The sequence below is a fragment of the Streptomyces sp. NPDC051173 genome, assembly GCF_040689515.1.
In the GTDB taxonomy this organism is placed as follows: domain Bacteria; phylum Actinomycetota; class Actinomycetes; order Streptomycetales; family Streptomycetaceae; genus Streptomyces.
The window spans coordinates 1-114610 of record NZ_JBFBBD010000014.1 but is presented as its reverse complement, the minus strand read 5'-3'; the positions used below and the strand labels follow the sequence as shown (position 1 = coordinate 114610).

The 114610-nt window shown below is 71.9% G+C and carries 99 protein-coding genes, 1 tRNA gene and 3 pseudogenes (1 of these 103 cut by a window edge); 61 read left to right on the top strand and 42 right to left on the bottom strand.

Features of this window, described 5'->3' with window-relative positions; genetic code table 11:
- Nucleotides 1-26 carry the 5' portion of a DUF5925 domain-containing protein gene (locus AB0435_RS11410; protein WP_366005054.1) on the bottom strand. It extends 1123 nt beyond the left edge of the window, so 26 of the gene's 1149 nt are visible here — the first part of the coding sequence; it begins with the start codon at nt 24-26; the stop codon falls past the left edge of the window.
- A gap of 183 nt (nt 27-209) precedes the next feature.
- Between AB0435_RS11410 and AB0435_RS11405 the strand changes: the two genes are divergently transcribed.
- Entirely contained in the window at nt 210-1544 is a 1335-nt protein-coding gene (locus tag AB0435_RS11405; protein ID WP_366426752.1) for a xylan 1,4-beta-xylosidase, read from the top strand.
- 39 nt (nt 1545-1583) lie between these two features.
- Here AB0435_RS11405 and AB0435_RS11400 read toward each other — a convergent pair whose 3' ends face one another.
- From AB0435_RS11400 to AB0435_RS11375, 6 genes are all read right to left on the bottom strand, one after another.
- Nucleotides 1584-5408: a lipopolysaccharide biosynthesis protein gene (locus tag AB0435_RS11400; RefSeq protein ID WP_366005011.1), complete on the bottom strand. Its 3825-nt coding sequence runs from the start codon at nt 5406-5408 to the stop codon at nt 1584-1586.
- Nucleotides 5401-6201, bottom strand: coding sequence for a polysaccharide deacetylase family protein (locus AB0435_RS11395; RefSeq protein ID WP_366005012.1), 801 nt, complete (start codon nt 6199-6201; stop codon nt 5401-5403). The genes AB0435_RS11400 and AB0435_RS11395 overlap by 8 nt, the downstream gene beginning before the upstream one ends.
- Nucleotides 6198-7301, bottom strand: coding sequence for a glycosyltransferase family 2 protein (locus tag AB0435_RS11390; protein ID WP_366005013.1), 1104 nt, complete (start codon nt 7299-7301; stop codon nt 6198-6200). Before AB0435_RS11390 ends, AB0435_RS11395 begins: the two co-directional genes overlap by 4 nt.
- Nucleotides 7298-8113: a glycosyltransferase family 2 protein gene (locus AB0435_RS11385; RefSeq protein WP_366005014.1), complete on the bottom strand. Its 816-nt coding sequence runs from the start codon at nt 8111-8113 to the stop codon at nt 7298-7300. The genes AB0435_RS11390 and AB0435_RS11385 overlap by 4 nt, the downstream gene beginning before the upstream one ends.
- Before the next feature lie 412 nt (nt 8114-8525).
- Entirely contained in the window at nt 8526-9620 is a 1095-nt protein-coding gene (locus AB0435_RS11380; protein WP_366005015.1) for a GNAT family N-acetyltransferase, read from the bottom strand.
- Between the two features lies 1 nt (nt 9621).
- On the bottom strand, nt 9622-10113 hold the full coding sequence (locus AB0435_RS11375) for a hypothetical protein (RefSeq protein WP_366005016.1): 492 nt from the start codon (nt 10111-10113) through the stop codon (nt 9622-9624).
- A 335-nt stretch (nt 10114-10448) separates the two neighbouring features.
- Here AB0435_RS11375 and AB0435_RS11370 point away from each other — a divergent pair, with 335 nt between their 5' ends.
- On the top strand, nt 10449-11255 hold the full coding sequence (locus AB0435_RS11370; RefSeq protein ID WP_366005017.1) for an SGNH/GDSL hydrolase family protein: 807 nt from the start codon (nt 10449-10451) through the stop codon (nt 11253-11255).
- Here the strand turns inward: AB0435_RS11370 and AB0435_RS11365 are convergent.
- The gene (locus tag AB0435_RS11365) at nt 11244-12926 is read right to left on the bottom strand and encodes a serine/threonine-protein kinase (protein ID WP_366426751.1); all 1683 of its coding nucleotides are present in this window, start codon (nt 12924-12926) and stop codon (nt 11244-11246) included. The genes AB0435_RS11370 and AB0435_RS11365 overlap by 12 nt on opposite strands.
- Nucleotides 12927-13168: 242 nt before the next feature.
- Between AB0435_RS11365 and AB0435_RS11360 the strand changes: the two genes are divergently transcribed.
- Nucleotides 13169-13432 carry a hypothetical protein gene (locus tag AB0435_RS11360; protein WP_366005019.1) on the top strand — a complete coding sequence of 88 codons (264 nt, stop codon included), beginning with the start codon at nt 13169-13171 and terminating at the stop codon, nt 13430-13432.
- 128 nt (nt 13433-13560) lie between these two features.
- Here the strand turns inward: AB0435_RS11360 and AB0435_RS11355 are convergent.
- Nucleotides 13561-13911: pseudogene (locus tag AB0435_RS11355) on the bottom strand (ABC transporter permease); the annotation flags it as partial.
- Here AB0435_RS11355 and AB0435_RS11350 point away from each other — a divergent pair.
- The gene (locus tag AB0435_RS11350) at nt 13873-14163 is read left to right on the top strand and encodes a TetR/AcrR family transcriptional regulator C-terminal domain-containing protein (RefSeq protein WP_366005020.1); all 291 of its coding nucleotides are present in this window, start codon (nt 13873-13875) and stop codon (nt 14161-14163) included. The pseudogene AB0435_RS11355 and the gene AB0435_RS11350 overlap by 39 nt on opposite strands.
- Here the strand turns inward: AB0435_RS11350 and AB0435_RS11345 are convergent.
- From AB0435_RS11345 to hmgA, 3 genes are all read right to left on the bottom strand, one after another.
- The gene (locus AB0435_RS11345) at nt 14158-15339 is read right to left on the bottom strand and encodes a type ISP restriction/modification enzyme (protein ID WP_366005055.1); all 1182 of its coding nucleotides are present in this window, start codon (nt 15337-15339) and stop codon (nt 14158-14160) included. The genes AB0435_RS11350 and AB0435_RS11345 overlap by 6 nt on opposite strands.
- Nucleotides 15340-15746: 407 nt before the next feature.
- Nucleotides 15747-16496 carry a GntR family transcriptional regulator gene (locus AB0435_RS11340; RefSeq protein WP_366005021.1) on the bottom strand — a complete coding sequence of 250 codons (750 nt, stop codon included), beginning with the start codon at nt 16494-16496 and terminating at the stop codon, nt 15747-15749.
- A 57-nt stretch (nt 16497-16553) separates the two neighbouring features.
- Entirely contained in the window at nt 16554-17903 is a 1350-nt protein-coding gene (gene hmgA, locus AB0435_RS11335) for a homogentisate 1,2-dioxygenase (RefSeq protein WP_366426750.1), read from the bottom strand.
- Between the two features lie 124 nt (nt 17904-18027).
- Here hmgA and AB0435_RS11330 point away from each other — a divergent pair, with 124 nt between their 5' ends.
- Nucleotides 18028-18984 (top strand): hypothetical protein, encoded by a 957-nt coding sequence (locus AB0435_RS11330; protein WP_366426749.1) that lies wholly within the window; start codon nt 18028-18030, stop codon nt 18982-18984.
- Between the two features lie 124 nt (nt 18985-19108).
- Here AB0435_RS11330 and AB0435_RS11325 read toward each other — a convergent pair whose 3' ends face one another.
- Nucleotides 19109-19723 carry a TetR/AcrR family transcriptional regulator gene (locus tag AB0435_RS11325; protein WP_366426748.1) on the bottom strand — a complete coding sequence of 205 codons (615 nt, stop codon included), beginning with the start codon at nt 19721-19723 and terminating at the stop codon, nt 19109-19111.
- A gap of 201 nt (nt 19724-19924) precedes the next feature.
- Here AB0435_RS11325 and AB0435_RS11320 point away from each other — a divergent pair, with 201 nt between their 5' ends.
- Nucleotides 19925-20443 (top strand): DUF2165 domain-containing protein, encoded by a 519-nt coding sequence (locus AB0435_RS11320; protein WP_366005025.1) that lies wholly within the window; start codon nt 19925-19927, stop codon nt 20441-20443.
- Between the two features lie 18 nt (nt 20444-20461).
- Here AB0435_RS11320 and AB0435_RS11315 read toward each other — a convergent pair whose 3' ends face one another.
- The 3 genes from AB0435_RS11315 to AB0435_RS11305 all read right to left on the bottom strand — a co-directional run bounded on the left by AB0435_RS11315 (nt 20462) and on the right by AB0435_RS11305 (nt 23632).
- The gene (locus AB0435_RS11315; RefSeq protein ID WP_366005026.1) at nt 20462-21553 is read right to left on the bottom strand and encodes a Zn-dependent alcohol dehydrogenase; all 1092 of its coding nucleotides are present in this window, start codon (nt 21551-21553) and stop codon (nt 20462-20464) included.
- 94 nt (nt 21554-21647) lie between these two features.
- The gene (locus tag AB0435_RS11310; RefSeq protein WP_366005027.1) at nt 21648-23066 is read right to left on the bottom strand and encodes an aldehyde dehydrogenase family protein; all 1419 of its coding nucleotides are present in this window, start codon (nt 23064-23066) and stop codon (nt 21648-21650) included.
- Nucleotides 23067-23170: 104 nt separating this feature from the next.
- Nucleotides 23171-23632, bottom strand: coding sequence for a MaoC family dehydratase (locus AB0435_RS11305; RefSeq protein ID WP_366005028.1), 462 nt, complete (start codon nt 23630-23632; stop codon nt 23171-23173).
- A gap of 100 nt (nt 23633-23732) precedes the next feature.
- Here AB0435_RS11305 and soxR point away from each other — a divergent pair, with 100 nt between their 5' ends.
- The gene (gene soxR / locus AB0435_RS11300; RefSeq protein WP_366005029.1) at nt 23733-24230 is read left to right on the top strand and encodes a redox-sensitive transcriptional activator SoxR; all 498 of its coding nucleotides are present in this window, start codon (nt 23733-23735) and stop codon (nt 24228-24230) included.
- A gap of 17 nt (nt 24231-24247) precedes the next feature.
- Here the strand turns inward: soxR and AB0435_RS11295 are convergent, their stop codons facing one another.
- The 4 genes from AB0435_RS11295 to AB0435_RS11280 form a co-directional block, all read right to left on the bottom strand.
- Nucleotides 24248-25690 (bottom strand): amidase, encoded by a 1443-nt coding sequence (locus AB0435_RS11295; protein ID WP_366426747.1) that lies wholly within the window; start codon nt 25688-25690, stop codon nt 24248-24250.
- A gap of 91 nt (nt 25691-25781) precedes the next feature.
- A complete protein-coding gene (locus AB0435_RS11290) occupies nt 25782-26393 on the bottom strand; it encodes a hypothetical protein (RefSeq protein WP_366426746.1) in 612 nt (203 codons plus the stop codon).
- 214 nt (nt 26394-26607) lie between these two features.
- Complete coding sequence (locus AB0435_RS11285) at nt 26608-27894, bottom strand: serine-threonine protein kinase (protein WP_366005032.1); 1287 nt, start codon at nt 27892-27894, stop codon at nt 26608-26610.
- 99 nt (nt 27895-27993) lie between these two features.
- Entirely contained in the window at nt 27994-29343 is a 1350-nt protein-coding gene (locus tag AB0435_RS11280; protein ID WP_366426745.1) for an erythromycin esterase family protein, read from the bottom strand.
- A gap of 190 nt (nt 29344-29533) precedes the next feature.
- On the opposite strand from AB0435_RS11280, the gene AB0435_RS11275 reads away from it, so the two are divergent.
- From AB0435_RS11275 to AB0435_RS11260, 4 genes are all read left to right on the top strand, one after another.
- A complete protein-coding gene (locus AB0435_RS11275) occupies nt 29534-30310 on the top strand; it encodes an SDR family NAD(P)-dependent oxidoreductase (RefSeq protein WP_366005034.1) in 777 nt (258 codons plus the stop codon).
- 9 nt (nt 30311-30319) lie between these two features.
- On the top strand, nt 30320-32014 hold the full coding sequence (locus AB0435_RS11270) for an AMP-binding protein (protein WP_366005035.1): 1695 nt from the start codon (nt 30320-30322) through the stop codon (nt 32012-32014).
- Nucleotides 32011-32619 (top strand): TetR/AcrR family transcriptional regulator, encoded by a 609-nt coding sequence (locus tag AB0435_RS11265; RefSeq protein WP_366005036.1) that lies wholly within the window; start codon nt 32011-32013, stop codon nt 32617-32619. The genes AB0435_RS11270 and AB0435_RS11265 overlap by 4 nt, the downstream gene beginning before the upstream one ends.
- A gap of 84 nt (nt 32620-32703) precedes the next feature.
- Nucleotides 32704-33021, top strand: coding sequence for a hypothetical protein (locus AB0435_RS11260; protein WP_366005037.1), 318 nt, complete (start codon nt 32704-32706; stop codon nt 33019-33021).
- A gap of 222 nt (nt 33022-33243) precedes the next feature.
- Here the strand turns inward: AB0435_RS11260 and AB0435_RS11255 are convergent, their stop codons facing one another.
- The 4 genes from AB0435_RS11255 to AB0435_RS11240 form a co-directional block, all read right to left on the bottom strand.
- Complete coding sequence (locus tag AB0435_RS11255) at nt 33244-34458, bottom strand: acyl-CoA dehydrogenase family protein (RefSeq protein WP_366426744.1); 1215 nt, start codon at nt 34456-34458, stop codon at nt 33244-33246.
- 5 nt (nt 34459-34463) lie between these two features.
- A complete protein-coding gene (locus AB0435_RS11250; protein WP_366005039.1) occupies nt 34464-35486 on the bottom strand; it encodes a phosphotransferase family protein in 1023 nt (340 codons plus the stop codon).
- Nucleotides 35487-35630: 144 nt separating this feature from the next.
- Nucleotides 35631-36572: an MBL fold metallo-hydrolase gene (locus AB0435_RS11245; protein WP_366005040.1), complete on the bottom strand. Its 942-nt coding sequence runs from the start codon at nt 36570-36572 to the stop codon at nt 35631-35633.
- An 88-nt stretch (nt 36573-36660) separates the two neighbouring features.
- Nucleotides 36661-37101 carry a MarR family transcriptional regulator gene (locus AB0435_RS11240; RefSeq protein ID WP_366005041.1) on the bottom strand — a complete coding sequence of 147 codons (441 nt, stop codon included), beginning with the start codon at nt 37099-37101 and terminating at the stop codon, nt 36661-36663.
- A gap of 133 nt (nt 37102-37234) precedes the next feature.
- Between AB0435_RS11240 and AB0435_RS11235 the strand changes: the two genes are divergently transcribed.
- Both AB0435_RS11235 and AB0435_RS11230 read left to right on the top strand, forming a co-directional pair.
- On the top strand, nt 37235-38725 hold the full coding sequence (locus tag AB0435_RS11235) for an MFS transporter (RefSeq protein WP_366426743.1): 1491 nt from the start codon (nt 37235-37237) through the stop codon (nt 38723-38725).
- A gap of 34 nt (nt 38726-38759) precedes the next feature.
- The gene (locus AB0435_RS11230; protein WP_366005043.1) at nt 38760-39686 is read left to right on the top strand and encodes an NADP-dependent oxidoreductase; all 927 of its coding nucleotides are present in this window, start codon (nt 38760-38762) and stop codon (nt 39684-39686) included.
- A gap of 156 nt (nt 39687-39842) precedes the next feature.
- Here AB0435_RS11230 and AB0435_RS11225 read toward each other — a convergent pair whose 3' ends face one another.
- Together AB0435_RS11225 and AB0435_RS11220 are read right to left on the bottom strand one after the other, a co-directional pair.
- Nucleotides 39843-40367 (bottom strand): NUDIX domain-containing protein, encoded by a 525-nt coding sequence (locus AB0435_RS11225; protein ID WP_366005044.1) that lies wholly within the window; start codon nt 40365-40367, stop codon nt 39843-39845.
- A gap of 152 nt (nt 40368-40519) precedes the next feature.
- Nucleotides 40520-41404, bottom strand: coding sequence for a DMT family transporter (locus AB0435_RS11220; protein ID WP_366005056.1), 885 nt, complete (start codon nt 41402-41404; stop codon nt 40520-40522).
- Between the two features lie 394 nt (nt 41405-41798).
- Between AB0435_RS11220 and AB0435_RS11215 the strand changes: the two genes are divergently transcribed.
- Both AB0435_RS11215 and AB0435_RS11210 read left to right on the top strand, forming a co-directional pair.
- On the top strand, nt 41799-42752 hold the full coding sequence (locus tag AB0435_RS11215; protein ID WP_366426742.1) for a hypothetical protein: 954 nt from the start codon (nt 41799-41801) through the stop codon (nt 42750-42752).
- Nucleotides 42753-42804: 52 nt separating this feature from the next.
- Nucleotides 42805-44331: an APC family permease gene (locus AB0435_RS11210; protein WP_366005046.1), complete on the top strand. Its 1527-nt coding sequence runs from the start codon at nt 42805-42807 to the stop codon at nt 44329-44331.
- A gap of 120 nt (nt 44332-44451) precedes the next feature.
- On the opposite strand, the gene AB0435_RS11205 is transcribed toward AB0435_RS11210, so the two are convergent.
- A complete protein-coding gene (locus AB0435_RS11205) occupies nt 44452-44844 on the bottom strand; it encodes a (2Fe-2S) ferredoxin domain-containing protein (RefSeq protein WP_366426741.1) in 393 nt (130 codons plus the stop codon).
- 55 nt (nt 44845-44899) lie between these two features.
- On the opposite strand from AB0435_RS11205, the gene ddaH reads away from it, so the two are divergent.
- The 5 genes from ddaH (at nt 44900) to AB0435_RS11180 (ending at nt 48563) form a co-directional block, all read left to right on the top strand.
- Entirely contained in the window at nt 44900-45685 is a 786-nt protein-coding gene (gene ddaH / locus AB0435_RS11200) for a dimethylargininase (protein ID WP_366426740.1), read from the top strand.
- A 446-nt stretch (nt 45686-46131) separates the two neighbouring features.
- Entirely contained in the window at nt 46132-46341 is a 210-nt protein-coding gene (locus tag AB0435_RS11195) for a hypothetical protein (protein ID WP_366005049.1), read from the top strand.
- Nucleotides 46325-46837: a DUF6879 family protein gene (locus AB0435_RS11190; protein ID WP_366005050.1), complete on the top strand. Its 513-nt coding sequence runs from the start codon at nt 46325-46327 to the stop codon at nt 46835-46837. The genes AB0435_RS11195 and AB0435_RS11190 overlap by 17 nt, the downstream gene beginning before the upstream one ends.
- Nucleotides 46834-47667 (top strand): helix-turn-helix transcriptional regulator, encoded by an 834-nt coding sequence (locus tag AB0435_RS11185; RefSeq protein WP_366005051.1) that lies wholly within the window; start codon nt 46834-46836, stop codon nt 47665-47667. Before AB0435_RS11190 ends, AB0435_RS11185 begins: the two co-directional genes overlap by 4 nt.
- Nucleotides 47668-48167: 500 nt before the next feature.
- The gene (locus AB0435_RS11180) at nt 48168-48563 is read left to right on the top strand and encodes a hypothetical protein (protein WP_366426739.1); all 396 of its coding nucleotides are present in this window, start codon (nt 48168-48170) and stop codon (nt 48561-48563) included.
- A gap of 88 nt (nt 48564-48651) precedes the next feature.
- Here the strand turns inward: AB0435_RS11180 and AB0435_RS11175 are convergent.
- Nucleotides 48652-48739 (bottom strand) — tRNA-Leu (locus AB0435_RS11175).
- 243 nt (nt 48740-48982) lie between these two features.
- On the opposite strand from AB0435_RS11175, the gene AB0435_RS11170 reads away from it, so the two are divergent.
- From AB0435_RS11170 to AB0435_RS11160, 3 genes are all read left to right on the top strand, one after another.
- The gene (locus AB0435_RS11170; protein WP_366003070.1) at nt 48983-50317 is read left to right on the top strand and encodes a M20/M25/M40 family metallo-hydrolase; all 1335 of its coding nucleotides are present in this window, start codon (nt 48983-48985) and stop codon (nt 50315-50317) included.
- Between the two features lie 130 nt (nt 50318-50447).
- A complete protein-coding gene (locus tag AB0435_RS11165; protein WP_366426738.1) occupies nt 50448-50681 on the top strand; it encodes a chaplin in 234 nt (77 codons plus the stop codon).
- Between the two features lie 141 nt (nt 50682-50822).
- Entirely contained in the window at nt 50823-51761 is a 939-nt protein-coding gene (locus AB0435_RS11160) for a chaplin (protein WP_366003073.1), read from the top strand.
- A gap of 73 nt (nt 51762-51834) precedes the next feature.
- Here AB0435_RS11160 and AB0435_RS11155 read toward each other — a convergent pair whose 3' ends face one another.
- On the bottom strand, nt 51835-52023 hold the full coding sequence (locus AB0435_RS11155; RefSeq protein ID WP_361533246.1) for a DUF5703 family protein: 189 nt from the start codon (nt 52021-52023) through the stop codon (nt 51835-51837).
- Between the two features lie 47 nt (nt 52024-52070).
- Between AB0435_RS11155 and AB0435_RS11150 the strand changes: the two genes are divergently transcribed.
- Complete coding sequence (locus tag AB0435_RS11150) at nt 52071-52790, top strand: hypothetical protein (protein WP_366426737.1); 720 nt, start codon at nt 52071-52073, stop codon at nt 52788-52790.
- Nucleotides 52791-52850: 60 nt separating this feature from the next.
- On the opposite strand, the gene AB0435_RS11145 is transcribed toward AB0435_RS11150, so the two are convergent.
- Nucleotides 52851-55643 (bottom strand): helix-hairpin-helix domain-containing protein, encoded by a 2793-nt coding sequence (locus AB0435_RS11145; RefSeq protein ID WP_366426736.1) that lies wholly within the window; start codon nt 55641-55643, stop codon nt 52851-52853.
- 287 nt (nt 55644-55930) lie between these two features.
- Complete coding sequence (locus AB0435_RS11140; protein ID WP_366003076.1) at nt 55931-56914, bottom strand: aldo/keto reductase; 984 nt, start codon at nt 56912-56914, stop codon at nt 55931-55933.
- 161 nt (nt 56915-57075) lie between these two features.
- Here AB0435_RS11140 and AB0435_RS11135 point away from each other — a divergent pair, with 161 nt between their 5' ends.
- Nucleotides 57076-58125, top strand: coding sequence for an LLM class F420-dependent oxidoreductase (locus AB0435_RS11135; protein WP_366426754.1), 1050 nt, complete (start codon nt 57076-57078; stop codon nt 58123-58125).
- Between the two features lie 178 nt (nt 58126-58303).
- Here the strand turns inward: AB0435_RS11135 and corA are convergent, their stop codons facing one another.
- A complete protein-coding gene (gene corA, locus AB0435_RS11130; protein ID WP_366003077.1) occupies nt 58304-59287 on the bottom strand; it encodes a magnesium/cobalt transporter CorA in 984 nt (327 codons plus the stop codon).
- Nucleotides 59288-59577: 290 nt separating this feature from the next.
- Here corA and AB0435_RS11125 point away from each other — a divergent pair, with 290 nt between their 5' ends.
- The 4 genes from AB0435_RS11125 to mshC all read left to right on the top strand — a co-directional run bounded on the left by AB0435_RS11125 (nt 59578) and on the right by mshC (nt 63397).
- Entirely contained in the window at nt 59578-60273 is a 696-nt protein-coding gene (locus AB0435_RS11125; RefSeq protein ID WP_366003078.1) for a histidine phosphatase family protein, read from the top strand.
- 140 nt (nt 60274-60413) lie between these two features.
- Entirely contained in the window at nt 60414-61004 is a 591-nt protein-coding gene (locus AB0435_RS11120) for a DUF3090 domain-containing protein (RefSeq protein WP_366003079.1), read from the top strand.
- Nucleotides 60968-61795, top strand: coding sequence for an SCO1664 family protein (locus AB0435_RS11115; protein ID WP_366003082.1), 828 nt, complete (start codon nt 60968-60970; stop codon nt 61793-61795). The genes AB0435_RS11120 and AB0435_RS11115 overlap by 37 nt, the downstream gene beginning before the upstream one ends.
- A 372-nt stretch (nt 61796-62167) precedes the next feature.
- Complete coding sequence (gene mshC, locus AB0435_RS11110) at nt 62168-63397, top strand: cysteine--1-D-myo-inosityl 2-amino-2-deoxy-alpha-D-glucopyranoside ligase (RefSeq protein ID WP_366003083.1); 1230 nt, start codon at nt 62168-62170, stop codon at nt 63395-63397.
- Nucleotides 63398-63454: 57 nt separating this feature from the next.
- On the opposite strand, the gene AB0435_RS11105 is transcribed toward mshC, so the two are convergent.
- The 5 genes and pseudogenes from AB0435_RS11105 to AB0435_RS11085 form a co-directional block, all read right to left on the bottom strand.
- Nucleotides 63455-65182 carry an AAA family ATPase gene (locus tag AB0435_RS11105; protein WP_366003084.1) on the bottom strand — a complete coding sequence of 576 codons (1728 nt, stop codon included), beginning with the start codon at nt 65180-65182 and terminating at the stop codon, nt 63455-63457.
- Between the two features lie 98 nt (nt 65183-65280).
- On the bottom strand, nt 65281-66681 hold the full coding sequence (locus tag AB0435_RS11100) for an FAD-dependent monooxygenase (protein WP_366003085.1): 1401 nt from the start codon (nt 66679-66681) through the stop codon (nt 65281-65283).
- A gap of 6 nt (nt 66682-66687) precedes the next feature.
- The gene (locus AB0435_RS11095; protein ID WP_366426735.1) at nt 66688-67386 is read right to left on the bottom strand and encodes a VC0807 family protein; all 699 of its coding nucleotides are present in this window, start codon (nt 67384-67386) and stop codon (nt 66688-66690) included.
- Between the two features lie 2 nt (nt 67387-67388).
- Entirely contained in the window at nt 67389-68033 is a 645-nt protein-coding gene (locus AB0435_RS11090) for a TetR/AcrR family transcriptional regulator (RefSeq protein WP_366426734.1), read from the bottom strand.
- A 153-nt stretch (nt 68034-68186) separates the two neighbouring features.
- Nucleotides 68187-70475: pseudogene (locus AB0435_RS11085) on the bottom strand (TIM-barrel domain-containing protein); the annotation flags it as partial.
- A gap of 227 nt (nt 70476-70702) precedes the next feature.
- Between AB0435_RS11085 and AB0435_RS11080 the strand changes: the two are divergent.
- From AB0435_RS11080 to AB0435_RS11070, 3 genes are all read left to right on the top strand, one after another.
- Nucleotides 70703-72331, top strand: coding sequence for a M48 family metallopeptidase (locus AB0435_RS11080; RefSeq protein WP_366426733.1), 1629 nt, complete (start codon nt 70703-70705; stop codon nt 72329-72331).
- Nucleotides 72332-72371: 40 nt separating this feature from the next.
- A complete protein-coding gene (locus AB0435_RS11075) occupies nt 72372-73424 on the top strand; it encodes a hypothetical protein (protein WP_366003089.1) in 1053 nt (350 codons plus the stop codon).
- A gap of 108 nt (nt 73425-73532) precedes the next feature.
- Nucleotides 73533-74264: an SDR family NAD(P)-dependent oxidoreductase gene (locus AB0435_RS11070; RefSeq protein ID WP_366426732.1), complete on the top strand. Its 732-nt coding sequence runs from the start codon at nt 73533-73535 to the stop codon at nt 74262-74264.
- A 114-nt stretch (nt 74265-74378) separates the two neighbouring features.
- On the opposite strand, the gene metH is transcribed toward AB0435_RS11070, so the two are convergent.
- Nucleotides 74379-77885: a methionine synthase gene (metH, locus tag AB0435_RS11065; RefSeq protein ID WP_366003091.1), complete on the bottom strand. Its 3507-nt coding sequence runs from the start codon at nt 77883-77885 to the stop codon at nt 74379-74381.
- Nucleotides 77886-78132: 247 nt separating this feature from the next.
- Here metH and AB0435_RS11060 point away from each other — a divergent pair, with 247 nt between their 5' ends.
- The 9 genes and pseudogenes from AB0435_RS11060 (at nt 78133) to AB0435_RS11020 (ending at nt 89263) form a co-directional block, all read left to right on the top strand.
- A complete protein-coding gene (locus AB0435_RS11060; protein ID WP_366003092.1) occupies nt 78133-78897 on the top strand; it encodes an IclR family transcriptional regulator in 765 nt (254 codons plus the stop codon).
- Nucleotides 78898-79198: 301 nt separating this feature from the next.
- Nucleotides 79199-79981, top strand: a complete 783-nt coding sequence (locus tag AB0435_RS11055) for an MIP/aquaporin family protein (RefSeq protein WP_366003093.1) — start codon at nt 79199-79201, stop codon at nt 79979-79981.
- A 41-nt stretch (nt 79982-80022) separates the two neighbouring features.
- Nucleotides 80023-81555, top strand: coding sequence for a glycerol kinase GlpK (gene glpK / locus AB0435_RS11050; protein ID WP_366003094.1), 1533 nt, complete (start codon nt 80023-80025; stop codon nt 81553-81555).
- 2 nt (nt 81556-81557) lie between these two features.
- The gene (locus tag AB0435_RS11045) at nt 81558-83165 is read left to right on the top strand and encodes a glycerol-3-phosphate dehydrogenase/oxidase (protein WP_366003095.1); all 1608 of its coding nucleotides are present in this window, start codon (nt 81558-81560) and stop codon (nt 83163-83165) included.
- A 110-nt stretch (nt 83166-83275) separates the two neighbouring features.
- A pseudogene (locus AB0435_RS11040) lies at nt 83276-83488 on the top strand (hypothetical protein); the annotation flags it as partial.
- Between the two features lie 210 nt (nt 83489-83698).
- Nucleotides 83699-84706 (top strand): PAC2 family protein, encoded by a 1008-nt coding sequence (locus AB0435_RS11035; RefSeq protein ID WP_366426731.1) that lies wholly within the window; start codon nt 83699-83701, stop codon nt 84704-84706.
- A gap of 164 nt (nt 84707-84870) precedes the next feature.
- Nucleotides 84871-85572: an HAD family phosphatase gene (locus AB0435_RS11030; RefSeq protein WP_366003098.1), complete on the top strand. Its 702-nt coding sequence runs from the start codon at nt 84871-84873 to the stop codon at nt 85570-85572.
- A gap of 423 nt (nt 85573-85995) precedes the next feature.
- Nucleotides 85996-87594, top strand: coding sequence for an ABC transporter substrate-binding protein (locus AB0435_RS11025; protein WP_366003100.1), 1599 nt, complete (start codon nt 85996-85998; stop codon nt 87592-87594).
- 73 nt (nt 87595-87667) lie between these two features.
- The gene (locus tag AB0435_RS11020) at nt 87668-89263 is read left to right on the top strand and encodes an ABC transporter substrate-binding protein (protein WP_366426730.1); all 1596 of its coding nucleotides are present in this window, start codon (nt 87668-87670) and stop codon (nt 89261-89263) included.
- A 94-nt stretch (nt 89264-89357) separates the two neighbouring features.
- Here AB0435_RS11020 and AB0435_RS11015 read toward each other — a convergent pair whose 3' ends face one another.
- Nucleotides 89358-90029 carry a response regulator transcription factor gene (locus tag AB0435_RS11015; RefSeq protein WP_301888638.1) on the bottom strand — a complete coding sequence of 224 codons (672 nt, stop codon included), beginning with the start codon at nt 90027-90029 and terminating at the stop codon, nt 89358-89360.
- A gap of 13 nt (nt 90030-90042) precedes the next feature.
- Nucleotides 90043-91023 (bottom strand): PD-(D/E)XK nuclease family protein, encoded by a 981-nt coding sequence (locus AB0435_RS11010; RefSeq protein WP_366426729.1) that lies wholly within the window; start codon nt 91021-91023, stop codon nt 90043-90045.
- 67 nt (nt 91024-91090) lie between these two features.
- Between AB0435_RS11010 and AB0435_RS11005 the strand changes: the two genes are divergently transcribed.
- From AB0435_RS11005 to AB0435_RS10995, 3 genes are all read left to right on the top strand, one after another.
- Nucleotides 91091-92383 carry a site-2 protease family protein gene (locus tag AB0435_RS11005; RefSeq protein ID WP_366003104.1) on the top strand — a complete coding sequence of 431 codons (1293 nt, stop codon included), beginning with the start codon at nt 91091-91093 and terminating at the stop codon, nt 92381-92383.
- A gap of 57 nt (nt 92384-92440) precedes the next feature.
- Complete coding sequence (locus AB0435_RS11000; RefSeq protein ID WP_366003105.1) at nt 92441-93346, top strand: tRNA (adenine-N1)-methyltransferase; 906 nt, start codon at nt 92441-92443, stop codon at nt 93344-93346.
- A 183-nt stretch (nt 93347-93529) separates the two neighbouring features.
- Nucleotides 93530-94123: a hypothetical protein gene (locus tag AB0435_RS10995; protein WP_366003106.1), complete on the top strand. Its 594-nt coding sequence runs from the start codon at nt 93530-93532 to the stop codon at nt 94121-94123.
- 4 nt (nt 94124-94127) lie between these two features.
- Here the strand turns inward: AB0435_RS10995 and AB0435_RS10990 are convergent, their stop codons facing one another.
- The gene (locus tag AB0435_RS10990; RefSeq protein ID WP_366003182.1) at nt 94128-94430 is read right to left on the bottom strand and encodes a ferredoxin; all 303 of its coding nucleotides are present in this window, start codon (nt 94428-94430) and stop codon (nt 94128-94130) included.
- A gap of 321 nt (nt 94431-94751) precedes the next feature.
- Between AB0435_RS10990 and arc the strand changes: the two genes are divergently transcribed.
- From arc to prcA, 5 genes are all read left to right on the top strand, one after another.
- Nucleotides 94752-96518, top strand: a complete 1767-nt coding sequence (arc, locus tag AB0435_RS10985; protein WP_366003107.1) for a proteasome ATPase — start codon at nt 94752-94754, stop codon at nt 96516-96518.
- A 336-nt stretch (nt 96519-96854) separates the two neighbouring features.
- Entirely contained in the window at nt 96855-98366 is a 1512-nt protein-coding gene (dop, locus tag AB0435_RS10980; RefSeq protein ID WP_366003109.1) for a depupylase/deamidase Dop, read from the top strand.
- Nucleotides 98367-98509: 143 nt separating this feature from the next.
- A complete protein-coding gene (locus tag AB0435_RS10975) occupies nt 98510-98728 on the top strand; it encodes a ubiquitin-like protein Pup (protein WP_058045164.1) in 219 nt (72 codons plus the stop codon).
- 233 nt (nt 98729-98961) lie between these two features.
- Entirely contained in the window at nt 98962-99807 is an 846-nt protein-coding gene (prcB, locus tag AB0435_RS10970; protein WP_366003110.1) for a proteasome subunit beta, read from the top strand.
- A gap of 47 nt (nt 99808-99854) precedes the next feature.
- Nucleotides 99855-100619: a proteasome subunit alpha gene (gene prcA, locus AB0435_RS10965; RefSeq protein WP_366003111.1), complete on the top strand. Its 765-nt coding sequence runs from the start codon at nt 99855-99857 to the stop codon at nt 100617-100619.
- 10 nt (nt 100620-100629) lie between these two features.
- Here prcA and AB0435_RS10960 read toward each other — a convergent pair whose 3' ends face one another.
- On the bottom strand, nt 100630-101676 hold the full coding sequence (locus AB0435_RS10960) for a LacI family DNA-binding transcriptional regulator (protein WP_366426753.1): 1047 nt from the start codon (nt 101674-101676) through the stop codon (nt 100630-100632).
- Between the two features lie 498 nt (nt 101677-102174).
- On the opposite strand from AB0435_RS10960, the gene AB0435_RS10955 reads away from it, so the two are divergent.
- From AB0435_RS10955 to AB0435_RS10900, 12 genes are all read left to right on the top strand, one after another.
- The gene (locus AB0435_RS10955; protein ID WP_366426728.1) at nt 102175-103437 is read left to right on the top strand and encodes an MFS transporter; all 1263 of its coding nucleotides are present in this window, start codon (nt 102175-102177) and stop codon (nt 103435-103437) included.
- Between the two features lie 9 nt (nt 103438-103446).
- A complete protein-coding gene (pafA, locus tag AB0435_RS10950; RefSeq protein ID WP_116210878.1) occupies nt 103447-104808 on the top strand; it encodes a Pup--protein ligase in 1362 nt (453 codons plus the stop codon).
- A 136-nt stretch (nt 104809-104944) separates the two neighbouring features.
- Nucleotides 104945-105925 carry an FKBP-type peptidyl-prolyl cis-trans isomerase gene (locus tag AB0435_RS10945; protein ID WP_366426727.1) on the top strand — a complete coding sequence of 327 codons (981 nt, stop codon included), beginning with the start codon at nt 104945-104947 and terminating at the stop codon, nt 105923-105925.
- Nucleotides 105926-106001: 76 nt separating this feature from the next.
- Nucleotides 106002-106382 (top strand): FKBP-type peptidyl-prolyl cis-trans isomerase, encoded by a 381-nt coding sequence (locus AB0435_RS10940; protein ID WP_366003114.1) that lies wholly within the window; start codon nt 106002-106004, stop codon nt 106380-106382.
- A 126-nt stretch (nt 106383-106508) separates the two neighbouring features.
- A complete protein-coding gene (locus tag AB0435_RS10935; protein ID WP_366003115.1) occupies nt 106509-107534 on the top strand; it encodes a WYL domain-containing protein in 1026 nt (341 codons plus the stop codon).
- Between the two features lie 43 nt (nt 107535-107577).
- Nucleotides 107578-108540, top strand: a complete 963-nt coding sequence (locus AB0435_RS10930) for a WYL domain-containing protein (protein ID WP_366003117.1) — start codon at nt 107578-107580, stop codon at nt 108538-108540.
- Between the two features lie 32 nt (nt 108541-108572).
- A complete protein-coding gene (locus AB0435_RS10925) occupies nt 108573-108827 on the top strand; it encodes a hypothetical protein (RefSeq protein WP_366003119.1) in 255 nt (84 codons plus the stop codon).
- Nucleotides 108828-108895: 68 nt separating this feature from the next.
- A complete protein-coding gene (locus AB0435_RS10920; protein WP_366003120.1) occupies nt 108896-109102 on the top strand; it encodes a hypothetical protein in 207 nt (68 codons plus the stop codon).
- Nucleotides 109103-109344: 242 nt separating this feature from the next.
- Nucleotides 109345-109626 (top strand): Sec-independent protein translocase subunit TatA, encoded by a 282-nt coding sequence (tatA, locus tag AB0435_RS10915; protein ID WP_366003122.1) that lies wholly within the window; start codon nt 109345-109347, stop codon nt 109624-109626.
- 62 nt (nt 109627-109688) lie between these two features.
- Entirely contained in the window at nt 109689-110612 is a 924-nt protein-coding gene (gene tatC, locus AB0435_RS10910) for a twin-arginine translocase subunit TatC (protein ID WP_366003123.1), read from the top strand.
- Nucleotides 110613-110709: 97 nt separating this feature from the next.
- Nucleotides 110710-111618 carry a diacylglycerol kinase gene (locus AB0435_RS10905; protein WP_366003125.1) on the top strand — a complete coding sequence of 303 codons (909 nt, stop codon included), beginning with the start codon at nt 110710-110712 and terminating at the stop codon, nt 111616-111618.
- Nucleotides 111619-111663: 45 nt separating this feature from the next.
- Nucleotides 111664-114492 (top strand): DEAD/DEAH box helicase, encoded by a 2829-nt coding sequence (locus tag AB0435_RS10900; RefSeq protein ID WP_366003126.1) that lies wholly within the window; start codon nt 111664-111666, stop codon nt 114490-114492.
- The last annotated feature ends 118 nt before the right edge of the window (nt 114493-114610 follow it).

The following is a 114610-nucleotide window of genomic DNA, read 5'->3' as shown; positions in this document are numbered from 1 at the left end:
GCTTCGGGGCGGACGTCGGCGCACATGCCGCCCATGATCCGGCACCGGAGGCTCTTGCGCACACAGGTTTTTCCCGGTTGTCCCGGCGTTCGCGCGGAAGCCACCGCACATCGATCCGCCCGTGGATACCCTTGCCCGTGATGGCACGTCATGGGGTACGTCGGGCGTTTTTTTCTCGGACAGGGCGGTGGCGGGTCGCCGCACTGCTCGTGAGCGGCGTGCTGGCGCTCGCGCTGCTGGTCGCCGTCCTCAGCGGCGGCTGGGAGGGCGGCGGCGGATCCGGCGGACCGGGCGGGCCCGGCGGCTCGGACGGCGACCGGGGCGGCGGCGCGGCCGCCCTGGGCTTCGGCTTCACCCACACCCAGTACAGCGCCGACCACGGCGACGACGGCGCCCGCGCCTCCGCCGCCAAACTGCTCGCAGGCTCCCCCCTGCCGCAGAACCAGCACATCATGGGCTGGGGCGTCGACAACCCCGAACCCAGGCCTGGCTCCTACAACTTCGGGGACCTCGACCGGCGCGTCGCCCTGATGCGCAAGACCGGCGCGACCCCCGTCCTCACGCTCTGCTGCGCCCCCGACTGGATGAAGGGCGGCACCGCGGGCAGGACCGACTGGTCGCAGAAGTCCCTGGAGAAGGCGCCGCTGCCCGGCCACTACAAGGACTTCGCCCAGCTCGCCGGCGTGATCGCCAAGCGCTATCCGGACATCCACCACTTCGTCGTCTGGAACGAGTTCAAGGGCTTCTTCGACGAGTCCAGGAACCGCTGGGACTACGAGGGCTACACCCAGCTCTACAACCTGGTCTACGCGGAGCTGAAGAGACAGAACGCCCGCAACCTCGTCGGCGGGCCCTACATCAACGTGGACAGCCATCCCCCCGACAACGCCACCAACGCCTCGTCCCTGCGCGGTCCCTGGGGCTCGGTCGACCAGCGTTCCGTGGACGCCGTCTCCTACTGGAATACGCACAAGAAGGGCGCGGACTTCGTCTCGGTCGACGGGGCCAGCTACACCCGCGAGAACGACCGGCTGCTGCCCGACGAGTTCGGCGCCACCCAGAAGTTCGCCGACGTGACCGCCTGGCTGGCCAGAACCACCGGCCTGCCGGTGTGGTGGTCCGAGTGGTACGTCGAGCCGCCCGACGCCAACGACAACCGCAACGGCTGGACGGAGGAGCACCGCACGGCCGTGCAGGCCGTGGCGATGCAGCAGCTGGCCACGGCCGGGGCCGCGACGGCGTTCTACTGGAACCCGGAGTCGACGACGGCGGACTGCCCCGGCTGCCTGTGGCGCAGCACGGAACTACCGGACGGCGGCACGGCGCTGCCCATGCTGGACCTGCTGGCGCGCTTCGCGAAGTCCTTCCCGACGGGGACGCGGTTCCACTCCGTGGACGTCACGGGGGCGGACGCGGGGACGGTGCGGACACTGGCCTCGGACACGACGATCCTGGCCGTGAACACGCAGAACCGCGCGCTGACCGCGACCGTGGACGGGCACACGCTCAACCTGGGCCCGTACGACGTGCAGTGGGTCGGCTGAGGCGCTCCGGCCCGACTACGAGTCCGACTACGAGCCCGGCTACGAGATCGTCGCCAAGCGCGTCACCAGGGACACCAGCAGGACCACGAGCAGCGGCAGCGCGAACCAGTACGAGCTCTGGAGCCAGCGGAGCTGGCGGACTCCGGGGCGGCCCACCACCCGCAGCAGTTCGCGCACGGACAGGAGCAGCAGCAGCGCCACCGCCGCCAGCGCGCCGATCACCGAGACCGGTGTCCAAGTGATGCGCGGGCCGGGCGGGCCCGGGCGGGGCTGCGGGGCCTCACCCGCGGGCGGGTTCTTCAGTTCGTAGAGCACCGCGTCGTCGTTGGACAGCACCCGCCGCAGCTCCGGCCGGCCGTCCAGGGCGTGCCGAACCCGGGCGTCCCAGTCGGGCGCGTAGCCGGAGTCGAGCTGGAGATAGACCGACTGGCCGCTGTTGACCATGATGTACGCCCGGGGCCCGGCCTTCCGCAGAGCGGTCACCAGGTCGTCCACCCGCGCCGGGTCGCGGGGCGCGAGCGTCGGGTCGTAGAGCACCCGCTCCATGTCGCGGCTGCCCCAGGGCATGGCGGGCGTGACGTTCTTGACGGTGTCGTTGCTCATCCACAGCAGGTGCACCGTCGGCTCGTCGTGCGCGTAGACGTAGTCCATGGCGGCGACCTCGCCGGGCCGCACCCGCTCGAAGGACTCGTTGCCCCAGCGGGCCACCAGGAAGCCGAAGACGAGGACGAGCCCGGCCACCAGCGCCGCCACCGGCCCGAGCACGCCGCTGCGCGCCGTCGCGCGCGTGCGCGGGAAGAGCGCGAGCGCGGCCAGGACACAGGCGCCCGGCACCGCGAACAGGAAGACGCGCAGGGCGACTTCACCGCCGTACGACTGCATCCCGAAGGCGAGGAACGGCACCGCGGTGAGCAGCAGCAGCGCCACGTCGGCGACCCCGGACCGGCGGCGGCGCCACCAGCCGAGCGCGGCGAAGGCCAGGACCCCGCCCGCCAGCGCCACCCTGACGTACAGCACCAGCTTGTGCGTGGCGCTGCCGCCCTCGATGCGGCCCGAGACCGACGAGGAGACATTGCCGCCCAGGGAACCCAGGCCGCCGAAGAGCTCGTCGAAGTGGCCCGACCAGTAGGGCTCCGCGAGGAAGCCCACCCACACCGCGAGCATCACCGCGCACAGCAGCGGCAGTCCGCGCAGCGTGCAGCGCCGGGTGACGACCAGCGCGGTCACCACCCCCAGCATCACGAACGGGGTGAGCTGATGGCTCGCGACCGACGCGGCGAACACCGCGAGCACCACCGCGAGCAGGACCCCCAGCTCGCCGCGGCCCGCGGGGGCGACCTCCGCCTCGCCCGGCAGCAGCTTCCCGCGCAGCTGCCGCGGCCAGCGGAACCACACCAGCAGCACGGCCACGAACAGCAGATAGAAGAGGTAGTTGAGCGCCTGCGGCGAGAAGTAGTCCTGGCCCACCCAGCCGCACAGCACGAACAGCCAGGCCGCCGTCCACTTCGCCCGCCAGCCCGCCCGCACGGCCCGCAGCAGCAGGGCCAGCGGTGCCAGGCTCAGCAGCTGCACGGTCAGCGGCCACCAGCGCAGCACCCCGGAGAGGTCGCTCACCCCGCAGGCCCGCGCGACGAACGCGGCGACGGCGAAGAAGCCCGGCCAGCTCCAGCGGGCGTCGAGGTCGGGCGCCGCCACCCCCGTCCGGTCGATGAAGTCGATGAACCCCAGGTGCTGCCACGCCGTCGCGAAGCGCGGCTGCGCCTCCAGCACGGCGGGCGCGGCGTGCAGGGAGACCACGGTCAGCAGCAGCACCGCGGTCAGCAGCCACCGGCGCTGCCGGGCCAGCCCCAGGGCGGCGGCGAACGACACGATCAGCAGGGCGGCGCCCACCAGCGTCGCCACGGGCAGCACGGACACCAGCCCGAGCCCGCCCATGCCGTCCAGGCCGGACTCGCCGAGGGAGGCCAGCGGCGTCCAGTAGAGCGCGAGCGCGCCGAGGAACAGCAGCCAGATCCCCGGCTCGGGCCGCCGCCACCAGGGGGTGGCCGGGCGGGGGAGCGGCCCTTCCGCGGCCGCCGCGGGCGGCCGCCCCGCAGCAGCCTTCGGCACGGGCGGCCGCTCCGTGGCCTGGCCGTCGGCGGCGGGCCGCGCCTCGGGCGGGGCGGCCGTGGCCGGCTCCGCCCCGGCCTCGAAGGTGGCGTCCGGCGGCTTCGGCAGCGGTGGCGGCACCGAGGACAACGCCACCCCGTCCGGCGTGTGCCGGAGGTCGGGACGCCGCTCCAAGTGGTCGAAGTCCAACCGCACTCCCAGAGGCATGGTGTCCGCGTCGAGGGCCGCTCTCAGCGCCCAGCGTGTGCCGTACCGCCCGCCCTCGCGCTGCCCGCCGTCCGAGGCCGTCCGGGCCCCTAAGGCCCGCCCGAGGCCCCGCCGGGCCGGGCGTGCTCCCTGCGGGCCGTCCCGCCGGTCACCGCGCACCGCGAGGTCCGCGAGGTCGCCGTCGGGCGCCACATCGGGCGCGTAGGCCACCGGGGGGACGGCCCGCGGCGTCGCCGCCTTGAGGATCCTGCGCAGCTTGACCGCGGAGATGGAGACGATCACCGCGAGGCTGGAGATCTCCGCGACCCCGGCGCCCGTGAGGCCCATCCGGGGCAGGAGCAGCAGTGTCAGACCGAGCACCAGGACGCACAACAGGCCCTGGAGATAGGCGAGTCCGGCCGTGCGGCTCTGGGCCCGCAGCACCGCGAAGTAGGTCTCCATGACCACCCGCAGCGCCGCCCCCACCGCGAACCAGCGCAGCAGCGGCGTCGCCGCGTCCGCGTACCCCTGGCCGAAGACCCGCAGGATGTACGGCGCGAGGACGAACAGCAGCACACAGACCGGCACCATGATCTTCGCCATCCGGCGCAGCGCCGCCCGGCAGTTCTCCGCCAGCCGCGCCGGGTCGTGCGAGCCCTCGACCGTGAGGGAGGCGCCCATGTTGATGGCGAGCAGGTTCGTGGTGCCGCCGATGGTGGTGGTGATGTAGAAGTACGCGTTGTCGGCGGAGCTGACCTGCGAGGCGATGATCACCGGCACCAGATAGACCACGGCCAGGGAGAACAGCGACCCCGTGTAGTCCCCGGCGAGGAAGCGCCCCATCTCGCGGTACGACGCCGTCCGCGCGGTCGCCTCGGTCGCCGCCACGTGCCGGGGCACCAGCCGCCGGAAGACCAGCCACCCCAGCGGCAGCACCGAGACGCCGATGGAGACGACCCAGGAGACGAACACCCCGGACGTCGGCAGCGCCGCCGACACCCCCACCAGCAGGGCCAGCTTCACGGCCGAGAAGACCGTATTGCCCACCGGCACCCAGAAGGCGCTGCGCAGCCCGGTCAGCACCCCGTCCTGCAGGGTGAGCACCGACCAGGCCGCGACCGCGACGACGAAGCCGAAGCCGTGCAGGGGCCCGTGCAGGAAGCGGTAGGAGGGGCCCCAGAGGTTGAGCGTGAGCAGGAAGACCGTCGCGGCCAGCGCGACGACCACCGAACTCCCCGCGTACGTACGGAAGACGAGCCGCCCCGTCATCCGGCCGGCCGTGGGGATGAAGCGGGCCAGCGCCCCCGTCAGGGTGACCGCGGTGAGCCCCGCGAGGAGCTTCATCGCGGCGATGGCCGCGGAGCCCTGGCCGACCGCATCCTCGGAGTAGTACCGGGCGGCGACCAGCCAGTAACCCACACCCAGGACGGCGCTGATGCCCGTGTTGAGCATCAGCGCGAAGGCGTTGCGGAACAGCGGACTTCCGCCGCCCCGCCCCGGCAGCCGCAGCCTGCGGCCGGCCGGCCCCTCCGTCTCCCGTTCCTCGGTGCGGGTGGACGTGTCAGACACGGGCTTCGCTTGCCTTCCTGACGACTTGTCGGGTTCTGCGATATATGGCGTACCCCTTGGTCAGCGTGCGGTCACGGACGAAGAGCCGACCGAGTGACCGGCCCTCGACGAGCCGCGCGAACTCGCCGGGACCGGTCGAACGCCGCACCGTGATCCGCTCCAGGGCGTACGGCCCCTGTGGGCGGGCGGCCAGGGTGTTGCCCACGGCCAGCGAGACGCTGAAGCCCGCCGCCCGCACCGTGCGCCGCACCCGGCGGTCGGAATAACCGTAGGGATAGGCGAAGGACACCGGTGGGCGCCCCAGCTCACCCGCAAGGATCTCCCGGCACCGATGCACCTCGAACCACAGCCGTTCATCGGCCAGTTGATCGAGCTGGGGGTGGGTGTGGCTGTGCCCGCCGATCTCCACCCCCGACGCGACCAGCTCCCGCACCTGGTCCCAGGTCAGCATCAGGTCGAGCGCGCCGCCCGTCTCGTGCTCCCCGCGCAGCCACCCCGTGGACGCGAAGAGCGTCGCGGTGAAGCCGTGCTCGACGAGCGCCGGGAGGGCGTGCCGGTGCACGCCCTCGTAGCCGTCGTCGAAGGTGATCAGCACCGGCTTCGGCGGCAGCACGGCGCTGGTGCGCCAGACGGCGGCGAGCTGCTCGGCCGTCAGCGAGGTGAAACCGCGCTCGGCCAGCAGCCGCATCTGCCCCGCGAACGACTCGGGAGACACCGAAAGGCCGTACGTCGCGCGCGCGGGGGACTCCGCCACCGCGTGATACATCAGTATCGGCACGGTCTCCGCGCTCATGCGGTGGCCTCCTCCGCGGGAGGGCCCGCTGCCGGGCCGTTCGGACCGTGGCCACCGTGCGGTTCCTCCGCCGTCGTGCCGCCCGCGGGCGCCTCCGCGACCGCGAACCGGACGCCGCCGCGACGGACCCGCAGGCTGCCGAGGGCGTAGCCCCCCACCGTCACCGCGAGCCCGGCCACGATCGCCCCGGCCCGGCCCGCGCCGCCCGGCCTGCCGAGCAGGGCGTCCCGCACCCCGCGCGCGACGCCCGCGGGCAGCACGCGCGTGGTGTAGCGGCGCTCCGAGGCCAGCCCGGACCGCGTCCCCACGCTCCGGGTGACCAGGGCCTTGGACAGCCCCTCCGCATACGCCCGCGTACGGAAATAGCGGAAACGCTCCCGCGCCGCGGGCACCCGGTGGTGGATCACCGAACGGTCGTCGATCAGCAGCACCGCCTCCGGCAGGGCCCGGGTCAGCCGGATGCACAGCTCCGTCTCCTCGCCGCCCAGCGGGAGCCGGTCGCCGTCCCGGCCGATGCCGCTGGCGAACCCGCCGGCCAGGGTGAACGCCGACCTGCGGAAGGAGGCGTTGCCGCCGAGGATGTTGCGCACCCGGACCCGGCCGGGCGCCAGCCCGCGGTAGGAGCAGCCGACGACCCAGTCGAACTCCTCGGGGAACCAGGCCGGCCTGCGCCGGGACTCCCACACCGGCTCCGTACGGCCGCCGACCGCCATCACGCGCGGGTCGGTGTAGGCGAGCGCGAAGTGGCGCAGCCAGTCCCGCTCGGCGACCGCGTCGTCGTCCAGGAACGCGATCACCTCACCGGAGGAGGCGGCGATGCCGGTGTTGCGGCCGGCCGACAGGCCGCGCGGGCCCGTGTTGGCGAGCACCCGCACCCCGGCCGTCGCACCGGCGCCGTCGTCGCCGTAGCGCTTGGCGAGGCGGCGCAGCAGCGCGTCGTTGTGGTCGACGACGACCACAGTCTCCAGTGCGGGCCAGGACTGGTCGCGCACCGAGGCCACCGCGGCGAGGATGTCGTCCCAGCGGTCCTCGGTGTAGACGCAGATGACCACGGAGACGTCCGGCACGTCGGCCGGGGTTGTCGGGGGTGGGCTGCTCAAGAGACTTCCCTGCGGTTGGCGGCCGGCGCGATGGCGAGGCGGTGCGGGCGCCGGCGGCGGGCTCCGTGCTCCGTGAGGATGACTTTCAGTACCCGCAGCCCGTCGCGCACGGCACGGAGATTGCTGGTGCCGTGGATGCGCACGAACTCATGGCTGGGGATCTCCTGGACGCGCAGTCCGGCCTTGACGACTCTGATGTTCATCAGGGTCTCGACCTCGAACCCCGCGCAGTCCAGGGCGATTTCGTCCAGGCAGTGCTTCCAGAAGGCGTTGTAGCCGTAGCACAGGTCGGTGTAGCGGGCGCCGAACTTGTGGTTGACGAGGGAGCACAGGACGCGGTTGCCGAGCTTGCGGATCGGCGTCATGTCGTCGGTGCCGCCGCCGTTGGCGAAGCGGGACCCCTTGGCGAAGTCCGCGCCGCCGACGAGCGCGGAGACGTAGGTGACGATCTCATTGCCGTCCGCCGAGCCGTCCGCGTCGACCATCACGATGATCTCGCCCGTGCAGGCGGCGAAACCCGTGATCAGCGCGTCGCCCTTGCCCTTGCCGCGCTGCTCGACGACCTTGACGTCGGGCCACAGGCCCCGGGCGACCGCGATGGTGTCATCGGTGGAATTGCCGTCCACGAGGACGACTTCGTGGATCCAGGCCGGCAGGGTCTTGAAGACGTACGGGAGGTTCTCCGCCTCGTTCATGGCGGGGATGACCACGCTCACCGGAGGCGCTATCGCCAGGTGCGAGGTCACCGGGCGGTAATGGCCGGCGGGCGGCGCCGGCTCCTGATCTGTCGCAGGGCGAAGGAAAGAACTCATGAGTCGGATTTCCCTCTCGTCCGGTGGACCGCCCCCCGGCGGTCCAATGGCTGATCCGGTTCGAAAAGGGGGTACTCGCCTCGCCCGCCGCTGCGTGAAGCACCGTATGGACAGGGTGAGTTGACAACGAAGACCGGTCGCGTGGCGTGCGACCCTGCGACCGTGACTACCGAACGCGGCACCCCCCACCGCGCCCCGCCCCCGACACCATCGCGGCGCTTGAGCCCTCCCCTTGAGCCGCTGTAACTGATGGGCCGATGCGGGTGGATGTACGACGGTATTGATGCTTGAGACTGTATGGCAAGAGCTGGTGCGGTGACTCCTCCTTTGGGTGTTTTTTGCGCCCGTTTCACACGCCCGGTTGACGGAATGCGCCGTTGGCGGCGCACTCGGGGGGCGTGCACCCGCGCCCTCAACTCCCCGCGCGGAACCGCCCCATGCGCTTGAGCAGCCGGTCGGCACGCTCGAAGAGCTCCGGTCGCGCCAGCACGGTGTTGCGCAGCGCCCGCACCGGCGCGCGCCGGGCCCGGTGTCCCAGGGCGACGGGGTGATGACGTGTCACCCACCCTTCGGAGACGATGAGTTCGCGGGTCTTGAGGGAGTTCTTGTACGCCTTCTCGCCGCGCCCCAGATCCAGATAGGCCATGCCCGCGGCCGCGGCCCCCTCGGCCATCCGCAGGTGCAGCACCAGACCCGGCGAGTATTTGGCGAACGCCGGGTCGTACGCCGGGAACCAGCAGGCGAGCACCGGGCCCGAGTGCAGCCCGAAGTGCGCCGCGACCGGCCGGTCGTCGGCGTAGAGCACCGAGAGCAGCCCTCCGAACGACGTGCTGCGGGTGTGGAAGAGCTGCTCCACGAGGTGGGAGATCCAGGGGCGCGCGAAGCGGTCGCTGCGCCCCGTTCTTCGGTACTGCGCGGACTTCCAGCCGATCAGGGTGTGCAGCACGGCCGGGTCGCGCTCGTCGTGCACGTAGCGCACCTCGCCGACGTCCCGGCCGAGCTTGCGCTCCTTGGCGAGGGTGGTGCGGGTGAACTTCGGGGACTGCTTGCGCAGTGCCGTCAGGTAGGAGTCGAAGCCCTGCTCGACGTCGACCACGGGCGAGCCGTACGACCCGGTGGCGCCGACCTCGAAGGGCTTCTGGCCCTCCACCAGGTGATCGAACTCCCATACCGAGAGCCCGCACGCGAGCAGCAACTCCCGTGCGTCCCACTGGAATCCGGGCCGGTGGACCAGCCCCTGGGCGTCCGAGACGCCCAGGCCGATGGCGCGGCCCACGCCCAGCGGGGAGCGCTGGTAAGGGAAGAAGGCCACCGGCTCGCCCTCCTCCCGCACGACCGCGACCCGCACCCCGTGCCGGCAGTGGCCGACGGCCAGGGCGAACTCCGGTGCCAGGAAGGGGTTCGCCAGCTGGGGCGAGCCGTCCTCGAAGGCCCGCGACTGGAGGGCGGACCAGGCCGCCCGGTCGGCCGCGGTGAGCTCGCCGGGGCGGTACACGCTGATGTTCACGTCAGGAAGCCCGACTTTTCGTCGCGTGGCCCCGGCGGTGCCGCGCGTGTGCCAGCAGGAACAGCAGGAGGCTGACGGCCGCGACGGCGGCGACGCCACCCCGCACTGTCCAGGTGTGCAGCGCGAGCATGACCTGTGCGATCAGCAGGTCGACGGCGACGGCGCCACCGGCCGCCACCACGGACCGGCTGAGTGGGTCGAGGCCGCGCAGGGCGGCCCCGACGGCACACGCCGGCGCCACTATCAGGAAGAACAGGGTGAAGGGCGCGCGCAGCGGCGAGCCGATGTCGGCGAGCGCCAGCGCGGCGCCCACTCCCGCGATGGCCGTCGCGGCACCCGCGACCATGGGGAGGGAGTCCCCGGCCGACCGTATCCCGCCCGCGGTGGTGTACTCCTGGGCCGGGGTGGTCGTCCCGTCGGGCGCGCGGGGCCCGGAGGACTCGTCGGGTTCGGAAAACTCGGAAAGCTCGGACAGATCTGTCAGCTCGCTCACGCCAGTTGGATCGGTGAGACCGGTGGGATCAGTGAAGCTCTGCATTGGCGACTTTGCCCCCCGAAGCGCCGGATGCCAAGTTTCAATGTCGCGCAATCGGCGGAGGCACGTCAAGATGTGAAGGCCGCGCATACAGACTCCGGTTACGCCATAGGGGAGCGAACCGGAGTCTTTCCGTCAGGGCGGCCCTCACCGGAATCTGTCGATCCGTCAGAAAATCTCCACGAGACGATCGTCAAGCATTCACCTACTCAACAGTCTTGGCATGGACACTTCCAGCGCATGCGGGCGACTGCTACCACGGAGTAAGTAGCGCCCCTGGTAAAGGAGGTTCCATGAAACTGTCCAGAGTCGTGGGTTCCGTATCCGCGCTGGCGCTCACCGCCACCCTCGCCCTCCTCGGCGCCGGCCCCGTCCAGGCCGCCGAGAAGGCCGCAACTCCCGGCTATGTGGCCCTTGGCGACTCCTACTCGGCCGGCGTGGGGGCCGGTGACTACGACGCGGGGAGCGGCACCTGCAAGCGCAGCACCAAGGCGTACCCCGAGCTCTGGGCCGCCGCGCACGCCCCCGCGAGCTTCGCCTTCACCGCGTGCTCGGGCGCCCGAACGGGTGATGTTCTCAGCGGGCAGCTCGGCCCGCTCAACGCCTCCACCGGGCTCGTCAGCATCACCATCGGCGGCAACGACGCGGGCTTCGCCGACACCATGACCACCTGCGTGCTCAGTGCCGAGAGCGTCTGTCTGGACCGCATCGCCCAGGCGCGCACCTACATCCAGAACGTCCTGCCCGCCCAGCTGGACGGCGTCTACTCCGCCATCAGCGGCAAGGCGCCCTCCGCCCACGTCGTCGTCATCGGCTACCCGCGCTTCTACAGACTCGGCGGAAGCTGTTTCGGCGGGCTCAGCGAGACCGTGAGATCCGCGGTCAACGACGCGGCCGACGCCATCGACGCCGTCATCGCCAAGCGCGCCGCCGACCACGGCTTCACCTACGCCGACGTCAACACCACCTTCGGCGGCCACGAGATCTGCTCCGACAGCCCCTGGCTCAACAGCGTGGCCTTCCCCGTCGACGAGTCCTACCACCCGACCGCCGCCGGCCAGGCCCAGGGCTACCTGCCCGTCTTCGCCTCAGCCGCCTGAGCCGTACCGAGCCGTCCCGCCGTACGTCCCGCCGTACCCGCCACCGCCCGGGGTCGAGCCGCCCGCCGAAGGCGACCGGCCCGGCGAACCCGAAGGGCCGGGCGACGCCGACGGGCTGCCCGGCGACGGCTTCTTGCACCGCACCGTGAACGACACATGAGAGGAGGTCAGCTGCTGCGGGCTCTTGACCTCGACGGCGATCCAGTCGTCACCCGCGTCCGAAGGGCCGCGGTCCGACTCCACATGGCTGAGGGTCTGTGTGCGGGCGGTGCTGAAGCTGAGCGTCCGCCAGCCGCCGTCCGTGACTCTACCGCTGCCCGTCACCCAGCGGTAGACGACGTCCACCGGGGCACGGCCCACGGCGACGGACGCCCGGAACGACGGCGCGGCCCCCGCCGACGGCGGGCAGGCGCCGGTGTACTGGTCGCGCTGCGCGGTGACCGTGACGCGCACCCCGTAGTCGGCGGAGTTGCCGGGCGAGGCTGCGGAGCTCCCGGAGCCGGCGGCCGGTGGCGCGCCCGCGTCGCGGCTGTCGGCCGAGGAGGCCCCGCCGGCGGACGTCTTGCCGCCGGAGTCGCCGCCGCCGCGGGTGAGCGCCCACACCAGGCCGCCCACCAGCAGCGCGGCCACCAGCGCCGCGGCGACGAGCACCCGGAGGGTCCGCCGGTGCTGCCCGTCGTCGGGCCCGGGCTCCGGCGCCGGTGCGCCGGGCGCGGTGCCGAAGCCCGGGGGACCAGGGAGAGGGGTACGGGGTCCGGTCGCGGAGGGCGGCGGGGCGGCGGGGTGCGCGGGGACCGTCGGCGCGTGGGAGAGGTCCGTGCCGCGCTGCCCGCCCGCGACGACGCGCAGCATCCGCTCCGCCTCCTCCGCCCCGAGCCGCCGCTCCGGCTCCTTGCGCAGCAGTCCTTCGAGTACGGGCGCGAGCGCGCCGGCACCGCGCGGCGGCGGGAGTTCCTCGTCCACCACCGCCCTGATCGTGCTCAGCGGGGTGTCCTGGCGGAACGGCGAGAAGCCCTCCACCGCGGCGTAGAGCGTCACGCCCAGCGACCAGAGGTCCGAGGCGGGGCCGGGCGGCCGCCCGAGCGCCCGCTCGGGGGCCAGGTACTCGGGCGAGCCCACCAGCTCGCCGGTCCGCGTCAGCGCGGAGCTGCCCGCGACCGTCGCGATGCCGAAGTCGGTGAGGACCACCCGGCCGTCGTTCGCCAGCAGGACGTTGCCCGGCTTCACATCGCGGTGCAGCACCCCCACCTGATGCGCGGCCCGGAGCGCGGCGACCGTCTCCGCGCCGATGTGCGCCGCGCGCGCGGGCGTGACGGAGCCCTCCGCTTCCAGTACCTCGGCGAAGGAGAGGCCCCGGATCAGCTCCATGACGATCCATGGGCGGCCGTCCTCGGTCACCACGTCGTAGACGGTGACGACATTGGGGTGGGATATGCGGGCCGCGGCCCGGCCCTCGCGCTCCATCCGGGCGTAGAGCTGCCGCACCTCGTGGCCGAGCAGCCCGGCCGGTGCCCGCACCTCCTTCACTGCCACCTCGCGGTCGAGCACCTCGTCCCGCGCCCGCCAGACCACGCCCATACCACCCTGGCCCAGCCGGTCCAGCAGTCGGTACCGCCCCGCCACCCACCGGTCGCCCTGGCCGCCGTACCCGGCTCCGGAATTCCCGCTCATCGACGGGCCCCCTCCCGCAAGAGAGCAATTCGGGGTGAATGTACCGCAACGGAGCGTGATTGCCTCCCGTTCCGCGCATTCCGGCCCATGCCAACTCGCGCCCAGTGACGGCAGGTTCACGCCAGGTTCGTCAACGCCCTTGACGGAGTGGTGAATACGGCCTGCCGATGCGCGGGTGACGGAATGGGGCGGTAGGGTTACTCTGCCTGGGCCGGGGTGCCTCGTACGGGTGGGGAGTTTCGATGGATCAGATAGCGATGCGCGGCAGGGCACGAGTGCCTGCCATCAACTGCAACAGCGGTGCGACCAGTGCGCGCCTCGACCGCCATCTCGCGGTGCTGGGCGGACCCGCCCTGCCGCAGCGGGAGGTCGAGAACGCGACCCTGCTGATGCGGGAGCTGACCTCGCGTGACCGCGTGGCGGCCAAGCAGAGCAGGACCGCCAAGGTCTCGCTCCTGGCGCCGCTCAGACGACTGCGCCGATCACTCTTCGGCAACCACGGCTGACCCGGACCCCGGCCCGGATCACGTAAGCCGCCCACCACACCGACCCGGCTCAGCGCCGTCGGCCGTACGCCCTCTCCCCAGGGCCGGCCGATCGGCGCTGATGCATGCCCGGGGCCGGCGCGGTGCCCTCAGGCCGCGTCGCGCCCGTACCGCCGGACGGTCAGCGGTACGAAGACCGCCGGCAGCACCGCGGCCCAGCCGAGCGACGCCGCGACGGGGTGGGCCGCCGGCCAGGAGCCGTCGGGGGACGGCCCGCCGTTGCCGAAGAGGTCCCGCGTCGCGGTGACCACCGCGCTGATGGGGTTCCACTCGGCCACCGTCCGCAGCCGGCCCGGCATGCCGTCGGTCGGTACGTAGGCGTTCGAGATCAGTGGGAGCATGAAGGTGGCGGCGCCCAGCTGCCCCGCGGCCTCCTCGGTCCCCACCACCAGCCCGGCGTAGTGCCCCACCCAGGCCGTGACCAGCCGGAAGAGCAGCAGCGAGAAGGCGCCGCGTACGTCTCCAACGAGCTGTCGGCGGCCGAGCGCGCCCGCACCTCGCCCTACCCGCCCGAGCAGGAACAGGCCGCCCGCACGGCCTACCTCACGCGGGCGCTGGCCGACGGCGCGTACCCGCGGCTGGCGAAGGCGCTGGCGAGCGGGCCGGAGCAGACCGACTCCGACGCGGTGTTCGACCGGGTCGTCGACCGCATCCTGGACGGCTTCGACGACGGGAGCCGCGGCGGCTCATAGCAGCGCGAACTGCCCCTCCGGGCCCTCCTCCTGGTGGCCCAGCACCGTCGCGGGCCGCCGGGCGGAGGGCGGCGGCGGGAGCACGCCCGCGCGGCGCAGCTCCGCGGCGTCCGGCCCGCGGCCCGCCACAGGCAGCGGCCGCCGGTCCGCCGTCTCCGCCAGCAGCGCCAGGACCGTGATCAGCTCCAGCAGTTCGGACGTCCACTCCGGCAGCCAGCCGGCGGGCCGCAGGGCCTCCAGCGTCCCGGGCTCACCCGTGGCCGTACGCTCCGCGAACCACGTCTCCAGCACCCGCGCCCCGCCCGCGCGGAACTCCCAGGCCCCCTCCGGCACCGGCGCGATCCGGCCCGCGCCCAGCAGCAGCGTCTCCCGCGCCGGGTCGTAGTCCAGGCGCCCGGGCGGCCCGGACGCGACGGCGGCGCGGACGTAGGGCCTGCGGCCGCCCGGCAGCCGGGGGCGTTCACCCGGCGCGGGAGCGCACCGCGCGCCCCGGGTGTGCACCCACACCACGTGGCGGCCCAGCGCGACCCCCTCCTCCCACAACCGGGGCGACGCGGTCAGCGGGACGGCCGTCCCGGCGCGGGTCGGGCGGGCGACCGCCGCGGTCCAGGCGAGGAAGTCCTCGGCGGAGACGGCCCGTCCGAGCGCGCCCGCCAGGTGGTCGAGGAGGCCGGGCGCGAGATTGGGCTCCAGGCCGGCGGGGCGGCGGTAGAGCGGCCGGATCCTGCCGGGCCTGCCGTCGGGGGAGTGCCCGTCAGGCAGCAGCGCGGAGAAGGCCGGGCCGTCCGTGCCCGGTGCCGCCTCCAGCACGTGGATCTGACGGTCGTCGGCCACCCGCCACAGCTCCGGCCGCGCCGCGTCCACGAGCCGGTGGTCGGGCAGTAACCACTGCTCGTCGTACGGCCCGTGAGCGATCCGCACCGGCTCGGGACACGGCCCCATCCCGTGCGCGAGCCGCCCGGTCGACGTGGCCTGACCGGGGAGCTGGGTCACGGCGCTGTGCGGTGTGCGGGAGCGGGTGGGGCGGAAGAGGGCTTCGCGGGTGGCTGCGTCGGGGGCGGCTGCGAGGGCCGCCCAACGGGCTTTCAGGGAGGCGGTGTCGGGGGCGGTGATCCATGGGCGGCCGAGCCGTAGTGGGGCCACGGACCAGGGCATGAGGTCGGCGAGCAGGGGCATGTCGGCGGCCTGTGGCGTGGTCACGCGGGCATGGTAGCGGGGTGTTTGGGCGGCTTCTGGGGGCGGGTCGGCTGGCGCCTGCGGCGGGCTTTTCCCCTACCCGCCCCTTCCCGGAACTGGGGCGCGTGCCCCAGGCCCCCGGCTGCGGGTCCGTTGCCGCCTGCGGCGGGGGCGCCCTGCGGGCGCGTCCTCAAACGCCGGACGGGCTGAATGTGCGGACCGTAGCCAGCACATCCAGCCCGTTGGGGGCACCTCCCAGCGGTAGCTGGGGGAGTTTGAGGACAGCGCGCGAAGCGCGCTTTGGGGGTCTGGGGGCTTGCCCCCAGTTTCGGGAAGGGGCGGGGCTGGGGAAAAAGCCCGCCGCAGGCGTAAGCAACCCGCCCCCAACCATCCGCCAAGGCCACTGCCTAACGCGCGTCCACCGTCACCGTGAAGGAGAAGCGGTCACCGCGATAGTGGATGCGCGCCACGTCCACCACCCGTCCCGCCTCGTCATAGGTGACCCCCGTGTAGAAGAGGATCGGGCTCAGCAGCGGCACCTGGAGCAGTCGGGCCGTCTCCGGATCCGCGAGCCGGGCCTCGACCGTGTCGGTGATGCGGCTGATGCGTACGCCCACCGCGTCCCGCAGCACCTTGGTCATCGGCCACCGCTCCAGATCGGCGAGGCCGATGCGCGCGGCGAGTTCGGGGCGGACGAGGTTCTCCGCCCAGTTCGTCGGCTCGCCGGTCCGCTCGTCGCAGCGCAGCCGCCGGTAGGCCATCGCCTCGTCGAGTCCGGGGAAGTGCTCGGCCAGCTCCGCCGGGACGCTCGTGGGGCCGTGGCCGAGCACCTCCGTCCGCTCACCGGACTGCTGCGCCACGATGGCGTCCACCGAGCCGAGCAGCCGCACCGGCGAACTCCGCCGCGCGCTCGGCTCGATGAACGTGCCGCGCCGCCGGTGCCGGCTGATCAGCCCCTCCGTCTCCAGCTCCTTCAGCGCCTGCCGCATGGTGAGCACGCTGACGCCGTAGTGCGCGGCGAGCGCGTCCTCGGTGGGCAGCCGCAGCGGGTCACCGGCGCTCCGCCCGAGTATCGAGGCGCGCAGCGACTGCGACACCTGATACCAGAGCGGCAGCTTCCGGTTGAGCGTGACGGAGTCGGGGGCGAAGGTGGTCACGTGGGGCTCCGGCTCTACGGCTGCGAGGAAGGCGCTGACAGTACGGGCGGGTCGCCATCACCGGCGGTAGTGGCGCTCCAGACCCTGCCATACGTCGTCGTAGCCCGCCTGAAGGTGGTCGGCCGTCCTGGCCCGCTCCGTCGCCGTGACCGGCCAGCGCGTCTCGAACATGAAGGCCAGGCCGTTGTCCACCTTCTGCGGCCGCAGCTCCGCCGCGCTCGCCTTGTCGAAGGTCTCCCGGTCCGGGCCGTGCGCCGACATCATGTTGTGCAGCGACCCGCCGCCGGGCAGGAAGCCCTCCGCCTTCGCGTCGTACGCGCCCTCGATCAGGCCCATGTACTCGCTCATCACGTTCCGGTGGAAGTACGGCGGCCGGAAGGTGTCCTCGCCCACCAGCCAGCGCGGCGCGAAGACCACGAAGTCCACCCCCGCCAGCCCCGGGGTGTCCGAGGGCGAGGTGAGCACGGTGAAGATCGACGGATCGGGGTGGTCGTAGCTGATCGACCCGATCACGTTGAAGCGCCGCAGGTCGTAGACGTACGGGACGAGGTTCCCGTGCCAGGCCACGACGTCCAGCGGAGAGTGGTCGTACGTCGCCGACCAGAGGTTCCCGCAGAACTTGTTGATCACCTCGACCGGGCGCTCGGCGTCCTCGTACGCGGCGGTCGGCGCGAGGAAGTCCCGGGCGTTCGCCAGCCCGTTGGCGCCGATCGGCCCGAGCTCGGGCAGCGTGAACGGCTGCCCGTAGTTCTCGCAGACGTATCCGCGTGCCGTCGGGCTCTGCCCGCCATCGGACGCGGCTTCCAGGAGCTCCACCCGGAAGCGCACCCCGCGCGGGATCAGCGCCATGTGACCGGGCTCGGCGCGCAGCAGGCCGAACTCCGTCCGCAGCAGGAGCGCCCCGCGCTCGGGGACGATCAGCAGCTCGCCGTCGGCGTCGCTGAACACCCGGTCGGTCATGGAGGCGTTGGCGGCGTAGAGGTGGACGGCCATGCCGGTGCGCTGGGTGACGTCGCCGTTGCCGCCCAGCGTCCACAGCCCGGCGACGAAGTCGGTGCCCTCGGGGGGCTCGGGCAGCGGGCTCCAGCGCAGCCGGTTGGGGTCGGGCGCGGAGTCGGTGAAGGGGGCGCTGCTGATGTTTCCGTTGCCGGTCCGGGTGAACGGCGGGTGCGCCGCGGAGGGCCGGATGCGATAGAGCCACGAACGCCGGTTGCTGTGCCGGGGCTCGGTGAAGGCGGTGCCGCTCAGCTGCTCCGCGTAGAGCCCGAGCGGGGCCCGCTGGGGCGCGTTCCGCCCGTGCGGCAGCGCCCCGGGGACGGCCTCACTGCTGTGCTCGTTGCCGAAACCGGCCGAGTAGGCCAGTGCTCCGGCGGACTTCCGGGCCTGCTCGTCGCCCGTATCGCTCATCGCGTGCTCCCCGCGCCGATGGATTCCTATGGGAGACCGTAGGATTCCGGGCCGGGCGCGTCAATGGATCAGCGCCAGGGCGTGGCGGCTGCGAGGATCGGAGACCTCACACCAGGGGGGACCGATGCGCGGGGAGCCGGAGTTCACGTGGGGGAACGAGCCGGGAGGGTCAATAGGGGAAGGCTTCGCGCACGCCGTCCGCGGACTGTCGCTGCGCCTGGTCGCCCTGGACAACGAGCCCGGCGGGCCACCGGCCGCCGACGCGGCCGTACGGGCATTCGCCGCCGTGCGCCGGTCGCTGCGGGAGCGCGGGCCCGAGCGGCGGTACGAGCGGGACGTCCTCGCCGCCACGGCCGAACTCGCGGAAGTGGCGGGCTGGGTCCTCTTCGACGCCGAACGGCCCGGTGAGGCGGCCGGGTTCAACCGGGTGGCCCTGTGCCTGGCCAGGCGCTCCGGCGACCGGGCGACCGAACTGCTCACCCTCCAGAACGTGGCCCTCGCGTCCGGCTGGTCCGGCCGCCCCCGGGGCGAGCTGGCGGTGGCGCGGTCGGTGCTCGACCGGGGGCGCCTGTCACCGCGCGTCGAAGCGGTCTTCCGCGTGCGGGAGGCCCGGGGCCTCGCGGGCACGGGCCGCTCCGCCGAGGCCGCCCGCTCCTTCGCCCGCGCCCGCTCGCTCCTGGCCGAGGGCGAGCGGCACGGCGACCCGTTCTGGGCCTGGTGGATGACCGCGGACGAGGTCGACGGGCACCAGGGGTTCGTGCTCCAGGAGGCCGGCGAACGGAAGGCGGCCGTGCACCACCTGCGCCGGGCGGCGCTCCAGGAGGAGGGCGCCGGTGCGGGCTACCGGCACATCTTCGCCGTGCGGCTGCTCGACTGCCTGCTCGGCCTCCACGCGTGGCGCGAGGCGGAGGAGGTGGCGGAGGGGCTCGTCCCGGTGGCGGCCGCCGGGATCGCCTCGGCCCGCACCCGCGGCCTCCTCGACGGCCTCGCCCGCCCCGGGCGGGGCCTGCCCGGCAGTGCCCCGGGCGGTCTCCGCGAGGTGCTGGAGCACCTCGCGGCGTCGGCCGGTCAGTCGGTGTGACCCACCATGCGCAGGACCGGGTCGGCGTAGAGCTCGCCCACCTCGCCCGGGGCGGGCGGGGCCTGCCCGGCAGCGCCCCGGGCGGTCTCCGCGAAGTGCTGGAGCACCTCGCGGCGTCGGCCGGTCAGCCGGTGTGCCCCACCATGCGCAGGACCAGGTCGGCGTAGAGCTCGCCCACCTCGTCCGGCGTGCGCTTGCCCTCCGCGTTGAACCAGCGGGCCACGTCGATGCACAGGGAGAGCACGGCGAGCGTGGTGCCGCGCACGTCGGGCACGTCGAAGTCGCCCGCCGCGACGCCGTCCTCGATGATCGCGCGGACCGCCGCGTCGGTGTCCCGGCGCAGCCCCACGATCTCGGCGTGGTGCTCCTCGCCGAGCGCCCCCAGCTCGTACTGCACCACGCGTGCGGTGGTGTGGTGCTCCGCGTGCCAGCGGACGAAGGCCCGCACGGCACCGGCGAGGCGCTCCGCGGGGGTGCCGTCGCCGTCCTGCTCCCGGCGGAGGATGTCGAGGGCGAGCCGGTGCCCGACGCTGCTGATGCGGTAGAGCAGCTCTTCCTTCGTCCGGTAGTGGATGTAGAGCGCGGCGGGGCTCATGCCCGCGCGGCCGGCGATGTCGCGGGTGGTGGTGGCGTGATAGCCGCGCTCGGCGAAGGCGGCGACGGCGGCGGTCACCAGCTGGCGCGCGGCGTCGGGTGTGACCTCGGCCCACTCCTCGCTCCGCGTGTGCTTCGCTTCCATCCCGAGCCCCCGCTCTCCGGCTGCGCCGCGGACTGCCCGGCGGCGGAAGGAACACCATACCCCTGTGACTGAGCAAGCGCTTAGGTTCCGGGCTTCCCGCACCCCGCGCAGGCGCGGTGGCGTGCGGGAACGCCCGTGTATGCCGCCGCCCGTACGGGCATGCATCCGGCAGGGGCGCGGCGCTCGAGGGTGGGAGACCCGATGGCGAACAAATGGCAAGGTCACGCGGGGCGCTTCGGCACCCTCCCGGTCGCCGCGGTCGCGCTGACCGCGACCGTGGCGCTGTACACGGCGCTCGTCGCCTTCGGCAACATCACCGACTTCGGCACCAACCAGCAGTTCGTCCGGCACGTCCTGGCGATGGACACGACGTTCAAGGACGACGACCTGATGTGGCGGGCCGTCACCGACCACACCGTGCAGGACATCGCCTACGTCTTGATCATCGTCTGGGAGACCGTCGCGGCCCTCGTGCTGATCGCCGGCACCGTGCTCTGGCTGCGGGGGGCGGCGGCGCGCGGAGCGGCCCGGCGGGTCACCACCGTGGGGCTCGTGATGCTCCTGCTGCTCTTCGGGATGGGCTTCATCGCGATCGGCGGCGAGTGGTTCGCCATGTGGCAGTCCGCCAAGTGGAACGGACTCCAGGCCGCCGAGCGCAATTTCGTGGTGGCCGCCCTGGTGCTGGTGCTGATCCACCTGCCGATGCGCGACGAGACGTGAGGTGAGAGGGGCGGCCGTTCACCCTTGCGGGAACACCACCAGGGAGCGGCCGCCCCGCCCCGCCAGCATCGCCTTGAACGCTTCCGGGATGCCGTCCAGCCCGATCCGGCCGGTGACCATCGCGGACAGGTCGAACCGCCCGGCCCGCACATGCTCGGCGATCACCGGCAGGTCCTTCGCCGGGTCGCTGTTGCCGTAGACACAGCCCGACAGCGTGCGGCCGAAGTGGAAGAGCTCCAGCGCCGTGAACGTCACCTGCTGATCCCGCCCGCCGATGCCCACGACCGTGGTGCGCCCGCCCCTGCGCGTGGCCGACCAGGCCGTGCGGATGGCCTCGGCGCGGCCCGCGCACTCGACGGCCACGTCGGCGCCGTGGCCACCGGTGAGCTCGCGGATCCGCTTGGCGGTGCCCTCGCCGGCGACGAGGAACTCCGTGGCGCCGGCGGCGCGGGCCAGTTCCTCCTTCTCCGGCGAGACGTCGACGGCCACGATCGTCCCCGCCCCGGCGATCCGCGCCGCCTGGAGGGCGGCCAGGCCCACCCCGCCGATGCCGTGGACGGTCACGGACTCCCCGGCCCTCACCCGCGCGCTGTGGTGCACCGCGCCGTAGCCGGTGAGCACCGCGCAGCCCAGCAGCGCCGCCTCCGTCAGGGGCACGCCGTCGGGCAGGGGGAGTGCGGCGCTCGCCCGGACGACGGTCTCCTCCGCGAAGACGGCGGTGCCCAGGCCCGGGTAGAGCTCGGTGCCGTCCTCGCTGAGCGTGGCGTACGGCACGGCCGCCGCCGCGCCCGCGTCCGTGCACAGCCAGGGCTCGCCGAGCCCGCAGAAGTGACAGGTCCCGCAGGAGGGCGCCCAGTTGAGCACCACCGCGTCACCGGGGGCCACATGCGTGACACCCTCGCCCACCGCGGTGACCGTGCCGGCGCCCTCGTGCCCGAGGACGGCGGGGACGGGCTGGCGGAGTGTGCCGTTGGAGAGCGACAGGTCGGAGTGGCAGACCCCGGCGGCGGCGAGCCTGATCCGCACCTGCCCCGGCGCGGGGTCCGGGAGGTCGATCCCGGCTATGCGCAGGGGAGTGCCGGTGCTCGTCAGGACGGCGGCGCGGACCATGGCTTCCTCTCGGTGGACGTGGCGCGGTACGGGGGCACTCGCCCCCGTCCGCCCTCTCTCCCGCCGGGTTCTCCCGTCAGAACCGGAGGGGACTTCAGAACTGCAAGGACTTCGTCTGGAGGTATTCCGTCAGACCGTGCGCGCCCAGCTCCCGGCCGACGCCCGACTGCTTGTAACCGCCGAACGGTGCGAGGATGTTGAAGCTGCCGCCGTTGATCTCGACCTGCCCGGCGTCCAGGCGGCGCGCGAAGGCCGCGGCCGCCGTCTCGTCACCGGCCCAGACGGCGGCCGCGAGACCGTAGACCGTGCCGTTGGCGATCCGCAGGGCCTCCTCCTCGTCCTCGTACGCGATGAGCGAGATCACCGGGCCGAAGATCTCCTCCTGCGCGATCGTCATCTCCGGGGTGACGTCGGCGAAGACCGTGGGGCGGACGAAGTAGCCCTTCTCCCGGCCCTCCGGTGCGTCGGAGCCGCCGGCGACCAGCCGGGCGCCCTCCTGGACGCCCTGGTCGATGTAGCCGCGCACACGGGCGTGCTGCTTGGCGTTGACGACCGGGCCGACGCGGACCTCGGGGTCGGTCGGGTCGCCCGGGACGTACGCGGCGACGGCGGCGGCCGCGAGGGAGACGGCCTCCTCGTACTGACCGGTGTGGACGAGCAGCCGGGTCAGGGCGTTGCAGGACTGTCCGGTGTTGCGGCAGACGTCGGCGACGTTGGCGGCGACGGCCTTCTCCAGGTCGGCGCCGGGCAGGACGACGTTCGCCGACTTGCCGCCCAGTTCGAGGGCGAGGCGCTTGACGCCCGCGCCCGCGATCGCGCCGATCCGCTTGCCGACGGCGGTCGAGCCGGTGAAGGAGACCAGGTCGACGCCGGGGTGCTCGGCCAGCGCTTGGCCCGCGACCGGGCCGAGGCCGGTCACGAGGTTGAAGACGCCCGCCGGGATCTCCGCCGCGGCCACGCACTCCGCGAACAGCTGGGCGGTGAGCGGCGTGTCCTCGGCGGGCTTGAGGACGATCGTGCAGCCCGCCGCGAGCGCGGGGGCCACCTTGTTGACGATCTGGTGCAGCGGGTAGTTCCAGGGCGTGATCGCGCCGACGACGCCGACCGGCTCCTGGAGCACCGTGGAGTTGCCGACCCGCTCCTCGAAGGCGTACGTGCCGGCGAGCTCCGCGTACGAGCCGGCCACGGCGACGGGCAGTCCGGCCTGCACCCGCGTGGCGAATCCGATCGGCGAGCCGAGCTCCGCGGTGATCGTCGCGGCGATCTCGCCCTTCCGGGCGGCCAGCTGGTCGCGCAGCGCCGCGATGAACTCGCCCCGCCGGGCGGGCGCGGTGCCGGCCCAGCCGGGCAGCGCGGCGCGGGCCGCGGCCACGGCGGCGTCGACGTCCTCGGCGGAACCGGCGGGCACCCGGCCGATGACCTGCTCGTCTGCGGGGTTGACGACCTCGATGGCACCGGTCCCGACGGCGGGCCGCCAGCTGCCACCGATGTACATACCGTCGTGCGCGATCACGGTTCATCTCCTCACGGTGTCGGTGCTCGATGTTCCGTGCGAATCATCGAGTTCCCCGTGACCTCAACCTAACGCCCGCCGGAACGCGGGCACCAGGGCCCCGTTTACCAGGTGAAGCGGCTCACCGACTCCGCCACGCACACCGGCTTCCCGCCGCCCTCGCGCTCGACGGTGACCGCCGTAGTCAGCTGGACGCCGCCCTCGACCTCGGTCACATCGGTGATCACCGCCCGTGCGCGCAGCCGTGATCCGACGGGCACGGGGGCGGGGAAACGGACCTTGTTCAGCCCGTAGTTGATGCCCATCCGCATGGGGGAGACCCGCATCAGGAGCGGCACCAGGGACGGCAGCAGGGAGAGCGTGAGATAGCCGTGCGCGATCGTCGTGCCGAAGGGGCCCGCCGCCGCGCGCTCCGGGTCCACGTGGATCCACTGGTGGTCCCCGGTCGCCGCGGCGAAGAGGTCGATCCGCTTCTGGTCCACCTCCAGCCAGTCGCTCGGGCCGAGCTCCTCGCCGACCGCCGCCCGCAGCTCGTCGGACGAGGAGAAGATCCGGGGTTCCGCCATGCCGCTGCCTCCCGAGCACCACCACTGTGTCTAAGCGCTTGCTCAGGATGTTGGGTGCTCGTCGCGATGTCAACGCCCCCGCTGACGTAAGGTCGGACCCGTGCCGCAGATTCCTGTCAAGGTCCATGAACTCACCGTCGGGCAGCTGTCCGCGCGCAGCGGCGCGGCCGTCTCCGCGCTGCACTTCTACGAGACCAAGGGTCTGATCAGCAGCCGCCGGACGTCGGGCAACCAGCGTCGCTACGACCGCGACGCCCTGCGCCGCGTCGCCTTCATCCGGGCCGCGCAGCGCGTCGGCATCCCGCTCGCCACGATCCGCGATGCGCTCGCCGAGCTGCCCGACGAGCGCACGCCCAACCGCGAGGACTGGGCGCGGCTGTCCGAGCTGTGGCGCGGTGAGCTCGACCAGCGCATCGAGCAGCTGGGCCGGCTGCGCGACCACCTGGACGACTGCATCGGGTGCGGCTGCCTCTCCCTGGAGAGCTGCGTGCTCTCCAACCCGGACGACGCCGTGGGACGGCTCGGCAGTGGCTCACGCCTGCTCGTGGAGCGTCGCCGGACCAAGGCCGGCCCGTCCCCGTCCCCGTCCGACGACTGACCCCTCACCACATCGACTCACCACATCGACGGGCGCCGCCCCGCCCACGGCTTCGCCGACTCCAGCTGCGCCGACAGCGAGATCAGCGTCGCCTCGTCCCCGTACCGGCCCGCGAGCTGGATCCCGATCGGCAGACCCGCCGCGTTCCAGTGCAGCGGCACGCTCACCGCCGGCTGCCCGGTCGCGTTGAAGAGCGGGGGGAAGGGCAGGAACGGGATCAGCGCCGCGAACTCCGCCGCCGGATCGCCGTCGTTGCGCAGCGCCCCCACCGGCAGCGGCGGCTGCGCGAGCGTCGGGGTGAGGATCACGTCGTAGCCGGTGCCCGGTGCCTGGAGGCCGTCGGCCACCAGCTGGGTGAGCTTGCGCAGCGCGTACATGGCCCGGGCGAACTCCGGCCCGCCGACGGCCTCGCCGCGCTCGCGCAGATGCCGGGTGAGCGGCGTCAGCAGCTCCTCGCGTCCGGCCGGCACGGGCTGGACGGCGGCCAGCACCTCCCACACGCGCGAGAACGCCTCGGCGAGCGTCGGGTCGTCCGGCAGGGACAGCTCCTCGACGTCGTGGCCGAGCCCGCCCAGCAGGGCGGCCGCCTCGTCCGCCGCCGCGAGGCAGTCGGGGTGCACCGCCACGCCCGGCACCGGAGTGCCCGTCAGCCGCACCACCCGCAGCGGCCGCGGGGCGCGCCGCGCGTGATCGGCGAAGGTCTCGCCGGGCGGCAGCGGGGGCGCGCTGTACGGGTCGCCCGGCTCCGTGCCCGCGAGCACGTCGAGGAGCGCCGCCGCGTCGGCGACCGTACGGGCCAGCGGGCCGGAGGTCGAGAGCCCGGTGATGTCGTGCAGCACGGGGCCCGAACTCACCCTGCCACGGCTCGGCTTGATGCCGAAGAGCCCGCACGCGGAGGCCGGGATGCGGACGGAGCCCCCGCCGTCGCTGGCGTGCGCGAGCGGCGCGAGCCCGGCCGCCACCGCGGCGCCCGCCCCGCCGCTGGAGCCGCCCGCGGACCGGGTGAGGTCCCACGGCGTACGGGCGGGCGGCGCGACGTCGTTCTCCGTGTGGGCGGGCAGGCCGAACTCCGGGGTGTTGGTCTTGCCCAGCAGGATCGTGCCCGCCGCGCGCAGCCGCGTCGCCACGTGGTCGTCCACGGCCGGGACGTGGTCCGCCAGCGCCGCCGAGCCCAGGGTGCACCGCACGCCCGCGACGAAGTTGAGGTCCTTCACCGGCACCGGCACCCCGTGCAGCGGGGACAGCGGCCGGCCCTCGCGACGGGCGGCCGCCGCCTCGCCCGCGGCGTCGGCCGCCTGCTTGCGGGCCACCTCGGGAGTGACCGTGATGAACGCCCCCACCGCGGCGTCCAGCCGGTCTATCCGCTCCAGATAGTGCTCGGTCAGCTCGACGGGCGAGAGCCGTCCGGCCCGCACCGCCTCACCCTGCTCCAACGCGGTCAGATCGTGCAGCTGCGCCATAGCCGTCCGCCATTTCGTCGCCCGAAGAGCCGTGTGCGCCGCATCCTCGCACCGCGGACGGCCGGTGGTCACCACCCCCTGCTCCGTGCGGTCACACGACCGCGTACTGCTCCTGGAACGCACGCCGCCGCGCCGTCGTCAGCGCCGCGGTGGTGAGCACGGGTACCGGCACCACGATGCCGCAGTCCGTGCAGACGGGTCCTTCCATGGGGTAGCGCTCCAGGTCGGAGCGCCATTCGAGCTGCTCACGGCGGCAGACGGGGCAGCCGCCGCCGGGGCCGGCCTCCATCGCGGCGATCACCCGGCGCAGGACATCGGAGAGCCGCGGCGCCGGATACACCGTGGGGCTCACACAGGGCACCACGTCACAGCCGCCCCAGGTGTTGCGGTGCCAGTCGTCCACCGCGCAGGGCTGGCGGATCCCGTCGTGCTTCTCGCGCTTGCGGCGGTCGGCGAAGGACGCCTCGTAGGCCAGCCAGACCGCGCGGGCCTCCTCCAGTTCGGTCAGCGCCGCGATCAGCCGGGCCGGATCGGGGGCGCGGTCCTCGGGGTCGAGCCCCGCCAGGGCGCACAGGTGGTGCCAGGTCGCCCGGTGCCCGTAGGGGGCGAAGCGTTCGAGACATTTGCGCAGGGAGGTCCGTCGCAAGGCGATGGTGTTCCGTGGATTGCGCACCTCTCGTGCGAGTGCTCTGAAACCTGCCACTGCATCCCACCTCCGACAGCGCGGACTCGGATCGACATGGAAGGGACGTAACGCGTCGCGATTCGGATCCATCGGACGTGCCACGCCGCCGACTCCGCTCTGCTACCCCGAAGACGCGGACAGATGTGGGGCGGGTGGGAGATTGCGTGAAGGTGGCGGATCCGCGACCTCCGCCCGGTGCGCGATCCGGCCGGTCGTCAGCGGCCGCCGGTGCTCAGCGTGTGATGCCTCCGGCGAGCAGGACCACACGTGCCAGCTCCGCGTGACAGATGTCGCTGTGGGCTCCCGAGGGCGGGCCGCCGTGCGCGACGACCGCCGACGCGTCGACGTTCACACAGCCGTACCCCGGCAGGCCGCCGGACAGCGCCTGCGCGAGGGAGAGCCCGGCGCAGGCGCCGACGGACTGCATACCGTCGTGCCCCAGCGCGCCCCACCGCGAGTCGTCCAGACCCAGCACCGAGTCGTCGTCCCCGGAGAGGCGGGACGCGAGCGGGTAGAGCACCCCGAGCGCCGTGTCGTGGCTGGAATGGCAGCACACCACCGGCCCGTTCACCCGGTCGTACAGCCCGCTCAGCGCGCCGCCCTGGTCCGTCGCGAACGGCAGGCTCGACGCGAACACGTAGTGCGAGAAGGCGCCTTGGAGCAGTGTCAGCGAGGCCACCGGTGAACGGCCGTCCGGGAGCCCGCTCAGCGCGAACGACACCAGGCGCGCCCCGAAGCTGTGCCCCACCAGATGCACGCGCACCCCGGGCCGGGAGCCGGCCAGCAGGCCGAGGAAGGGGCCGAGCCCGTGCCCGCCGACCGTGCCGGCCCGCCGCTTCATCGTGTAGTACGAGATCTGCCGCAGCAGTTCGTAGGCCCCGTGCCACAGCCGCTTCAGTCCGTCGCCGAGCAGCTCGGCCGAGAGGGCGCCCGTGTGCGCCACCGCGTCGGCGAAGCTCCCGCACACCGCCTGCGCGTCGGCGGTGAGCATGGCGGGCAGCGGGCCCGGCCCCAGGTCGGTCGCCCCTGGCGGCAGCGCGGTGGCCAGGCCGCGGACGGTGGTGACGAACTCCGCCAGCCGCGCCGGGTCCTCGGGCCGCTCGGCGAGCAGCCGCGCCAGCCGGTCCACCACCGCTTCCTCGCACGGCAGGACGCGGACGAGCGCCTGCCGGGTGGCCGGATCGAGCCCGTCACCGGGCGGGGCGACGGCCGCCGCCGAGGACGGGAAGTGGGGGATCGGCTCGTCGGGGAAGTCCATCGACGGCCAGATCACCCCCGCGTAGCCGAGGCGCTCGCCGCCCGCGGCCCCGGCGAGCAGACCGGGGAACGGCGCGAAGAACTCGCTGTACAGCCGGGTCGCCCCCGACCGGTCGTTGTTCCAGCCGTGCGCGAACACCACCAGATCCGTGACGCCCTGCCGCGCGACCCCGGCTATGAGGGCGTCGCGCTCGGCCGGATCCACGTCCCCGTCGGTGTCGAACGTCAGCTCCCAGTACGGCTCCACACTCATGTCCGGCATGGCAGACCCCCTTGTGCGGCCAGATGCGCGGGCATCGTCCCGCCGTCAAGGGGGCCTGTCCAGACTCATGGCACGGGTACACACGTCCGTGACACGGGACTACCGGTGCGGCAGGAGGTCCGCCGCCCGGATGCGGTGGAGATGGATGAGAATGTCGTATCCCTTGCCCAGCGCGGTCAAGTAGTCCGGAGTCGGGTAGTCCGTACCGATGTTGCGCGTGGGACGCGCCACCGCCAGCCACTTCCGGGCCGCGGCGGGCGCCGTCCGCATGTCCAGCACGTAGTCGCGGTACGGCACCTTGTCGAGCGTGTGCTCGTTGCTGCCGGGCGCGGCCGGGCCGACGTCGGCGACCCGGGGGGACTCGCCGTCGCGCATGGCGAGGAACGAGCCCTCGTTGAAGGTGAGCCGGACGTTCACATAGCGGTCGCCCAGCCGGTCCCTGAGGAACGCCCCCTGCACCCGCGGGTACTGCGCCGGGTCGTCGGTCACGTACGTGACGTGCGCGTTGTGCGCGGACAGCAGGATCTTCCGGCCGGTGTGCTCCTGCCACCAGGCGGTGTTGGCCGCCATGGTCGCGTCCCGGAAGCGCATGCAGTCGGCGACGCTCTTCGGGTCGTTCAGGTCGAACGTGTACATCTCCGCCACCTGCGAGATCGCCCGCGCGTGCTGCACCGCCCACATGAACTCCTCGCCGCCGCCCGCCGGGCGCTGCCGCGACAGCAGGCCGAGGGCCTCGCGCGCGCTCTCGGCCATGGCGCGCCGCTCGCTCAGCGGGCGCTTGAGGTAGGCGTTCATATAGCTGTCCGTGCTGGTGCCGGGCGCGGGCCGCTGCGCGCGGTAGAGCTCGGTGAAGCGGGACAGCAGGGCCGGGCGGTGGGCCCGGACGTAACCGGTGACCTTGTCGAAGAGCCCGGGCCCCGCGTAGGCGGAGTCGTCGCCCATGAACCGGAGCTTCTTCGCGTGGGTCGTGTTGTACGCGCGCATCCACTCGATCAGGTCCAGGTATTCGCGGTTGTTCCACATGCGGTACGCGTTCTGGAACTCCTCGGCCATGATCTGCCGCGCGTCGCCCCTGCCGTGCACCACGTAGTCGTCGAGCCGCACGCCGGCGCTCCAGTTCGCCTCCAGGGCGAAGGTGGTGAACCCCTTCTCCTCCACGAGGTAGCGGAAGACGCGGTGCTTGTTGGCGAAGAACTCGTGCGAGCCGTGCGTGGCCTCGCCCAGCCCGACCACCGTGGCGTCGCCCACCATGGCGCCCAGCGGCCGCAGGTCCCGCAGGTCGCCCGTGGGGTCCGTGGTGCGCAGCGGACGGGCGGCCCGGGTCAGGGCGGACACCGGGTCCGCCGGGCCGGAGTACGCCCCGGCCGGCTTCGCCGCGACCAGCGGGCCCAGGGCGGCGAACAGCGTGAGCGACAGCGCTGACCGGCGGGTGAGCTGCGCGGAAACCATGGGAACACTCCAGGGGGGCCGGTCGGAACTCTCCCGGACACGATCGTTTCCGGGGGCCTCCCGCCACCATCCGATCCACCCCCGTCCCCGGGGTGGAGCCAGCCCTGCCCCCGGGCACCCGACGCCCCCTTCCGTCCCCACATACCGACTGGTTAGTCTGCCCGTGCAGCCGAGCGAGGGAGACGTCAGCGTGGGTACGGTGCGGGACGCGGGAGTTGTGGTCACCGGAGCGGGCGGCGGCATCGGCGCCGCGCTCGCCCGCAGGTTCGCCGCCGAGGGCGCCCGCGTCGTGGTCAACGACCTCGACGTCGCCAAGGCCGAGGCGGTGGCCGAGGAGATCGGCGCCACCGCCGTCCCCGGCGACGCCTCCACAGTGGTCCCCGCCGCCCGCGAGGCGCTCGGCGGCCGGATCGACATCTACTGCGCCAACGCGGGCGTCGCCCCAGGCGGCGGACCCGAGGCGGAGGAGGACCTGTGGGAGGCCGCCTGGGACGTCAACGTCATGGCGCACGTGCGGGCGGCCCGTGAGCTGCTCCCCGAGTGGCTGGACCGGGGCAGCGGCAGGTTCGTCGCCACCGTGTCCGCCGCCGGGCTGCTCACGATGATCGGCTCGGCCCCGTACAGCGTCTCCAAGCACGCCGCGCTCGCCTTCGCGGAATGGCTCTCGCTCACCTACCGCCACTGCGGGATCGACGTCCACGCCATCTGCCCGCAGGGCGTGCGCACGGACATGCTGCGCGGCACCGGCGCGGCGGGCGAGCTGGTGCTCCTGCCCACCGCGATCGAGCCCGCGCAGGTCGCCGACGCCCTCTTCGAGGGCATGGCCGCGAACCGCTTCCTGATCCTCCCGCACCCGGAGGTCGCCGACTACTACGCGGCCCGCGCCACCGACCCCGACCGCTGGCTGCGCGGCATGAACCACCTCCAGCGCAGGCTCGAAGAGGTGCCCGGCCAGGGCCGGATGTAGGCGCGGACCATGACGTCGACCACCCCCTCCTACCGGGACGCGCCCTGGCTCGCGCGGTTCGCCCCCGCCCAGCGGGTGCCGGGCACGCCGCCGCCGACGGTCCTGCACGCCTTCGACGCCACCGTGCGGCGCGCCCCGGACCGGCACGCGCTCGCCTATTTCGACGGGCGGCTGACCTATCGCGAGGCCGACGAGCTGTCCGGCGCGCTCGCGGGCCGTCTCGTCGCCCGCGGCTTCCGCCGGGGCGACCGGGCCGCGGTCATGCTCCAGAACACCCCGCACTTCGTGCTCGCCGTCCTCGCCGTCTGGAAGGCCGGCGGCACCGTCGTGCCCGTGAACCCCATGTTCAAGGCGGGCGAGGTCCGGCACATCCTCGACGACTCGGGCGCCACCGCGCTGATCTGCCGGGACCGCGCCTGGGCGGACTTCCTGCGGGACGCCGCGGCGGCCTCGGCCGTCCGTATCGCGTTCACCGCCTGTCCCTTCGGCCTCCAGACGCGCGACGACGCGCGGGTGCTGCGCGGCGAGCGCGTGCCGCCGCCCGACGGCGCCGAGGACCTGCTGGCCGCCGCGCGCTCCGGGACCCGCCCGCCCGCCGGCCCCGGGCTCGGCCCCCAGGACCCCGCCCTCATCAGCTACACCTCGGGCACCACCGGGGTCCCCAAGGGCGCCGTCAACACCCATGGCAACATCGCCCACAACGCCGAGCGGGCGCGCATCGGCTCCGGGCTGCCCGACGGCTCCACCTACTTCGCCCTCGCCCCGCTCTTCCACATCACCGGCATGGTCGCCGAGCTCGGCTCCTGCCTGGTCAACGCGGGCACGCTCGCCCTCGCCCACCGCTTCGACGCCGCGGTGGTCCTCGACGCGTTCCTCGAACACCGCCCCGCCTACACCATCGGCCCCGCCACCGCCTTCATGGCCCTCATGGCACAGCCGGGCGTCGGCCGGGACCACTTCGCGTCCTTCCGCCTGATCTCCTCCGGCGGCGCACCCCTGCCACCGGCCCTGGTGGAACGGTTCCGCACCACCTCCGGCCACTACCTCCACAACGGCTACGGCCTCACGGAGACCACCGCCACCACCGCCTCCGTCCCGCCCGGCACCGAGGCCCCCGTCGACCCCGCCACCGGCACCCTCGCCGTCGGCGTGCCCGGCCCGGGGACGCTCGTGCGCATCGTGGACGAGCGCGGCGCGGAGGTGCCCTTCGGCGGGCACGGCGAGATCGTGGTCAGCGGCCCCCAGGTCGTCCCCGGCTACTGGCGGCGCCCCGAGGACACCGCCGCCGCCCTCCCCGGCGGTGAACTGCGCACCGGCGACGTCGGGTTCATGGACCACGACGGCTGGCTGTACGTGGTCGACCGCAAGAAGGACATGATCAACGCCGCCGGCTTCAAGGTCTGGCCCCGCGAGGTGGAGGACGTCCTCCACACCCACCCCGCCGTCCGGGAGGCGGCCGTCGTCGGGGTGCCGGACGACTACCGCGGCGAGACGGTCCGGGCGTACGTCAGCCTCCGCCCCGGCGCCGAGCCCGCGGCGGCGGAACTGGTCGCGCACTGCCGGGAGCGGCTCGCGGCGTACAAGGTCCCGCGCGAGGTGCGCGTCCTGGCCGAGCTGCCCAGGACGACCAGTGGCAAGATCCTCCGCCGGGAGCTGCGCGACGATCCCGCGGCACGACAAGGGAAGACAGGTGGCGGCGCATGACCAGGACGGTGACGGCCGGAACGCCGGGCGGCGGCACGAGGCCCGTACCGCAGCGGCTGCTGGCCGCCGCCACAAGGCTCTTCGCGGACCAGGGCTACGACCGCACGTCCGTCCAGGAGATCGTCGAGGCGGCGGGCGTCACCAAGGGCGCCCTCTACCACTACTTCGGTTCCAAGGACGACCTGCTGCACGAGGTCTACGGCCGGGTCCTGCGGCTCCAGCAGGAGCGGCTGGACGCCTTCGCGTGCGCGGACGCGCCCGTGGAGCGCAGGCTGCGGGACGCCGCCGCGGACGTCGTGGTCACCACCATCGAGAACCTCGACGACACGAAGATCTTCTTCCGCTCGATGCACCACCTGGGCCCGGAGAAGCACAGACAGGTGCGCGCCGAACGGCGCCGCTACCACGAGCGTTTCCGCGCCCTGGTCGAGGAGGGCCAGCGCGCGGGCGTCTTCAGCACGGCCACCCCCGCGGACCTCGTCGTCGACTACCACTTCGGCTCCGTCCACCACCTGGCGAACTGGTACCGCCCGGAAGGCGCCCTGACGGCGGCCCAGGTGGCGGACCACCTGGCAGACCTGCTGCTGCGCGCGCTGCGCCCCTGAAGCGTGTCGTGCGGGGCCGGGCGTCGTTGAGCGGATGAAGGGCCTTTCGGCCCTTTCGTCTGCTGTCGAGAAAAAGGATCAGGGATGCGCCTTTTCCGTCCTGTCGTCGTCGCCCTCGCGGGCCTCGCCCTCGCCATGGCCGTGCCCACGGGCACGGCCGTCGCCTCGAAGGGCTCGTTCACGTGGGTGGGCCCCAAGGGCAAGCCCTTCTTCGTCGAGAATCCGCCGGACGGCAAGTGCCTGACGATGAGTCAGGAAGCTCACGGTGCGTACAACGGGACGGCGGGCCCGGTCACCATCTACACCGGAAAGAAGTGTGACGGCGGCTCCGCGCGCCTCAAGACGGGCCAGCGCGGCCCGGCCGACAAGCCGTTCTCGAGCGTGAAGTTCAGCGCGCACTGAGACCCGGCGCGCCCCCGCCGCAGACCATCCACAGCCCGCGGTGGGGGCGCACTCGGATCAGCCCATTCCAGCCCGTTGGGGGCACCTCTGGGGGCACCCCCGGACGGAGTCTGGGGGAGGTGGCTGGGGGAGCTTGAGGACACCGCCGCGCAGCGGTGGTGCGGATGACACAACCCGCAGCCGACAGCTCAGGCCGACCCCGACCACCAGCCCGGCCACCGCCTAGACATAACGCCGCAACTCCCGCCGCGCCAGAGACCGCTGATGGACCTCGTCCGGCCCGTCCGCCAGGCGCAGCGTCCGTGCCGCCGCCCACAGCTCCGCCAGCGGGAAGTCCTGGCTCACGCCGCCCGCCCCGTGCAGCTGGACAGCCTGGTCGATGATGCCGACCACCGTCCGCGGCGTCGCGATCTTGATGGCCTGGATCTCCGTGTGCGCCCCGCGGTTGCCGACCGTGTCCATCAGCCACGCCGTCTTGAGCACCAGCAGCCGCAACTGCTCCACGGCGACCCGGGAATCCGCGATCCACTCCTGCACCACGCCCTGCTGGGCGAGCGGCTTCCCGAAGGCCGTACGGGAGACGGCCCGCCGGCACATCAGCTCGATCGCGCGCTCGGCCATGCCGATCAGCCGCATGCAGTGGTGGATCCGGCCGGGCCCCAGGCGCGCCTGGGCGATGGCGAAGCCGCCGCCCTCCTCGCCGACGAGGTTCGTCGCGGGCACCCGCACGCCGTCGAGGACGATCTCCGCGTGGCCGCCGTGTGCGTGGTCCTCGAAGCCGTAGACCCGCATCGCCCGGCGGACCTCCAGGCCGGGCGTGTCCCGGGGGACGAGGATCATCGACTGCCGGCGGCGCGGGTCCGCGCCCTCCGGGTCCGTCTTCCCCATGACGATGAAGATCTCGCAACCGGGGTACATCGCGCCGGAGATGTACCACTTGCGGCCGGTGATGACGTAGTCGTCGCCGTCCCGCTCGATCCGCGTCTCGATGTTCGACGCGTCCGAGGAGGCGACCTCCGGCTCGGTCATCGCGAACGCCGACCGGATCTCGCCCGCGAGCAGCGGCTCCAGCCACCGCTTCCGCTGCTCCTCGGTGCCGAACTGGGCGAGCAGCTCCATGTTCCCCGTGTCGGGGGCCGCGCAGTTGAGGGCCGTGGGCGCGAGGTGTGGGCTGCGGCCGGTGATCTCGGCGAGCGGCGCGTACTGGAGGTTGGTCAGCCCGGCCCCGTACCGCGGATCGGGCAGGAACAAGTTCCACAGCCCGCGCCTCCGTGCCTCCGCCTTCAGCTCCTCGACGACCGGGGGAGTGTCCCAGGGGGAGGTGAGCGCGGCCCGCTGTTCCTCGGCGGTCGCCTCGGCCGGATGGATGTGCTCGTCCATGAAGGCCAGCAGCTCGCCGCGCAGCTCTTCCGTACGGGCGTCGAATGCGAAGTCCATGGTGCTCAGCCCTCCTGAAGGGTGGTGAGTCCGCCTGCGATGAAGAGCGGTACGAGCTGCCCGATGCGGTCGAAGCCCGGCCCGACGGTCTGTCCGAGGGTGTAGCGGTAGTGGATGCCTTCGAGGATCACGGCGAGCTTGAAATAGGCGAAGGCGGTGTACCACGGCAGCGCCGAGACGTCGCGGCCCGACCCGGCCGCGTACCGCTCCACCAGCTCCGCGGGCTCCGGGTGGCCCGGCGCCTCGCGGGTGGTGGCGATGGGCGAGCCGGGCACGGGCCGCTGCTCGCAGTACATCACCAGCAGGCCGAGGTCGGTCAGCGGGTCGCCGAGCGTGGACATCTCCCAGTCGAGGACCGCCCGGACGGTGTCGTCGGCGCCGACGAGGACGTTGTCCAGGCGGTAGTCACCGTGCACGACGGTGGGCGCGGGCGAGACGGGCAGCGCCGCCGCCAGGGCCGTGTGGAGCTCGTCGATGCCGGGCAGCTCGCGCTCGCGCGAGGCCGCCAGCTGCTTGCCCCAGCGCCGCAACTGCCGCTCCAGGAAGCCGTCCGGCCGCCCGAAGTCCGCGAGCCCGGCCGCGGCCGGATCCACGGCGTGCAGCTGTACGAGGGTGTCGGCGAGCCCGAGGACGACCCGGCGGGTGCGCTCGGGGCCGAGCGCGGCCAGCTGCTCCGCCGAGCGGTACGGCGTGCCGGCCGCGAACTCCATCACGTAGAACGGCGCTCCCAGGACGCTCTCGTCCTCGCACAGCAGCAGCGCCCGGGGCACCGGCACGGGAGTCGGGTGCAGCGCGCTGATCACCCGGTGCTCGCGCCGCATGTCGTGGGCGGTGGCCAGCACGTGCCCCAGCGGCGGGCGGCGCACCACCCAGCGGCCGGTGCCGTCGGTGACGGAGTAGGTGAGGTTGGAGCGGCCGCCCTCGATCAGCTCGGCGCCGAGCGGCCCGCGCACCAGCCCCGGGAGCTCCCGTTCCAGATATCCGCGCAGCCGGTCCAGGTCGAGTCCTGGGGGATTGCCCTTGCTCATCGAGTGCTCCTCCATGGGGAATTGAGCCCGCGGACGCGGTCGGGCCGGGGCCGCGGCGGGCGCGGCACCGGTCCGGGATCATCATGCCGACCGGTCGGTATGCCGTCCAGACCTCCCGGCGACAATCCGCCACCGCCGTACGCGTCAGGCGTGGCAGGTGAGGGGCTCCCCGCCGTTCATCGTCCGCATGTCACCGAGCACCATGGGCAGGTCGAGCTGGACCCCCAGCGGCAGGCCGTCGAGCTCGGCGTACGCGCGGTGCAGATTGCCCACCAGCCGCTCGCTCTCGTGCAGCTGCGCGAACTCGCCGAGGTCCGCGCGGCGTGCGGCCTCCAGCGGGGTGCGGCCCGCGGCGTGCTCGGTCGCGGCCAGGTCCTGGAGCCAGCGGAAGTAGCGCTCCAGGACGTCGTAGACGCCCGGGTCGGTGACCGGGCCGTGCCCCGGCACGACGGTCTCGGCGTCCAGGCCCCGCAGCACCTCCAGCGCGCGCAGCGACCCGGCGAGGGAGCCCATCGGGATGAAGGGGGTGCCGCCGTTGAAGACCAGGTCGCCGGTGAAGACGATGCCCTCCTCCGGCAGGTGGACGATCGTGTCGCCGATGGTGTGCGCCGGGCCCGGGTGGATCAGCCGCAGCTCGGTGTCGCCGACGTGCAGGGTGAGCGAGTCGTCGTAGGTGACGAAGGCGGGGGTGATCGCGATGTCGCCGTAGTCGATCCAGGGCCACTGGCCGTGCAGTTGGAAGCCCACGGCGAGGGTCTCCGCGCGGCAGCCGGTGTGGCCGATGATCGTGGCCTCGGGGAAGACGCAGTTGCCGTAGGTGTGGTCGCCGTGGTGATGGGTGTTGACGACGGTCGTGGGCGGTGCCGCGCCGTGCGCCGCCGCGGTGTCGCGCAGCAGCCGGGCGCGCCGCTCGGTCGCCGCCGTGTCGATCAGCGCCGTGCGGCCGCCGGAGCTGATGATCCCGGCGTTGTTGAGGCACCAGCCGCCGTCGGGCTGGATGAACGCGCGGACGCCCGGGGCGAGCTCGGTGGTGTACGGCTCCGTCGCTGCGGTGCCGACGGGCGACGCGGTGGTGCTGCTGGACATCTAAGGGCCTCCCCTCGTCGTCCGCGCGGGGTGCGCGGATCGGACTGACCGTCAGAATACGGGCGCGGGGCGATCGGGGCGGAAGCCGTCAGGCCCGCCGCTCCATGCCCGGACGGAGCCGCTCCAGCAGGCCGTAGAGCGTGGTGCGCTCCTCCTCGTCCAGCGCGTCCAGCGCGCTGTGGGTGGCCTGCATCTCGGCGCGCACGCGGCGGATGATCTCGTGGCCCTCGTCGGTGGCCACCACGTTCTTCACCCGCCGGTCGGCCGGGTCCGCCTCGCGGCGGACGAGCCCGCGCGCTTCGAGGCGGTCCACGATGCCGGTGACGTTGGAGGCGTCGCAGACCAGCAGGGTGGCCAGGCCGCGCATCGGGACCGGGCCCTTGAGCTGGGCGAGGAGCTTGGCCTGCACGGAGGTGAGGCCCTGGCGGGCCGCGGCGGCGGCGAAGTCCTGCCACTGGGCGGTGCCGAGCGCCGCCACCAGCTCCAGGAGCTGGGCCTTGGTCGGGGTCCGGGGGGAGGTGGCGGTCATGCCTCGAGTCTACTCAAGAGCTTGAGGTAATGAAACATTAACTTGACTACCTGAAGTATCTGGCCCTAGCCTTTCCTGGTTGCTTGACGATCTCAAGCATCAAAGTCGTGAAGCAATCCGGAGGATTCCCCGCATGAGCTCCCCAGCCGCCGCCGAGAGCGGAAGACGCAACGAGACGGTCATCGTCTTCGCCCTGAGCCTCGCCGCCATGGTCGTCTCGATGATGCAGACGCTGGTCGTACCGATCCTCGGCCTCATCCAGAAGGACCTCGGCACGACCCCGGCCAACGTCAGCTGGGTCACGACCGCCACCCTCCTCTCCGCCGCCGTCTTCACCCCGCTGCTCGGCCGCTTCGGCGACCAGCACGGCAAGAAGAAGACCCTCGTCGGCGTGCTGATCGTGATGGTCGCGGGCTCCGTGCTCGCCGCCGTCACCCACTCCCTGCTGTGGCTGATCGTCGGCCGCGTGCTCCAGGGCGCCGCCACCGCGATCTTCCCGCTCGCGCTGTCCGTGCTGCGCGAGGAGGTGCGCCCCGCCAAGCTGCCCGGCGCCATGGCCATGGTCAGCGGCACCCTCGCCTTCGGCAGCGGCCTCGCGCTCGTCGCCACCGGCCTGCTCACCTCCGGCGACAACCCCGACTACCGCAGCGCCTTCTGGCTGGCCACCGGCCTCGCCGCGCTCGCGCTGATCGCCGTCGTCCTCCTCGTGCCCGCCACGCGGGAGACCACCGGCGGCCGCACCGACGTCCTCGGCGCGCTCAGCCTCGCCGCCACGCTCGTGCTGCTCCTGCTGCCCATCACCCAGGGCCACGAGTGGGGCTGGTCCTCCGCCCGCACGATCGGCTGCTTCATCGGCGCCGTCGTGATGGCCGGCGTGTGGACGCTCGTCGAGCGCAAGGTGAGCGAGCCGCTGGTCGACATGAAGATGTTCGCCCACCGCCCGGTGCTCTTCGCCAACCTCTCCGGACTACTCGTCGGCTTCGGCTCCTTCGCCCTCTTCATCGGCGTCTCCTACCTCGTGCAGATGCCGTCGAAGATCGCGGGCTACGGCTTCGACGCCAGCGTCCTGCGCGCCTCCGTCGAATTCCTGCTGCCCAGCACCATCGTCTCGCTGCTCGCCGCCCCGATCGGCGGCCAGCTCGTCCGCCACAAGGGCCCGCGGGTGGTCCTGCTGCTCGCCTCGCTCTTCGGCACCGCGGGCTTCGCGTGGATCACGCTCGACCACGACCACGCGTTCTCCGTCATCGCCGCGGGCATCCTCGTCGGCGCGGCCATCAGCTTCGGCTACGCCGCCATGCCCGCCGTGATCGTCTCCAGCGTGCCGCACCACCAGACCGGCATAGCCAACGGCATCAACTCCATCTCCCGCTCCACCGGCAGCGCCATCGGCTCCGCGATGATCACCACGGTGCTGGCCTCCAAGAGCATCGAGCACCTGCCGCCGGGCGCCCCCAAGCTGCCCGCCGAGAGCCAGTTCACGCTGACCTTCGTCATCGCGGGCGTGGCGCTCCTGCTGGTCGCGGCCGTCGCCGGGCTCGGCCTGCGCAAGATCCACACCCTGGGTTCCGAGGCGGCGGGCCGGGCGCCCGCGAAGGACGCTGAGACCGCACGCGCCACCGCCTGACCCGCTGTTCGCACCCCCCACGAGGAGCACCACCATGAAGGCCATCAGCTACCGCAGCTACGGCGGACCCGAGGTCCTGGAATACGGCGAGCGGCCCGACCCCAAGGTCGGCCCCGACGCCGTCCTGATCAAGGTCAAGGCCGCAGCCGTCAACCCCGTCGACTGGAAGGCGCAGGCCGGCTACCTCGACGCGGCCCTGGACGCCGTCTTCCCCGTCATCCCCGGGTGGGACGTCTCCGGCGTGGTGGTGCAGCCCGGCGCCGACGTCGCCGAGTTCGCCGTCGGTGACGAGGTCATCGGCTACGTCCGCGAGGACTTCCTCTCGCGCGGCACCTTCGCGGAGTACGTCGCCGCCCCCGTACGGACCCTCGCCCGCAAGCCGGCGAACCTGACCTTCGAGCAGGCCGCCGGGCTCCCGCTCGCGGGCCTGACCGCCTACCAGTCGCTGGTCAAGGCGCTGCGGGTGAGTAAGGGCGAGACCGTGCTGGTCCACGCGGCGGCGGGCGGCGTCGGCTCCATGGCCGTCCAGATCGCGAAGCACCTGGGCGCGCGGGTCATCGGCACCGCGAGCGAGCGCAACCACGACTACCTGCGCGGCCTCGGCGCCGAGCCGGTCGTCTACGGCGAAGGGCTGGCAGACCGCGTACGGGCGCTGGCCCCCTCCGGCGTCGACGCCGTCCTCGACCTGGCGGGCGGCGAGGCGCTCACCGTCTCCCCGGCCCTCCTCGCGGAAGGCGGCCGCATCGCCTCCATCGCCGACCCGTCCGTCCTCGGCCTCGGCGGCCGCTACGTCTTCGTCCGCCCCGACGCGGCCGACCTCACGGCCCTGACGGAACTGGCGGAGAGCGGCGTGCTCACGGTCGAGGTGGCGGAGGTGTTCCCGCTGGAGAAGACGGCGGACGCGCAGCGCTTGAACGCCGAGGGGCACACGCGGGGCAAGATCGTGGTGACGGTTCCGTAATACGGCGGGGTGCGACCCGGCGGGCTTGTTCCTCCGCCGCGTGAGGGGCTTCGCCCCGGACCCCGAAGCACGACGCTTCGCGCGCTGTCCTCGAACGCCGGACGGGCTGATTCAGCCCGTCCGGCGTTCGAGGACGTGCTCGCAGGGGGCTCCCGGTCAACAACCCTCGCGCTCGCGCAGCAGCCGGTACGCCGCGAGCCCGTCCGGCACCCAGTCCCACTCCGGGAGCCGGGCCTCCAATTCCTCGTCGGAGAGGAACGCGTGCCAGGCCACTTCCGACTCCTGCGGCGAGACGGCCGCGTCGCACCGGACCTCGTACACCGCCGACCACCACGACTGCCCGGGCGCGTCGTAGAGGAAGCGGAAGAGCGGGGTCGGCGCGGGGAGCCCGGATACGCCCAGCTCCTCCTCGGCCTCACGGAGGGCCGCCTCGTCGTAGGACTCGCCCGCCCCGACAACGCCGCCCACGAACATGTCGTAGCGCGAGGGAAAGACGAGCTTCTGCGCCGTACGGCGATGCACGAAGACCCGCCCCGCCGCGTCCCGGGCCCGCACGAACACGCAGCGGTGCCGCAGCCCGCGCGCATACGCTTCCCCACGCGGCGCCTGCCCCACGACACGGTCCTGCTCGTCGACGATGTCCAGCACTTCATCCGCCGGCTGCGGCTGTTGATCGCTCATGAGCCCATCCAATCAGCGGCGCGACGCGATCGGGGTCTGGGGCGGAGCCCCAGTTTCGGGAAGGGGCGGGGCTGGGGAACAAAGCCCGCCGCAGGCGGAAAACAACCCGCACCCGGAATCGATCCGCCAAGCAAAGCGCAGCGCCCCGCACGTCAATGCGGCTGAAGGTCCCGCGCCCGATCCACCGCGGCGGAGCCGGCCGGCATCGCCGGATGCCGTCCGATCAGCACGATGCCGACCACGATCGCCGCCAGCCCCGCCGCCTCCCAGGCCAGCGCCCCCGGCGTCGTCCGCAGCCGGTCGCCCAGGAAGCCCACGCCGCAGATGATCCCGGCCAGCGGCTGCGCCGCGGTCAGGGCGGGCAGCGACAGCCGCAGCGGCGCCGTCTCGAAGGCGCTCTGCACCAGGACCAGCGCCGTGACGCCCAGCGCGAAGACCCCGTACGGCTGCCAGCTCACCAGCAGCGTGGTCCAGCCGCCGTGCGCGAACCGCTGGCCGCTGACCCGGGTGAGGGCGTCCTGCACGCCGTAGAGCAGGCCCGCCGCGACCGCGAGCAGCGCCGCCTCCACGCTCATCCGCAGCCGCTTGGAGACCGTCGCGAGCAGCAGGGCCGAGCCCACCATCAGGCCGATGATCAGCCAGTGCCGCAGCGGATCGGTCACCGAGTCGCCGCCGTGCGGGCGGCCCGCGACGATGAAGGCCGTCACCCCGCCCGCCAGCAGCCACAGCCCGCACCAGCCCGTGGCGCCGAGCGGCTGCCGGGTGCGCCAGCGCGACAGGGCCATGGCGAACAGCAGGTTCGTCGCCAGCAGCGGCTCCACCAGGGAGATCTCGCCCCGGCCGAGCGCGATCGCGCCGAGCACCATCCCGACGATCATCAGCGCGATGCCGACCAGCCACTGCGGCATCCGGACGAGGTCGAGCAGCAGCCGGATGGAGAGGAAATCGCTCATCGGGGCCCGCTGCGCCGCGCTCTGCTGGTAGACGAAGCCGACTCCCAGGCAGCAGGCCGCACTCACGGCGAAGGCGAAGACCATCACGTCGCGCACCTCAAGACCGCCGGGTCGTAGGGGACTTGACAGAAAAACGATAGCCGCCCCGGGGGCGGTGTGACGGCCGGGTACCCGTCTTTCGGCCGTGCATTCCCTCCCGCGTTCCCTCCAATGGCGTATAGAACGTATATGCGAAAAATGCCCTTCCGGTCACCTCTCCACCGTACGTCCGGGCGGCGGCGGACGTACCCCGATCCGGGCGAGCCGCCGGAGTGCAACCCGATCTGATGGGTTGTGAGTTGAGGTGCCGTCAGTTCCAAGGTCGCCCTTGACTCGGAGCCGTGACTACCGCTTTGCTGTGCGTGACCGAAGTGGTTGATTTCGATGACGCCTCGCGCGGGCGCCGGGAGGGGCCGCAGCCCGTGGAGGAAGTCCGCCGATGACGCCCCCGCCCTTGGGCCGCCCGCGGAACAAGGACGGACCGGCCTTCGACCCGGCCCTGGACGACACCGCGCTCGCCGCCGCCCGCGACGCCCTCGCCCGCGGCCGCTGGGACGGGGCCCGCCGGCTCCTCGCCGAGACCGGCGACGACTGGGACCGCCGCGGCCACCGCGTCGTCGTCCTCGCCGAGGGCACCGCCAGCACCGCCTGGGCCCGCGAGTGGCAGCTCGCCGAGCCCGACAGCCCCGACGCCGCCGCGCTCCTCGCCTGCGCCACCGTCTTCCGGGCCGTACGCGGCCAGGAGATCCCCGAGGTCGCCCGCGCCGTCTGCCTCACCGCGGCCAGGATGGCCCCCGCCGACCCCACCCCCTGGCTCGGCATCCTCATCCTCGCCCGCCGCACCGGCACCGACGACGAGCGCGTCCGCGCCTTCGACCAGGTGCGCGCCCGCCACCGCGACCACCACCACGCCCACCACCTCATGGCCGCCTGCCTCGCCGAACACCAGTCGGGCGACCGCGACGACCCCCTCCACGAGGTCTACGACTTCGCCTCCTGGGCCGCCGAGCAGGCGCCCGCCGACTCGCCTCTGGCCGTGCTCCCCGTCGTCGCCCACGCCGAGCGCTACCGTGTACTCGCCCGCGCCGGCGTCGAACCCCACGACCCCGCCCGCTCCGGGCACTGGACCACCCGCCGGGCCCGCCAGGTGATGAAGACCGCCTTCGACTGGTGGCTCGAATGGGACGTCGACGACGGCACGGCCCACCCCCGCCGCAAGGTCGACCTCAACTACCTCGCCCACGCCAAGCTCCACGAAGGCCGCCCGGCCGAGGCCGCCGCCCTCCTCACCCGCATCGGCCCGCACGCCACCCACGCCCCCTGGTCGTACCCCGACGGGGACCCGCGCAAGGCGTTCCAGGCCGCCCGCCGGGCCGCGCTCGGCGCGGCCTGACCCCGCACGCGCACGACCGCCCCGCTCACTCCATGGGAAGGACGACCCCGCCATGCCGACGGGCACGACGAGCGAGATCAGCACGTTCAAGGGCCAGGGGAGACGGCTGCGCGCCGACCGCATGGGGCCCGCCGGCCTCCTGCTCTCCGTGGTCGCCGCAAGCGCGCCCCTGATGGTGACGGCGGGCGTCATGCCCACCACCTACGGCACGATGGGGGTCGTCGGCCAGCCCCTGCTCTTCGTCATCCTCGGCGTCGTGCTGACCCTCTTCAGCTTCGGCTACGCCGAGATGAGCCGCCACGTCCACAACGCCGGTGCCTTCTACGCCTATATCGCCCGCGGCCTCGGCGGCACCGCGGGAGCGGCCGCCTCCGTCGTCGCTCTGGTCGCCTACAGCGCCCTCCAGTTCGGCATCTACGGCATCTTCGGCTTCGAGCTCTCCGGCCTCCTCGACGAACACCTCGGCATCCGCGTCGCCTGGTGGGTGCCCGCCCTCGCCGGCGTCCTCGCCGTCGGCGTCCTCGGCTGGCTGAAGATAGACCTCAACGCCAGGGTCCTCGGCGCCCTTCTGCTCGTCGAGTGCGCCATGGTCGTCGTCTTCGACCTCGCCGGCCTCACCGCCCCCGGCAGGGAAGGCGTCTCCTTCCACGCCTTCGACCCCACGACCCTCGGCGTCGGCGGCCTCGGCACCGCCCTCTGCTTCACCATCGCCGCCTTCGTCGGCTTCGAACAGGCCGCCGTCTACGCCGAGGAGACCAGCAGGCCCCAGGTCGTCGTCGCCCGGGTGACCTTCCTCGCCGTCGGCTTCGTCGCCCTCTTCTTCGCCGTCAGCTCCTGGGCCCTGAGCGTCGCCGCCGGCCCCGGCCGCATCGTCGGCCTCGCCCGTGAGCAGGGCCCGAACCTCCTCTTCGCCCTCACCGAGGACCGGCTCGGCGGAGCCGTCACCGACGTCATGCACCTCTTCTACGTGACCGGCATGTTCGCCGCCATGCTCAGCTTCCACAACGTCGTCGCCCGCTACGTCTTCGCCATGGGCCGCGAGGGCCTGCTGCCCGCCGCCATGGGCCGTACGGCCAAGGGCAGCGGCGCGCCCGCCCACGGCTCACTGCTCCAGAGCGCCGTCTCGGTCCTCGCCGTCGTGCTCTTCGCGCTCACCGACCGAGGCCCCCACGGCGACCCGACCGCCCCCGTGCTGCGCCTCTTCACCTGGAGCGGCAACGTCGGCGCCCTCGGTGTCATCGTGCTCATGGCCGCCGCGTCCGCCGCAGTCATCGCCTTCTTCGTACGCCGCGGCGCCGCCCGCGCCCAGGCCCCCCGCCTCGTCGCCTCCGGCGTCGCGGGCCTCGCGCTGATCGTCATCGCCTGGTACGCGGTCAGGGACTTCCACGTCCTCCTCGGCGCGGACCCCGGCTCGCCGCTGCGCTGGATCCTGCCGGGCGTCATCGGTGCCGCGGTCGTCGCCGGGATCGGCTTCGGCGTCGTCCTCAAATACGCACGCCCCGCCGTCCACGCCGGCATCGGCCTCGGCAACGAGGCGTTCCAGCTGGAGAAGGCGGCGACGGCCGAACCGGGTCGCTGAGCGCTCCGCCGGAATTCCGGTGACTCGTCCGCGGGCGCGTGGTGGCCGGTCGCGCCCGCGCGGCGGGGCCGCACCATGCAGCTGTCCGGCGCCCCTTCGGGGCGCTGCCGAACCCGGCCGCTAACCGTCGAGCGCCTTGCCGACCCGCCGCGACGCGGTGAACTCGTAGAGGTCCAGCACCCCCGGCGGTTCGGCGACCCCCGGTCCCCCCGACCGCACCCACGCCGCTATGTCGGCCAGCGCGTCGTCGTCGTTGACCAGGCCCAGCCACACCGGCCGGCCACCCGCCGCCGACGGCTGCACGACCATCACGTTCGCCTGGTCGCAGACATCGAGGCACTCCGACACCCGCACCTGCCCCGCGTCCCCGACGGCGGCCCGCAGCCGGGCCGTCTGCCCCGCATGGTCCACCCCGGGCACCTTCCGCGGGTCGCCGCAGCAGCAGCCACGGCACACGGTGATCCGGCAGGGAGCGGTTTCCGGGGCGGCGCGACGGGCACGTTTCGAGATCATCAGGCAGATGATACGCACGGCCGAACCGCTCAACCCCCGTGGAGAGGAAGCCCGTATGCCCGGCAGAACGGCTCTGGTCCGCCGCCCCGGCCCCCGCCTCGCCGAGGGCCTGGTCACCCACATCGCACGCACCCCCGTCGACACCGCGCTCGCCCTGCGGCAGTGGGACGACTACTGCCGGGCGCTGCGCGACCACGGCTGGCGGGCGGTCGAGGTGCCGCCCGCCGACGACTGCCCGGACGCGGTGTTCATCGAGGACGCCATGGTCGTCTTCCGCACCGCCGCCCTCATCGCCCGCTCCGCGGCCCCCTCCCGCCGCCCCGAGACCGCCGGTGCCGAGGAGGCCGCCGAAGCGCTCGGCCTCACCGTCCACCACGTCCGTGCGCCCGGCACGCTCGACGGGGGAGACGTCCTCAAGATCGGCGACACGGTCTACGTCGGCAGGGGCGGCCGCACGGACGCCGAGGGGATACGCCAACTCCGCGCCGCCTTCGAGCCGCTGGGCGCGCGCGTGGTGCCCGTAGCGGTGGAGAAGGTCCTCCACCTGAAGTCCGCCGTCACCGCGCTGCCCGACGGCACGGTCCTCGGCCACCCGCCCCTCGTGGGCGACCCGTCCCCCTCCTTGCCGTTCCCCCGGTTCCTCCCCGTCCCGGAGGAACCCGGCGCCCACGTGGTCCTCCTCGGCGGCCCCCACGTCCTCCTCTCGGCAGCCGCCCCCCGCACCGCCGCCCTCCTGACGACCCACGGCCTCCACCCGGTCCCGGTGGACATCACCGAATTCGAAAAACTGGAGGGCTGCGTGACGTGCCTGTCGGTACGGGTACGGGCTCTGCCGGGCTGAATGGGGGCCGGGTAGGGGGATCCCAGCTGAGCTGGGGTCCTTCCTGGTGGTGTCCGAGGGGGGACTTGAACTCTCCTCTCGGGCACCAGCCCATAACTGCTCTGACCTGGGGAAACGCCCGTCGACAGGCTTGATTTCGGCGAGCGTTTCTCCTGTTCTTTCCTGCTGTTTCAGGCCCTCTCGGGCCCCTGTTGGTCATGCGTTGGTCACGTGACCAACCCTCCTCCGAGGCGTCCGTCCCTGGTCAGGCTTCCCGGACCGCGCCACGGGGCTACGCCCAGTCTGCACGGGCGCGTACGTGACCACGTACCGGGGGTGGCTGGGGCGGTCGGGACCTGTTTATGCAAGGACGCGCATAGTCGCGTTCCCGCATAGGCGCGTAGCGCCACCCCCTCTACTGTCGGTGGGCAGGCGGCCCAAACGGGGCCAGAGCAAGGGGGTTTGGCATGTCCGAACGTTTGGCACTCACCCGGCTCACGGGCAACGGCAACGGCGAGTGCGGAGAGAAGGACTGCCCGAACGTGTACCGCACGGCCACGGGATCGTTCGTCGTGCAGGGCGACGTGTCCAACGCCTTCACCCCGCCCTCCGGGGAAGGGCTCGTGGAAATCCCGGAGGCGGTTCTCAGGGAGGCATTCCGTGCACTTGGATGGTGACGCGTGGAATGACTGCTTCGATTCCATGGAGCGTGAGGCGTGGCGGCTGGAAACCCTGCCTGTCTACACCATGCCCCAGGAAGCGGAGAAGCTGAAGCGCTTTCTCGCCGGGGAGAAATCTCCGGACGATTACACGTCGGCCTGGATGGACGAGGTTCGGCAATGGGCCTCGGAAGGGAAGAGCGTTGGCAGGGTGCACGTCGTGACCCGCCCGCTCTCGGACTACCTCCGGTTCGAGTTCGAGTATTACTACCGGCACCACGTGAAGGCGGGCGAGGATATCCGCATTCTCGACCTCACCGAGCGGGAGAACCCGGGGCTTCCGGATCAGGATTTCTGGATGTTCGATGAGTCCAAGGTGGCCCTGATGAACTACCGGGCGGACGGGACGCAGATAAACCGGGAACTGTACGAGGGTGATCCTGAGCCGTATCGGCAGTGGAAGCGGATTGCCGTGGCCGAGTCGGTTCCATTCCTGGAGTACGTGAGCGGGTGACGTTCGACCCTGAACAGTTGGGGCAGCCGAAGCAAGAATTGGCCGCCCTGCTGAAAGAACTACGCAAGCGAGCCGGCCTCACTGGGGACCGGCTCGCTCGGCGTTGCAACATGTCCCAATCGAAGATCAGTCGGATCGAGAACGGGAAAGCCCAGCCGAGCCTGCTCGACCTGGAGAGGATCCTCCGGGCTGTCGTTGCTCCGCCCGAGGTCATCGAGGAGGTCATTGCCCTCGCGAGGCTGGCCAATACCGAGTGGCAAGACCTGCGCTCGCTGCGGCGAAGGGGGCTGGAGAAGAAGCAGACCGAACTTGCCGCGCTCGAATCCTCCTCTACTGAGTTCCGTTTCTTCCTGCTCTCGATGATTACGGGACTGCTGTCCACCCCTGAGTACATCCGGGCCAGCCTTGCCCATTCACCGGCCGATGTCACTAAGACGATCGCGAGGAAGCTGGAGCGGCAGGAGGTTCTTTACGACACGAAGAAGCGGTTCACCTTCATCCTCACCGAACAGGCCGTGAGGTGGCCACTCCTGCCCCCGGCCGCGATGGCGATGCAGATTGACCGGCTAGCCTCATTGACCCACCTGCCGGATGTGAAGCTCGGTGTCATCCCAATCGCGGGCTATAAGCCCATGGCTCCGATGGACACCTTCACTGTCTACGACAACACCCTGGCCACTGTGGAGAACACCACCGGAGTCGTGATCCTGAGAGATCCGCGCGACATCGAAATGCATTTGGAACTGTTCTCGACGCTGGAGGGGTACGCGCTGTTCGGGGCCGAAGCGCGAGCCTTGTTGACGGAGTGGGCTGCCGCCTGCCGTTCATGATCTTTAGTCCATGACGGGAAAGAACTACACAGCCGCCGCTTTCTGGGCCAATGATTTCCCCCATGACAGCGACCGAGCGAAACGAAGAGCGGGTGCGTTACGGCGTAGGTCGGGGGTTGGAGTACCGGCGGGCGTTCGGCCCTGATGGTGGTGTGCGCTAGTGACGGGGCGCATGACTCTGCGGGTGTCGTACGACGGCGGCCGGACGTACGGCCCGGTTCGTGAGGTGCAGGTGGAGCCGCGCAATGCGGTGATCCTGGATTCGCCGACCAAGTACCCGCCGTGCGGGTGCCCTCGGTGCACGGGCCGCACTTCGTTGCCTGCCAGCGCTCTCCGCCCCGTCGCGGTGGAGCCGAAGGCGACGTGATGCGTCGCTTGGGCCACTGGGTGCTGCGCCACTTTGGCCGGTACGCGGGGCCGCTCTACCTGGCCGCGATCCTCGGCGGCTGAACCAAGGACGGAGAGACGACAACGCGATCATCTACGTAGACCAAGCCCTGATGAATGTCCTCAAGTGGCAGAAGGAACGCCAGGACGCGGAGCGGGAACGACTCGGGGATCTCTGGGTGGACCATGACCTCGTGTTCGCCCGCGACGGCTTCAAGCTGTACCGGGGCGAGGCAGGCGGACCACAGGACCCCGAGAAGGTGTCGGCCCGCTGGCGCACGGCACGCAACCGTCTGCACCTGCCGGACAACTTCCGGCTGCACGACTGGCGGGCATCGAAGATCACGAATGATCTCGACAACCACGAGAACCCTGTGGAGGTCTCGGCCAACGCCCGGCACCACTCACCGGGCTACACCATGGCGCGCTACGGCAGGCGCCGCGCCGAAGGGGCGAAGAAGCTGGCCGCTTCCAGCGCTGCCCGAATCGGCCTGTCATCCCTGGTCTGACCAGGAGATTCGCTCGGCTGTTGGTCACGTGGTTGGTCACGCCACAGCCGGAGAAACAGAAAAACCCCAGATCAACTGGGGTCTCTGCTGGTGTCCGAGGGGGGACTTGAACCCCCACGCCCGATAAAGGGCACTAGCACCTCAAGCTAGCGCGTCTGCCATTCCGCCACCCGGACTAGGTGTTGTGTCTTCCGGTCCGTTCCCTTTCGGGCCGTTCCCCTTCCGACGAGGAAAACAATACCAAAGATCTGGAGTGCTCGATCACCAGGTCGGACGGGGTGGCCGGGCGGGTGTGACGGGCGTATGTCGGGAGCATTGCGGCCTTGGGCTGCGGAGACGGGAGAGAGAGGATGGCGGAGGACCACGCCGTGGGCCGCCCCGCAGCGGGCGGGACGCGGCAGCGAACCAGAGGAGGCAGCGTGAGCGAGTCGAAGCCCGTCGGTAGCGGGCCGGGCAGGAGCGCCGAGGACGAGGTCGTCGACCTCTGCCGGGATCTGATCCGCATCGACACGAGCAATTACGGCGACCACTCCGGGCCGGGCGAGCGCGCCGCCGCCGAGTACGTCGCGGAGAAGCTGGCCGAGGTCGGGCTGGAGCCGCAGATCTTCGAGTCCCACAAGGGGCGGGCCTCGACCGTGGCCCGGATCGAGGGCGAGGACCCGTCGCGGCCCGCCCTGCTCATCCACGGCCACACCGACGTCGTGCCGGCGAACGCCGAGGACTGGACCCACCACCCCTTCGCGGGCGAGATCGCGGACGGCTGCCTGTGGGGGCGCGGCGCGGTCGACATGAAGGACATGGACGCGATGACGCTCGCGGTCGTCCGCGACCGCATGCGCTCCGGGCGCAAGCCCCCGCGCGACGTCGTGGTCGCCTTCCTCGCCGACGAGGAGGCGGGCGGTGTGTACGGCGCCCGCTATCTGGTCGACAAGCACCCCGGGCTCTTCGAGGGGGTCACCGAGGCGATCAGCGAGGTCGGCGGCTTCTCCTTCACGGTCAACGAGAACCTGCGCCTCTATCTCGTCGAGACCGCCCAGAAGGGCATGCACTGGATGCGGCTCACCGTGGACGGGACCGCGGGGCACGGTTCGATGACCAACACCGACAACGCGATCACGGAGCTGTGCGAGGCGGTCGGGCGGCTGGGGCGGCACGAGTTCCCGGTCCGGGTGACCAAGACCGTGCGGTCCTTCCTCGACGAGCTGTCCGACGCGCTCGGCACCCCGCTCGACCCGGACGACATGGAGACCACGCTGGTCAAGCTCGGCGGCATCGCCAAGATGATCGGCACCACCCTGCGGAACACCGCGGCCCCGACGATGCTCGGCGCGGGCTACAAGGTCAACGTGATCCCGGGCCAGGCCACCGCGCACGTCGACGGGCGCTTCCTGCCGGGATACGAGGAGGAGTTCCTCGCCGACCTCGACCGGATCCTCGGGCCGCGGGTCAGGCGCGAGGACGTGCACGCGGACAAGGCGCTGGAGACGACCTTCGACGGCGACCTGGTCGACGCCATGCAGAAGGCCCTGCGGGCCGAGGACCCGATCGCGCGCGCGGTGCCGTACATGCTCTCGGGCGGCACCGACGCCAAGTCGTTCGACGACCTCGGCATCCGCGGATTCGGCTTCGCTCCGCTCCAGTTGCCGCCGGAGCTGGACTTCGCGGGGATGTTCCACGGTGTGGACGAGCGGGTGCCGTTGGAAGGCCTGAAATTCGGGGCACGGGTGCTCGACCGATTCCTCGACGAGAGCTGAAACCTCGTAAATCTGTGCTGAGTTAACCGAAAAGTGTGAACGATCATAGGGTTGCGTAGCCCGATTACCTCCTCGTCGTTACAGGTGTGCGGTCCGCGGCTGGGACCGCATTGCCAACAAGGAGGATCCAATGCTCAAGAAGGTTGTCGCCGCTGCGGCTGCCACCGGTGGTCTCGTGCTCGCGGGCGCGGGCATCGCCGCCGCCGACTCGGGTGCCCAGGGCGCTGCGGTGAACTCGCCCGGCGTTGTTGCCGGCAACGTGATCCAGGCGCCCATCGAGGTTCCGGTGAATGTCTGCGGCGACTCGATCAACGTCGTCGGGCTGCTGAACCCCACCTTTGGCAACAAGTGCGTCAACGAGTGACGTTGTGCCTCAACCCGTAAGGGTGTGAAGGCGGCTCCGGAGTGTGCGCCTCGCGCCGCTCCGGAGCCGCTGGACTTTCGCGCGTGGGTATTCATCCCGTGCGCATCCCGCAAGAAGGTCTAGAGAGGCAGTACAGAACTCATGCGACACATGACCAAAAAGAGCCTGATCTCGGTGGCGGCCGCGACCGGCGTCATCGCCATGACCGGTGGCATCGCCACGGCGGACTCCGGTGCCCACGGTGCCGCGGTGAACTCCCCGGGCGTCGCGTCCGGCAACACCGTCCAGGTCCCCGTGCACGTCCCGGTCAACGCCTGTGGCAACACGGTGACCGTCATCGGCGCCCTCAACCCCGCCGTGGGCAACCACTGCTTCAACGGCGGTGGCGGCCACGCCCACCAGGGCCACGGCAGCGGTCATGGTGACCACGACGGTGACCGCGACCACGGCAAGGGCGGGCACAACGGCCACGGCGGCTCGGGTGCGCAGGGCGCCAGCGTCGGTTCGCCCGGCGTGATCTCCGGGAACACCGCGCAGGTGCCGGTGGAGGTGCCGGTCAACGCCTGTGGCAACAGCGTCAACGTCGTCGGTGTCGGCAACTCCGCCACCGGCAACGACTGCGTCAACAACGGTGGTCACGACCACCGCGGGGGCGACAACGGCGGGGAGCACAAGCCGCCGCACACGCCGGGCAAGCCGGGGGAGCACCAGCCCCCGTGCGACGACGACCACGGTCACAAGCCGCCAGCCGGTCACCACCCCGGTGACCACAAGCCGCCGGCCGAGCACACGCCCGGCGACCACAAGCCGGGCGACCACGGTCCGGCCCAGCACCCGGCCGGTCACAAGCCGGCCGACGTGCACCCGGCGCACCTCACCCCGGCCGCCCACCCGGCCGCCGCGGTGAAGCCCGCGCGCCAGGAGGCCGGCGTCCTCGACGTCGCCGCCGCCCCGGTGACCAAGGCCGCCCAGCTCGCGCACACCGGCGCGGGCCAGCTCGGAATGGCCGGTGCAGCCAGCGCCGGTCTGCTGCTCGGCGGCGCGGTGCTCTACCGCCGCGCGCGCTCCGCGCAGAACTGATCCGGGCACACAGCGCTGACTGCGTCAGCACGGAGCGGGCCCCGCGGCTGCGGGGCCCGCTCCGTTCGTGCTGTCACCAGGTCGCGCGCAACTGGCGGATGATCCGACGGCGCAGCCGCACCTTGCGGCTGCCGTCGGGATTGAGACGCAGTCGGTCCAACTCCCAGTGTCCGTACTCGGCGTGGTCGGTCAGCAAGCGCGTGGTCGCCCCTCGGGAGACACCCCTCGGCACATACACATCGCAGAATTCGTATTCCGGCATCGCATCTATTGTGCGGGAACCGGCCCGGTGCGGATAGCGTCTGCACTATGTCTGATGCTGCGCAGCCATCCGCTGCCGAGGTACGCGCCGCCGCCGAGGCGGTCAAAGCCGCGCTGGACCGTCACCTCGACGCCGTCGAACGCCGGTCGGGGGAGGACGACCCGGCCGTCTACGCCGCGTTCAACGAGCTGGCCGCGACAGCCGAGGCGTACGACGAGCTGCTCTACGACGTCTATGACGAGGTCACGCCCTTCGAGATCCCGGGCGACGACACCCTGCCGGCCTATGCCGGGCCGGAGGAGCCGAGCGCGCTGAGCGTCCTGATCCGCCGCGACTACGCCGTGGTCGAGCCCCCGCGGCTGCTCGCCCAGGCGCAGCGGGTCGCCGACCTGGATCCCGACGCCGACCCGGACACGGGCGCCCCCGGCAGCACGGCGGGCGTCGTCGGCAGCAGTGTGCACGCCGCTCTCGGCGTGCTGTTCGGCGAGTACGAACCGGACGAGATCGCCTCGCGGCACAAGGAGTTCGGCCTGGAGGAAGGCGACTCCACGCTCTGGGTCGCCGCGGCCGACCGCCCCGCCGAACCGGGGGACTGGCTGGCCGCCCCCTTCGACCAGGCGGACCCCCAGCGGGTCATCTGCCGCTTCGACGTCAGCGCCGTCTTCGACGAGGAGACGGACCCGGACGAGGACGGCCTGGACGACGACACCTTCGACGAGGAGGACGGGGCCGTACGGGGCGGCGGGGGGAGCACCCCCGGGCGCTGACCCACGGACACCCACGGGTGCCGTACGGGGCCGGTGTGCCGGCCCCGTACGGCACGTCGGTCAGCCGGACTGGTGCTGGGCCCGCAGCAGGGACTTCAGCCGCGTCGTCCGCTCCTTCGCCGGGACCTCGGCCACCGCGCGCGGCAGTGCCTGGTCGACCCCCTGAACGACCGACAGATGGCGCTCCGCCCTGCCGAAGGCCGTATAGACCCACGAACGCGTCAGCGTCCGCGCGGCGTCGCCCGGCAGCACGACCACGGCCGCGGGCCAGCGCATACCGGCCGCCTGGTGGGCCGTGACGGCCCAGCCGTGCCGCACGGCCCGGCCGACGAGCTCCTTCGGCACGACCACGGGCGTGCCCGCGCAGTCCAGACGCAGCCCTTCCGCGTCCGCGGAGACCACCGTGCCGGGGACCATGCGGCCGGGTGCCGGGACGTACGCCACCCGGTCGCCCGGGTCGAAGCCGCCGAACCGGCCGGGGCCGGGGTTGAGCCGCTCCTTCAGCGCCGCGTTGAGCGCGCGCGTGCCGGCGGGGCCGCCGTGGCCCGGGGTGATGACCTGGGTCTGCTCGGCGGGCACGCCGATCGCCCGGGGGACGGAGTCCGCGACGAGCTGGACCGTGCGGTGCACGGCCTCGCCCGGACCCCGGACCGGGACGATCACGACCTCCTTGCCGGGGGCGTCCACCTTGGTCAACTCGCCGACGCCGATGCCCGACACGAGCTCGCCGAGCGGGCCGGGGTCCGGGGTGCGCGAGACGACGGCGGGGCAGGCGTGGGCGGCCACCACATCGGCGAACACCCGGCCAGGACCGGCCGACCACAGCACGCCCGGGTCGCCGCTCAGCACCAGCCGGGTGCCGTCCGCCAGGGACTCCACGAGCACGGCGGCCGCCTCGACGTCGAGTTGCGGGGCGTCCAGGACGGCGAGCACGTCGAGGGCGAGCGAGCCGTCGGCGTCGCGCCCGGGGCCCTCCAGGCCGGACAGCAGGCCGGTGAGGGTCACGGCTCCGGTGCCGCCGAGGACCTCCGCCTGCCGGCCGTCCTCGGCGTGCACGGCCACCCACGCGCGCAGCCCGACGGCGCGCGCCGCGCCGACCAGCGCGGCCACCTCGGCACGCGAGGCCTCCCCGCCGCTGTGCGTCACCAGCCCGGCTCCGGCGACGGCCTGGATCAACTCCTTGGCCGAAGCGGGCGCCGAGGCGGCCGTGGCCGCCTCGGCGAGCGCTTCCCAAGGGCTGGCGGCGCTTGCCCGGTTGCCGTTGTGAGCCTTGCTTGCGGCGCTTGTCCGGCTGTCGCCGTGGTCTTGGCCTGCGATGCCTGTCCGGTTGCCGTCGTGGGCCTCGCCTTCGGCGCCCGCTCCGCCATCGGTCGTTTCGTCAGCCGTCGGGGTGGCGTCGGCCTTGCCTGCGGCGCTTGCACGGCTGTCGCCGTGGGCCTCACTTTCGGCGCCTGCCTCGCCACCGGTCGTTTCGCCAGCGGTCGGGGTGGCGTCGGCCTTGCCTTCCGCTCCGGCAGCGCCGCTGCCTTGCTTGGCTCCAGTCCTGCTGCGCCCGGTGGTGCCGTCGTTGGCGTCGGTCTCGTTTCCGGCCGCGCCGTCGTGCGCAGCGCTGCCGTCGGCTTCGGTTCCGGGGCTACTGGCCGTGTCGCCCCCGGCTTGTGCTTCGGCCGGGCTGCTATCGGCGGCTTCGCTGTCATCGGCCGTTTCGGCCTCGGCCGTCGCTTCGGCCGTGCCGTTGCCCGCCCCTGCCTCGGCAGTGCCGTTGGTTGCCGTGGCGCCGTCGTCCTCAGCTTCGGCCGCGCTGCCGCCGGCTGTGCCGTTGTCGGCTTCCGTTCCGGCCGTGCTGCCGTCTGTCGCGTCGGCCTCGGCCGTGCCGTCGGTCGCTACGGCGCTGTCGCCCTCGGCTCCTGTCGAGCTGCCAGCGGCCGTGCCGTCGTCCGCTCGCGCTTCGGCCGCGCTGCCGTTCGCCGTATCGCCGTCGCCTTCGGCTCCTGCCGGGCTACCAGCGGCCGTGCCGCCCTCTGTCGCGTCGGTCTCGGCCTTCGCCCCGGTCGTGCCGTCATCCGCCGTGTCGTCGGCGGGCCCCGTCTCCTCCGTGCCAGAACGTGCGTTGAGGGTGCTGATCAGCCGGGCCAGGCCGTCGGCCAGGCTCTCCTCCGCCATCGCGTAGCGGTCCAGGCCCAGGAGCAGGCGGACCGGAGTCTCCGGTTCCTCGCCGTCCTCCGTGGCCCGTGCGCCCCGGCCGCCGGCGGCCGGGGACTCCAGCGCTTCTTGGAACACCAGCACCGCGCCCTCGGCGATGGCGCTCTGCAGCGCCTCGTCCGGGTCGGGGACCGCGTGCTGGGCGAGGGCCTCGCGCAGGGCCGGAGCCTCCAGAACGGTGTGCCCTTCGAGCGCGGCGCGCTCCAGCAGCCAGCCGGTCAGGGCGGCGGCACGGCGCTCGTCGCCGGGTCCGCACTCCGGGCCCAGCAGCGCCCGCGCGAAACCGTCGGCCTGCTCGGGGCGTACGCCCGGCACGGCCAGCAGCTGCCAGGGGTCGTCCCGAAGGAGCGCGCCTGCCTGCTCGCCCAGCGTCTCGACCGCCCGCACGGCGAGCTGCTCCGGGGCGCCCCCGGCGGCGAGCACCTCCCGTACGCCGCCGAGCCCCTCGGCCAGGGCCGCGTCCGACAGCGGGCGGCGCGGGGCGGCGACGGCGGGCCGGGCCACGACGGGGCCCGCCGCGGACGCGTCCGTGCGCGGGGCGGAGGGCTTGCGGGCCGCGGGGGCCGGACGGCTCGGCTCGTTGAAATACGAGGCGGCCGACCGCTCGCCGCTCTCCACGGCCCGCACGGCGGCGGCCAGCGCCTCGGCCACGGCCGACCGCTTCCCGGACCCGGCGGGGTCCTGGGCGGCGGCGTCCGGCGCGCTGCCCGCGCCCGCCGGCTCCGCTCCCTGTCCCGCGTCAGCCGAAACCTCCTCAGCCGAAACCTCCTCAGCCGAAACCTCCTCAGCCGAAACCTCCTCAGCCGAAACCACCTCAGCCGAAACCTCCTCAGCCGGGACCGCGTCCGCCGGGACCGCGTCAGGTGACGGTGCGCCACGGGACCCCAGGGGCTCGTCGTCCCCCTGGGGGGTCGGCGAGGCGGGGCGGCGGTCGGTGCTCACAGGGTGCTCCAGTCCTGATCGGGGTAGCGGTGCACAGGGGCCGACACATCGTCGAGCGCCTGGCAGATCTCGTCCGGAAGCGTAAGGGCTTCCACTGACAATGCCGCTCTGAGCTGCTGCTCGTTGCGCGCGCCGACGATCGGGGCGACCACTCCGGGCCGGTCGCGCACCCAGGCCAGGGCCACCTTCAGGGGCGTCGTGGCGAGCCCGTCCGCCGCCGTGGCGACGGCGTCGACAACGCGGCCGGCGGGCTCGTCGAGATACGGGGCGACGAAGCGGGCCAGGTGCTCGGACGCGCCCCGGGAGTCGGCCGGGGTCGCGTGGCGGTACTTGCCCGTGAGCACGCCGCGGCCGAGCGGCGAGGACGGCAGGATCCCGATGCCCAGGTCGAGCGCGGCGGGCAGCACCTCGCGCTCGATGCCCCGCTGGAGCAGCGAATACTCCATCTGCGTGCTGGCCAGCCGGGTCCGCACGCCGGGCGCGGCCAGCTGCCAGGTGGCCGCCTTGGCGAGCTGCCAGCCGCAGAAGTTGGAGACGCCGGCGTAGCGGGCGCGGCCGCTGCTGACGGCCATGTCGAGCGCCTGGAGGGTCTCCTCGACCGGGGTGTGCGGGTCGAAGGCGTGGATCTGCCACAGGTCGACGTAATCCGTGCCGAGCCGCTCCAAGGAGGCGTCGAGCGCGGCGAGCAGATGGCCCCGCGAGCCGTCGAACCGCCGGTCGGCGTCGAGGACGCTGCCGGACTTGGTCGCGATGACCAGGTCGCGGCGCGGCACCAGATCCTCCATCAGCCGGCCGAGCAGATACTCGGCGCCGCCGTCCGCGTAGACGTCGGCGGTGTCGACGAGCGTGCCGCCCGCCTCCCAGAACGTCTTGAGCTGATCGGCGGCGTCCGGCTCGCCGGTGTCCCGCCCCCAGGTGAGCGTGCCCAGCCCGATCCGGGATACCCGCAGGCCCGTGCGGCCCAGATGCCTTTGCTCCATGAACGCTGAGATTACTGGCCGTGGCGCACCCCGTGTCCGCCTGTGGACAACTCCCGGCGGCGGCCTGTGGACAACTCGCCGATGACGTACCCCTGGTCGGCGCGCTACGCTCCCCGGAACAGCGACGTTACTGATGGGTAAGGGGACCGGTTATGAGTCGTATGAGGCTCGGGATCAACCTCGGCTACTGGGGAGCCGGGATGGACGCCGACAACCTCGAGGTCGCCCGTGAGGCCGACCGCCTCGGTTACGCGGTCTGCTGGGCCGCCGAGGCGTACGGCTCCGACGCGCCCACCGTCCTGTCCTGGGTCGCGGCGCAGACCGAGCGGATCGACATCGGCTCGGCGATCTTCCAGATCCCGGCCCGTACGCCCACGATGACCGCGATGACCGCGGCCACCCTCGACTCGCTCTCCGGCGGCCGTTTCCGGCTCGGTCTCGGCGTGTCCGGCCCGCAGGTCTCCGAGGGCTGGTACGGCGTGAAGTTCGACAAGCCGCTCGCCAGGACCCGTGAGTACGTCGACATCGTCCGCAAGGCCATGTCCCGCGAGCGCGTCACCCACGACGGTGAGCACTGGACGCTCCCGCTCCCCGGCGGCCCCGGCAAGCCGATCAAGCTGACCGTCCACCCCGTGCGCGAGCGCATCCCGCTCTACATCGCCGCCATCGGCCCCAAGAACCTCGAACAGACCGGTGAGATCGCCGACGGCGCCCTCGTCGTCTTCTTCGCGCCCGAGCACGCCGAGGAGACCACCCTGGGCGCCCTTCGCGCGGGCCGCGCCAGGATCGGCAAGGACCTCGACGGCTTCGACCTGGCCCCGACCGTCCCGATGGCCGTGGGCGACGACGTCAACGCCCTGGCCGACCTCTTCCGCCCCTACACCGCCCTCTATGTCGGCGGCATGGGCAGCGCCAAGCAGAACTTCTACAACAAGCTGGCCCAGCGCATGGGTTACGAGAAGGCCGCCGCCGAGATCCAGGAGAAGTACCTCTCCGGGGACAAGCAGGGCGCCGCCGCGGCCGTCCCGCGCGAGCTGATCGACTCCACCACCCTGCTCGGGCCCGTGGACCGCGTCGCCGACCGGATGCAGGCGTACGCCGACGCCGGGGTGACCACCCTGTCGCTGGCTCCCGCGGGCTTCACCCTGGACGAGCGGATCGCGAGCCTGCGCGCGGGCGTCACGGCCCTGGAGCGGGCCGGGCTGGCGTAGCGGGGGATCCGGCGGATCGGAGCTGCGGCCGTGGTGGGGGCTCGGGGTGTCTTCCCCGCCACGGCCGGTACAGAGCACAACGCCCGTACGGCCGAGGGGTTACGCCTCACAGCGAGCTTTGCCGCACCTTCGACACGCCGCAGCTCCCGCTTCGAAGCCCCCCTGCAAAGCCCCCGCCTCAGAGCCACCCGCGCCGCTTGAAGTAGCGGTGCAGCCAGAAGACCAGACCGGCCATCAGCACGACCGCCGCCGGGTACCCCCAGGGCTGCCGCAGCTCCGGCATGTCGTGGAAGTTCATGCCGTAGATGCCGGCGATCATCGTCGGGACCGCCGCCATCGCCGCCCACGCGGAGATCTTGCGCATGTCGTCGTTCTGCTGGACGCCCACCTGTGCCAGGTGCGCGGACAGTATGTCCGTCAGCAGCCGGTCCAGGCCGTCCACGTACTCGTTCGCCCGCGTGAGGTGGTCGCTCACGTCGCGGAAGAACGGACGCGAAGGCTCCGGCACGAAGGGCACGCCCGCCCCCGTCAGCCGTGACATCGGCTCCGCCAGCGGCCCCGACGCCCGCCGGAACTCCATGACCTGGCGCTTGAACGAGTAGATCCGCGACGCCGTGTTCTTGGAGTCGCCGCCCACCGGGGCGAAGACCTCCGTCTCCAGCTCCTCCAGGTCCGCCTGGAGCTCGGTCGCCACCTCGATGTACTGGTCCACGATCGCGTCGCTCACCGCGTACAGCACCGCCGCGGGCCCGTGCCGGAGCACTTCGGGCTCCTGCTCCAGCCGGTGGCGCACCTCGGCCAGGGGACTGCCCTCGCCGTGCCGCACGGTCACCACGAACGAGTCGCCGAGGAAGAGCATCAGCTCGCTGGTGGTGACGGTGTCGGCGTCGTCGTCGTAGGTGACGGGCTTGAGCACGACGAACAGGGAGTCCTCGTAGACCTCCAGCTTCGGCCGCTGATGGGCCTTCAAGGCGTCCTCGACGGCCAGCGGGTGCAGCCCGAACTCGCTGGTCACCAGCTCGAACTCCTTCTCCGTGGGCTCGTGCAGCCCGATCCAGAGGAAGGAGTGGCCCTCCGCCCGCGCCTCGTCGAGGGCATCGGAGAAGTCGGCGGGCCCCTCGGTGCGGCGTCCGTCACGGTAAATAGCGCAGTCCACGATCACGCGTGCATTGTGCCGTTGTCCGGGGGACCCGGGCCACGGGGGTGGTGCGGGGCGGTCGTCGTCCGCACCACCGCTGCGCGGCGGTGTCCTCAAACTCCCCCAGCTACCGCTGGGAGGTGCCCCCACGGGCTGATCTGGCTGATGTGGGTGCGCAATTCAGCCCGTCCGGCGTTCGAGGACATACCCGAAGGGCGCCCCCGCCGCTGGGGGCACCCCCGGACGGAGTCTGGGGGGAGGCAGACGGCCCGCGGACTGGCAACCACCCGCAGCCCACCGCCTAAGGTGGCCGCATGCCCACGCTGATCCTGCTCCGGCACGGCCGGTCCACCGCCAACACCGGCGGAGTCCTCGCGGGGTGGACCCCCGGCGTCGCCCTGGACGAGCGCGGCGCCGCCCAGGCCGCCGCCCTCCCCGCCCGGCTCGCGCAGCTCCCGCTCGCCGCCGCCGTCACCAGCCCGCTCCAGCGCTGCCAGGAGACCCTCGCACCGCTGCTCGCCGCCCGGCCCACGCTGCCCGTGCACACCGACGACCGGATCGGCGAGTGCCACTACGGCGACTGGTCCGGCCGCAAGATCGCCGAACTCACCGAGGAACCCCTCTGGGAGGTCGTCCAGCGGCACCCCTCCGCCGCCGCCTTCCCCGGTGGCGAGTCCGTACGCGCCATGCAGGCACGCGCACTCGACGCCGTGCGGGAGTGGAACGCCCGGATCGAGGAGGAGCACGGCCCCGAGGCCGTCTACCTCATGTGCTCGCACGGCGACATCATCAAGTCCCTCGTCGCCGACGCCCTCGGCACCCATCTCGACCTCTTCCAGCGGATCGCCGTCGACCCCTGCTCGGTCACGGCCATCCGCTACACCCGGCTGCGCCCCTTCCTGGTGCGCCTCGGCGACACCGGCGACCTGCGCGGCCTCGCCCCGGCCGAGGAGGCGCCCGCCGTGCCCGGCGCCGACGGCGTCGTGGGGGGCGGGGCGGGAGCACCGTGATCGTCGTGCGCAGTAGGGTGGTGGCGCGGCCCCGGCCGCCGCTCCACCCGTGATCAGCACACGGAAGGCCGGCCCCCCCGCCGTTCCGCCGGTCACCTTCAGACCACCAGCCGACCACCCGAACCAAAGGGAGCAGGACGTTGTCCCGTCAGGTGTTCCTCTATGACCCGCCGGACCGTTTCGTCGCCGGCACGGTCGGGCTGCCGGGCCGCCGCACTTTCTTCCTCCAGGCCACCGCGGCCGGCCGGACCACCAGCGTCGCCCTGGAGAAGGCGCAGGTGGAGGCGCTCGCCGAGCGCATCGACGAACTGCTGGACGAGGTCGTCCGGCGCACCGGCGGCAATGCCCCGGTGCCCGCGGTGGCCCCCACCGAGCTCGGTGACACCGCGCCGCTGGAGACCCCCGTCGAGGAGGAGTTCCGGGTCGGCACCATGGCCCTGGCCTGGGACGGCGAGGGCCAGCGGATGATCGTGGAGGCCCAAGCGCTCGTCGAGCTGGACGCGGACACCGACGAGGACCTGGCCGAGGCCGAGGAGCGGCTGCTCCAGGACGAGGCGAACGGCCCGCCCATGCTGCGCGTACGGCTCACCGGCACCATGGCCCGCGCGTTCGCCAAGCGCGCCCTGGAGGTCGTCAACGCCGGCCGCCCGCCCTGCCCCCTGTGCAGCCTGCCGCTCGACCCGGAGGGACACGTATGTCCGCGCCAGAACGGATACCGCCGCGGAGCGTGACCCCGCACGAGCTGCTCAGCCTGGGCGAGCTCACGGTGCGCGGCCGGGTCCGCGAGGCGTCCAACGCCGTCCTCTACTGCACGGTCGAGTACGAGGGCGTCAGCGCCGCCTGTGTCTACAAACCGGTCGCCGGGGAGCGCCCCCTGTGGGACTTCCCCGACGGCACGCTCGCCCAGCGCGAGGTGGCGGCGTACGAGCTCTCCGAGGCCATGGGGTGGGGGCTCGTCCCGCCCACGGTGCTGCGCGACGGCCCGTACGGCGAGGGCATGTGCCAGCTGTGGGTCGAGGCGTCCGAGGACGAGGCCGCCGGCCGGCTCCTCGCCCTCGTCGACGGCGAGGAGCCCGGCCAGGGCTGGAAGGCCGTGGGCTTCGCCGACGTGGGGGAGGAGCGCACCGCGCTGCTCGTGCACGCCGACGACGAACGGCTGCGCCGCCTCGCCGTGCTCGACGCGGTGATCAACAACGGTGACCGCAAGGGCGGCCACCTGCTGCCCGCCGCCGACGGCCGGCTCTACGCCATCGACCACGGCGTGACCTTCAACGCCGACGACAAGCTGCGCACGCTGCTGTGGGGCTGGGCGGGCGAGCCGCTGCCCGAGGAGGCGATCGAGGCGCTGCGGCGACTTTCGGCCGATCTGGCTGACGGAAGCCGGTTGGCTGGGCGCTTGGCCGAGCTGATCACTTCCGCCGAGATCGATGCTCTGCGTGAGCGGGTCGCCGATCTGCTGCGGACGGGACGTCATCGGGAGCCGAGCGGGCAGTGGCCGGCGATCCCGTGGCCGCCGGTTTGACGCCTGGCGGCGGGCTTTGTTCCCCACCCCGCCCCTTCCCGAAACTGGGGCTCGTGCCCCAGCCCCCCGGCTGCGGGTCCGTTGCCGCCTGCGGCGGGAGCGCCCTGCGGGCGCGTCCTCAAACGCCGGACGGGCTGACTTGTGCGGACCGTAGCCCGCATACCCAGCCCGTTGGGGGCACCTCCCAGCGGTAGCTGGGGGAGTTTGAGGACACCGCGCGAAGCGCGGTCAGGGGGTCTGGGGGCGCAGCCGCAGACAACAGGCCCGCGCTCACCCGAAAGCACAGCGCAGCGTCGTGGCACAAGACAGATGATTCGGCCAACAGCCGGATCCGGTTCGTATCCGGAACGTGCGTCCGGTTACGCTCATGTCATGTATGCCTGGCCCGCTTCTGAGGTTCCCGCCCTGCCTGGCAGTGGCCGCGACCTCCGGATCCACGACACCGCGACCGGTGGACGGGTGACCCTCGTCCCCGGCCCCGTCGCCCGTATCTATGTGTGCGGCATCACGCCGTACGACGCGACCCACATGGGTCACGCGGCGACCTACAACGCGTTCGACCTCGTGCAGCGCGTGTGGCTCGACACCAAGCGGCAGGTTCACTACGTCCAGAACGTCACCGACATCGACGACCCGCTGCTGGAGCGGGCCGTGCGTGACGGTGAGGACTGGACCGCACTCGCCGAGCGTGAGACCGCACTCTTCCGCGAGGACATGACCGCCCTGCGGATGCTCCCGCCCCGGCACTACGTCGGCGCCGTGGAGTCGATACCGAAGATCGTCCCCCTGGTGGAGCGGCTGCGCGACGCCGGTGCCGCCTATGAACTCGAGGGCGACACCTACTTCTCCGTCGCCGCCGACCCCGCCTTCGGCAGTGTCTCCGGCCTCGACGCCGAGGCGATGCGGCTGCTGTCCGCCGAGCGCGGCGGCGACCCGGAGCGCCCCGGCAAGAAGAACCCCCTCGACCCGATGCTGTGGATGGCCGCCCGTCCGGGCGAGCCCAGCTGGGACGGGGCCTCCCTCGGCCCCGGCCGCCCCGGCTGGCACATCGAGTGCGTCGCCATCGCCCTCGACCACCTCGGCATGGGCTTCGACCTCCAAGGCGGCGGCTCCGACCTGGTCTTCCCGCACCACGAGATGGGCGCCTCGCACGCCCAGGCGCTGACCGGCGAGCACCCCTACGCCCAGGCGTACGCCCACGCCGGCATGGTCGCCCTCGACGGCCAGAAGATGTCCAAGTCCCGGGGCAACCTCGTCTTCGTCTCCGCGCTGCGCCGCGAGGGAGTCGACCCGGCCGCGATCCGGCTGGCCCTGCTGTCCCACCACTACCGCGCCGACTGGGAGTGGACCGACGCCGTCCTGACCGAGGCGCTGGAGCGGCTCGCCCGCTGGCGCGCGGCCGTCTCGCGCCCCGACGGGCCGTCGGCCGACGCCCTGGTGGAGGAGGTCCGCGAAGCCCTCGCGGACGACCTCGACGCTCCGCGCGCCCTCGCCGCCATCGACGCCTGGGCCGCGGCCCAGGCCACCGACGGCGGCACGGACGAGGGAGCACCGGGCCTGGTGTCCCGCGTGGCGGACGCGCTGCTGGGCGTGGCGCTCTAGCCGTCCCCGGCGGATCCTGGTTCCGCGGGTGGTGTCGTCACGACACCACCCGCGGACTCACCCCGCGGCCGCGCCCACGTGCGGTTCCGCCAGCTCCTGGTACGCGCTCGCGATGTCCTCGGCGAGCAGCGCCGTGATCTCCTCGCGGGTCGGCGTGCGGCCTTCCTCCAGGACGGCCGCGACCCGCAGGTCCCGTACGGCGGCGGCCTTCTGGCAGAGTTCGCGGGCGAAGCGACCGTTGCCGAGCTTCTCGCCGAGTTCCTGGTCGAGTGCCTCGGTGAAGCACCCGGCGAGGGCGGCCCTGGCGGCCGGGCCCACCGTGTCGCCCTGCTGGCCGAGCAGGGACTCGGCTATGAGCAGCAGTTCCTCCGCGGAGTACGAGGGGAAGTCCACCCGGGTCGTGAAGCGCGAGGCCAGACCGGGGTTGGTGCTGAGGAGTTCGGCCATCTCCTTGCGGTAGCCCGCGAGGACCACCACGAGCCGGTCCCGGTCGTCCTCCGCCCGCTTCAGCAGCACCTGCACGGCCTCGGCGCCGAACGCGTCGCCACCGTTGTACCCGCTGTCGTTGGCCAAGGCGTACGCCTCGTCGACGAACAGCACGCCGTCCATGGCCGAATCGATCGCCTCGGTCGTCTTGATGGCGGTAGACCCGAGGTACTGGCCGACCAGATCGACACGCTGCGCCTCGATGACGTGCCCGCTCCGGAGCAGGCCCAGTCCGGCGAAGACCTTCCCGATGATCCGGGCGACGGTGGTCTTGCCGGTGCCGGGCGGACCGGCGAACACGAAGTGCCGGGGGCGCGCCGCGGCCGGCAGCCCCTGCTCCTCGCGCAGGGCCACCATGCGCAACTGCGCGATGAGCGTACGGACCTGATGCTTGACCGGCTCCAGGCCGATCATGGCGTCCAGCGCCTGCTGCGCCTCCGTGAGGAGCGCCGCGCGCGCTTCGTCCGACAGGGGGGCGGCGGGTGAGGCGGGCTTCGTGGCCGGAGACGTGCCTTCCGCTGCGTCCTCTCCCTCGCCTCCCTCGCCGAGCAGCTCCTGGATCACCTCCGCCACGTCGGCGAGGTCCGGCTCCAGGCGGTGCGCGTGCTGATAGTGCCTCAGCGCCGCGTCCGGATTCCCGAGCCCTTCGCACGCCGCCCCGCGGTAGTACGACACCTCGGCCTCGAACAGGCCGCCGGGATCCATGTGCCGGGGCATCGGCGCCAGGATCCGCAGGGTCTCGTGGAATTCCGCGCGGTCGAGGTGGGCCGCGCCGACGTAGAGGTCCGCCTCCTCGGCGATCATCCCGTCCTCCTCGACGGCACGCGCCGACGTCAGCACCCCGGGTCCGTCGCCGGTGCCATGGCCGAGGCGGGCGCGCAGCAACCGGACCTCGTCGTTCTCGTAGGGCGGCCGGGACAGCGCCTCCGCCGCCCGCTCGTACTCCTCGTCCGTCACCAGCTGGGCCACGGTCGCGAACCACAGGTCGTCCGCGATCACGAGCTCCGCCTGGACGTATACGCCGAGGGCGTACCACGACGTCAGCGGCAGGCCGTGCTTCTGCCGCAGGGCGCCGAAGGTGGCCACGTGCTCGTTCATGGCCGCGAGGGCCTCCTCCTGCCGGTGGCCCGTGGCGTGCAGGCCCAGCCAGGCGTCGGCGGCGGTGGGGTCGTGCAGCACGGCCTCCTCGAACAGCGCGGCGGCGCCGTCGGGATCGTCCTTCCGCAGCAGCGCCACCCCCTGCTTCCAGGCGCGTTCCGCCTTCTTCGCGGAACGGTGGGCCTCGAAGGCTCCCAGCACAGCTTCTCCCTACTCGCGCGCGGCCCGGCCGATCGGGCAGCCGGCCAGGCACTGATCATCCCAGGGCCGTGAGCGGGGACGAAGTCTGGCCCGGCCCCTCAGGCCGGTCCGAACCAGCGGGTGAGCGCGGCCCGCGGCACGTCCCCCTCCGCCGGGCCCGCCCAGCAGACGTGGCCGTCCGGACGGACGAGAAGGGCCTCCCGGCCCTTGGGGCCTCCGGTGTCGACGCGGTCCTGCCACGGTCCGGCCGTGCCGCCGCCCAGCAGGAGCCCCCGCCCGTGCGGGAGCTCGACGTCCGGCAGCCGTGCCCCGAGCAGGGGGTGCGCGGGTGCGTCCGGCATCTCGTAGCGGATGTCCAGGCCGGAGATCATGCCGGCGACGCGCCGGTTCCCGTCGGGCGTCGCGAGGACGTCCGACACGATGCCCCGCAGGGCGAGCACGTCGTCGTCCGGGATCAACAGCACGCCCTGCGCCCGGGTGTTGCGCAGCACCGCCGCCCCCACCGGGTGCCGCTCCGAGTGGTACGTCTCCAACAGGCCTTCGGAGGCGCGCCCCTCGACCTGGGCGGCGAGCTTCCAGCCGAGGTTGAAGGCGTCCTGCACGCCCAGGTTCAGGCCCTGTCCGCCGGCGGGGAAGTGGATGTGCGCGGCGTCCCCGGCGAGCAGCACCCGGCCGTTCACATAGCGCTCCGCCTGCCGGGAGGCGTCGGTGAACCGGGACGCCCAGCGGACCTCGCGCAGTTCGGGACGGATGCCGCGTACGGGGCGCAGCGCCGCCCGGACCTCGTCCTCGGTGACGGGCGCGTCCCGGCCGAGCCCCTGCTGTTCCGGGCCGCCGAAGAGGAGGCGGAACACCCCGTCCCCGAGCGGGACGAGGAACGGCTCGGCGTCCGGGCCGTGTTCGAAGGTCGGGAGCCGCCACGTGGTGGGCAGCGCGCTGTCGTCGGCGAGCACCACGTCCGCGACGACCATGGAGAGCCGGCCGTCCCGCCCGGGGAAGCCGACGCCGAGCCGCTTGCGCACCTGGCTGCGCCCGCCGTCGGCGCCCACCAGATACGCGGCCCGCAGTGTGTGGGTGCCGCGCGGCCCCGCGACGGTGGCCGTGACCCCGTCGGCGTCCTGGGTGAAGCCGGTCAGCTCGTGGCCGCGCAGCACCGGGACGCCGTACGCGGCGAGCCGGTCCTCCAGGAACTCCTCGACACGGGCCTGGGGGATGCCCACTTGATGGGGGAAGCGGGTGTCGAAGACGGTGTAGTCCAGCGGCAGCCCGGCGAAGTGCCCGGCCGGCAGGGTGGTGACGGCCCGGTCGAGGACCGGCTCCAGCCAGCCGCGCATCCGGAGCAGCTCGGCGGTGCGTGGCTGGAGGTTCAGCGCCTTGGACTGCCCGGTGCGTTCGGGAAGCTTCTCCAGTACGACGGCGCGCACGCCCGCCAGGCCCAGCTCATTGGCGAGCGTCAGCCCCGTGGGGCCCGCGCCGACGACGATGACGTCGGTGTCCACCGCCGCTCAGACCTTCAGCCCGGAGCGGGTGACGAACCGGTTGTGGAAGACCAGCAGCCCCGCCAGCACGACCAGCCACTGCGCCGTGCTCACGCCGGGGACGAGGTCGAGGGGCAGCGTGTAGGCGAGCACCACCCGTACGCCCGCGTCCAGTGTGAGGACCGCGCCCCACACCGCGGTGATCAGCCGGATGTCGTGGCGGAACCGCGGCTGGGTGTCCCAGCGGGACTCCCACGCGCGCCACCCCTCCTCGCCGACCTTGGCGAGCACGACCGAGCGGGCCGCCGTCATCATGAAGGGCCGCCGGGTCGCCAGCGTGCCGAGCACCCAGAAGCCGATCAGGGCGTTGAGCCAGCTGTCCCGTACGAGCAGCACCCGCGGGTCACCGGTCACCAGCGACATCAGCGCGCCGACGACCATGAGCAGGAGCGTGAAGACCGGCATCATCTCGACCTTGCGGCGCTTGACGATCCCGTACACGAGCCACGGCAGCGCCAGCACGCTGCCCACCGCCAGCGCCGTCCACTGGCCGACGCCCGCGGCCCGCAGGCCGTAGTAGCCGCCCAGGGGCAGGGCCAGTTCGAAGAACAGCTGCTGCACGACGAGTTTGCGCAGCGCGGCCGACTTCTCCTTCGCCGACCTCGCCGCCTCGGCCGACGGCGCTGTCCGTTCCGTCGTGCCCGTCTCTTCCGGAGTCATGATCATCGTCAGTCCGCCTTCCGGGTCGCGCGGTCGAAGAGGTCCGCCAGCTCACGGCCGCAGACGTCGGGGTCGAGGCCGGGGTCCTTGGCGGCGCGGGTCACCAGGGCGTCGATGGCCCCGCGGATCGCCGTGACCATCACCCGCGGGTCGAACTCCCCGAACTCACCGGCCTCCTGGGCCTCCCGCATGCGCTGCACCAGGAAGTCGAAGACCGCCTCCTGTGAAGCGGTGAACTCGCGCAGCGACGGGTCCTCGCCCCGGGCGCCGGAGAGCACTTCCACCACGGCCGGGAGGTGGTCGGGGAACTCCTTGAGCAGCGCGATGTTCGACTCGATGTGCGCCCGCAGCCGGCCCGGCGCCGTCGTCTGCGCCTCGATCCTCGGCCGCATGTACGCGTCCCCGACGCGCAGCACCTCGGCCACGACCTCGCGCATCAGGTCGTCCTTGCCGGAGAAGTGGTACGAGATCATTCCGGTGCTGCTCAGCCCGGCCCGCTCGGCGATCCTCGTGAACGACGCCTTCGCGTAGCCGACTTCGGCGATGACCTCGATCGCCGCCCCGACGATCTGCGCCCTGCGGGCCGTTTCGGTGAACGTCCGGGAGGGCTTCCCCGCGGATTCCTGCTTGAGAGAGCCAGTGTTTGCTTCCATGAGCAAGACAGTAGAGAGTCTTGCTTGGCTGTGCAAGAGATTGTCCGAATGAGCAAGGCTCCCTTCCGCTTCCGGCCCCGGACGGACGGGACGGGCTCCTGCCAGGTGCGCAAGAGCCCGTCCTGGTCAAGCCGTTCGCCGGAGTCAGCTCCTGCCGATGGCACTCGCTCCCCGCAGCGCCACCGTGAACGCCCGGTCCGTCGACAGCGCGGCCGTCCTCACGTGCACGACGCCGCCGCGGTCGGACGCGTCGTACCACCAGCCCGCACCCGGGCCGCCCGCGCCGGACAGCCGGGGCAGTGCGCGGCCGTCCAGCGTCACCGACCTCGGGGCCGTGCCGCTGTGCACCGTGAACTCGTACGGCCGGGCCGCCTGCTTGCCGCGGAAGTCACCCTTGGACGCGCCGACGTCCAGCGTCACCGTGCCCCGCCCCTCGCGCGGCGCGTGGACCGTCAGCTTCTGCTGGGCGTACGCGCCCGCGCGGTGGGCCCGGGTGACGCCGTCGTCCTCGTAGAGCGTGAACGACGACCGGCCCTGCGGATAGACGTCCCAGGCGAGCGGTGACGACGGCGTGCGGTCCTCGTACGACCGGATCCCCGGCCACATCGGGACGCTCGCCCCCGCCTTGACGAACAGCGGCAGGGTGTCGAGCGGCGCGTGGTACCCGTCCAGCGTCCGCGGGCCCTGGTAGGTGCGGCCCGTCCAGTAGTCGGTCCAGGTGCCCTTGGGCAGATAGATGCCGTTACGGACCTCGGTGTCCTCGTAGACCGGTGCCACGAGGAAGTCCTGGCCCGACAGGAACTCGTACTTGGCGGCGTCGGACGCCGCCTTGGGGTCGTCCGGGTACTCCAGCGCCAGCGGCCGCACCGGGCCGACGCCGGTGCGGTGCGCCTCCGCCGCGTAGGAGTACATGTACGGCAGCAGCGACTCCTTGAGCTTGAGGTACTTGCGGTTGATCGAGGTGTACGGATCGCCGTACCGGAAGGGCTGCTTGTCGCTGGGCGCCCAGCCGTCCATGGTCATCACGGCCGGCAGGAACGCCTTCCACTGGAGGTCGCGGACGTACGTCTTCGGGCTGCCGGCGAAGATGCCGTCGACGTCACCGGTGGTGTAGGCGAGGCCGGACATGGTCGCGCCCGCGTACGTCGGGATCTGCCAGCGGATGTACTCCCACGAGCCCTTCTGGTCACCCGACCACTGGACCCCGCAGCGCTGCGCGCCCGACCAGCTCTCCGGCGCCCAGGTGAAGCCGCGGGCGTCGCTGTTGTCCTCGATGCCCTTGTACGCGTCCTTGCAGCCGTCGAGGGCGAACTTGTAGCCGTCGCCGACCCAGGCGACATCGAGCTTGGCCACCCGCTGACCGGCCTTGACCTGGTCGGCGAGCTTGGCCAGCCCGTCCTGGGTCCACAGGCCCATCTTCGTCTTGTGACCGGCGAGGCCCTTGTTCACCTCGGGCAGGTTCTCGTAGCCGCAGCCGTAGCCGTCGTTGACGAGCATCCAGCCGTTCGGCATGTCGTTGGCCGTGTAGCCGTCGGCCACCTTCAGGGCGTCCAGGGTGTGCCGTTCGCCGCGGTTGGCGTTGTGCAGATAGCAGTCGGAGTCGCCGATCTCCAGCCCGTAGACCGGCGGCAGGAAGGGACGGCCGGTCAGCCCGGTGTACTGCCCGATGACGTCCTTGGCCGTGGGCCCGGCGAAGTAGTACGCGTCGAAGCGCCGCTCCTTCTCGGTGGTCGTCACGGGGTCGCCGAAGGCGTACGTCCCGGGGGCGTAGGTGTTGCGGAAGACGCCGTAACCGGCCGACGAGAGGTAGTACGGCACGGAGTTGGGGTGGCCCCCGTCGTCCCAGTTGTAGTCGACCCCCACCTCGACGGTCTTGCCTCGGTGCGAGGTGTCGCCGCGGCCGTTCTGCATCCCGCCGCCGTAGAACTGCTCGCGCGCGCCGCGGGCGAGGGTCTGCGTCGTGCTGTCCTTGTCCCAGCTCAGGCCCTTGGTCTCGGCCCAGACGCGGGTGCCGTCCGCGCGGCGGAGTTCGAAGCGCAGCGGGGACTTGTACGCGCGCAGGGTGACCGCGGAGGTGCTCAGTTCGTAGCGGTCGCCCTTGTCCTTCCAGCGCGTCCGCGGTGGCGCGCCCTGCGGCAGGACGATGTCCTTGCCGGTGGGGTCGGTGAAGGTGCCGTCGGGGGCGAGTTCGATCCGGAACGTGCCGGCGGAGACGAAGGTGACGCGTGCCCGGGCACTGCCGGCGGACAGCCGGTAGGCGGCGGGCCCGTCGGCCGCGAAGCCGGTGACGTCGCCGACGGTCGTCCGCTCCGGGCCGCCGCCCGGGTCGCCGTGCGCGCTGCCGACGGGCCCGGCGAGCGCCGCCGCGAGCCCGAGGAGGGCGACGGCCACGGCCGCTCCCAGTCGGGTCGGTGTTCTCCTGCGTCGTGTCGGTGAGCTCATGCACGCGTGCTTAGCGCGGCTGACGCGGCAAGGCCATGGATTCTCCGCGCGCGTGCCTGGACTCTCGCCGGCGTCCGGGGTGAGCGGCCGGGGTCAGGGGCACGTGTCCAAAAATTTGCGGAAAACCGGCCGGAATTCGGCGTCTGGCGAAAATAGCCCGGACAGCACGCGAATCGCACTTATGATCCCCTTACTCGAATTCTTCATATGTGGGGGGACTCTGCCCTGTGGGCGCATCTCCGCGTGCCCTGCGCGCACTTGTCCTGCTGGCCGGTTTCTATCTGCTGGCCTTCATCGTCGTCGGCCTGTTCGTCACGGTCGACGTCGTGGCCTGGACCCGGGCGCCGGGCCTGGCCGCGGTCAAGGTGACCGTCTTCTCCGCCCTGTTGGGCTTCCCGGTCCTCCGGGGCGTGTTCGCGTTCGGCAGGACCGACGGGGACGAGAAGGCCGGATCGCCGGTCACCGAGGCCGAGCAGCCCGAACTGTGGCGCACCGTCCGCTCGCTGGCCGAGCGGTCCGGCACCCGCCCGCCCGACGAGATCCTCCTCACCGGCGACGTGAACGCCGCGGTCTCCGAGGACGCCCGGCTGCTGGGGCTGCTGCCCGGCCGGCGCCGCCTCCACATCGGAATGCCGCTCCTGATCGGCCTGACCGAGCAGCAGCTGCGTTCCGTGATCGCTCACGAACTCGCCCACTACGGCAACGCGGACACCCGCCTCGCGGGGATCACCCTGCGCGGCCGTGACAGCGTGCTGCGGACCGTGGCGGCCTTCCAGGAGCAGGAACAGAAGCGGATCGGGAAGGAACGGTCCAAGCAGCAGCGGGCAGCCGACAAGGCGGTGCGCAAGGGCAAGAAGGCGAAGGAGATCAACACCCGCGGTGCCGGGATCAGCTACCGGATGATGGCCAAGCCGTTCCAGGCGTACGCCCGGTGCTACCTGCGGGCGACACAGAGCGTGGGCCGGCAGCAGGAACTCGCCGCCGACAGGGTGGCGGCCCGTGTCGCGGGCCGGGACGCCACGGCGTCGGCGCTGCGCGAGATCGCGGTCCTCGACGCCGCCCACGACCACTACATGGACCGGTATGCCACGTCGGGCGTCCAGGCGGGCCTCCTCCCGCCGCGCGGCGAGGTCTGCGGCGGCCTGCGGCACCTGCTCGCCGACCCGCACCGGCGGACCGCCCTGGCGGAGCTGCGTGGCGAACTGCCGTCCGCCGAGGTGTCCCCGTACGACTCGCACCCGCCGGTGGCCGAGCGCGTACGGATGATCGAGGCGCTGCCCGACGACGCCGCGGCGACGGACCCGGCGCGGCCCGCGCTGACGCTGCTGCGCGACGTCGAAAGGGTGCTGGTGGAACTGGAGGGCGCCGTCCTCACGCCGGAGGCGCTGGCCCTGGAGCGGGTGGACTGGCCGGAGCTGACGCACCGGGCGATGTACGCGCTGACGGAGGAGGCCGCGGAGCCGCTTCGGACGGCGCTGGCGGAGGCGGGAGTGGCCACGGGCAGTGCCGCCGGGGATCTCTCGGCCCTGCTCGACGCCGCCGACGCGGAACGGCTGTGGCTGATCGCCGGCCACCTGCCCAAGTCGCCGGAGGCCGCACGGGCGACGGGCCGGGCGGCGCGCGAGTTCCTGAGACCGGCGCTCGCCGCAGGCGTGACCCGGCTGACGGAGCTGGCCCTCGTGGAGAAGGGCGGCGCGTACTGGGAGCTGTCCTGGTCGGCGACCTCCCGGCTGCGGCTGCCGGGAGCCTCGGCCCCGGACCCGGAGGACATCGCGGAGGCGGTGACGGTGGCGGTGCGGGCAGCGGTCGCGGACGTCCCGGACACGGCACCGCTCCGCACGCTCGCCACCCACTGACCCCACAGACCCCCATCGATCGGATCGCGGAACCACACCCATGAGAATCCTCCCCATCGTCGTCCTCGCGCTCGTGCTCTTCTACTGGCTGCGGTCCAGGAGGCGGGCGGCGAAGCTCACCGCCGAGGCGGCCGTGGCCGGTGCGGACCTGCTGCCGCCCGAGCGGCAGAACACGAAGCGGGCCTTCCCCGACCGGGAGGCCGAGGCGGTGTCGGCGGCTCTCGCCCGGGGCGAGTGGCAGCGCGCGGCGCAGGCGCTCGACGCCGCGGGCACGGACTGGGAGCGCCGCTCCTACCTCGTCGGCATCATCTCGGGAGAGGCGGCCACGGACGACACCTGGCTGCGGGCCTGGCAGGCCGAGCGCCCCGACGACCCGGGCGCGGCCGTGGTCCGCGCCTCCGCCAAGGTCACGCTGGCCTGGCAGATCCGTGGCGCGGCCTGGGCCGCCGACACCACGGCGGAGCAGTTCGGCGGCTTCCACCGGGTGCTGGGGGAGGCCCGGGAGGACTTCGCCAGGGCGGTGTCCCTGGCCCTGCCCGGCGACCCCGCCCCGTACCTCCTCCAGATCCCGCTGTACATGGGCCTCGGCGCCCCGCACGAGGCGCTGCGCGAGCTGTGGGCCGAGGTCACCGCCCGCGCCCCGCACCACTTCGAGGCGCACTGGCGGGCACTGCAGTACTGGTGCGCGAAGTGGCAGGGCTCCGAGGAACTCGCGCGGGACTTCGCGGCGCAGGCCGCGGCGACGGCCCCACGCGGCAGCCTGCTCACGGTGTTCCCGCTGCTCAGCTGGTACGAGCACCACGACGACAAGGCACCGAGCGAGGCATACGGCTGGCCGGAGGTGACAGGGCTGGTCGATGCCGTGCTGGCCGATCTCGCGGCGGCCCGCCCGGACCACCCGAGGATCGCGGAAGTCCGGCACCTGCTGGCGTACTTCCTTACCAGGGCAGGCCGGTTCCAGGCGGCCCTGGACCAGTTCCGTCAGGTGGACGGCCATGTGGAGGCTGCGCCGTGGCGCTATTACGGCGCCCCGGAGCAGGTCTTCTGCTCCCTCCGTGATGTGGCGCTCAAGGGGGCGCTGCGCGAGGGCTGAGCGGCGTCTCATGAGGCGGGCGAAATGGCGCGTATCGCCCGTTCGGGGTTGAGACTGGTCTGGGGGTCCTGCCGGATGGTGCATCCGCGAGCGTGAGAGGTGAGCCCCGTGGCCGGTGTCCTGGACGGGAAAGTCGCGATCGTGACCGGCGGTTCGGCGAACCTGGGCAAAGGGTTCGCCACCGCGCTGGCACAGGACGGCGCTCATGTGATGGTGCACTACAACAGCGACGGCAAGCGCGACCAGGCCGACGAGGTCGCGAAGGAGCTGGGCGGCCTGGGCGTGCGGGCCCTGACCCGGCAGGCGGACCTGACCCGGGTCGACGAGGTGACCGGGCTCGTCGACGCGACGCTCGCGGAGTTCGGCCAGTGGGACATCCTGGTCAACACCGCGGGAATGATCGTCCGCAAACCCATCGCGGAATTCACCGAGGAGGAATGGGACCGGATGTTCGCGGTCAACGCGAAGATCCCGTTCTTCCTGATGCGGGAAGCCGCGACGAAGATGGCGGACAACGGCCGCGTCCTCAACCTCATCACGACGATCGTCGCCGTCACGGCTCCCACCTACGGTGGATACGCGGGCAGCAAGAGCCCGGTGGAGCACTACACCAAGTCGCTCGCCAAGGAGATCGGCGGACGGGGCATCACGGTCAACTGCGTCGCCCCCGGGCCGCTGAAGACCAGCTTCTTCTATCCGGCCGAGACCGACGAGAACATCGCCTGGCTCAAGAGCATGAGCGTCAACGGGGACATCGGCGATCCGCGCGACGTCGTACCCGTCGTCGGTTCCTGGCCTCACCCGAGGCCAGATGGATCACCGCACAGACGATCTTCGTGAACGGGGGGCTGGTGGGGGCCGCCAGCTGACTCTTCGACGGCGTCGGCCGGACCTGACGGCCGGGGGCCCGGGGGCAACCCCCGGACCCCCGGCCCGACCTCGCAGTGCCGACGGCTACCGCGCGTTGAAGTACTTCGCCTCCGGGTGGTGGATCACGATCGCGTCCGTCGACTGCTCCGGGTGCAGCTGGAACTCCTCCGAGAGGTGGACGCCGATGCGCTCCGGCTCCAGGAGGGTGGCGATCTTGCCGCGGTCCTCCAGGTCGGGGCAGGCGCCGTAGCCCAGGGAGAAGCGGGCACCGCGGTACTTGAGGGCGAACATGTCCTCGACGTCGGCCGGGTCCTCGCCGGCGAAGCCGAGCTCGGAGCGGACGCGGGCGTGCCAGTATTCGGCGAGTGCCTCGGCCAACTGGACGGACAGGCCGTGCAGTTCGAGGTAGTCGCGGTAGGCGTCGGCGGCGAAGAGCTCCGCCGTGGCCTCGCCGATGCGGGAGCCGACGGTGACGACCTGGAGGCCCACGACGTCGGTCTCGCCCGATTCCTCCGGGCGGAAGAAGTCCGCGAGGCACAGCCGGCGCCCGCGCCGCTGGCGCGGGAAGGTGAAGCGGGTGCGCTCGGTGCCGTCCTCGTGGAGCAGGATCAGGTCGTCGCCCTTGGACACGCAGGGGAAGTAGCCGTAGACGACGGCCGCTTCGAGGAGGTTCTCCGTGTGGAGCTTCTCCAGCCAGCCGCGCAGCCGCGGCCGGCCCTCGGTCTCGACGAGCTCCTCGTAGGTCGGGCCGCCCGCGCGGGCCTGCTTGAGCCCCCACTGGCCCTTGAAGAGCGCGCCCTCGTCGAGCCAGGAGGCGTAGTCCTTCAGACCGATGCCCTTGATGACGCGGGTGCCCCAGAAGGGCGGTTCGGGGACGCGGTTGTCCACGGCCACGTCCGACCGCACGGCGCCCTCCGGCTCCTCGACGACGGCCGCCGCGGCCTCCCGCTTGGGCACCCGCCGCTGCTTGAGCTCCGGCAGCACCGCCCCCGGCACCCCCCGCTTGACCGCGATCAGCGCGTCCATCAGCCGCAGGCCCTCGAAGGCGTCACGGGCGTAGCGGACCTCGCCCTCGTAGATCTCGTGCAGGTCCTGCTCGACGTACGCGCGGGTGAGGGCCGCGCCGCCGAGGATTACCGGGTAGTCGGCCGCCAGCTTGCGCTGGTTCAGCTCCTCCAGGTTCTCCTTCATGATCACGGTGGACTTCACCAGGAGCCCGGACATGCCGATCACATCGGCCCGGTGCTCCTCGGCGGCCTCCAGGATCGCGGAGACGGGCTGCTTGATGCCGAGGTTGACGACGTTGTAGCCGTTGTTGGAGAGGATGATGTCGACGAGGTTCTTGCCGATGTCGTGGACGTCGCCGCGGACGGTGGCCAGCACGATCGTGCCCTTGCCCTCCGCGTCGGACTTCTCCATGTGCGGTTCGAGATGGGCGACGGCCGTCTTCATGACCTCGGCCGACTGGAGGACGAACGGCAGCTGCATCTGGCCGGAGCCGAAGAGCTCGCCGACCACCTTCATGCCTTCGAGCAGGGTGTCGTTGACGATGTCGAGGGCGGGACGGTCGCGCAGCGCCTCGTCCAGGTCGGTCTCCAGGCCGTTCTTCTCGCCGTCGATGATGCGGCGCTGGAGCCGCTCGTCCAGGGGCAGCGCGAGGAGCTCCTCGGCCTTGCCCGCCTTCATGGACTTCATGTTGACGCCCTCGAAGAGCTCCATGAGCTTCTGCAAGGGGTCGTAGCCCTCGGCGCGCCGGTCATGGATGAGGTCGAGGGCGACCTTGACCTGCTCCTCCTCCAGGCGCGCGATCGGCAGGATCTTGCTCGCGTGCACGATCGCCGAGTCGAGACCGGCCTTGACGCACTCGTCGAGGAAGACGGAGTTCAGCACGACGCGGGCGGCCGGGTTGAGGCCGAAGGAGATGTTGGAGAGGCCCAGGGTGGTCTGCACCTCCGGGTGGCGGCGCTTCAGCTCGCGGATGGCCTCGATGGTGGCGATGCCGTCCTTGCGGGACTCCTCCTGACCGGTGCAGATGGTGAAGGTCAGGGTGTCGATGAGGATGTCGCACTCGCGGATGCCCCAGTTGCCGGTCAGGTCCGCGATGATGCGCTCGGCGATGGCCACCTTGTTCTCGACCGTACGGGCCTGGCCGTCCTCGTCGATGGTCAGCGCGATGAGCGCCGCGCCGTGCTCGGCGGCCAGGGCCGTCACCTTCGCGAAGCGGGACTCGGGGCCGTCGCCGTCCTCGTAGTTGACGGAGTTGATGACGGCGCGCCCGCCGAGCTTCTCCAGGCCGGCGCGCAGCACGTCGACCTCGGTGGAGTCGAGCACGATCGGGAGGGTGGAGGCGGTGGCGAAGCGGCCCGCGAGCTCCTCCATGTCGGCGACGCCGTCGCGGCCGACGTAGTCGACGCACAGGTCGAGCATGTGCGCGCCCTCGCGGATCTGGTCGCGGGCCATCTCCACGCAGTCGTCCCAGCGGGCCGCCAGCATGGCCTCGCGGAACTTCTTCGAGCCGTTGGCGTTGGTCCGCTCGCCGATCGCGAGGTAGGAGGTGTCCTGCCGGAAGGGCACGGTCTGGTAGAGCGAGGCGGCGCCGGGCTCGGGGCGGGGCGCGCGCTCGGTGGGCCGCATGCCGCGGACGCGCTCGACGACCTGCCGCAGGTGCTCGGGCGTCGTGCCGCAGCAGCCGCCGATGAGCGAAAGACCGTACTCCCGGACGAACGTCTCGTGCGCGTCGGCCAGTTCGGCGGGGGTCAGGGGGTAGTGCGCGCCGTCCTTGCCCAGGACCGGCAGGCCGGCGTTGGGCATCGCGGAGACGCGGGTGCGGGCGTGCCGGGACAGATAGCGCAGGTGCTCGCTCATCTCGGCCGGGCCGGTGGCGCAGTTCAGCCCGATCATGTCGATGCCCAGCGGCTCCAGGGCGGTGAGCGCGGCGCCGATCTCGGAGCCGAGGAGCATGGTGCCGGTGGTCTCGACGGTGACCTGGACCAGCAGCGGCAGGTCGGCGCCGGCGGTCTCCAGGGCGCGCCGGGCGCCGACGACGGACGCCTTGGTCTGGAGGAGGTCCTGGGTGGTCTCGACCAGGATCGCGTCGGCGCCGCCGGCGACGAGGCCCTCGACGTTCTGCTGGTAGGCGTCGCGGAGCTTGCCGTACGGGGCGTGGCCCAGGGTCGGCAGCTTGGTGCCGGGCCCGACCGAGCCGAGCACCCAGCGGGTGCGGCCGTCGCGGCCGGTGAAGTCGTCGGCGACCTCGCGGGCGATGCGTGCGCCCGCCTCGGAGAGTTCGAGGATGCGGTCGGCGACCTCGTATTCACCGAGGGCCGCGAGGTTCGCGCCGAAGGTGTTGGTCTCCACGCAGTCGACGCCGACGGAGAAATACTCCTCGTGCACCGAGCGCACGATGTCCGGACGGGTGACGTTGAGGATCTCGTTGCAGCCTTCGAGCTGCTGGAAGTCGTCCAGACTGGGGTCCTGCGCCTGGAGCATCGTGCCCATGGCCCCGTCGGCCACCACGACCCGGGAGGCGAGGGCCTCCCGCAGTTCGGAGGCTCGGGCGGTGCTTGCGGTCGATGGCGTGAACGAGGCCATGGAAGTGCTCCCGGGGTTGCGACGGCTGTCGGCTTTACGCCTTCCGGCAGAAGGCGCACGTCGTCAGCGTAGCTGCCGCCTCCGCCGTTGGGAGGGGTGTCCCACCGCTTGATACGGGGATCTCCACGGCCTGACCAGGCACGCTTGCCCTCCGAAGATCATCCGAAGAGTCGTTGCCAGCTATCTCTTGGTCGGCATGGGCCGATAGTGTTCAGCATTGCCGAACGGCATTGGAGGAGGTTGGGCGATGGCACGGACCATCCAGTCGCTCGAACGGGCGGCGGCGATGCTACGGCTGCTCGCGGGGGGCGAGCGACGGCTGGGGCTGTCGGACGTGGCCTCCGCGCTGGGGCTCGCGAAGGGGACCGCGCACGGCATTCTGCGGACCCTCCAGCAGGAGGGCTTCGTCGAGCAGGACCCCGCGTCGGGGCGCTATCAGCTCGGCGCGGAGCTGCTCCGGCTGGGGAACAGCTATCTGGACGTGCACGAGTTGCGGGCCCGGGCGCTGGTCTGGGCGGACGACCTGGCGCGCTCCAGCGGCGAGAGCGTCTATCTGGGCGTGCTCCACCAGCAGGGCGTGCTGATCATCCATCACGTCTTCCGGCCCGACGACAGCAGGCAGGTGCTGGAGGTCGGCGCGATGCAGCCGCTGCACAGCACCGCGCTCGGCAAGGTCCTCTCCGCCTACGACCCGGTGGCGCACAGTGAGGTCACGGAGTCCGAGCGTGAGGCGTTCACCCCGCGGACCGTGACCGGGGCGGCCGATTTCGAGAATGTGCTCGACCTCACCCGGGCCCGCGGGTGGGCCTCGGACGTCGAGGAGACCTGGGCGGGTGTGGCGTCGGTCGCGGCCCCCATCCACGACCGGCGGCGGATGCCGGTGGGCGCGGTGGGCATCACCGGTGCCGTGGAGCGGGTCTGCGAGGACGGCGAGCTGAGGGCGCAACTGGTCGCGGCCGTACGGGACTGCGCGCGGGCCGTCTCGCGGGACCTGGGCGCGGGGCGCTTCTGACGCCGAGGGAGGGGGCGGACCCAGGGGGGATCGGCGGCTTAGGTCGCGGTTAGGTTACCGACGGGTATCGATCGATGGTTTTCGGCCCGTCGGTCCGGACTTTTCGGTCACGAAACCCTTGACGGGCCCTTGACCGTGCAGAAAACTGCCGTTCATCGGTCGGCATTGTCGAACACCTAACGACAATATTCGCTATGGTGGGCAATGCCGCGGGACCGATCACCGCCCTCTCGGAGGGCGCGGACCACCGGAGGGACCCGGGGTTCGCCTTTCCCCTGGACCAAGGACAAAGGAGTCGCGGGTGTCCAGCTCCGACATCTTCGCCGGCGAGACCATCGGTACCGCCGTGCTCATCTTGCTGGGCGGTGGCGTGTGCGCCGCCGTCACCCTGAAGCGCTCCAAGGCGCTCAACGCGGGGTGGCTCGCCATCACGTTCGGCTGGGGCTTCGCCGTGCTGACGGGGGCGTACATCGCCAACCCGTCCGGCGCGCACCTCAACCCCGCCGTGACGATCGGCCTCGCGATCGACGGCGCCACCAAGTGGAGCGACGTGCCGCTCTACATCGGCTCCCAGATGCTCGGCGCGATGATCGGCGCCACCCTGGTGTGGGTCACGTACTACGGCCAGTTCCGGGCCCACCTCACCGACCCGGAGATCGTCGGCAGCCTGAACACCCACGAGGGCATGGTCGACCAGACCTCGGCCCCCAAGGCCGGCCCGGTGCTCGGCATCTTCTCCACCGGACCCGAGGTCCGCAACGTCGTGCAGAACCTCGCCACGGAGATAATCGCCACCGCGGTGCTCGTGCTCGCGATCCTCACCCAGGGCCTCACCAAGGGCCTGGCCGTCAGCGGCACGGGCGTGCTGATGACCGCCCTCGTCGTCGTGGGTATCGGCCTCTCGCTCGGCGGCCCGACGGGCTACGCGATCAACCCCGCCCGTGACCTCGGCCCGCGTATCGTGCACGCGTTGCTGCCGCTGCCGAACAAGGGCGGCTCCGACTGGAGCTACGCCTGGATCCCGGTGGTCGGCCCGATCGTAGGTGCCGCGCTGGCCGCGGGCATCCACAAGCTCGCGTTCTGAGCACCCGCCGAGACCTTCAGACTTCCAGGAGCACACCAGACATGACCACCACCGGCACCCACGGCCAGGGCCCGTTCATCGCTGCGATCGACCAGGGCACCACCTCTTCCCGCTGCATCGTCTTCGACCGCGACGGACGCATCGTCTCCGTCGAGCAGAAGGAGCACGAGCAGATCTTCCCGAAGCCGGGCTGGGTCGAGCACGACGCCACCGAGATCTGGGCCAACGTCCAGCAGGTCGTGGCCGGCGCCGTCGAGAAGGCGGGCATCACCGCCGCCGACGTCAAGGCGATCGGCATCACCAACCAGCGTGAGACCACGCTGATGTGGGACAAGAACACCGGCGAGCCCGTCCACAACGCCATCGTCTGGCAGGACACCCGCACCGACGGCCTCTGCAAGGAGCTCGGCCGCAACGTCGGCCAGGACCGCTTCCGCCGCGAGACCGGCCTCCCGCTGGCCTCCTACTTCTCCGGCCCCAAGGTCCGCTGGCTGCTGGACAACGTCGAGGGCCTGCGCGAGCGCGCCGAGGCCGGCGACATCCTCTTCGGCACCATGGACTCCTGGGTCATCTGGAACCTGACCGGCGGTGTCGACGGCGGTGTCCACGTCACGGACGTCACCAACGCCTCGCGCACCATGCTGATGAACCTGCGCAAGCTGGAGTGGGACGAGCGCATCCTCGCCTCCATGGAGATCCCGGCCTCCGTGCTGCCGGAGATCCGCTCCTCCGCCGAGGTCTACGGCGAGGCCAAGGACGGCGCCCTCGCCGGCGTCCCCGTCGCCTCCGCCCTCGGCGACCAGCAGGCCGCCCTCTTCGGCCAGACCTGCTTCGAGCAGGGCGAGGCCAAGTCGACGTACGGCACCGGCACGTTCATGCTGATGAACACCGGTGACGAGCCCGTCCAGTCCTACAACGGCCTGCTGACCACCGTCGGCTACCGCATCGGGAACGAGAAGCCGGTCTACGCCCTCGAGGGCTCCATCGCCGTCACCGGCTCCCTCGTGCAGTGGATGCGCGACCAGATGGGCCTCATCAAGAGCGCGGCCGAGATCGAGACGCTCGCCAGCTCCGTCGAGGACAACGGCGGCGCCTACTTCGTGCCGGCCTTCTCCGGCCTGTTCGCCCCTTACTGGCGCTCCGACGCGCGCGGTGTCATCGCGGGCCTGACCCGCTACGTCACCAAGGCGCACATCGCCCGCGCCGTGCTCGAGGCCACCGCCTGGCAGACCCGCGAGATCACCGACGCCATGACGAAGGACTCCGGCGTCGACCTGGCCGCGCTCAAGGTCGACGGCGGCATGACCTCCAACAACTTGCTGATGCAGACGCTCTCGGACTTCCTGGACGCCCCTGTGGTGCGCCCGATGGTCGCCGAGACCACCTGCCTCGGCGCCGCCTACGCCGCCGGCCTGGCCGTCGGCTTCTGGCCGGACACCGACGCCCTGCGTGCCAACTGGCGCCGGGCCGCCGAGTGGACCCCCCGCATGGACGCGGACACGCGTGACCGCGAGTACAAGAGCTGGCTCAAGGCCGTCGAGCGGACCATGGGCTGGATCGAGGACGAGGAGTAATCATGACAACCCCGCAGAGCGTTCCGACCCTGGGAACGCACCCGGCCTCCGGTGCCAACCCGGGCCGCGCTGAGACCCGGGAACGGCTGTCCAACGCGACGTACGACCTCCTGGTGATCGGCGGCGGCATCCTGGGCACTTCGGTGGCCTGGCACGCAGCGCAGGCCGGACTGCGGGTCGCCATGGTGGACGCCGGCGACTTCGCCGGCGCCACCTCCTCCGCTTCCTCCAAGCTCGTCCACGGCGGTCTGCGCTACCTGCAGACCGGCGCGGTCAAGCTGGTCGCGGAGAACCACCACGAGCGCCGGGTGCTGGCCAAGGACGTGGCCCCGCACCTGGTCAACCCGCTGACCTTCTACCTGCCGGTCTACAAGGGCGGCCCGGTCGGCGCCGCCAAGCTCGGCGCCGGTGTCTTCGCCTACTCCGCGCTGTCCGCCTTCGGCGACGGCGTCGGCAAGGTGATCTCCCCGGCCAAGGCCAAGGCCGACAACCCCGGTCTGCGCACGGACAACCTCAAGGCCGTGGCGGTCTACTACGACCACCAGATGAACGACTCGCGCGTCGCCGTCATGACGGTCCGCGCCGCCGTCGAGTCCGGTGCCGTGGTCCTCAACCACGCCGAGGTCACCGGCCTCCGCTTCACCCACGGCAAGGTCACGGGCGCCGAGCTCAAAGACCGCCAGGACGGCACCGAGTTCGGTGTCGACGCGCGCGTCGTGCTCAACGCCACCGGCCCCTGGGTCGACCACCTCCGCAAGATGGAGGACAAGGGCGCGGACCCGTCGATCCGCCTCTCCAAGGGCGCGCACATCGTGATGAAGCGCAAGTCGCCCTGGAAGGCCGCCATGGCCACCCCGATCGACAAGTACCGCATCACCTTCGCCCTGCCGTGGGAGGACCAGCTCCTGCTGGGCACCACCGACACCCAGTACGAGGGCGACCCGGCGGACGTGCGCGCCACCGAGGCCGACATCCAGCAGATCCTGGACGAGGCGGCGTTCTCCATCCAGGACGCGGACCTCGACCGCGACCAGATGACGTACGCCTTCGCGGGCCTGCGCGTGCTGCCCGGCGGCCCCGGTGACGTGGCCAAGGCCAAGCGCGAGACCGTCGTCAGCGAGGGCAAGGGCGGCATGCTCTCCGTCGCCGGCGGCAAGTGGACCACCTACCGCCACATCGGCCGTACGGTCATGGCCAAGCTCGCCAAGCTGCCCGGCAGCCCGCTGACCGAGGACATGGAGCCCGTCTCCAACCTCGTCCGCCGGACCCCGCTGCCCGGTGTCGCCAACCCCAACGCGGTCGCCCACCGACTGCTGGTGGACCGCGATCCCGGCGCCCGCATGGACCCGCTGACCGCCCGCCACCTGGCCTCGCACTACGGCTCGCTGTCCTTCGACATCGCGCGCCTGGTCAACGAGAACCCGGAGCTCGGCGAGCGCATCCACCCCGACGGCCCCGAGATCTGGGCCCAGGTCGTCTACGCCCGTGACCACGAGTGGGCCGAGACGGTGGACGACGTCCTGCGCCGCCGCACGACGCTGACGATCCGCGGCCTCGACACCGAGGACGTCCGGGCGCGCGTCAAGGGCATGCTGGGCGACAAGGGCTAAGACCCCACCGCCCGCTGAGGGGAGGGACGCCATCGGCCGTCCCTCCCCTCAGCGCTGTCCGGGGCGCAACTGACCGGTACGGGATCGCGTCACTGTAGGAAAAAGGGGGCGATCTTCTGATGGGCCTGCCCTTCTTCCACACCGACGCCATGGGCCACCACGGCCACGCGGAGACGGCCGCGGCCGCCGTGCGCGGCGCCCGGCTCGGCCTGACCCGCGAGGACAGGGACCGGCAGCGGTTCGGTCTGGCGCTCTACGTCGACTTCGCGGCCACCGAGAGCGACTGGCGTGCATACCGGCGTGACTGGGGTACGAGGGGGTGAGGAAGTGCCCGTACAGGGACTGCGAACAGGGGGCGCGGTCGTCGTAGTCTTAGGGGTCGCACCACAGGGAACGCGCTGCGGGGGGCCGCGCCGGACGACACGGCACGATCCCGCACGACGCCGCGCGATCCCGAACAACCCCGAACAACACTGCACGGAACTGCAACCGGTGGTACGGACCCGTCCGCCCCGGTCGGAAGGAGGCGCTGGGTGATCGAGCTTGAGGGGGTTCCCGAGCTGATCGACCCGGTCATGATCTGTGCCTTCGAGGGCTGGAACGACGCCGGTGACGCCGCGTCCAGTGCGGTCGCGCACCTGGACCGGGAGTGGAAGGGCGAGGTCTTCGGCGCGCTCGACGCCGAGGACTACTACGACTTCCAGGTCAACCGGCCGACGATCTGGCTGGACGGGGGAGTCCGCAAGGTCACCTGGCCGACCACCCGGCTGTCCGTGGTGCGCACGGGCGGCGGCGAGGGCAAGCCCACGCGCGACCTCGTCCTGGTGCGGGGCATCGAGCCGAGCATGCGCTGGCGCTCGTTCTGCAACGAGATCCTGGGCTTCGCCCACGAGCTGGGCGTGGAGCTCGTCGTGGTGCTGGGCTCGCTCCTGGGCGACACCCCGCACACCCGGCCGGTGCCGGTCAGCGGGGTCACCTCCGACCCCGACCTGGCCCGCACCATGGATCTGGAGGAGTCCCGCTACGAGGGCCCGACCGGCATCGTCGGCATCCTCCAGGAAGCCTGCACGCACGCGGGCGTCCCGGCGGTGAGCCTGTGGGCGGCCGTCCCGCACTACGTCTCCCAGCCGCCGAACCCCAAGGCCACCCTGGCGCTGCTGAACCGCCTGGAGGACCTGATCGACCTGCGGATCCCGCTGGGCGAGCTCGCGGAGGACGCCCGCGCCTGGCAGCTGGGCGTGGACCAGCTGGCGGCCGAGGACAGCGAGGTCGCGGAGTACGTCCAGTCGCTGGAGGAGGCGCGGGACACGGCCGACCTCCCCGAGGCGTCGGGCGAGGCGATCGCCCGCGAGTTCGAGCGCTATCTGCGCCGCCGTGACGGCCAGCCGGGCGGCCTCGCGGCCGAGCCCGGCCTCACGGACGGCTCCTTCCTCCGCGACACCTCCAGCGGCCGTACGCGCCCGCAGCGGCCCCCGGCCAAGGAGGGCGACGGAGGCCAGCCGTCCGAGGAGGACCCGGAAGGGCCCGAGGGCCAAGGCTGAGCCACCGGTGCCGGGGGCGGCCGCTGTGCGGTGGCCCCCGGATATCGAAGCGACGCGGGAGGCGGTCCGCCGTACACTTGTCGGTCCGGTGAAGGCCGGTCCGGCCGTGCCCCTCAGGGGTGCGGCGGGGCCGGCCTTCTCGTCCCCTCAGGAGGTGTGCCCGGATGACCAGCAGCATCCCCGCAGTCGAGACCCGTCCCGCCGCCGGGTCGGCCCTGCAGGCCGTCCTGCTCGACATGGACGGCACCCTGGTCGACACCGAGGGCTTCTGGTGGGAGGTCGAGGTCGCCGTCTTCGCCGAGCTCGGGCACCAGCTCCTGGAGGACTACCGCGCGGTCGTCGTCGGCGGCCCCATGGCGCGCAGCGCCTCCTTCCTCATCCAGGCCACCGGCGCGAAGATCGCCCTGGCCGAGCTGACCGCCCTGCTCAACTCGCGCTTCTCCGAGATGATCGGGCGCGGGGTGCCGCTGATGCCGGGCGCCCGCAGACTGCTCGCCGAGCTCGCCGCCCACTCCGTGCCGACCGCGCTGGTCTCCGCCTCGCACCGGGAGATCATCGACCGGGTGCTGCACACGCTGGGCGCGGAGAACTTCACGCTGACCCTCGCCGGTGACGAGATGGAGCGGACGAAGCCGCACCCCGACCCCTATCTGCTGGCCGCCGCCCGGCTCGGCGCGGACCCCGCGCGGTGCGCCGTCGTCGAGGACACCATGACGGGCGTGACGGCCGCGGAGGCGGCCGGCTGCCGGGTGGTGGCGGTGCCGTCGGTGGCCCCGATCCCGCCGGCCGCCGGCCGCACGGTCGTGGGTTCCCTGGAAGAAGTCGATCTCCGCTTTCTCCGCGGGCTGATGACCGGAAAGCACTGACGCGTGCACTGAGCGTGCCCCGGAATGCCCGGCGGACCCGCACCGCACCGGGGTGATTGTTTTCCGTGACGAATGCGGCGGCCGAATTGCCCTGGGCGCCGCGGAGTTCACCGGAGTGAGTTTCGTCACCGGGTCAAGAGGCGTTGTGTGGGGTGTCGATCACTCTCCCGTACCCCGGCAGGGCTGAAGCGCACCGTTGTGTCCCGATTGATGATCAGGTGCGCGAATCGTTCCGGCGTCCGGAAACCGGTGAACTGCCGGTCGTTATCCCGGCGTGATATCGCATCAAGTTCCCCGCGTTCCGGTTACCGCGGTACCGCGCACTAATCTCTTCGCGAGAACTTCACGGCTGCCCATGGGCCGACGCGACCGCCGTCGGTATCGTCCCGGGAACCGATCGCACCACAGGGAGAACCCCGCACAATGAACCGCAAGACGTTGGTGCTGCCGACCGTGGCAGCCCTGCTGGCCCCCGTGCTCGTCGCCTGTGGCGGGAGCTCCGGAGCCGGAAAGGGCAACGGCGCCATCGTCGTCGGCACGACCGACCGTTTCGAGGAGACGACGGACGCCCCGGCGCCCTTCGACCCGGCCGCCGCGTACGACATCAGCGCGTGGAACGTCCTGCACAGCACCTTCCAGACCCTGCTGCGCCTGCCCCGCTCCGGCTCCAACCCGGTCGGTGACGCGGCCGAGAAGTGCTCCTTCGGGGACCGCAAGAACGAGCAGTTCCGCTGCACGCTGCGCAGCGGGCTGAAGTTCTCCAACGGGCACGCGCTCACCTCCGAGGACGTCAAGTTCTCCATCGAGCGCGCCCGCACGATCAACTTCGAGAACGGCCCGGTGGGTCTGCTCAGCAACATCGACAAGGTCGAGACGCCGAGCCCGCTGGAGGTCGTCTTCTCGCTGAAGACGCCCGACGCGACCTTCCCGCAGAAGCTCGCCACCCCGGCCGCCGCCATCGTCGACCACGAGGTCTATTCCAAGGACCAGCTCAACACCGGCTTCAAGGTCGTCGGCTCCGGCCCGTACACCCTGAAGACGGACGAGAAGGACGGCCGGGTCGTCAAGGCCGTCTTCACCAAGAACTCCAGTTACCAGGGTTCGGTGGAGCTGCAGAACGACAAGTACGAGATGCAGTTCTACGACGACTCGAAGTCGATGGAGAAGGCGCTCAAGGGCGGCGACATCGACATCATGAACCGCACCCTGTCGCCGGAGCAGCTCAGCCGGCTGGGCGGGTCCGCGGTCCAGGGCGTCAAGCTGCTGGAGGCGCCGGGCCAGGAGATCAGCTTCCTCGCCTTCAACACCGACGACCCCACGGTGAAGAACAAGGCCGTGCGCCAGGCCATGGCCCAGCTGATCGACCGCCAGGCGCTGTCCCGCGACGACTACGCGCGGACCAACGACCCGCTGTACTCGCTCGTCCCCAGCGGTATCACCAGCCACCAGAACTCCTTCTCCAACAAGTACGGGGACCCGAGCGTCGACAAGGCCCGCTCGATCCTGCGGTCCGCCAACATCAGCACCCCGGTGCCGCTGACCCTCACCTACACCGATGACCACTACGGTGAGGCGACCGGCAAGGCGTTCAAGACGCTCCAGAAGCAGCTCAACGACAGCCAGCTGTTCAACGCCAAGATCGAGGGCGTGAAGTGGGCGGACTTCCGCCCGGAGGCCGCGAAGGGCAAGTACGCCGTCTACGGCATGGGCTGGTTCCCCGACTTCCCGGACCCGGACAACTTCGTCGCGCCGTTCTTCGGCAAGGACAACTTCCTCCGCTCCCCCTACCAGAACACCAAGATCACCAGCCAGCTGATCCCGGACTCCCGCGAGACCCCGCAGCGCGAGTCCGCGGCCAAGTTCTTCCAGCAGGCCCAGGACATCGTCGCCGACGACGTGCCGGTGCTGCCGCTGTGGCAGGGGAAGCAGTACGTGGCGGCCCGGGACAACGTCACCGGTGCCGAGTGGGCGCTCAACTCCGCCTCCGAGATGCAGCCGTGGGAGCTGGGCCGCGGCGTGTGAGGCAACAGGCTCGTCAGACCGGTTCTGCCGAAGATCTCTTCAGACGATCAAGGAAACTGTGAGGAACGTGCACGTGAGGAAACGTGAACAGTGGCTCGCCGCCCCGCTCGGCGCGGGGCTCGCCGCCGCTCTGCTCACCGGGTGCGGTTCGGAAGACGGCAAGGCGGGCGGCACCGGCGAGTCGGTGGTCATGGGGATGTCCGACGAAGTCGTGACCACCGACCCGGCATCCGGCTACGACCCGGGTACCTGGCTGCTGTTCAACAACGTCTTCCAGTCGCTGCTGAGCTTCCCCAAGGGGAGCACCACCCCTCAGCCGGAAGCCGCCGACAACTGCAAGTTCCAGGACGACAGCAGCAAGACCTTCCAGTGCAAGCTGAAGTCCGGTCTGAAGTTCAGCAACGGCCACGACCTCACCTCCGAGGACGTCGCCTTCTCCTTCCGTCGCACGCTGAAGATCCATGACAAGAAGGGTCCGGCGGACGCGCTGCTGTCCTCGATCCAGGACATCAAGACCCCGGACAGGTCCACGGTCGTCTTCCACCTGAACCGGTCCGACGCCACCTTCCCGCAGAAGATCGCCTCCGGTGCCGGCTCCATCGTCGACCACCAGGAGTACCCCGCCGACCGGCTGCGCACCGACGGCAAGGCCGTCGGCTCCGGCGTCTACAAGCTGGACTCCTTCGACAAGAAGCAGGCCGTCTTCTCGGTCAACTCCTCGTACAAGGGCTCGGCCGGCGCGGTGCAGAACCGCGGCGTGACGATGAAGTTCTTCCACGGCGACCAGGCGGAGCTGAAGACCGCGGTCCAGAAGGGCGGCGTCGACATCGCCTACCGCGGTCTGGCCGTGAAGGACCTGGCCGACCTGGACGCCGCCGACGGCGGCAAGACGAAGCTCAACGTCGTCGAGGGCACCAGTGCCGAGGTCCAGCACCTGGTCTTCAACACCAAGGACCCCGTGGCCGGCAAGCCCGCCGTCCGCAAGGCGATCGCCTATCTGGTCGACCGCAGCGCGCTCGTGCGCGACGTCTACAAGCGCACGGCCGAGCCGCTGTACTCCATCGTCCCCGCCGGCATCGCCGGTCACAAGACGCCGTTCTTCGACCTCTACGGCGACCGGCCGCAGCCCGACAAGGCCGCCGCCGCCCTCAGCGCCGGCGACATCAAGGGCAAGGTCAAGCTCACCCTCTGGGCCACGCCGATCCGCTACGGCCCGGGCACCGTGCCGGAGCTGGAGGAGATCGCCAAGCAGCTCAACAAGAGCAACCTCTTCGAGGCGGACGTCAAGAGCGTCCCGCAGGAGGAGTACGAGAAGGGCATCGAGGCCGGCCAGTACGGCGTCTACGTCAAGGGCTGGATCCCCGACTACCCGGACCCCGACAACTTCACCGCGCCGTTCTTCGGTGAGAACAACGTCCTCTCGAACAACTACGACTCCAAGGACATCAACAGCCGCATCCTGGCCACCGCGGCCGAGGGCACCCGCACCGCGACCGTCGGCGACTTCGCCAAGGTCCAGACCACCGTCGCCCAGGACCTGCCGATCCTGCCGCTGTGGCAGGGCAAGCAGTACGCGGTGGCGAGCGACCGCATCTCCGGCCTCCAGTGGACCCTCGACGCCTCCACGGTCTTCCGCTTCTGGGAGATCGCCAAGGCGGCGAAGGAATAGGTCCCCTGACCCGGACACGAAAGGTGCCCTCCTCCGGAAGTTCCGGAGGAGGGCACCTTTCGTTCCGCTTTCCGCCGTGAGCCGGCGGGTACCGCTACTGCGCCCCCGGGCGCACCAGCCCGCTCTCGTACGCGTAGACCGCGGCCTGCACCCGGTCCCGGAGCCCGAGCTTCGTCAGCACGTGCCCCACGTGCGTCTTGACCGTCGTCTCGCTGACGAACAGGTCCGCGGCGATCTCCGCGTTCGACAGCCCGCGCGCCACCAGCTTCAGCACCTCGACCTCGCGGTCGGTCAGCGTGTGCAGGGTGTCGGGCAGCGGCTCCTCGCCGGAGGGGAGGTGGCCGGCGTACTTGTCGAGCAGCCGCCGGGTGATGCTCGGCGCGAGCATCGCCTCGCCGCCCGCCACCACCCGGATCGCCTGCACCAGTTCATTGGCGGGCGCGTCCTTCAGCAGGAACCCGCTGGCCCCCGCCCGCAGCGCCTCCACCACGTACTCGTCCAGATCGAAGGTCGTCAGCACCAGCACCTTCGCCGGGCCGTTCCGCTCCGGGCCGGTGATCTGGCGGGTCGCCTCGACGCCGTCCATCCGCGGCATCCGGATGTCCATCAGCACCACGTCGGGCTGCAGCGCCCGCACCTGGTCGAGGGCCTGGAGACCGTCCCCGGCCTCGCCGACGACCGCGAGGTCGGCCTCCGCCTCGAGGATCATCCGGAAGCCGGTGCGCAGCAGCGGCTGGTCGTCGACCAGCAGGACGCGGATCGCCACGTGAACTCCTTCGTTAGACCGCGTCCATTCTGCCCTGAGCGGCCGCGACGGGGGCCACCCGCCCGGCGCGCTGCGCCACGACCGGCAGCGGATACGGCGGGGGAGTGCCGCCGAACTCGGGACAGACGGCCTGGTGATCGCACCAGCCGCACAGCTTGGTGGGCCGGGGCCGCCAGTCGCCGGTGTCCGTCGCCAGCTCGATGGCCTCCCACAGGGCGCGCAGCTTGCGCTCCACGGCCAGCAGCTCGGCCTCCGCCGGGTCGTACGTCAGGACGTCACCGCTGCCCAGATAGACCAGCTGGAGCCGGCGCGGCACCCGGCCGCGCAGCCGCCACAGCACCAGGGCGTAGAACGTCATCTGGAACAGCGCGCCGTCGCGGTACTGCGGGGCCGGGGCCTTGCCCGTCTTGTAGTCCACGATCCGGACGTCGCCGGTGGGCGTCACGTCGACCCGGTCGATGAAGCCCCGCAGCTTCAGCCCCGAGCCCGCGGAACCCGCGTCGTCGATCACCGTCTCCACATAGAGCTCGCGGTCCGCGGGCTCCAGCCGGGTGGGGTCCTCCAGCGTGAACCAGCGCTCCACCAGCCGCTCCGCGTCGGCCAGCCACGTCGCCAGGCGGTCGCCGTCGTGCGAGCCGTCCTCCCGCAGGAACAGCTCCGCCAGCTCCGGGCGGGCCGCGAGCAGCTTCTCCCACTCGCCCGGCACCAGGCCCTTCGCCCGCGGCGCGGTGCGCTCGGCGGCGGGCGCGTCGAAGAGACGCTCCAGCACGGAGTGCACCACCGTGCCGCGCGTCGCCGCGGCGCTCGGCTTCTCGGGCAGTTTGTCGATCACGCGGAAGCGGTAGAGCAGCGGACACTGCATGAAGTCGCCGGCGCGCGACGGCGACAGCGCGGCCGGACGCACGGCGCCGGACGGCCGCTCCGCGGCGCTCTCCGGCGCCTGCCCGGCCTGCCCGTCGCCGCTGCCGGCGGTTTCCTCGGTGGCGATACCCATACAGGAACCCTACGGCCCGTGACTGACAGTCGGCCGCATACCATCGACTCAGGAGCTCTCGCACTGCATGATCGTGAGAACGCACCGCGGGTGCGGGGGCCGCATCCGACGAGGGGACACCGTGGACAACAGCGGGCAGGACCGGCCCGGCAGCGGGGGCGCCGGGACCGAGGGCGAGCCCGGGGACCGCGCTGCCAAGCGTCCTCGCGAGAGCGGTGGCGGCATCCTCATGGGGCGCCCGTTCGGTGTGCCCGTCTACGTCGCGCCCAGCTGGTTCCTCGTCGCCGCCCTCATCACCTGGGTCTTCGGCGGACAGCTCGACCGCGTCCTGCCCGAGCTCGGCGGCCTCCGCTATCTGGTCTCGCTCTTCTTCGCCGTCGCCTTCTACGCCTCGGTGCTGGTGCACGAGCTGGCGCACACGGTCGCGGCCCTGCGCTTCAAGCTCCCCGTGCGCCGGATCCAGCTCCAGTTCTTCGGCGGCGTCTCCGAGATCGAGAAGGAGAGCGAGACCCCCGGCCGTGAATTCGTCCTCGCCTTCGTCGGGCCGCTGCTGTCCCTGATCCTGGCCGGGCTGTTCTACCTCGGCATGCTGGCCGTCGAGCCGGGCACCGTGCCCGGCGTGCTGCTGGCCGGACTGATGATCTCCAACCTCCTGGTGGCGGCCTTCAACCTGCTGCCCGGCCTCCCCCTCGACGGCGGGCGCATGCTCCGTGCCGTCGTCTGGAAGATCAGCGGCAAGCCCATGACCGGCACGGTCGCCGCGGCCTGGATCGGCCGCGCGCTCGCCGTCGGCGTCCTCGTCGGCCTCCCGATGCTCACCCAGGCCGGCCTCGGCGACGGGGCGCCGAGCTTCGGCGGCGTCGACTCCCTCACCGACGCCCTGCTCGCCGCGATCCTCGCCGCCATCATCTGGACCGGCGCGGGCAACAGCCTGCGCATGGCCCGCCTCCGCGAGCGCCTCCCCGGCCTGCGGGCCCGCACCCTCACCCGCCGCGCCGTTCCCGTCGAGGCCGCCACCCCGCTCTCCGAGGCCCTGCGCCGCGCGGGCGAGGCGGGCGCCCGCGCCCTCGTCGTCGTCGACGGCCTGGGCACCCCCACCGCGCTGGTCCGCGAGGCGGCCATCGTCTCCGTCCCCGAGCACCGCCGCCCCTGGGTCGCCGTCAGCGCCCTCGCCCAGGACCTCAAGGACGGCATGCGCGTCTCCGCCGAGCTCGCCGGCGAGGACCTCCTCGACATCCTGCGCGCCACCCCCGCCACCGAGTACCTCGTGGTCGAGGAGACCGGCGAGGTCTACGGCGTCCTCGCGACCTCCGACGTCGAACGCGCCTTCGTCGCCGCGATGTCCCGCACGCCCTCCTGACCCCGTGGGCGGGCCGCCGTGTCCGTACCCCCGCCCGATCACGGGTAGGCTGGTCACATGTCCGAACCGACCGGTGCCGCCCGCCGTCGCGGCCCCTTCCAGGTCGGGGACCAGGTCCAGCTCACCGACCCCAAGGGACGCCACTACACCTTCACGCTCGAAGCCGGGAAGCAGTTCCACACCCACAAGGGTGCCTTCCCGCACGACGAGCTGATCGGTGCTCCCGAGGGCAGTGTTGTCCGTACCACGGGAAACGTCGCCTACCTCGCGCTGCGCCCCCTGCTCCCCGACTATGTCCTGTCCATGCCGCGCGGAGCCGCCGTGGTCTACCCCAAGGACGCGGGGCAGATCCTGGCCATGGCCGACATCTTCCCCGGCGCCCGCGTCGTGGAAGCCGGTGTCGGCTCCGGCTCCCTGAGCAGCTTCCTGCTGCGCGCCATCGGCGACCAGGGCATGCTGCACTCCTACGAGCGCCGCGCCGACTTCGCCGAGATCGCCACGCAGAACGTCGAGCGCTACTTCGGCGGCCCGCACCCCGCGTGGCAGCTGACCGTCGGCGACCTCCAGGACAACCTGTCCGACACGGACGTCGACCGCGTCATCCTCGACATGCTCGCCCCCTGGGAGTGCCTCGAGGCCGTGCGCAAGGCGCTCGTCCCCGGCGGCATCCTGTGCTGCTACGTGGCCACCACGACCCAGCTCGCGCGGACCGTCGAGTCCATCCGCGAGATCGGCTGCTTCGCCGAGCCGTCCGCCTGGGAGACCATGGTCCGCACCTGGCACGTGGAGGGTCTGGCCGTGCGCCCCGACCACCGCATGATCGGGCACACCGGCTTCCTGCTCACCGCCCGCCGCCTCGCGGACGGCGTGGAGCCGCCGCTGCGGCGCCGCCGCCCGGCGAAGGGGGCTTACGGCGAGGACTACGCAGGACCTGGCAGTCAGAGCGGTTCCGCCGAGAGCTGACCCCTCACCTCGATCACCGCGGCGCCGCCGCCGGGAACCGCGCCACGCGGAACTCGGCGGCGGCGTCCGTCCGTTGGGGCCCCGTGAGCACGACACGGGCCCGGCCCCGCTGTTCCCCGCCGCCGGGCGATATGGCACGATGCGGATCATCCCCCGCAGCCCAGCTCACAGGAGTCAGCGCGCGTGCAGCCACCGGCAGGGCACACCCCGTCCACGGCCTCCGGACCACTCCCGCACCACCGGGCGCGCCCCGTGCACTGGGTGATCACCGCGGCCGCGCTGGCCGCCGTGGTCGTCTGCGCCTCCCTCGTCGGACCGCGCGACGAGACCGCCGCCGCTTCGGCGCCCCGCGCCGCTGCCCCGGCGGGCCCCGCTCCGGACGCCCGCGCCGCGCACTTCCCGCTCGACTGCGGTGGCCGGCCGGTCGACGTCGTACGCCAGGCCGCCGCCGACCTCGACGGTGACGGGCGGCCCGAGACCACCGCCGTCGTGCGCTGCGCGTCCGGCGGCGGCACTCCGGCCAGCGGGGTCTACGTCCTCGCGCCGCCGCCCGCGGAGGGGCGGCCGCCGCGCGTCCTGGCCACCCTGGTCGACCCCGCGGAGAAGATGAGCGTCACGGGCTTCCGCGTGACAGGGGAGACCGTTTCGGCCACTCTGCTCGGCTACTCCTCCGCGAGAGTGCCGCGTTGCTGTCCCGACATGAGCCGGAATGTCGAATGGCGGTGGCGCGACGGGAAGTTCGCGCTCACCGCCCTGCCGGTCGCGGGGAGTGTGTGATCCGTCACTCCGCGTCGGGGCCGTAGACCTCGACCTTGTCGGAGACGCGGCGGACGTGGATGCAGTCGCCGGGGCAGTCCTTCGCCGAGTCGCGCACGTCGGTCAGCAGCGGCAGCGGCACCGGCGTCGTGGCGCCCGCGTCCTGCAACAGCTCGTCGTCGGCGCTCTTCACATACGCCAGGCCGTCGATGTCCAGCTCGAAGACGTCGGGGGCGTACTGCGCGCAGATGCCGTCGCCCGTACAGAGATCCTGGTCGATCCAGACCTCCAGCGGCTCCGCGCCGGCGGCCTCCGCCGTGGTGGCCAGGGACTCCTCGGCCGCGGTGGCTTCGGCGACCCCGGTGCTTCCGGGAGCACCGGCGTGGTCTTCGTTCTGCACGGTCATCTCGCCCTGCCGTTTCCTGCGTACGTGAATCAATTGGAGCCAGCCCTGACGGGTGTTGACCGACTCGACGATACAACCGCCCGCTTTCCGATGTTGATGGGTGGGTATTCCCCTGCTGTGGGGACGTGCGCAAGGGTGAAGATCGGACACACTCCGACCGGGTTTGTGATCTAGGGGTTTCAACCTGCACCCGCCCAGGTAGGGTCAGGAAGCGTCCAGCTCCCCTTGGAGGAGGTGAGGACCGTGGCAGCCCACGACGACGACATGAACCGCGGCATCCGGCCGGGACGAGGGTCTGACGACCTCGCGAGCCAGGTTGCCTATTTCGAGCAGGAGATCGCCGTCCTGCGGCGCAAGCTCGCCGACTCTCCGCGTCACACGAGGATTCTCGAAGAGCGGATCGTCGAGCTCCAGACGAACCTGGCCGGGGTGTCCGCTCAGAACGAGCGGCTCGCCAATACCCTCCGCGAGGCCCGCGACCAGATCGTCGCGCTCAAGGAGGAAGTCGACCGGCTCGCGCAGCCGCCGGCCGGCTTCGGGGTCTTCCTGCAGGCGAACGAGGACGGTACGGCGGACATCTTCACCGGAGGCCGCAAGCTCCGGGTCAATGTCAGCCCCACCCTCGAGCTCGACGACCTCCGGCGAGGCCAGGAGGTCATGCTCAACGAAGCGCTCAACGTGGTCGAAGCCATGGAGTACGAGCGGGCCGGTGACATCGTCACCCTCAAGGAGATCCTCGAGGACGGCGAGCGGGCCCTGGTCATCGGGCACACCGACGAGGAGCGGGTGGTGAGGCTCGCCGAGCCGCTGCTGGACACCACCATCCGCCCCGGCGACGCCCTGCTGCTCGAACCCCGATCCGGCTACGTCTACGAGGTCATCCCGAAGAGCGAGGTCGAGGAGCTCGTCCTCGAAGAGGTCCCGGACATCGACTACACGAAGATCGGCGGACTGGGCAACCAGATCGAGCTGATCCGCGACGCGGTCGAGCTCCCCTACCTCTACCCCGACCTCTTCAAGGAGCACGAACTGCGGCCGCCCAAGGGCGTGCTGCTGTACGGCCCGCCCGGCTGCGGCAAGACGCTCATCGCCAAGGCCGTCGCCAACTCCCTTGCCAAGAAGGTTGCGGAGGTCACCGGCCAGCCCGCGGGGAAGAGCTTCTTCCTGAACATCAAGGGCCCCGAGCTGCTCAACAAGTACGTCGGCGAGACCGAGCGGCACATCCGGCTGATCTTCCAGCGGGCCAGGGAGAAGGCGAGCGAGGGCACGCCCGTCATTGTCTTCTTCGACGAGATGGACTCCCTCTTCCGCACCCGCGGCTCCGGCGTCAGCTCGGACGTGGAGAACACCATCGTCCCGCAGCTGCTCTCCGAGATCGACGGCGTGGAGGGCCTGGAGAACGTCATCGTCATCGGCGCCTCCAACCGCGAGGACATGATCGACCCCGCGATCCTGCGCCCCGGCCGCCTCGATGTGAAGATCAAGATCGAGCGTCCGGACGCGGAGGCGGCCAAGGACATCTTCTCGAAGTACCTGACCGCCACCCTGCCCATCCACACGGACGACCTCGCCGAGCACGGCGGCGACGCCAAGGCGGCCGTGGCCGGGATGATCCAGTCGGTGGTCGAGCAGATGTACGCGGAATCCGAGGAGAACCGCTTCCTGGAGGTCACCTACGCCAACGGTGACAAGGAAGTCCTCTACTTCAAGGACTTCAACTCCGGCGCGATGATCCAGAACATTGTGGACCGGGCCAAGAAAATGGCGATCAAGGCATTCCTGGACCACAACCAGAAGGGCCTGCGCGTCTCCCACCTGCTCGCCGCCTGCGTGGACGAGTTCAAGGAGAACGAGGACCTGCCCAACACCACCAACCCGGACGACTGGGCCCGTATCTCCGGGAAGAAGGGCGAGCGGATCGTCTTCATCCGCACCCTCGTCACCGGAAAGCAGGGCGCCGACACCGGTCGCTCCATCGACACGGTGGCCAACACCGGTCAGTATCTGTAAAACCGTCGTCCGGCTGCGGATGTCCTACCCCCCGCTTTTGGCGGGGGGACACCCAGGGCGTCCGTGGCCGGACGTGTTTTCCGCCGCCTTTTCGGCGGCTCCCGGTCTCCGTGAGATTTTCCGCCAGGTGTGCACCAGGATTTCGCCACGACGGCGCCGATCGACCGGGTACGGCACGAACCGGAGCAATGACTGTAATGATCTCCCCACCGCCGCAAAGCCGTTCTAGGCTCTTCGGTACCACCGCTCAGCGCGTGGGGGAGCACACGGACCGGAAGCGCAGCGGTACTTGAGCGCCGACCCCATTCCGGGGCGCCGCCGGGCAAGGAGGGCCGCATGACCGTACGGCGAGTAATGGGCATTGAGACGGAGTACGGGATCTCCGTCCCCGGTCACCCGAACGCCAATGCCATGCTCACCTCGTCCCAGATCGTCAACGCCTACGCGGCGGCGATGCACCGGGCGCGACGAGCCCGCTGGGACTTCGAGGAGGAGAATCCGCTGCGGGACGCCCGCGGCTTCGACCTCGCCCGCGAGGCCGCCGACTCCAGCCAGCTCACGGACGAGGACATCGGCCTGGCCAATGTCATCCTCACCAACGGGGCCCGGCTGTACGTCGACCACGCGCACCCCGAGTACAGCTCCCCGGAGATCACCAATCCGCGGGACGCCGTCCTCTGGGACAAGGCGGGGGAGCGGATCATGGCCGAGGCCGCCGAGCGCGCCGCCCAGCTGCCCGGAGCCCAGCCGATCCACCTCTACAAGAACAACACCGACAACAAGGGCGCGTCCTACGGCACCCACGAGAACTACCTGATGAAGCGGGAGACCCCCTTCTCGGACATCGTGCGCCACCTGACGCCCTTCTTCGTCTCCCGGCAGGTGGTCACCGGAGCGGGCCGGGTGGGCATCGGGCAGGACGGCCGGGAGCACGGCTTCCAGCTCAGCCAGCGCGCGGACTACTTCGAGGTCGAGGTCGGCCTGGAGACCACGCTCAAGCGGCCCATCATCAACACCCGCGACGAGCCGCACGCCGACGCCGAGAAGTACCGCCGGCTGCATGTGATCATCGGCGACGCCAACCTCTCGGAGATCTCCACCTACCTCAAGCTCGGCACCACCGCCCTGGTGCTCTCGATGATCGAGGACCGGTTCATCACCGCCGACCTCGCCGTCGAGCAGCCCGTCCGCACCCTCCACCAGGTCAGCCACGACCCGACCCTCAAGCGCCTCGTCACGCTCCGCAGCGGGCGCACGCTCACGGCCGTCCAGCTCCAGATGGAGTATTTCGAGCTGGCCCGCAAATACGTGGAGGACCGCTTCGGGGCGGACGCGGACGAGCAGACCAAGGACGTGCTCGGCCGCTGGGAGGACGTGCTGGGGCGGCTGGAGCACGACCCGATGAGCCTCGCCGGGGAGCTGGACTGGGTGGCCAAGCGCGAGCTCCTGGAGGGCTACCGGCGCCGGGACGGCCTGGACTGGGACGCGGCCCGGCTGCACCTGGTGGACCTGCAGTACGCGGACGTGCGGGCCGACAAGGGCCTCTACAACCGCCTCGCGGCCCGCGGCAGGATGAAGCGCCTGCTGGACGAGACCGAGGTCGGGCGCGCCCGCACGGCACCGCCGGAGGACACCCGGGCGTACTTCCGCGGCCGCTGTCTCGAACAGTACGCCGACGACGTGGCGGCCGCGTCCTGGGACTCGGTGATCTTCGATCTGCCGGGCCGGGACTCCCTGCAGCGGGTGCCCACCCTGGAGCCGCTGCGCGGCACGCGCAACCACGTCAAGGAGCTCCTGGACCGCTGCCGCACCGCGGAGGAGCTGGTGCGGGTGCTTTCGGGCGGCTGAGGGGTCTGAGAAGCGGGGGAACCGGGAATCATCACGGTGGTTCCGGGACGTTGTAGCAAGTACAGGGCCGATGTCGGACCCTGCTTGTAGGGTCTGAACGAGAACGTCCGATCTTGTACGTCGAACCGAGCGGGGTGAGGGATATGGCGACCAAGGACACCGGCGGCGGGCAGCAGAAGGCCACGCGATCCACGGAGGACGTGGAGGAGCAGGCGCAGGACGCGCAGGTCTCGGAGGATCTCAAGGAGCGGCAGGAGAAGCTCTCCGACGACGTCGACTCCGTGCTCGACGAGATCGACGACGTCCTCGAGGAGAACGCGGAGGACTTCGTCCGGAGCTTCGTGCAAAAGGGCGGCGAGTAGTCCGCTCCCCCTGTCGCGAGTACGGCCTGGGTCAGGCCGAGTTGTCCGGCCCGGCGGGGTCGCGGAGAGGTCGCCGACGTGATCTGTCCCGCTGCTCCGTCCGGGCGGGTGGATCGCGATCAAGGGACGGGTAAGGTCCCTGGCGTACTGTGCTTCAGCTGCAAGCGGCGTTGGGGCATCACGATCGGGCGGCCGTCATGGGGGCGGGCCGCCGCATATGTGGAAGGAAACGTGTGGAAGCCAACACTCGTGGCACCGGGCGTCTGCCGGCAGCCTTCCTGACGCCCGGGTCCTCCTCGTTCATGGACTTCCTCGGCGCGCACTCGCCGGAACTGCTGCCGGGCAACCGCCCGCTGCCTCCGGTGAAGGGCGCGGTGGAGGCCCCGCACGGGACGACCATCGTCGCGGCGTCGTTCCCCGGCGGCGTGGTGCTGGCCGGTGACCGCAGGGCGACGATGGGCAATGTCATCGCGCAGCGTGACATCGAGAAGGTCTTCCCGGCCGACGAGTACTCGGCCGTCGGGATCGCGGGCACGGCGGGGCTGGCCGTGGAGATGGTCAAGCTCTTCCAGCTCGAACTGGAGCACTTCGAGAAGGTCGAGGGCGTCCAGCTCTCGCTGGAGGGCAAGGCCAACCGGCTGTCCACCATGATCCGCAGCAATCTCGGCATGGCCATGCAGGGCCTCGCCGTGGTGCCGCTCTTCGCCGGCTGGGACGTCGACCGGCAGAAGGGCCGGATCTTCTCCTACGACGTGACCGGCGGCCGCTCCGAGGAGCACGGCTTCGCGGCCACCGGCTCCGGGTCGGTCTTCGCGCGCGGCTCGTTGAAGAAGCTCTTCCGCGAGGACTTGACGGAGAGTCAGACCGCCACGCTCGTCGTCCAGGCGCTCTACGACGCCGCCGACGACGACTCCGCGACGGGCGGGCCCGACCTCGCGCGCCGCATCTATCCGATCGTCACCGTCATCACCGACGAGGGCTTCCGGAAGCTGACCGAGGCGCAGTGCTCCGAGATCGTCCGCGCGATCCACGACCGGCGGCTCGAGGAGCCGGACGGGCCGCGCGCCGCACTGCTCTGAGGTTCCACGGAATGTACTCGTCTAGGACAGAAAGGGACGGATAGCCGGTGTCGACGCCGTTCTATGTCTCACCCCAGCAGGCCATGGCCGACCGTGCCGAGTACGCCCGCAAGGGCATCGCGCGCGGCCGCAGCGTCGTCGTGCTCCAGTACGCCGACGGCGTCGTCTTCGTGGCCGAGAACCCGTCCCGCGCGCTGCACAAGGTCAGCGAGATCTACGACCGGATCGCCTTCGCGGCGGTGGGGAAGTACAACGAGTTCGAGAACCTCCGGATCGGCGGCGTCCGTTACGCCGACCTGCGGGGCTATACCTACGACCGTGACGACGTCACCGCCCGTGGCCTCGCCAATGTCTACGCCCAGACGCTGGGCAACATCTTCTCCAGCGCCGCTGAGAAGCCGTACGAGGTCGAGCTGATCGTCGCGGAGGTCGGGGCGGGCCCCGAGGACGACCAGATCTACCGCCTGCCGCACGACGGGTCCATCGTCGACGAGCACGGCTCGGTCGCGGTCGGCGGCAACGCCGACCAGATCAGCAGCTACCTCGACCAGCGCCACCGGGACGGCATGACCCTGGCCGAGGCGCTCAAGCTCGCGGTCGAGTCCCTGACCCGGGACAACAACGGCGGGGAGCGCACGCTCACCGCCGAGCAGCTGGAGGTCGCCGTCCTGGACCGGACGCGGCCGCAGCAGCGCAAGTTCAAGCGGGTGCTGGGCCGTCAGCTCTCCCGCCTGCTGGACGGGGAGGCGGTTCCGGCCGACGCCGAGGAGGACGCGGCGGACGAGCCGGAGGCCGGCTCCGCGGAGAGCTGACGCTCCGCCCTCAGAGGCCGGGCGTGCCGGAGGATCCGGCCCGCCCGGCCTCTGTCGTACTGCCCCGCACCACCAGCTCGACCGGCAGGGCGGGCGCCGTGGTGGCGCGGCCGTCGAGCACCGCCATCAGCGTGCGCATGCCCGCCTCGCCGACGGCCTCCGCGGGCAGCCGGACGGTGGTCAGCTCGGGTTCGACGGCCGTCGCCAGGGAGAGGTCGTCGAAGCCGGTCACCGAGACGTTGTCGGGCACCCGCAGGCCGAGCCGCCGGGCCGCCTTGCACGCGCCCGCCGCCAGGATGTCGTCGTCGCAGATCAGCGCGGTCGGGCGGGCGCCGGGCCGGGTGAGGGCGCGCTCCGCGGCCCGCAGGCCGTCGGCGACGGCGAGCGCGGCGGGCTCGGTGCGCAGCTCGGTGCCGGGCACCTCGCGCAGCGCGTCGGCGAGCGCCCTGGCCCGTACGTGGAAGGTCCACGAGTCGACATCGGCCGCGAGGTGCGTGAAGCGCCGGTGGCCGAGCGCGAGCAGGTGCTCGGTCACCTGCCGCATGCCGTCCGCGACGTCGAAGTTGACGGTCGCCGCCGTCTCGGCGCGCCGGGGGTCGCTGTCGAGCATGACCAGCGGCAGCCCGCCCTCGCGGATGGCGGCCAGGGCGTCCGCCGCCATGGAGGAGGCGATGATGCCGTCGAGCGTGGCGCGCGCCGAGGCGAAGGGGTCGCGGGCGGGGCCGACGCCCTCCGGTGAGGGGTAGAGGAGCACACCGACGCCGTGTTCGGCGGCGACGCGGGCCGCGCCGGTGTAGACGCGGGCGAAGAACTCGTTGGTGAGTGCCGGGACGACCAGCAGGGCGGTCCTGGCCCGGCCGAGCCGGAGGTTGCGGGCGGCGAGGTTGGGGCGGTAGCCCAGGCTGCGGGCCGCGGACCGTACGGCCTCGGCGGTCCGCTCGGAGACCCGCCCGCGCCACTTCTCACCCATGACGAGCGAGACGGTCGCCTGCGAAACCCCCGCGACCCGCGCCACGTCCCGGCTGGTGGCCCGGGCCCCGGTGCGCGGCCCCCGGATACTGGGCCACCGGCCGGCGTCACCCGCGCCGCGCCGCTCACTCCCCACAGGGCCCGGGGAACCGGCCGGCGGGGCGGCCCCGGTGGGCTTGTCGTCGCGTACTGTTGAACGTCCCTCGGGCGTCCCGCCGCGCCGCTCGCCCGGCGAGGCCCCGGCACCGCCGGTCCGCGTCCGGCCGGGGTGCGGGGTGTCCCCGGCGGCGTCTCCGGCCGGCGTCCGGCCGTGGCCTTCCGCCGCAGTGTCCTGCCGCCCGCTCGACGTGGCTCCGGTCACCGCCGGGCCCGGCAGCCCGGCACGCGTCCTGTCGGCCGCCGGGCCGTCCGCCCGTGCGCCGTCCGTCCGCCGAGAATTGCTCGACACTGGCAGCCTCCCCGTTCGCTCGCTCGCCGCAGGCGGCCCGGTGGACCGGCGGAGCCTCATCATGGTACGTATAACGTCAACGGTTATACGTAAAACCCGACCCTCGGGAAGGGATCGGGAAGAGAAGCGGAGTCATCGATGGCGGCCGGTTACGGCGACATGCTCAGGACGCGGTACGCGGCGCGTCTGCTGACCGGCACCCTCGTGGGGCGGTTGCCGAACGCCACCGCCGCGCTCGCGATCGTGCTGTTCGTGCGCGCCGAGGGCGGCAGCCTCGGGCTCGCCAGCGCCCTCTCCGCCGTCTACGGCGTGGCCAACGCCGTCGGCCAGCCGCTGCTCGGCCGGGCCGTCGACCTCTACGGCCAGCCGAAGGTGATGTTCCCCGCGGCCGTGCTGTCCGCGCTGGGCATGACCCTCTTCGCCGTCGGGAGCCTCGACCCGCTGCCGCTGCCCTACCTCGCCATGGTCGTGGCCGGCTTCTTCACGCCACCGCTGGAGGGCGGGCTGCGCGCGCTGTGGCCCTCGGTCCTCAAGGACGAGGGGCGCATCCACGCCGCGTACTCCCTCGACGCCATCGCGCAGGAAGTGATGTACGTCGTCGGGCCGTTGATCATCACCGGCTTCGTCGCCTTCTGGTCCCCGGCCGGCGCGCTCTACGTCATCAATCTGCTCGGCGTCCTCGGCGCGCTCGCGGTCGTCACCTCGCCGCCCTCGCGGCAGTGGCGCAGCGAGCCCCGCGACGCGCACTGGCTGGGCGCGCTGCGCTCGCGCGGACTGCTGGTGCTGCTCGGGACGTTCTTCTGCATCGGTACGGCGCTGGGCTCGATAGCCCTGGCGGCCGTCGCCTACGGCGGCGACCACGGCGGCGACACGGTCGCCGGTTACCTCCTCTCCGCCCTCGGCGTGGGCGCGCTCATCGGCGGCACGATCTACGGAGCCCGCCAGTGGCCGGGCACCCCGGAGCAGCGGCTGCGGGTGCTCGTGGCCGGACTCGCGGTCTGCTACGTGCCGCTGCTGCTGGTCCCCGGCGTCGTCGCGATGACGGTGCTGGCCGGTGTGGCGGGCGTCTTCCTGGCGCCGTCGCTGGCCTGTGCGTTCGTCGTCGTCGACCGGCACGCGCTGCGCGGCACGGTCACCGAGGCGTTCTCCTGGCTGGTGACGTCCTTCGGTGTGGGCGCGGCCATCGGCACGGCCTTCGCGGGTCCGGCGGTGGAGAACGGCGGCGGTGTCACGGCGGGGTTCGCGGTCGCGGTGTGCGGCGGATTCGCGGCGCTGCTGGTGCTGGTCCTGGCGCGGCGCGCCCTGCGGGCCCCGGAGGCTCCGTCCACGGTCGTGGCCCGGTCGGAAAATGATCGGAACGGTGCGGTCGAACCCGGTTTCAGCACAGGGGTTCAGGCGTAATGTTCAGGCATGGACCGCCGCATTTTCGGGCTGGAGAACGAGTACGGCGTCACGTGCACGTTCAGGGGACAGCGCCGACTGTCACCTGACGAAGTGGCGCGCTACCTCTTCCGCCGTGTCGTTTCCTGGGGGCGCAGCAGCAATGTCTTCCTGCGCAACGGTGCTCGTCTCTATCTGGATGTGGGTTCGCACCCCGAATACGCAACTCCGGAGTGCGACAGTGTGATCGAGCTGGTCACCCACGACAAAGCGGGCGAGCGCATTCTCGAAGGACTCCTCGTCGATGCCGAACGGCGCCTGCACGAGGAGGGGATCGCGGGCGACGTCTATCTGTTCAAGAACAACACCGACTCGGCCGGAAACTCCTACGGTTGCCATGAAAACTATCTCGTGGCCCGGCACGGCGAGTTCTCCCGCCTGGCGGACATCCTCATTCCCTTCCTCGTCACCCGGCAGCTGCTGTGCGGCGCGGGCAAGGTGCTCCAGACCCCGCGCGGCGCGGTCTACTGCGTGAGCCAGCGCGCGGAGCACATCTGGGAGGGCGTCAGCTCCGCGACGACGAGATCGCGCCCGATCATCAACACCCGGGACGAGCCGCACGCGGACGCCGAGCGCTACCGCCGCCTGCACGTGATCGTCGGCGACTCGAACATGTCCGAGACGACGATGCTGCTGAAGGTGGGCGCCACCGACCTCGTCCTGCGGATGATCGAGGCCGGGACGGTGATGCGCGACCTGACCCTGGAGAACCCGATCCGGGCGATCCGCGAGGTCAGCCACGACATCACCGGCCGCCGCAAGGTGCGGCTCGCCAGCGGCCGCGAGGCGTCGGCCCTGGAGGTCCAGCAGGAGTATTACGAGAAGGCCGTCGACTTCTGCGAGCGCCGCGGCATCCGCACGGGCACGGTCGAGCGGGTCCTGGAGCTGTGGGGCCGCACCCTGGAGGCGATCCGTGACGAGGATCTCGACCGGATCGACACCGAGATCGACTGGGTGATGAAGTACCGCCTCATCGAGCGGTACCGCGCGAAGAACAACATCACCATGTCGCACCCGCGGATCGCCCAGATAGACCTCGCGTACCACGACATCCACCGCCGCCGCGGGCTCTACTACCTCCTGGAGAAGCGCGGGCAGGCGGCCCGGGTGTGCAACGACCTGAAGATCTTCGAGGGCAAGTCGGTGCCCCCGCAGACCACTCGGGCCCGGCTGCGCGGTGACTTCATCCGGCGGGCCCAGGAGCAGCGCCGTGACTTCACCGTCGACTGGGTGCATCTGAAGCTCAATGACCAGGCGCAGCGCACGGTGTTGTGCAAGGACCCGTTCCGTTCGGTGGACGACCGGGTGGAGAAGCTGATCGCCGGGATGTAGTTCCGTCCGCCGTCCGTCACGGCAGCGCGCCGGGGCCGCACCCGGCGCGCTGCCGTGTCGGGCAGCGGTTGATCCAGGTGGCTCAGGCCGTAGAGTGGCGGGCACTGCTCAGACCCCCCTAGCCCGAGTTGGACTGATGAACCTCACGAAGAACACGCGTCGCCTCGCCGCGGCGTTGGCCGTGCCTGTCCTGCTGTTCACTGCCGCGGCGTGCGGGTCCGACGACGGCGGCTCGTCCGACTCCAAGGTGAAGGTGGAGGGGAAGTTCGGGGACAAGCCGGACATCTCCGCGCCGAAGGACGCCAAGGCCGGTGACAAGGTCTCGACGAAGACCTTGGTCGAGGGCAAGGGCGCCACCGTGGAGAAGGGCGCGTTCGTCCGGCTCGACTATGTCGGTCAGGCGATGAAGGCGGACAAGCCGCTCGTCAGCAGCTGGATGTCGCCGACCGGCGGCGCCGAGAAGGGCCCGCGGCGCCAGGCCGTGGCGCAGACCGGCCAGCCCGGCCGCGAGCTGCCCACGAAGGTGCTGGACGAGGTCGTCGGCAAGAAGGCCGGCAGCCGGATCGAGGTCGAGGGCACCGCCAAGGCGCTGGTCGGCGAGGAGCTCAACCCGCAGGCCGGGGTCACCCCCGAGGACGGCCTGGTGTGGGTCATCGACATCGTCGGGACGCAGAAGGTCGACCCGAAGAGCGAGGCCAAGGGCGAGCAGGCCAAGCCGGATTCGGGCATGCCCGAGGTGAAGGCCGCCCCGCAGAAGGCCGCGGAGATCACCATCCCCAAGGACGAGAAGGCGCCGACCGACCTCAAGCAGCAGCTGCTGATCAAGGGCGACGGCGCGGAGGTCAAGGCCGGTGACGGTCTGATCGCGCAGTACACGGGCGTGAAGTGGGAGGACGGCAAGAAGTTCGACTCCTCCTGGGACCACGGTGGCGCCACCGCCTTCCAGATCGGCACCGGCTCGGTCGTCCAGGGCTGGGACAAGGGCCTGGTCGGCAAGCACGTCGGCGACCGCGTCGAGCTGGTCATCCCGCCGAAGCTGGCCTACGAGGGCCAGTCGCAGAGCGGCCTCGACAAGAACACCCTGGTCTTCGTCGTCGACATCGTGGGCAAGGTCTGACCTCCGGGTCCGCCTTCCCCGTGGCATCTGCCAGACTTGCCCGGTTGTCCGCAGGATTTTTCACAGGAGAACTTTCGTGAGCATCGACAAGCCCGAGATCGACTTCCCCGAGGGCCCGGCCCCCACCGACCTTGAGATCAAGGACATCTGGGACGGCGACGGCGCCGTCGCCGAGGCCAAGGACTTCGTCAAGGTCCACTACGTGGGCGTGGCCTTCTCCACCGGCGAGGAGTTCGACGCGAGCTGGAACCGCGGCCAGGCGCTGGAGTTCCAGCTCGGCGTCGGCCAGGTCATCCAGGGCTGGGACCAGGGCGTCCAGGGCATGAAGGTCGGCGGCCGCCGCAAGCTGGTCATCCCGGCCCACCTCGCCTACGGCGACCGCGGCGCGGGCAATGCCATCGCCCCGGGCGAGACCCTGATCTTCGTCTGCGACCTGATGGGTGTCACCAAGCGCTGACGCCCCTGTGGCATGAGCGCGTGACGGGCCGAGGGCCCATGCCTGCGGGCATGGGCCCTCGGCTTTTGTCGTACGACCACCGAGCGGTACGGTCAACGGTTGAGAGCACAAGTAGAGAGGGCGTCGATGGCGATTGCCAAGGCCGAGCGGCTGATGAACCTGGCGCTGTGCCTGCTGGGCACGCGCCGTCCGCTCAGCAAGCGGGAGCTGCGGGCCTCGATCGAGGCATACCTCGAAGCCTTCGGGCCGGGACACGGAACCGGCTCCGGGCCCGGGCGGAGCGCGGCCTCGGGCGGCGAGGGCACGGGCAACGGCGGCGATGACGCCTTCAACCGCATGTTCGAGCGCGACAAGGACGACCTCCGCGAGCTCGGTCTGATCATCGAGACCGTGGAGAGCGTCGACGGCGAGACCGGCTACCTCGCCCGCCGCGACAGCAACCGCCTCCCGCCCGTCACCCTCGACGTCGAGGAGGCCGCCGCCCTGGGCCTGGCCGCCAAGGTCTGGCAGCAGGCGCGTCTCGCCGGTGCCGCCAGCGGCGCGCTCCAGAAGCTGCGCGCCGCCGGGATGCCGCTCGCGGAGGATCCGTACGAGGGCAACATGGCGCTCGAACCGCGCATCCCCGTCCACGAGGCGGCCTTCGAGCCGCTGATGCTCGCCGCCCGCGACCGCCGCCCCGTGACCTTCGACTACCGCAAGGCCAACGCCGCGCGCCCCGAGCAGCGGCACGTCGAGCCCTGGACGCTGGAGTGCTGGCGCGGCCACTGGTATCTGGCGGGCTGGGACCGCGACCGCGGTGCCGAGCGGGTCTTCCGGCTCTCCCGGATCACCGGCCGGGTGCGCTCGCGCGGCATCCCCTTCACCGCCCCCGTGCCCGACCATGTGACCGTCCGCGGGACGGTCGAGAGCTGGGCGGGGGAGACGGCGACCGGCACCGCCCGGATCAAGGTGCGGGCCGGCCACGGCTATCCGCTGCGCGCCCGCGCCCTCGCCGCCCGCGACCTGGGCGACGGCTGGGACGAGCTGGAGATTCCGTACGGCCACGGGCTGGACGCCTGGCTGGTCGAGTTCGGCCCGGACGTGATCGTGCTGGAACCCGCCGAACTGCGGGCCGACGTGCTCGACCGGCTGCGTGCCGTGGCCAAGGGCTGAACCGGAGCAGGACAAGAGCGGGAAAGGGACGGACCCACTTCTTATGGCCGGAAACGCCATTGACCAGACCCGGCGGATGCTGTCGCTGGTCACTTACCTGCGGGAGCGCCCCGGCGCCCGGGTCGCCGATGTCGCGCGCGCCTTCGGGATCACCGAGGACGAGCTGATCGGCGACCTCGACGTGCTGCCCATGTGCGGCACCAGCTTCCGCGGCGGTGACCTGCTGGACATCGACACCGACGGCGACCGCATCTGGTGGCACAACCCGGACGCGTCCGGCACGAGCACCGGCGAGCCGCTTCGGCTCGCCGCCGACGAGGCCACCGCGCTGCTGGTCGCCGCGCGTGCCGTCGCGACCCTGCCCGGCCTGCGCGAGGGCGACCGGCAGGCGCTGGTGCGCGCCACCGCCAAGATCGAGGCCGCGGCGGGCGAGGCGGCCGGTGCCAGCTCCCGCCTCTCGGTCACCTTCGAGTCCGAGGGCGGCGTCTTCGCCGACGTCGACCGGGCCATCGCCGAGCGCCGCCGCGTCTGGCTGCGCTACTACTCTCCCGCGCGGGACGAGCTCACCGAGCGCGAGGTCGACCCGATCCGGCTGTTCGCCGTGGGCCACACCTATATGGAGGCCTGGTGCAGGCTCTCGGAGGCGCGGCGCACCTTCCGCCTCGACCGGGTGGCCGAGATCCGGATCCTCGACGAGCAATCCGACCCGCCGCCCGTGGAGCTGCGGGACCTCTCCGAGGGCCTGGTGCAGCCGGCGGCCGAGGACCCGGAGGTCGTCATCGAGGTCGGGCCCGGCGGCCGCTGGGTCGCCGAGTACTACCCGCACGACAGCGCCGAGGAACTGCCCGAGGGCGGCTTGCGGATCACGCTGCGCACCCCCGACCCCGCGTCGCTGCGCCGGCTGGCGCTGCGGCTCGGCCGCGACGGGCGGATCGTCACCCCGCCGGAGCTGGCGGAGAGCGCGCGCGACGCGGCCCGTGAGGCCCTCGCGGCGTACGGCGAGTGACCACGGTGGTTTCGGGGAGAGGGGCGGGACGCATGGGCGGGGACGTACTGGGCGCCGGAAGGGCCGTGGCCGCGATCTTCAAGGCGGCCTGCCCGGACTGCCGGGGGCGCTTCGAGCTGGCGGCCGGGGCGCTGCGGCTGGCGATCGGCGCGAGCGACCGGACGACCTTCTACTCCTTCACCTGCCCCGACTGCGGCTCCGCCGTCCGCAAGCCGGCCGGGGAGCGGATCATCGAGCTGCTCACGGGTGGCGGAGTGCGTACGCTCCGGTTGCACTCGTCGGTGTGACGCCCGGGTCGGCGCCCGTCAGACCCGCCCTTTCCGGCCATCCCGCACACCCCGATAGGCTCGTTCCCATGTTCTGGCCCATGCTCGCCATCGCCCTCGCCTTCTGCGGCATCGCCGTGCTCGGCGTGCTCGCCGCCCGGGTCCTCGTAGAGGTGCGGCGGCTGGCCCGGCAGGTGTCCGAGAGCTCGGTGCGGATCACCCGCGCCGCCGAGGACCTCGAACGGGCGGCGACCCCGCTGGCCGGCCAGGCCGCGTCGGCTTTCCACCAGGACTGAGCGGGAGCCGCGGCCGGAGTGGCGGGGGCGGCCGCAGCACTCTCCTGTGGCCCGGAAGCTGGCGGTACGCTGTTTCGGGTGGCCCTGCTGACGAGGCGGAGGGCCGCAACCGGGCGTACGTGCGGGGATTGCCCAGCGTTAACCCCTGCGCGTTACGATCGCTGCCGTACAGCTGGTGGACAAATGTCCGATCAGTCGGCAGTACCCACCCCCATGCCGCTTCGGTGAGAAGGTAAACGCATATGTTCGGAAGGCTCGGCGCCCCCGAGATCATCCTCATCCTCGTCGTCGTTGTCCTGCTGTTCGGTGCGAAGAAGCTCCCGGACATGGCGCGCTCCCTCGGCAAGTCCGCCCGGATCCTCAAGAGCGAGGCCAAGGCCATGCGCTCGGAGGGCCAGGACAACGCCTCCGCGCCGGCCGACCCGCCCGCCACGGGCCAGACTCCCCGTACGATCAAGGCGGCTCCCGGCGACACCACCGCACGCCCGGTGAGCGAGACCAGCGAACGCACGACGCAGCACTGATCCAGGGACGACTGGGACGGCCGCCCGTGGTGACCGTCTGCCGCACGAGATAGGGACGTGGGTTGCCCAAGCCTGCCCGCAAGAAGGAGAAGGACCCCGAGGGGCGGATGCCGCTCGCGGACCACCTGCGTGAACTGCGCAACCGCCTGGCGAAGGCCGTGCTGGCCATCGTCGTGGTCGCGATCATCGCCGCGTTCTACAACAAGCAGATCATGGACTTCCTGTCCAGCCCGGTGCCCAAGTGCGCGAACCGGGATCTGTCGCAGAGCCACGGCGGCAACTGCGCCGTGCTGACGTTCAACACCCTGGCGTCGCCGTTCACGACCGTGGTGAAGGTGTGCCTGCTCGCGGGCGTCACCGTCTCCTCCCCGGTCTGGCTCTACCAGCTGTGGGCGTTCCTCGCGCCCGGCCTGCACAAGAACGAGAAGAAGTACACCATCGCCTTCGTGGCGACCGCCGCCCCGCTCTTCGTCGCGGGCGCCTACCTGGCGTACCTGATCATGCCCGCCAGCATGCGGGTGCTGCTCAGCGTCACCCCGGAGACCGCGGCCAACACCCTCGGCCTGAACGACATCCTCGACTTCACCGTCCGGATGATTCTCGTCTTCGGCCTCTCCTTCGAGTTGCCGCTGATCCTGGTCATGATGAACATGGTCGGCCTGGTCTCGGGCAGGACCATGCTCAAGTGGTGGCGCGGTGTCGTCATGGGCACCTTCGTCTTCGGCGCCGTCGCGACGCCGAGCACCGACCCCTTCGGCATGTGCGTCCTCGCCATCCCCATCAGCATCCTGTACTTCGGTGCCGTCGGCTTCTCGATCCTCAACGACAAGCGCCGGGCCCGCCGCAACCCCGACGCCTTCCTCGACGACGACGAGGCCGCGCCGCTGGACCTGACCCCGCAGCCGCTCGGCGACTCCGAGCCGATGCCCTCGCTGCCGGCCAACTCGGAACCCGTCCGCCGCAACGGCTACGACGACGTCACCTGACGTCCCGCGGCGGCCACCGGAGCCGCGTGCGCCCCAGGGGCGGCCGCTGTCGCAGCGGCCGCCCCTCGGCGCGTCCGGAGCCGATAAGGTCCGGCGGGTGACCAGCGACATCACCCTCTTCGTCAACCCAACGGCGGGCCGCGGGCGGGGCGCCCGGGCCACCCAGCCCGCCGCCCGGGTGCTCCGCGACGCCGGGTTCTCCGTCCGCACGGTGCTGGGCGAGGACGCCGCCGACGCCCTGGCACGGGCCCGGGCCGCGGTCGCGGGCGGCACCGGGGCGCTGATAGCCGTCGGCGGCGACGGGATGTGCTCCCTCGCGCTCCAGGCCGTCGCCGGGACCACCACCCCGCTCGGCGTCGTCGCCGTCGGCACCGGCAACGACTTCGCCCGCGCAGCCGGCCTGCCCGTACGCGCCCCGGCGGCCGCCGCCCGCGTCATCGCCGACTCCCTCAAAGGGGACGGCGGCCTGCCCGTGGACCTCGGCCGCGCCGGGGACACCTGGTTCGGCACCGTCCTCGCCTCCGGCTTCGACTCCCGCGTCAACGACCGCGGCAACCGGCTGCGGTTCCCCACCGGGCGGCTGCGCTACGACGTGGCGCTGCTCGCGGAACTCGCCGCGCTGCGCCCCGTGCCGTACCGCATCACCCTCGACGACGGGCCCGCCCGGCAGGTCGACGCCACCCTCGTCGCCGTCGGCAACGGCACCTCGTACGGCGGCGGCATGCGCATCTGCGCCGGCGCGCGGCTGGACGACGGGCTGTTCGACGTCACCGTCGTCGGCCCGTGCAGCCGCTCCACGCTCCTGGCGGTCTTCCCCAAGGTCTACAAGGGCACCCACCTCGGGCATCCGAAGGTCACCGTCCACCGGGCGGCCAGGGTGACGCTGGAGGCGCCCGGCACCACCGGCTACGCGGACGGCGAACCGCTCGGTCCGCTGCCGCTCACCGCCACGGCGGTCCCGGGCGCCGTCCGCCTCCTCGGAGCCCGCACCACGGGCGCTCGATAAAGATCGGGTGCGCTGTCAGGGGTCCCCGGTAGGCTCGTACACAAGATGACCGACGACATGTCCCCTGCTGAGCGCTACGCCCTGTCCCGGGCCCGCGCCGCCGAGCAGGCCACCGCGCTCGCCCCCTTCCGCGAGATGTACGAATTCGAGCTCGACCCCTTCCAGATAGAGGCGTGCAAGGCCCTGGAAGCGGGGAAGGGCGTGCTGGTCGCGGCGCCGACCGGCTCGGGCAAGACCATCGTGGGCGAGTTCGCCGTCCACCTCGCCCTCACGCAGGGCCGCAAGTGCTTCTACACCACGCCGATCAAGGCGCTGTCGAACCAGAAGTACAGCGATCTCGTCAAGCGCTACGGCGCCGCCAAGGTCGGCCTGCTGACCGGTGACAACAGCGTCAACGCCGACGCCCCGGTGCTCGTCATGACCACCGAAGTGCTGCGCAACATGCTCTACGCGGGCTCCCAGGCGCTCGACGGCCTCGGCTACGTGGTCATGGACGAGGTGCACTATCTCTCCGACCGCTTCCGCGGCGCCGTCTGGGAGGAGGTCATCATCCACCTCCCGGACTCGGTGACGCTGGTGTCCCTGTCGGCCACCGTCTCCAACGCCGAGGAGTTCGGCGACTGGCTGGACACCGTCCGCGGTGACACCGAAGTGATCGTCTCCGAGCACCGGCCCGTGCCGCTGTGGCAGCACGTCCTCGCCGGGCGGCGGATGTACGACCTCTTCGAGGAGAAGGACGGCCCCGAGGGCACCCCCGGCGCCGGGCGCCGCGAGGTCAACCCCGACCTGGTGCGGCTGGCCCGGATGGAGAACAGCCGCCCCTTCGGCGGCCGCGACCGCCGCCGCGGCAAGAACCTCCGCGAGGCCGACCGCGAGCGCGAGCGCCGCCAGCGCAGCCGGATCTGGACCCCCAGCCGCGTCGAGGTCATCGAGCGGCTCGACGCCGAGGGCCTGCTGCCCGCCATCACCTTCATCTTCAGCCGGGCCGGCTGCGAGGCCGCCGTCCAGCAGTGCATGTACGCCGGGCTGCGGCTCAACGACACCGAGGCGCGCGCCAGGGTCCGCGAGATCGTCGAGGAGCGCACCGCCTCCATCCCCGACGAGGACCTCCACGTCCTGGGCTACTTCGAGTGGCTGGAGGGGCTGGAGCGCGGCATCGCCGCGCACCACGCCGGGATGCTGCCCACCTTCAAGGAGGTGGTCGAGGAGCTCTTCGTCAAGGGCCTGGTCAAGGCCGTCTTCGCCACCGAGACCCTCGCCCTGGGCATCAACATGCCGGCCCGTTCGGTCGTCCTGGAGAAGCTCGTCAAGTGGAACGGCGAGCAGCACGCCGACATCACCCCCGGCGAGTACACCCAGCTGACGGGCCGCGCCGGCCGGCGCGGCATCGACGTCGAGGGACACGCGGTCGTCCTGTGGCAGCGCGCCATGGACCCCGGCGCGCTCGCGGGCCTGGCCGGCACCCGTACGTATCCGCTGCGCTCCAGCTTCAAGCCGTCGTACAACATGGCGGTCAACCTCGTCTCGCAGTTCGGCAGGCACCGCTCGCGGGAGCTCCTGGAGACCTCCTTCGCGCAGTTCCAGGCGGACAAGTCGGTCGTCGGCATCTCCCGGCAGGTGCAGAAGAACGAGGAGGGCCTGGCGGGCTACCGCGAGGCCGTCACCTGCCACCTCGGCGACTTCGAGGAGTACGCGCGGCTGCGCCGCGAGCTCAAGGACCGCGAGACCGAGCTGGCCAAGCAGGGCGCCACCCAGCGCAGGGCGGCCGCCGCCGCGGCGCTGGAGAAGCTCAAGCCGGGCGACGTCATCCACGTGCCCGCCGGGAAGTACGCCGGCCTGGCCCTGGTGCTCGACCCCGGGCTGCCCGCGGGCCGCACCGACCGGCACCGCGGCTTCGACCCGCACGACGGGCCCCGCCCGCTGGTGCTCACCGCGGAGCGGCAGGTCAAGCGGCTGGCGCCGATCGACTTCCCGGTGCCCGTCGAGGCCCTGGAGCGGATGCGCGTCCCCAAGTCCTTCAACGCCCGCAGCCCGCAGTCCCGGCGCGACCTCGCCTCCGCGCTGCGCACCAAGGCCGGGCACATCGTGCCCGACCGGCACCGCAAGCAGCGGGCCGCGGCCGCCGACGACACCGAGATCACCCGGCTGCGCACGGCCATCCGCGCGCACCCCTGCCACGGCTGCAACGACCGCGAGGACCACGCCCGCTGGGCCGAGCGCTACCACCGGCTGCTGCGGGACACCCGCCAGCTGGAGCGCCGCATCGAGGGCCGGACGAACACGATCGCCCGCACCTTCGACCGCATCTGCCGGCTCCTGACCGACCTCGGCTATCTGCGCGCCGACGAGGTCACCGAGGACGGCCGCCGACTGGCCCGGCTCTACGGCGAGTTGGACCTGCTGGCCTCGGAGTGCCTGCGCGACGGCGTCTGGGACGACCTCCAGCCGGCCGAGCTCGCGGCGTGCGCCTCGGCGCTGGTCTTCGAGGCGCGCATGGCCGACGACGCGGCACCGCCGAAGCTGCCCGCGGGCCCGGCGCAGGCCGCGCTCGGCGAGATGATCCGGATCTGGGGCCGCCTCGACGCCCTGGAGGAGGAGCACAAGATCAACCAGGCGGAGGGCGTCGGCCAGCGCGAGCCGGACCTGGGCTTTGCCTGGGCCGCGTACCGCTGGGCACAGGGGCACGGCCTCGACGAGGTGCTCCGTGACATCGAGATGCCGGCGGGTGACTTCGTCCGCTGGTGCAAGCAGCTGATCGACGTCCTCGGCCAGATCGCGGCGGCGGCGCCGCAGGGCAGCCCTGTTGCGCGCAACGCGCGCAAGGCGGTTGATGGGTTGCTGCGGGGTGTGGTGGCGTACTCGTCGGTGGGGTGACGATTCGCTGCGCTTTGCGGGAGGCGGGTTTGCCGGGTGCGGGTCGGCTGCGCCTGCGGCGGGCTTGTTCCCCAGCCCCGCCCCTTCCCGAAACTGGGGGCAAGCCCCCAGTTTCGGG

Coding starts and splice junctions, on each gene's coding strand:
- AB0435_RS11245 (WP_366005040.1), bottom strand. CDS start 36,572: ATGTCCAGCAGCACCACCGCGTCGCCCGTCGGCACCGCAGCGACGGAG.
- AB0435_RS11330 (WP_366426749.1), top strand. CDS start 18,028: ATGCGCGGGGAGCCGGAGTTCACGTGGGGGAACGAGCCGGGAGGGTCA.
- AB0435_RS11370 (WP_366005017.1), top strand. CDS start 10,449: ATGAAACTGTCCAGAGTCGTGGGTTCCGTATCCGCGCTGGCGCTCACC.
- AB0435_RS11230 (WP_366005043.1), top strand. CDS start 38,760: ATGAAGGCCATCAGCTACCGCAGCTACGGCGGACCCGAGGTCCTGGAA.
- AB0435_RS11000 (WP_366003105.1), top strand. CDS start 92,441: ATGTCCGAACCGACCGGTGCCGCCCGCCGTCGCGGCCCCTTCCAGGTC.
- AB0435_RS10945 (WP_366426727.1), top strand. CDS start 104,945: ATGAACCTCACGAAGAACACGCGTCGCCTCGCCGCGGCGTTGGCCGTG.
- AB0435_RS11205 (WP_366426741.1), bottom strand. CDS start 44,844: ATGATCTCGAAACGTGCCCGTCGCGCCGCCCCGGAAACCGCTCCCTGC.
- AB0435_RS10920 (WP_366003120.1), top strand. CDS start 108,896: ATGTTCTGGCCCATGCTCGCCATCGCCCTCGCCTTCTGCGGCATCGCC.
- AB0435_RS11005 (WP_366003104.1), top strand. CDS start 91,091: ATGATCGTGAGAACGCACCGCGGGTGCGGGGGCCGCATCCGACGAGGG.
- AB0435_RS11295 (WP_366426747.1), bottom strand. CDS start 25,690: ATGGCGCAGCTGCACGATCTGACCGCGTTGGAGCAGGGTGAGGCGGTG.
- AB0435_RS11250 (WP_366005039.1), bottom strand. CDS start 35,486: ATGAGCAAGGGCAATCCCCCAGGACTCGACCTGGACCGGCTGCGCGGA.
- AB0435_RS10975 (WP_058045164.1), top strand. CDS start 98,510: ATGGCGACCAAGGACACCGGCGGCGGGCAGCAGAAGGCCACGCGATCC.
- AB0435_RS11265 (WP_366005036.1), top strand. CDS start 32,011: ATGACCAGGACGGTGACGGCCGGAACGCCGGGCGGCGGCACGAGGCCC.
- mshC (WP_366003083.1), top strand. CDS start 62,168: ATGTATGCCTGGCCCGCTTCTGAGGTTCCCGCCCTGCCTGGCAGTGGC.
- AB0435_RS10955 (WP_366426728.1), top strand. CDS start 102,175: ATGGCGGCCGGTTACGGCGACATGCTCAGGACGCGGTACGCGGCGCGT.
- AB0435_RS11395 (WP_366005012.1), bottom strand. CDS start 6,201: ATGAGCGCGGAGACCGTGCCGATACTGATGTATCACGCGGTGGCGGAG.
- AB0435_RS11240 (WP_366005041.1), bottom strand. CDS start 37,101: ATGACCGCCACCTCCCCCCGGACCCCGACCAAGGCCCAGCTCCTGGAG.
- hmgA (WP_366426750.1), bottom strand. CDS start 17,903: ATGAGCGATACGGGCGACGAGCAGGCCCGGAAGTCCGCCGGAGCACTG.
- AB0435_RS11270 (WP_366005035.1), top strand. CDS start 30,320: ATGACGTCGACCACCCCCTCCTACCGGGACGCGCCCTGGCTCGCGCGG.
- AB0435_RS11365 (WP_366426751.1), bottom strand. CDS start 12,926: ATGAGCGGGAATTCCGGAGCCGGGTACGGCGGCCAGGGCGACCGGTGG.
- AB0435_RS10925 (WP_366003119.1), top strand. CDS start 108,573: ATGGGCGGGGACGTACTGGGCGCCGGAAGGGCCGTGGCCGCGATCTTC.
- AB0435_RS11220 (WP_366005056.1), bottom strand. CDS start 41,404: ATGGTCTTCGCCTTCGCCGTGAGTGCGGCCTGCTGCCTGGGAGTCGGC.
- AB0435_RS11285 (WP_366005032.1), bottom strand. CDS start 27,894: ATGCCGGACATGAGTGTGGAGCCGTACTGGGAGCTGACGTTCGACACC.
- AB0435_RS11045 (WP_366003095.1), top strand. CDS start 81,558: ATGACAACCCCGCAGAGCGTTCCGACCCTGGGAACGCACCCGGCCTCC.
- AB0435_RS11075 (WP_366003089.1), top strand. CDS start 72,372: ATGAGAATCCTCCCCATCGTCGTCCTCGCGCTCGTGCTCTTCTACTGG.
- AB0435_RS11255 (WP_366426744.1), bottom strand. CDS start 34,458: ATGGACTTCGCATTCGACGCCCGTACGGAAGAGCTGCGCGGCGAGCTG.
- AB0435_RS11260 (WP_366005037.1), top strand. CDS start 32,704: ATGCGCCTTTTCCGTCCTGTCGTCGTCGCCCTCGCGGGCCTCGCCCTC.
- AB0435_RS10930 (WP_366003117.1), top strand. CDS start 107,578: ATGGCCGGAAACGCCATTGACCAGACCCGGCGGATGCTGTCGCTGGTC.
- AB0435_RS11320 (WP_366005025.1), top strand. CDS start 19,925: ATGGCGAACAAATGGCAAGGTCACGCGGGGCGCTTCGGCACCCTCCCG.
- AB0435_RS11155 (WP_361533246.1), bottom strand. CDS start 52,023: ATGCCGGAATACGAATTCTGCGATGTGTATGTGCCGAGGGGTGTCTCC.
- AB0435_RS10935 (WP_366003115.1), top strand. CDS start 106,509: ATGGCGATTGCCAAGGCCGAGCGGCTGATGAACCTGGCGCTGTGCCTG.
- AB0435_RS11315 (WP_366005026.1), bottom strand. CDS start 21,553: ATGGTCCGCGCCGCCGTCCTGACGAGCACCGGCACTCCCCTGCGCATA.
- AB0435_RS11180 (WP_366426739.1), top strand. CDS start 48,168: ATGAATGTCCTCAAGTGGCAGAAGGAACGCCAGGACGCGGAGCGGGAA.
- AB0435_RS11210 (WP_366005046.1), top strand. CDS start 42,805: ATGCCGACGGGCACGACGAGCGAGATCAGCACGTTCAAGGGCCAGGGG.
- AB0435_RS11215 (WP_366426742.1), top strand. CDS start 41,799: ATGACGCCCCCGCCCTTGGGCCGCCCGCGGAACAAGGACGGACCGGCC.
- ddaH (WP_366426740.1), top strand. CDS start 44,900: ATGCCCGGCAGAACGGCTCTGGTCCGCCGCCCCGGCCCCCGCCTCGCC.
- AB0435_RS11305 (WP_366005028.1), bottom strand. CDS start 23,632: ATGGCGGAACCCCGGATCTTCTCCTCGTCCGACGAGCTGCGGGCGGCG.
- AB0435_RS11150 (WP_366426737.1), top strand. CDS start 52,071: ATGTCTGATGCTGCGCAGCCATCCGCTGCCGAGGTACGCGCCGCCGCC.
- AB0435_RS11280 (WP_366426745.1), bottom strand. CDS start 29,343: ATGGTTTCCGCGCAGCTCACCCGCCGGTCAGCGCTGTCGCTCACGCTG.
- pafA (WP_116210878.1), top strand. CDS start 103,447: ATGGACCGCCGCATTTTCGGGCTGGAGAACGAGTACGGCGTCACGTGC.
- AB0435_RS11235 (WP_366426743.1), top strand. CDS start 37,235: ATGAGCTCCCCAGCCGCCGCCGAGAGCGGAAGACGCAACGAGACGGTC.
- AB0435_RS11165 (WP_366426738.1), top strand. CDS start 50,448: ATGCTCAAGAAGGTTGTCGCCGCTGCGGCTGCCACCGGTGGTCTCGTG.
- AB0435_RS11125 (WP_366003078.1), top strand. CDS start 59,578: ATGCCCACGCTGATCCTGCTCCGGCACGGCCGGTCCACCGCCAACACC.
- metH (WP_366003091.1), bottom strand. CDS start 77,885: ATGGCCTCGTTCACGCCATCGACCGCAAGCACCGCCCGAGCCTCCGAA.
- AB0435_RS11135 (WP_366426754.1), top strand. CDS start 57,076: ATGAGGCTCGGGATCAACCTCGGCTACTGGGGAGCCGGGATGGACGCC.
- AB0435_RS11060 (WP_366003092.1), top strand. CDS start 78,133: ATGGCACGGACCATCCAGTCGCTCGAACGGGCGGCGGCGATGCTACGG.
- AB0435_RS11090 (WP_366426734.1), bottom strand. CDS start 68,033: ATGGAAGCAAACACTGGCTCTCTCAAGCAGGAATCCGCGGGGAAGCCC.
- AB0435_RS11010 (WP_366426729.1), bottom strand. CDS start 91,023: ATGGGTATCGCCACCGAGGAAACCGCCGGCAGCGGCGACGGGCAGGCC.
- AB0435_RS11140 (WP_366003076.1), bottom strand. CDS start 56,914: ATGGAGCAAAGGCATCTGGGCCGCACGGGCCTGCGGGTATCCCGGATC.
- AB0435_RS11325 (WP_366426748.1), bottom strand. CDS start 19,723: ATGGAAGCGAAGCACACGCGGAGCGAGGAGTGGGCCGAGGTCACACCC.
- AB0435_RS11160 (WP_366003073.1), top strand. CDS start 50,823: ATGCGACACATGACCAAAAAGAGCCTGATCTCGGTGGCGGCCGCGACC.
- AB0435_RS11030 (WP_366003098.1), top strand. CDS start 84,871: ATGACCAGCAGCATCCCCGCAGTCGAGACCCGTCCCGCCGCCGGGTCG.
- dop (WP_366003109.1), top strand. CDS start 96,855: ATGACCGTACGGCGAGTAATGGGCATTGAGACGGAGTACGGGATCTCC.
- tatA (WP_366003122.1), top strand. CDS start 109,345: ATGTTCGGAAGGCTCGGCGCCCCCGAGATCATCCTCATCCTCGTCGTC.
- AB0435_RS11195 (WP_366005049.1), top strand. CDS start 46,132: ATGTCCGAACGTTTGGCACTCACCCGGCTCACGGGCAACGGCAACGGC.
- glpK (WP_366003094.1), top strand. CDS start 80,023: ATGACCACCACCGGCACCCACGGCCAGGGCCCGTTCATCGCTGCGATC.
- AB0435_RS11115 (WP_366003082.1), top strand. CDS start 60,968: ATGTCCGCGCCAGAACGGATACCGCCGCGGAGCGTGACCCCGCACGAG.
- AB0435_RS11360 (WP_366005019.1), top strand. CDS start 13,169: ATGGATCAGATAGCGATGCGCGGCAGGGCACGAGTGCCTGCCATCAAC.
- AB0435_RS11025 (WP_366003100.1), top strand. CDS start 85,996: ATGAACCGCAAGACGTTGGTGCTGCCGACCGTGGCAGCCCTGCTGGCC.
- AB0435_RS11225 (WP_366005044.1), bottom strand. CDS start 40,367: ATGAGCGATCAACAGCCGCAGCCGGCGGATGAAGTGCTGGACATCGTC.
- AB0435_RS10900 (WP_366003126.1), top strand. CDS start 111,664: ATGACCGACGACATGTCCCCTGCTGAGCGCTACGCCCTGTCCCGGGCC.
- AB0435_RS11095 (WP_366426735.1), bottom strand. CDS start 67,386: ATGATCATGACTCCGGAAGAGACGGGCACGACGGAACGGACAGCGCCG.
- AB0435_RS11345 (WP_366005055.1), bottom strand. CDS start 15,339: ATGCCCCTGCTCGCCGACCTCATGCCCTGGTCCGTGGCCCCACTACGG.
- AB0435_RS11385 (WP_366005014.1), bottom strand. CDS start 8,113: ATGAGTTCTTTCCTTCGCCCTGCGACAGATCAGGAGCCGGCGCCGCCC.